We start from the raw sequence: 81517 nt of genomic DNA, 5'->3' as shown, positions 1-81517 counted from the left end.
ACATTCCGAACCCGGAAGCTAAGCCCTCCAGCGCCGATGGTACTGCCTCCGGGAGGGGGTGGGAGAGTAGGACACCGCCGGACTCAACGTGAAAGATCAGGCCCCGCGCCTGCCCGCACCACCCCCTCCAGGGTGGCACGCCGGGCGGGAGCGGGGCCTGTCCCACATCACCCCCCACCCACCAAGCCTGCGCCCACCGCACAACCCTTCACGAGTTGCGCAGTGCGCCGCGCATTGCGCTGTCGCCCGCACAGCTCTCGGGGTCGGGACAGGCATCAGCGGTGCAGTCGGGACAGGCATCAGCGGTGCAGTCGGGACAGGGATCAGCGGTGCAGCCCTACGGGCCATCGAACGCCGCACGCCCCGGAGCAGTGCTCTGTGGCCCTGAGCGTGTGGGCCCTAGCGCATCGAGGCCGACGTGCTGCGATCGCGGTGACCGGTCGCCCTGGTCGGGGGCCAGACCCCAGCGACCTCGGCCGCGGCCAGCGGCGCCGAGTAGCGTGCGGCCGGCCGCCGTCAGGGCGCAGCGCTCCTGAGGGCGGAGCTCAGACAGTGGCCAGGGCCTTGGCAGCAGCCTCGAGGCTGCGCAGCTTCTCCTCAAGCGACTGCGACATCGGTGCGAGCACGAGGGTGGTGACGCCGGCTGCTGCATAGGCCTCGAACCGCTGACGCAGCCCGCCCTGCGGACCGACCAGGCAGGTGGCGTCGAGGAAGCCCTGTGGCACGGCCCCGGCCGCCTCGCGGTGCCGCTTGTCGAGGAACAGCCGCTGCACCTCGTCGGCCTCCGCGCCGTAACCCATGCGCGTCGCGAGGCGGTGGTAGAAGTTGGTCTTCTTCGAGCCCATCCCGCCGAGGTACAGGGCGGTATGACCGCGGACGGTGGCCTCCGCCTCGCGCAGCGCTGCACCCGTGGCGTCCGTGACCACAAGGGGAACGGTGGGCGCGATGTCGAAGTCCGGCGCCCCCGGGCGGGCGGCAGCCCGGGACCGTCCTTCGGACAGTTGCTCCAACTGCTCCGCCGAGTGCTCCGGGCTGAAGTACACCGGCAGCCAACCGTCGGCGATCTCCCCGGCGAGGGCCACGTTGCGCGGCCCCACGGCAGCCAGGTAGACCGGCAGGTCGGGTCGCGGGGCGGGAAGTGCCAGGCGCAGCGGGATCCCCGACCCGTCGGGCAGGGGCAGGGTGAGGTGCTCGCCCTGGTACACGAGCGGCTGCCGGGCCAGGGCCAGACGCACCACGTCCACGTACTCGCGGGTGCGGGCCAGGGGCGCGTCGAACCGGGTGCCGTGCCACCCCTCCGAGACCTGTGGGCCCGAGACGCCGAGCCCCAGCCGGAAGCGGCCCCCGCTGATGCCGTCCAGGGTCGCCGCCGTCATGGCGGTCGCCGCCGGCGTGCGGCCCGGGATCTGCATCACCGCGGAGACCAGGTTGATGCGCGACGTCTGCCCGCCCAGCCAGGACAGCAGCGTCGGAGCGTCCGAACCGTACGCCTCCGCCACGTGCACGGAGTCGTAGCCGAGCTCCTCCGCCCGGCGGGTCAGGGCCAGGGCGTCCGCCGCAGCACTGCGGGGATCGCCGACCAGGTATCCGAGGCTCAGACCGAGTCGCACCGCGCCACCCTAGGCGGTCACGACGCCGGCTGGTGGGTCTCTCCGCGCGAGAGCGCTCTCCGCTGCCTAGGGTGGAGCGCACGCCGCCCCACCCGCGGTCCTCGCCGACACCACACCGGGAGCCGCAGTGCCCGACGTCCCGACCCTCACCCTCACCAACGGTGTGCGCATCCCACAGCTGGGCTTCGGCGTCTTCCAGGTGCCGCCGGAGGACACCGTCCGCACCGTGCGGGAAGCGCTGGACGCCGGCTACCGCAGCATCGACACCGCCACCCGCTACGACAACGAGCGCGAGGTCGGCCAGGCCATCCGGGAGTCCGGTCTGCCCCGCGACGAGGTCTTCGTCACCACCAAGCTCAAGAACGGCGACCACGGGCGGGACCGCACCCTGGCGGCGTTCGAGCGCAGCATGGCCGACCTCGGCCTTGACGTGCTCGACCTGTACCTCATCCACTGGCCCCAGCAGGCCGACGACTACGTCGAGACGTGGCAGGTGTTCGAGGAGCTGCACCGCGACGGGCGGATCCGGGCGGTCGGGGTCTCCAACTTCCAGCCGCACCACCTGCGGCGCCTCATGGACGAGACGGAGACCGTGCCGGCCGTCAACCAGATCGAGATGCACCCCTGGCTCGTGCAGGAGCAGCTGCGGGCGTTCAACGCGGAGCACGGCATCGTCACCGAGGCCTGGAGCCCGCTCGCGCAGGGCGGGGAGCTGCTGCAGGAGCCGGTGATCGGCGCCATCGCCGAGCGCCACGACCGGCAGCCGGCGCAGGTGGTGCTGCGCTGGCACCTGCAACGGGGCGTCGTGGTCATCCCCAAGTCCGTGACGCCGGCCCGAATCCGCAGCAACATCGCCGTCTTCGACTTCGAGCTGTCCGCCGAGGAGATGACCGCGATCACCGCCCTCGACCGCGGCCTGCGCACCGGCCCGGACCCCGACGTCTTCGGCTGAAGCGGCGGGCGGCCCACGCGGGGCTCAGCAGCTGCGCGCCACCGCCAGCAGGTCCCGGGCCGCCCCGGCCGGCGGCGTGCTGGAGCCGGCCCACACCGCGCGCAGGCGGCGGGACAGGTCCAGGTCGGCAACCGGCACCGCCGCCAGCCGCCCCGCACCCAGGTCGCCCTCCGCGGCGAGCCTGCTCAGCACGGCCGGCGCGCTGCCCGCCCGCACCGCCTCCCGCACACCCGTCGACGTCGTCAGCTCGACCGCCGGCACCGTCAACCGCAAGCCCTTCGCGGCCAGGGCCTCCTCCAGCACCCGGCGCGTGCCCGAGCCCTCCTCCCGCGCCACCAGGGCCGTGGCGGCCAGCTCCTGCGCCGTCAGCGGTGCGCGCCGCCGCGTCCACGGATGGCTCGGGGCGACCACCACCACCAGCTCGTCGCGGGCCACGTCCTGGGCCCGCAGACCGGCGGGCACGGTCGGGCCCTCGACGAAGCCCAGGTCCGCCTCGCCGCTGCGCACGGCCTCCGCGACGCGGTCGCTGTTCGTGGCGGTCAGCGTCACCGCCGTCGGCGACCGGCCCGCCGTCTGCTGACGGGCGCGGACGGTGATCAGCCAGCGCGGCAGGAGGTGCTCGGCCACGGTCATGCTGGCGGCGACGCGGAGGCGCTCGCTGCGGTCCGCCCGCAGCGTCGCGATGCCCTGGTCGACCTCCGCGGCGACGTCGATCAGCCGCGCCGCCCACTCCACCAGCACCGTGCCGGACTCCGTCAGCCGCGACCCGCGCGGCGAGCGCAGCAGCAGCGGCGCACCGACGAGGGCCTCCACCCCGCGCAGCCTGGCCGAGGCGGCCTGCTGGGAGATGCCGTGGATGCGCGCCGCCGCCCCGATGCTGCCGGTGCGCGCGGTGTCGACGAGGAGCTCGAGCGCGGACAGCTCCGGCAGGTGGGGACTCAGGGGCACCCCACCACGGTAGCCACCCACAAGCTCCTCCTGTGGGCTTGCAGGGATGGTGGCGCTACCGGCGGACGCCCCGCCCGCCGAGGCTGGAACCGTGAGCACCGGCACCGCCCCCCTGGCCCTCGGCCCGCCCCTGCAGGTGCGGTCGGCAGCCCTCGCGCACGTCGGCCCCAACTGGTTCACCACGGTGATGGGCACGGGCATCGTCGGCACGGCGCTCGCCACCCTGCCCGCCGCCCAGGGCCGCCCCGCGCTGCAGCTCGCCGCGACCGGTGCGTGGGTCCTCGCCGCCGTGCTGCTGGTCACGGTCGCGGCGGCCACCGCGGCGCACTGGGCCCTCCACCCCGCCGGCGCCCGCCGCACCTTCGACGACCCGGTCATGCTGCAGGCCCTCGGGGCGCCGCCCATGGCGCTCATGACGGTCGGCGCGGGCGCGCTGCTGCTGGGACCGGCGCTCCTGGGCCCCCGGCTCGCCGTGGCGGTCGACGTCGTCCTGTGGAGCGCGGGCACGGTGGCGGGCCTGCTGACGGCGGTCCTCGTGCCGCTGCGCGTCCTGCGCCGTCACCGCCACGCCCCGGTCACCGGAGCCTGGCTCATGCCGGTCGTGCCGCCCATGGTCAGCGCCGCCACCGGTGCGCTCCTCGTGCCGCACGCCCCGGCGGGGGAGGCCCGGCTGGTGCTGCTGCTGGCCTGCTACGCCCTCTTCGGCATCGCCCTGGCGGCCAGCCTCGTCGTGGTCGCCGCCCTCGCGGTGCGCCTCGCGCGCCACGGCGCCGGGGCCCCGGCCGTCGCGCCGACGCTGTGGATCGTGCTCGGCCCGCTCGGGCAGTCCGTGACGGCCGCCGGCACCCTCGGCACGGCCGCGGAGTCCGCGCTGCCCCCGGCCGCAGCGCAGGCCGCTGCGGCGGCGGCCCTGCTCTACGGCGTGCCGGTCTGGGGCGCCACGCTGCTCTGGGCCGTCCTCGCCGCGGCCGTGACCGTGCGCGCCGCCCGCCGCGGGATGCCCTTCGGCCTGTCCTGGTGGGCCTTCACCTTCCCCGTGGGCACCGTCGTCACGGGCACCGGTCAGCTCGCGCTGCACAGCGGCTCCACCGTGCTCGTGGCGGCCGCCACCGCGGGCTGGGTCCTGCTGCTGGCCGCGTGGGTGGTGGTGGGGGCGCGCACCCTGCGGGGGGTCGCGGACGGCTCGCTGCTCGCCCCGGCCCGCTGACGGGGGCGGGACCGCCTCAGGTGCCGCTGGGCTGGGAGCCGCCGCGCAGGTCCACCACGGCCGGGCCCGACCTGCGGACGCGGCCCTTGCCGCTGCGCTTGGCGCGGTACATGGCCTCGTCGGCGTCGTGCAGGACCCGCTGCGCCTCCGAGGAGCGCTCCGCGAGGGCCACCCCGATGCTGACGCCCACGTCGAAGCGCCAGCCGGCGACCTCGAACGGCCGGCGCATCGCCTCCACGACCCGCTGCGCCACGGCGTAGGCGGCCGCCTCGTCGGGCAGGTCGGGGCAGACCACGGCGAACTCGTCGCCGCCGATGCGCGCCACCGTGTCCCCGGGCCGCACCGCGGCGGCGAGCCGGCCCGCGACCTCCACGAGGACCTGGTCGCCGGCCGCGTGGCCGCCGGTGTCGTTGACGGGCTTGAAGTCGTCGAGGTCGCAGTAGAGCAGGGCCACCTGCCGGCCGGAGCGGCTGGCGGCGTTGAGCGCGTGGCGCAGCCGGTCCTCCAGCAGCACCCGGTTCGGCAGCCCCGTCAGGGCGTCGTGCATGGCGGCGTCGCGCAGCCGCTGCTCGGCGACCCGCCGCTTCGTGCAGTCGATCACCTGCACCACGGCCGCCACCCCGTCCTCGTCCTCCCCGGGGGCCGGCCAGGTGCCGATCGCCAGCTCCAGCCACAGGTCGCCCCGCCCGTGACGCAGCTCCCCGTGCCAGGAGTCCTCCACCCCGCCGGCGAGGGCGCGCACCGCCCGCACGAACGTGGAGCGGTGGCCCGGCCACACCTGGTCCGTCCAGTCGGACCCCTCGTCGATGCGGGCGGAGTCGCCGAGCAGGTGCGCCAGCCGGGTGTTGACGCGGGCCACCACCGCCGAGCCGTCGGACCGCAGCCGCAGCAGCGCCACCCCGAGGAGGGCGTCGTCGAAGGTGCGCCGGAACAGGTCCTCCCGCTCGCAGGCGCGGACGACGGCCCGCTCGCGGGAGCGCACCACGAAGGAGGTCACCAGGGCGACGACGCCCACGGTGAAGAGGAGGCCCTGCAGGACGGCCACCCGGGTGGTGGGGTCCTGGTCGCGGTAGGGGCCCAGCTCCGCGGCGGTCGCCCCGGAGGCCACCACCGCGATGAGCAGGACGCCCAGCAGGGTGCAGCGCGGGCCGGTGCGGGCCGCCGCCCACAGCACGGGCAGCACGACGGCGAAGGCCCACACCGTGCTGCCGGAGGACCAGAAGACCAGCCCCGCGGTGGCGGTGCAGGCCAGCACGGCGCCCGTGCGCTCCACCAGGCCGTGGGCGCCGGGGAGGTGCGCCCGCGCCGACCGGACCGCCGGGTCCGCGGGGGCCCCGGCCAGCAGCAGCAGCGGCGTCACCAGCATCAGCCCCAGCAGCTGGGTGAGGGCGTGGGCGCGCACGTCGGCCCCCGGCTGCAGCGCGGCGATCACCGCGCTGCCGAGGACGACGCCCACGAGGCCGCCGAGGGCGAGCAGCCAGGCGTGGCGGCCGCGCTGGAGGAGGTGGGTGGTGGGACCGGTGCGCGCCAGCAGCTCGGCGCCGGCCAGGCACTGCACGGCGGCGGCGAGGGCGTGGACGGCGCTCGCGGTGGTGTCCGGGCCCGCGGTGGCCGTGCCCGCGAAGGTGCCCAGCAGCGTCCCGAGGACCACCCAGTGGCGCAGGCGCCGCTGCCGCACCGCGAGGGCGAGCGCGAGGCCCGCGCTGGGCCACCAGGTCGACGTGGCGTCCTCCGGCGCTCCGCCCGAGGACACCGCCACGTGGGCCAGGACGCCGGTGAGGACGGCGGTCGTCAGGGCGAGACGGGCACCGGAGCGGCGGCCCTGGGAACCGGTGAGCTCCGCGGCGCTCGTGCTCGGCGACGGGGCGTGGGGCATCGGCGGGTCCCTCCCCTCCATCGCTGCGCCGGACCGTGGCCGGCGCACTGCTCCGCCCGGCGCTGCGGCGCACGAGGCGCCCAGCCGGGCCGTCACCGCGGACTGTCACTACATGCGGTCACCAGGTCGCACGCAACGTTAAGGCATGGTGCCGACGAGGGCCCGCAAGAGCGGCCGACGGCACGCCGCTGCCCCGGCGACCCCGTCCGGGAGAGCCGAGGGAGCCGTCAGGAGGCCAGCGCCGCCCGCATCCGGGCCAGCTCCGCAGCCGGGTCGATCCCCTGCGCCGCTAGCCACGCCGGGTTCCGGTAGGTCCCCCCGTAGCGGTCGCCCCCGTCGCAGATCAGCGTCACGACGCTGCCGCGCTCACCGGCCGCCAGCATGCGCCCGACCACCGTCAGCGCGCCCACCAGGTTCGTCCCCGTCGACGCGCCCGCCCGGATGCCGCTGAGCTCCTCCAGCAGCTGCATCCCCGCGATGGACGCCGCATCCGGCACCGGCAGCACCTCGTCCACCACCGACGGCACGAACGAGGGCTCCACCCGCGGCCGGCCGATGCCCTCGATGCGCGAGCCCGGGCCCGTCGCCGAGCGGTCGCCCGTCCGCCACGCCTCGGCGAACGCGGAGCCCTCCGGATCCACCACGGCCAGCCGCGTCGCCAGCCGCCGGTAGCGGCAGTACCGCCCGATCGTGGCGCTCGTGCCGCCGGTGCCCGCGCCGACCACGATCCACGACGGCACGGGATGCCGCTCCAGCGCCATCTGCTCGAAGATCGACTGCGCGATGTTGTTGTTGCCCCTCCAGTCCGTCGCCAGCGTGGCGTGGCTGAACTGGTCCATGAAGTGCCCGCCGGTCTCCGCCGCGACCCGCTCCGCCTCGTCGTAGATGTCGCACGGGTCGGCCACCAGGTGGCAGCGGCCCCCCTCCCGCTCGATCAGCGCCAGCTTCTCCCGGCTCGTCGACGCCGGCACCACCGCCACGAACGGCAGGTCGAGCATCCGCGCGAAGTGCGCCTCCGAGACGGCCGTGGAGCCGCTGGAGGCCTCCACGACGGTCGTGCCGGGGCCGATGTCGCCGTTGGCGAGGAAGTACAGGAAGAGCGAGCGTGCCAGGCGGTGCTTGAGGGAGCCCGTCGGGTGCACCGACTCGTCCTTCAGGTACAGGTCGACGCCCCACGCCGGCGGCAGCGGCAGCACGTGCAGGTGGGTGTCGGCGCTGCGGTTGGCGTCCGCCTCCACCCGGCGGATCGCCTCGTGCACCCACGCCCGGCGCGCGTCCACCCCACCGGCCCCGTCCCCGTCGCTCGCCATGCCCGCAGGGTGGCACGGGGCGGGGGCGCCGCGCGGCGGGGCGGGCGCGCAGCGGGTGCGATGCTCCCCGGGTGAGCGCAGCGCGCAGCAGCACCCACTGGGGGGCCTTCAGCGCCACCGTCCGCGACGACGGCACCTTCGACGTCACCCCGCACCCCGCCGACGAGGAGCCCTCCGCGCTGCTGGCCAACGTGCCCGCCGCCGCCGGGACCCGCGCACGGGTGCTGCGCCCGCACGTCCGCCGCGGCTGGTGGGAGGACGGACCCGGACCCGACCCGCGCCGCGGCGACGACGTCTGGCTCGCCGTCGGCTGGGAGGAGGTCCTCGACCGGCTCGCGGTGGAGTTCCGCCGGGTCCTCGACCTCCACGGCCCCGCGGGGATCTTCGGCGGCTCCTACGGCTGGGGCAGCGCCGGGCGCTTCCACCACGCGCAGAGCCAGGTGCACCGCTTCCACAACGCCCTCGGCGGCAGCACCCGCTCCGTGACCACCTACAGCCACGGCGCGGCGGAGGTCCTGCTGCCGCGCGTCCTCGGCGACCTCTCCCTGCTCGAGGACCCCACCTCCTGGTCCGTGGTGGAGGAGCACACCGACCTGCTCGTCTGCTTCGGCGGCCTGCCCGCCAAGAACAGCGCCGTCAGCCACGGCGGCGCGACCCGCCACCCGGTGCGCGGGCACCTGCGCCGCGCCCGGCGCCGCGGCGCGCGGTTCGTGCTCGTCAGTCCGCTGCGCGACGACCTCGACGGGGAGCTCGGCGGCGACTGGCTGGCCCCGGTGCCCGGCACGGACACCGCCCTGGTGCTGGCCCTCTGCCAGGTGCTCGTCGCCGAGGACCTGCACGACGTGGACTTCCTGCGGCGCTGCTGCACCGGGACGGAGCAGTTCCTGGCCTCACTGGAGGGCGCGGACGACGGCGTCGCGAAGACCCCCGAGTGGGCCGAGGCGATCACCGGTGTCCCCGCGGCCACCGTCCGGGCCCTCGCCCGGGACATGGCCGCCTCGAGGACGCTGCTCACGGTGAGCTGGTCCCTGCAGCGCGCGCCGTTCGGGGAGCAGCCCCTGTGGGCGGCGATCGCGCTGGCGGCGCTGCTGGGGCAGATCGGCCTGCCCGGCGGCGGCATCGGCCACGGCTACTCCTCCACGGGCGGGGTGGGCTCCCCGATGCGCCGCCACGCGCTGCCGACGCTGCCCCAGGGCCGCAACCCCGTGCGCGAGCGCATCCCGGTGGCGCGCATCGCCGACGCGCTGCTGCACCCCGGGGAGGAGTACGACTTCGACGGCTCGCGCCGGCGCTACCCCGACCTGCGGCTGGTGCACTGGACGGGCGGCAACCCGTTCCACCACCACCAGGACCTGGCCCGGCTGCGGCGGGCGTTCCAGCGTCCCGACACGGTCCTCGTGCAGGACCCGTTCTGGACGGCGACGGCCCGCCACGCCGACGTCGTCCTGCCGTCGACGACGCCGCTGGAGCGGGAGGACCTCGGCGCGGCCCGCTACGACGACCACCTGCACGCCATGGACCGGGTGCTCGAGCCGGTGGGGGAGGCCCGCGACGACTACGACGTGCTGGCGGCCCTGGCGCAGCGGCTGGGCGCGGAGGAGGCGTTCACGGAGGGCCGCACGTCGGCGCAGTGGGTGGCGCACCTGTACGAGTCCTGGCGCGCGGGGCCGGCCGTGCGGGCGGGTGTCGCGGCGCCGCCGTACGCGCAGTTCCGCCGCGCCGGCTCGCTGCGGCTGCCGCCGGCGGACCCCGTCGTCCTGCACGCCGGGTTCCGCGCCGACCCGGGGCGGTTCCGGCTGCGCACTCCCAGCGGACGGATCGAGCTGCACTCGGCGACGATCGCCTCCTTCGGCTACGACGACTGCCCCGGCCACCCCGTCTGGCGGGAACCGGAGGAGTGGCTGGGCTCCCCGGTGGCCGCGCGCTTCCCCCTGCACCTGGTCGCAAACAACCCCGCGACGAGGCTGCACAGCCAGCTCGACCACGGGGCGGCGAGCGCCGCGTCGAAGGTCCGGGGGCGGGAGCCGCTGCGCATGCACCCCGACGACGCCCGCGAGCGGGGCCTGGCGGACGGGGACGTGGTGGTGGTCCGCAGCCGCCGCGGCAGCTGCCTGGCGGGCCTGGTGGTGTCCGCGGACCTGCGGCCGCGGGTGGTGCAGATGTCCACCGGCGCCTGGTTCGACCCCGTCGCGGGCGCGGCGGCGGGGGTGACCTGCGGACACGGCAACGTCAACGTCCTCACGGCCGACGTCGGCACGTCGCGCCTCGGCCAGGGCTGCACGGGCCAGCACGCGCTGGTGGAGGTGGAGGCCTTCCGGGGCGCGCTGCCCGCCGTGACGGTCCACGACGCGCCCGTTCCCGCCGCGTCGTCCTCACCGATGGCTCACCCGTCCTGACGCTCCATAATGGGCGTGTCGAGTGCGCGGGGTGGGGTCCGGCAGTGCGGCACAATTCGCCCGAAGTCGTGCGGCCCCCCGTGCACGGCGCGTCGCGGAGGTAGAGCTCGTGAGCACCGAGGACTGGTCCGACGACCGGTTGACGGCTGCGCACGTCCCCGAGGTCGTCCGCCACTGCGCAGGTCCGGACGACGACCCCGACCGCTACGAGATCCTCGGGGCGCTGGACGCCGCCGTCGACGAGCTGTGGCACGTCCTCGACCGCCGCGCGCCCGTGGGGGAGGCCCTGCGCGTCCTCGCCGCCCAGCGCCCGGCCGAGCTCCTGATCACCTACCACGGTGGGAGCGCCGAGCGTGGCCGTGACGCCGCCGCGGACCCGGCCGTGGCCTGGCGCCGGCGGGCGGCGGAGGTGGCCCGCGTGCACCACCCGCGCCTGGCCGGGGTCAGGGCCGTCTTCACCGGCGCGCCGCCGCACGTGCCGGGGTCCGCGCCCACCGTGGAGGAGCCGGGGGACCGCTGGGGCTACGTCGTCCTCGAGCGGGTGCCGGGACGGTCGCTGGCGGAATGGATCCGTGACGAGCCGGACGCCGGCCTGCCCGAGCGGCTCGCCGTGCTCTCCGCGGTGGCCGGCGTCCTGGACGAGCTGCACGGCGGGGACGTCGGCAGGCCGCCGGTCGTGCACGGCGCGGTGACGCCGCGGTCGGTGCGGCTGGCGGGTGCCTCGCCCGCCGAGGGGGTGCTGCTGGCTGCTCCCGCCCTCGGCCTCCACGGACCCCGGCCGCCGCACCTGGTCGGCGCGGCGGTCCCCGCCGACCTCCCTCCGGAGGTCCGCGCCGGGCGGCTGCCGGCTGCGGCTGCCGACGCGTTCGCGCTCGGCGTGCTCGCCGTGCACCTCCTGACGGGTGAGCCGCCGGTGCGCGACCCCGAGTCGGGGGAGCTGGACCCGGACGCGGTGCGGCGGCAGCTGGCGGCCGCGCCGCTGACCCGGGACGAGCCGGGGCTGGCGGAGGGGGTTCTGCAGGCCCTGGCGTTCGACCCCGCCCTCCGGCCCGGCGACCTGCGGGGCTGGGTGGACGGCCTGCACGCCGCTCTGCGCCTGGAGGTGGGTCCTCCGGCGGAGCGGGTGGCGGGCTCGGTGCCGGCCGCCGTCGCTCCGGCCACCGGGGCGGGCGGGTCCGCGCGCGTGACGCGCCCGCGGCCGGGGCTGGCCATGGCGGCGGTCGTGATGCTCGCGACGTCCGCCGCCGCCGTCGCGGTCGCGGTCGTGCAGACCGGTCACATGCGCGACGTGCCCAATCCGGTTCCGGTCGCTCCGCAGGCGCAGCCGAGCGGCGAGCGGCCCGGTGGTGAGCGGCCCGGTGGTGAGCAGCCGAGCGGTGAGCGGCCCGGCGCGCCGGAGCCGACGCCCGACCCCGCCAGGACGGGCGGCACCCCGGTGCCGGCCCCCTCGCCCAGCGCCTCCTCAGCGGAGGGGCCGCGCTCGCGGGGCCCGCAGCCGTCCGCCTCGTCGAGCGCACCCGGACCGTCGGCGGCTCCGCCGACCGCGACCCCGCCGACCGCGACCCCGCCGACCGGGACCCCGCCGACCGGGACCCCGCCCGGGGCGACCCCGCCCGCGGAGAACCCGCCGTCGGCGGCCCCGCCCGTCGAGACCCCGCCCGTCGAGACCCCACCCGTCGAGACCCCGCCGTCGGCCGCCCCGCCGTCGGCGACTCCGCCGGCCGTCCCACCGACCACGCTGCCGCCGTCGGTGCCGGTGCCGGTGCCCCCGGTGCCGACGTCCTTCGGGTCACCGGTCCCCTCCCTGTCGGACCCGGGACTGCGCCTGCCCTGACCTCAGGCGCCCGCCGGCGCCAGGGCGCGCGGAGCCGGCCCGACCCGCCGGTACAGCCACGCCATCGCCCAGTAGCCGCCGCCCAGGCAGGTGGCCAGCACGGGGAAGCGGCCGTCCGGGGGCAGGAGCAGGGCGGCCACCGCGGCCGCCACCACGAACGTCACGTTGAACACCAGGTCGTAGAGGGTGAAGACCCGGCCGCGGTACGTGTCGTCGACCGTGCGCTGGACCACCGTGTCCACCCCGATCTTGGCGCCCTGGCCCGCACCGCCCAGGGCGAAGGCGCACACCAGCAGGACGGTGAGGTCTGTGCTCCACCCCGCCAGGGCCTGCGCCGCGCCCGCCACGACCAGGCAGCCGCAGATCCACGCCCGCAGCGCGCCGTGGCGGGTGCCCCACGGCGCGCACACCGCCGCGGTGCCCGCCCCCGCCCCCGCGGCGACCAGCAGCGTCGTCAGCAGGGCCAGGCCCGCCGCCGGGTCGTCCGGGTCCGCCAGCGTCCGCCGGCACAGCACCACGAACGCCACCGTGGTCACGCCGAACGCGAAGCGGTGGACGGCGACCACCGTCAGGGCCCACGCCGGCGCGCGCCGCTGCACGACGTGACGGGCCCCGCCCAGCAGATCCCGCCCCATCGTGACCAGCCGCGAGCCGCGGCTGCGCCGCAGCGACCCGGGCAGGGGAGCGCCCGGCGGTCGCACCGGGCCGAGCGAACCCACCGGGATGCGCAGGGCGCTCAGGCCCGCGGCCAGGTAGGCCACCGCTGCCATCACCAGCAGCGCGGCGTCCGCGGCGGCCCCACCTCCCGCGAGGCCCTCCAGCGGGCCGGAGCGGGCCAGCACCGCCGTCAGCGCGCCGGCTCCCGCCGCCATCGTCCCCGCGGTGGGCACCACGCTGTTGGCGAGGACCAGCTCGTCGGGCTCCACCACGTGCGGCAGTGCCGCCGACAGCCCCGCGAGGAGGGCCCGGTTGACCGACAGCGCCAGCAGCGCCATGACGACCACCGCGGCATCGGGTGCGCCGGCGTGCAGGACCGCCGCCGTGGCCATCACGACCCCCGCCCGCACCGCGTTGGCCCCCACCAGCACCTGCCGGCGACGCCAGCGGTCCAGCGCCACCCCCGCCCACGGCCCCACCAGCGTGAAGGGGAGCAGGAGCACGGCGAAGGCGGTGGCGACGGCGGCGGGAGAGGGCTGCCGCTCGGGGGAGAAGATCAGCAGCGAGGCGAGCCCGGCCTGGAAGACGCCGTCACCGCCCTGGCCGAGGAGGCGCACCAGGAGCAGCCTGCGCAGACGGCTCCGCGTCGCGAGGCGTCCCAGGCGGACCAGCACGCCCCTCTCCGGCACGGCCCCACCGTACGGGGAGTGCGGGAGGGACCCCGGGTGTTGGGGTGTGGTGAAGGTGCGCCCGAGTGCAGGGGCGCACCGTCGGCGTGCACGGTGACACCGCGCATACTGGCGGGGACGGGCCGCACCCGGTGCCCGGCCAGCACGACCGGACCTCCCGGGACGTCCCGGGACCGGGCACGACCGACGACGACGCGCGGCGGACAGCTGCGCCCACCGACCGGAGGACACCACCGCCGTGGCAGCACGCCGACCGTCCGCCACCTCCGCCCGCCCCAGCTCCCCCGGTCGTGGTCCCGCGGGCCGCCCGCCCGCCGGCCGCGGCAGCCGACCGCCCCGTCGTGGCCGCAGCCGCCGGCTGTGGACGTGGCTGGTGGCGCTGCTCGGCACCGGGGTCCTCCTCGGCATCGCCGGCTTCGTCACCGCCTACGCCCTCGTGAGCATCCCCAGCCCCAACGAGCTGGCCCAGGCGCAGGTCAGCACTGCCTACTACAGCGACGGCACCACGCCCATCGGCCGCTTCAGCGAGCGCAACCGGGTGCCCGTGACCCTCGACCAGGTGCCGGAGCCGGTGCGCAACGCCGTCCTGGCGGCGGAGGACCGCAGCTTCTACGAGAACCGCGGGGTCTCCCCGACGGGCATCGCGCGCGCCGCCTGGAACAACCTGCGCGGTGAGAGCACCCAGGGCGGTTCCACGATCACGCAGCAGTACGTGAAGAACTACTTCCTGAACGCGGAGCAGAGCTACACCCGCAAGTTCAAGGAGTTCTTCATCGCGCTGAAGATCGACGAGCAGCAGACGAAGGACGCGACCCTCGCCGCCTACCTCAACACCGTGTACTTCGGACGGCAGGCGTACGGCATCCAGACCGCCGCGCAGGCCTACTTCGGCAAGGACGTCGCCCAGCTGAGCGCCTCCGAGGGGGCGCTGCTCGCCGGGGTGCTGGCCGCGCCCAGCGCCTACGACCCCCGCAAGGACCCGGAGGCCGCGCAGCGGCGCTGGGAGTACGTGATGGACGGCATGGTGGACGAGGGGTGGCTGACGCCCGCCGAGCGCGCCGTCGCGACCATGCCCGAGACGGTCGAGCTGCGCCAGGAGAACGACTGGGAGGGAACCGAGGGCTACCTCCTGCGCACGGTCGAGAGGGAGCTGGAGAAGAAGGTCGGCCTCACCTCGGAGCAGATCAAGCGCGGTGGCCTGAAGGTCGTCACCACGTTCGACGCGAAGGCGCAGGAGGCGGCCAAGGAGGCGGTGCGGTCCAACCTGCCGGAGGGAGCCCCGGCCGGGCTGCACGTCGGCGTCGTCTCCATCGACCCCCGCAGCGGCGGGGTGCGCGCCATGTACGGCGGGGCGGACTTCCTCACGAACCAGTTCAACTCCGTGACGATGGCCGAGGTGCAGGCCGGGTCGACGTTCAAGCCGTTCACGCTGGTCGCCGCGCTGGAGAAGGGCATCAGCCTCAAGTCCACGTTCGACGGCAACAGCCCCCTGAAGCTGAAGAGCTGGGGCAAGGACACCGTCGAGAACTTCGGGGACGCCGACCTGGGGCGGATCGACCTGATGACGGCCACCGCGAAGTCCTCCAACACCGTCTACGCCCAGCTCAACGACAAGGTGACGCCCGCCGCCACCCGCGAGGCCGCGATCCGCGCGGGCCTGGAGCCGGGGACCAAGGACCTGCTGGACGTCCCGTCGAACGTCCTCGGCTCGGCGTCGGTGGCTCCCGTCGAGCTCGCACAGGCCTACGCCACCTTCGCCGCGCAGGGCGTCCGCCACGACTGGCACGTGGTGGCCTCCGTGGCCGGCCCCGACGGGGAGCAGATCTACACGGCCTCCCCGGGCGAGGCGCGCGTCTTCGAGGAGCCGGTCATGGCCGACACCACCCACGCGCTGCAGCAGGTCGTGCAGCGCGGCAGCGGAAGCCACGCCAGCCGGCTGAAGCGGCCCGTGGCGGGCAAGACGGGCACCTCGACGAAGAACATGTCCGCCTGGTTCGCCGGCTACACCCCGCAGCTCGCCACCGTCGTCGTGATGTACCAGACCGAGACCGCGGACCCGACGTCCCCGCGCACCTCGCTGAACCTCGGCCGCCGCGAGGTCACGGGCGGCTCGTACCCGGTGCGCATGTGGACCTCGTTCATGCAGACGGCGTTGGAGGGCCAGCCCGTGGAGGCCTTCCCGAAGCCGAAGTTCGTCGGCAAGGCGCAGGGCGTCCGCTCCTCGAGCACGTCGACGCGGACCCGCTCGCCGCGGCCCTCGACCACCAGCAGCAGCACCAGCAGCGAACCGCCGAGCGAGTCGCCCAGCGAGGCCCCGAGCGAGTCCCCCAGCGAGTCGCCGAGCGAGTCCTCGAGCGAGTCGCCCTCCGACGGCACCGCCCCGGAGAGCCCCGCCCCCACCGGCGGCGCCACGCCGTCCACCCAACCGACCGGCGCGTCGCCGGGACGCAGCGCCACCCCCGCGCCGCAGGCCGGGGGCGCGGGCGAGGCGACCCCCGCGGGCGACGGGCGGTGAGCGCCCCGGCGCCCACCCGTCCGGTCGCGCCGTCGGCCGAGGACCCGCTCGCGCGTGCCGCGAGCGAGGCGCTCGGTGGCCCGTGGGGCCGGCACGCCGGCGGGGGCCCGCGGTGGCTGACCGCGGCCGTGGTCTGCCTGCCGGTGGCGATGGTGTCCCTCGCCCTGGGCGTCCTGCAGAAGCAGCACTGCCGTGCGGAGGGCTGGCGCACCCCCGACCAGTTCTTCCACGCCTGCTACAGCGACGTCCCCGTCGTCTTCTCGTCCTCCGGTCTGGTCGGGGCGCAGAGCCCCTACGCGGAGGGCGTCGCGCTGCTGCAGCCGTCGCTGACCGCGGGCCTGGCGTGGCTGCTGACCCGGTTCGCGCCGCCGGACGTCACCCCGGAGGCGCAGCGGGCCTACTTCGACGCGGCGACCGTCGTCATCGCGCTGCTCCTGCTGGTGACGGTGGCCGCCGTCCTGGCCATGGCGGGGCGGCGGCGCTGGGACACGCTCCTGCTGGCCGCCAGCCCGCTGGTGGTCCTCGCCGGGCTGGTCTCCCTCGACCTGCTGGGCGTGGCGCTGGCCACCGCCGGCCTGGCCGCGTGGGCGAGGCGCCGCCCCGTCGCGGCCGGTGTGCTGCTGGGGCTTGCGGTCTGCGCCCGCACCTACCCGGTGGTGATCGTCGTCGCGCTGGCGCTGCTTGCCGTGCGCACGGGCCGCTACGCCGCCTTCTCCCGCACCGCCGTCGCCGCCGCGCTCACGTGGCTGGCGGTCAACGTACCGCTGGCCGTGACGTGGGGCAGCGCGTGGTCGGACCACCTCACGCAGTGGTGGCCGCGCCAGGCGGGCTACGGCTCGCCGTGGCTGCTGCCGCAACTGCTGGAGCAGGCCCTCCACGACCGCGCCGCGACGGGGCTGCCGGGCGAGGTGGTGACGGTCCTGACGCTGACGACCGGGGCGCTCGGTGTGCTGGCGGTGGCGACGGTGGTGCTGTGGGCGCCGCGGCGCCCGCGGGTGCCGCAGGTGGCGCTGCTGCTGGTCGCGGTGGTGGTGCTGACGGGCAAGGCGCTGCCGGTGCAGGTGTCGCTGTGGCTGCTGCCGCTGGCGGTCCTGGCCGTGCCCCGCTGGCGCGACCACGCGGTCTGGCTCGGCACGGAGGCGCTGTACTTCGTCGGGGTGTGGCTGTTCATCGCGGGTCAGTCCACGCCGGATCGGGGCCTGCCGTCGGAGGTGTACCTGCTGCTCCTGCTGCTGCGGCTGGGCGGGATCGGCTGGCTGGTCGCCGCCGTGCTGCGGGACCTGGGCCGGCCGGCGGGCGACCCCGTGCGGGCGGCCGCCGCCCCGGGGGGCGGGCAGGCCGACGACCCGGCGGGCGGCGACTTCGACGGCGCCCCCGACGCCCTGGTGATCCGCGTCGCGTGAGGGCGCCGGTGGTCGGGGCGCCCCTGCCGGAGCGGGTAGGCTGGTCAGGTCCGCGCCCTGCGCCGAGCGGCTCCGTGCCGACCGGCCGGGCGCGGAGGCACGCACACCCTCCTGCCACGGAGAGACCGTGGCCGCATGAGTCCGAAGGAGGTGGGGAATGAGCGCGCGCAACTACGAGCTCATGGTCATCCTCGACGCCGAGCTGGAGGAGCGCACCGTCGCTCCGTCCCTCGACCGGTTCCTGAACGTCGTCCGCCAGGGCGGCGGGACGGTCGAGAAGGTCGACATCTGGGGCCGTCGCCGGCTGGCCTATGACATCAAGAAGAAGTCCGAGGGCATCTACGCCGTCGTCGAGCTGTCGGCCGAGCCTGCGGTCGCGCAGGAGCTCGACCGCCAGCTGAACCTCAACGAGGCGGTGCTGCGGACCAAGCTGCTCCGCCCGGGCGCTCGCTGATGGCGGGCGAGACCGTCATCACGCTGGTCGGCAACCTCACGAACGACCCCGAGCTGCGGTTCACGCCGTCCGGCGCGGCGGTGGCCAACTTCACCGTGGCCTCCACCCCGCGCACGTTCGACCGCCAGTCCAACGACTGGAAGGACGGCGAGACCCTGTTCATGCGCTGCGCGGTGTGGCGCGAGGCGGCGGAGAACGTCGCCGAGTCCCTCACCCGCGGCACCCGGGTCATCGTGACCGGCAGGCTGCAGTCGCGCTCCTTCGAGACGAAGGAGGGCGAGAAGCGCACCGTCATCGAGATGCAGGTCGACGAGGTCGGCCCGTCGCTGCGCTACGCGAGCGCGAAGGTCAGCAAGACCTCGCGCGGCGGCGGCGGCGGTGGTGGCGGCGGCTTCGGCGGCGGTGGCGGCAACTCCGGCGGCGGCTGGGGCGGTGGCGGCGGGAACTCCGGCGGCGGGCAGCCGCAGGACGACCCGTGGGCGACCGGCCCGTCCTCCGGTGGCGGCGGCGGCGGCGGCGGTTGGGGCGGCTCGTCCAACGACGACCCGCCGTTCTGACGGGCCGAGCGTTCTGACGGGCCCGTAGCGACCCGTCCGGCTCTCCCGGTCCCGGCGTGCTGACCCCAGCGCGCCGACGGCCGGTGGCGGAGCCCTCCGCGATCTGCGCGGCAAGTTCCACACCACCATCCCGGGCGCAGTCCCGGGCTCTCACGAGAGGGGAGCACCACGATGGCCAAGGTGCCCGTGCGCAAGCCCAAGAAGAAGCAGAACCCGCTGAAGGCGGCGAAGATCGAGGCGGTGGACTACAAGGACACCGCGCTGCTGCGGAAGTTCATCTCCGACCGCGGCAAGATCCGCGCCCGTCGTGTGACCGGCGTGTCCGTGCAGGAGCAGCGGCAGATCGCCACGGCGATCAAGAACGCCCGCGAGATGGCGCTGCTGCCCTACTCCAGCTCTGCTCGCTGAGAGGAGACGACGAGATGAAGCTCATCCTCACCCACGAGGTGACCGGTCTCGGCGCTCCTGGCGACGTCGTCGAGGTCAAGGACGGCTACGGCCGCAACTTCCTCCTGCCCCGCAACCTGGCCACTCCGTGGACCAAGGGCGGGGAGAAGCAGGTGGAGTCGATCCGCAAGGCCCGCCGCGCCCGCGAGATCGCCTCCCTCGAGGAGGCTCAGCAGGTGAAGCAGTCCCTGGAGGCGCGCACCGTGCGCCTGCAGGCCCGCGCCGGCCAGGGCGGCCGCCTCTTCGGCGCCATCACCCCGGCCGACGTGGCTGCGGCCGTCAACGCCGCCGGCGGCCCGAGCATCGACAAGCGCAAGGTCGAGATCGCCCAGCCGATCCGGGCGACCGGCTCCTACAAGGTCGACGTCCGGCTGCACGCCGACGTCTCCGCGAAGGTGACCGTCGAGGTCAGCCCCTCCGCCGTCTGAGGCGCCGGGTCGGACCAGGCCGAGGGCCGGTCGCGCGATGAGCGCGGCCGGCCCTCGGGCGTCTGCGCCGGGTTCCGGCGGCACCTCCCGCCGTGCCAGGGGCGTCCGGCGCTGCGGCCCCGGGCCCTGCGCGCGGCGAGGAGCCGGCCGTCAGACGCCGGTGACCATCCAGGCGGCGCCGCGGGCCCGCAGCGCCAGCGGCAGCAGGCGCACCGCCATGAAGCCGCCCGCGAAGGCCGCCCACAGCCACAGCAGCCCCTCCTGCCCGCGCGGCGTCAGCGCCAGCACGGCCAGCGCCATCGGCACGTACACCAGCAGGACCACGGCGCCCGTGACGGCGAGGTAGCGGCCGTCACCCGCCCCGATGAGCACGCCGTCGAGGACGAAGACCCAGCCGCCCAGGGGCAGCGTGAGCGCCACCACGAGCAGCACCGCGACGAGGTCCGCGCGGACCGGTCCGGCCTCGGTGAACACCGCGGCGAACGGGGCGCGGGCCAGGGCCAGCGCGGCGCCGAGGACGACGCCCGCACCCACCCCCCACACCACCATGCGCTGCACCGACCAGCGCACCCCCGCGGTGTCGCCCGCCCCCAGCGCCCGCCCGACGAGGGCCTGCGCGGCGATGGCGAGGGCGTCGAGGACGAGCGAGGCGGCGGTCCACACCGTCATGGCGACCTGGTGCGCGGCCACGGCGGAGTCGCCCTGCGCGGCGGCCACGTACGTCGTGAGCAGCAGCGCGGCCCGCAGGCTCAGCGTGCGCACCAGCAGCGGGACGCCCACCCGGGCGCTGCGCGCGAGGCCGCCGACGTGCGGGCGCAGCGGCGCGCCGGCCCGCCGCGCCGCCCGGGCGACGACCGCGGCGAGGACCACCGCCATGAGGATCTGCGTGACGGCGGTGCCCACGGCGGAGCCGGCCACGCCCCAGCCCAGGCCGTGGACGAGGGCGATGCTCGCCGCCACGTTGAAGGCCGCCCCGCAGGCCGCCACGACCAGCGGCGTGCGGGTGTCCTGCAGGCCGCGCAGGACGCCGGTGGCGGCCAGGACCACGAGCATCCCCGGCAGCCCCGGCATGCTCCAGCGCAGGTAGGCGACGGCGTGGGGCTCGACGGCCGGGGAGGCACCCAGCCCCCGCACCACATCGGGCGCCAGCGCGGTGCCGAGCACCGCCACGACGGCGCCCAGGCCCAGGGCGAGCCACAGCCCGTCCACCCCTCGGCCGAGGGCGCCGCGCACGTCCCCGGCGCCGAGGCTGCGCGCGACGCCCGCCGTGGTGCCGTAGGCGAGGAAGACGAAGAGGCTCACCGCCGCGCCCAGGGCCGCCCCCGCGATGCCGAGGCCGGCCAGCGGCAGCGTGCCGAGACGGCCCACGATCGCGGAGTCGGCCAGCAGGAAGAGCGGCTCGGCGACGAGGGCCCCCAGGGCGGGCAGGGCAAGGCGCAGCACCTCCGCGTCACCCGCCGTGACCTTCGGTGAGAAGGGGGAGGGGCGCTGTCGTCCACATCCATCCGGGTGACGCGCCTGCACCGTCCCACTCCTCCTCCACAGCTGGTGGATGGCGTTCTGGCAGGTCAGAGCGCCCTGAGGGGCACTTTCCACGCCAGATCGGCGAGTTGTCCCCAGGGCTGTCCACCCCCTGTGCACAACGACCCCCTCGTCATCCACATGTTGTCAACGAGCCTGTGCACAGGCGCACCCGGCCCCGCTCGGACATGTCGGAGGTGGCACGTACACAGGACGAGTGGAGGGACACTGGTCTGCGGACCGGCAGGTCCCGGACGCCGCCGGCGGCACGGGCGCGCGGTGTCCTCTGAAGCACGGGGAGTGGATGGCGTGACGACGGACCAGCACGATCTCGTCTCCCCCCGCGACGGGTCGGGAGACCCGGGGCGGGGCGGACGCGGATCTCGTGGCAGCTCGGGGGGCAGCGAGCCCTACGACCGGATGCCCCCGCAGGACATCGCCGCGGAGCAGGGCGTCCTCGGCGGGATGATGCTGTCGAAGGACGCCATCGCCGACGTCGTGGAGGTCCTCAAGGGCCCCGACTTCTACCGCCCGGCCCACGAGCTGGTCTACGAGGCGATCCTCGACCTCTACAGCCGCGGTGAGCCCGCGGACCCCGTGACGGTCTCCGCGGAGCTGACCAACCGCGGCGAGCTGGCCCGGGTCGGCGGCGCCCCCTACCTGCACGACCTCATCTCCACCGTGCCGACGGCCGCCAACGCCGGGTACTACGCCCGCATCGTCCGCGAGCGCGCCGTGCTGCGCCGCCTCGTGGAGGCCGGCACCCGCATCGTGCAGATGGGCTACGGCGGCGACGGCGGCGACGTCGAGGCCATCGTCAACTCCGCCCAGGCCGAGCTGTACCAGGTGACGGAGAAGCGGGTCAAAGAGGACTACGCGGCCCTGGGCGACATCATCGAGGGCGCGATCGACGAGATCGAGGCCTCCTCGCACCGCGGCGACGCGATGGTGGGCGTGCCCACCGGCTTCGCGGACCTCGACCAGCTCACCAACGGCCTGCACCCCGGGCAGATGATCGTCATCGCGGCGCGACCGGCTGTGGGCAAGGCGCTGGCGCTCGACACGCCCCTGCCCACTCCGACGGGGTGGACGACGATGGGCTCGGTGCGGGTCGGCGACGAGCTGCTCGGCGCCGACGGACGGCCGACGCGCGTCGTGGCGGCGACGGAGGTGATGACCGACCGTCCCTGCTACGAGGTCCGCTTCTCCGACGGCAGCGTCGTGGTCGCCGACGGCCAGCACCAGTGGCTCACGCAGACGCGGGCGTCGCGCAGGTCCGCCCAGGCCGCGGCGGCCGGGTACGGGGGCGCCCGCACCCAGCGGACCTTCGCCGAGGTGCGGACCACGGAGGACATCGCTGCCACCCTGCGCTGCCCCGGCGCGGAGCGCAGGCTCAACCACTCGGTGCTCAACGCCCGGCCCCTCGAGCTGCCGCCCCGCGATGATCTGCTGCTGCCGCCCTACGTGCTCGGCGCGTGGCTCGGCGACGGGACGAGCGCCAGCGCTCAGATCACCACGGCCGACCCGGAGCTCGTCGTCCACCTCGAGAGCGAGGCCGGCTACCACCACGGCACGGTGCAGGCGCGCCTGCGGACCCTGGGCGTCCTCGGGGACAAGCACATCCCGGTGGCGTACCTGCGGGCGTCGGTCGACCAGCGCCGGCAGCTGCTGGCCGGGCTGCTGGACACGGACGGCACCGTCGCACCCAGCGGCACGGTGCAGTTCGCCGTGACGTCCGAGAGGCTCGCCCGCGACGTGCAGGAGCTGGTCCACAGCCTCGGCTACCGCACCGGTCTCAGCACGAAGCGGGTCCGCGGTCGCTCGGAGGCGTCGTCCACCGCCCACACCCTCACCTTCAGCACGGACGACGACGTCTTCCGCCTCGAGCGGAAGCGCCTCCTCCACAAGGACCGGCGGCAGCGGCTGTTCCAGCGGCGCAACTCCCGGTTCATCACGGACGTCCGCCCCGTCGGGTCCGTGCCGGTGCGCTGCGTCCAGGTCGACAACACCGATCACCTCTACCTGGCCGGCCGGGCGATGATCCCCACACACAACTCGACCCTGGGACTGGACATCGCCCGGGCGGCGTCGATCAAGCACGGCCTCGCGTCGGCGATCTTCTCCCTGGAGATGGGCCGCAACGAGATCGCGATGCGCCTGCTGTCCGCGGAGGCGAAGATCCCGCTGCAGAACATGCGCAAGGGCACGATGCGCGAGGACGACTGGACGAAGCTGGCCCGCACCATGGGGCAGGTCAGCGAGGCCCCGCTGTTCATCGACGACAGCCCGAACATGTCGCTGATGGAGATCCGCTCGAAGTGCCGGCGGCTGAAGCAGCGCCACGACCTGAAGCTGGTGATCGTCGACTACCTGCAGCTGATGACGTCCGGCAAGCGGGTGGAGAGCCGCCAGCAGGAGGTCTCGGAGTTCTCCCGTGCGCTGAAGCTGCTGGCGAAGGAGATCGAGGTCCCCGTCATCGCGCTGTCGCAGCTCAACCGCGGCCCGGAGCAGCGCACCGACAAGAAGCCGCAGATGAGCGACCTGCGCGAATCGGGCTGCCTTCCTGCGGGCACCCGCGTCCTGCGGGCGGACACCGGTGCCGAGGTGACGATGGGCGAGCTGTTCGCCTCCGGTGCGCGCGACGTGCCGGTGTGGGCGCTCGACGACTCCCTGCGCTACGTCCGACGCCACCTCACCCACGTCTTCGCCACCGGCACCCGGCAGGTGTTCCGCCTGCGGCTGGCCTCCGGCAAGGAGGTGCGGGCCACGGCGAACCACCCCTTCCTGGCGTACGAGGGCTGGACGGCCCTGGGCGAGCTGTCGCCGGGGGACAGGGTCGCGGTGCCGCGCCACGTGCCCGCCCCGGAGCTGGTGACGGGCTGGGACGACGAGCGGGTGCTGCTCCTCGCGCACCTGCTCGGGGACGGCTCGTTCGTGCGGCGGCAGCCCCTGCGCTACGCCAGCGTCGACGAGGCCAACCTCGAGGCCGTCGCGGCGGCCGCGTCGTCCGCCTTCGGGATCACCGCGGTGCGCGACGACCACGCCGCGGCCCGGTGCACCAGCCTGCGGCTGCCCGCTCCGCACCGGCTGACCCACGGTCGGCGGAACCCGATCGCGGCGTGGCTGGACGAACTCGGTCTGTTCGGCCTACGCAGCTTCGAGAAGTTCGTCCCGGCCGAGGTGTTCTCCCTGCCGAAGCGGCAGATCGCCCTCTTCCTGCACCACCTCTGGGCCACGGACGGCTCCGTCACGGTGCGCAAGGACGGCCGGGGTGGACGCATCTACTACGCCTCGACGAGCCGGCGCCTGGTGGACGACGTGTCCCGGTTGCTGCTCCGCTTCGGGATCTCGGCCCGGGTCCGGCGCACCACCCCCAAGGGGGCGTACCGCCCCGGCTACACCCTCGACGTCTCGGGGATCGACGACCAGCGCCGCTTCCTGCAGGAGGTCGGCGTCCACGGAGCGCGGGGGGCGAGCGCGGCTCGTCTCCTGGAGGTGGTGCTCGCCGGGACCGGGAACACGAACGTCGACACGGTCCCCCGTCAGGTCTGGGACCGGGTCCGGGACGTCCTCGCGGAGCGGGGGATGACGCACCGGCAGTTCGCCGAGGCGATGGGCACGTCGTTCTGCGGCAGCGCGCTGTGGAAGCACGCGCCGTCGCGGCAGCGCCTGGGCCGGGTCGCGGAGCTCCTCGGCGACGCCGACCTGGAGGTCATGGCCGTCAACGACGTGCTGTGGGACCAGGTGGTCGCCATCGAGCCCGACGGTGAGGAGGCGGTCTACGACGCCACCGTGCTGGGCGGGCACAACTTCATCGCCGACGGCGTCGCCGTCCACAACTCGATCGAGCAGGACGCCGACATGGTGATCCTCCTCCACCGGGAGGACATGTACGAGAAGGAGAGCCCCCGCGCGGGTGAGGCGGACTTCATCGTCGCCAAGCACCGCAACGGCCCGACGGACACCATCACCGTCGCGTTCCAGGGGCACTACTCCCGCTTCGTCGACATGGCCACCTGAGCCGGCGCCGCCCCAGCGCCTCGCGCCCGCCCCAGCGCCTCGCGCCCGCCCCGGCGGGGACGTGCCGCTCCCCGGTCCGGGGCGTCGCGTCGACCGCGGCGGGGCGTGCCGTCGCACCCGCTTGGCAGACTGCGGGGGTGGGATCGCCCGACGCCACGCGACCGAGCGTGCTGCACCTCGACCTGGACGCGTTCTTCGCGGCAGTCGAGCAGCGCGACAAGCCGTCGCTGCGCGGCAAGCCCGTCGTGGTCGGCGGGACGGGCTGGCGCGGGGTGGTGGCCACGGCCTCCTACGAGGCGCGGGCGTTCGGGATCGGCTCGGCGATGCCCACCATGGAGGCCCGCCGCCGTTGCCCGAACGCGGCGTTCCTGGCGGGGCGGTTCTCGGCGTACCGGCGGGTGTCGGAGCAGGTGATGGCGCTGGCCCACGAGCTCTCGCCGCTGGTGGAGCCGGTGTCCCTGGACGAGGCGTACGTGGACCTCGGCCCCACGCACCCGGGCCTGGACGCCGCCGGGGTGAGCGCGCTGGCGGAGGGGTTCCGGGCGCGGGTGCGCGCCACGACGGGGCTCACCGTCTCGGTGGGAGCCGGTCCCAGCAAGCTCGTCGCGAAGATCGCCTCGGACCTTCGCAAGCCGGACGCGCTGGTGGTGGTGCCGGCGGACGAGCAGCGCGACCTGCTGGCGCCGCTGCCGGTGCGCAGGATCCCCGGCGTCGGCGCGGTCACGGGTGAGCGCCTCGCCCGGTTCGGGATCCGCACCGTCGCCGACCTGGCCGCCGCCGACGAGGCGGAGCTGGTCCGGATGTTCGGCAAGGCGCACGGGTCGGGGCTGAGGGCGTACGCGCGGGGGATCGACCCGCGGCCCGTGGTGCCCGAGCGGGACGCGAAGTCGGTCTCCGCGGAGGAGACGTTCGCCGTGGACCTCACGGACCGGCGGGAGCTGGTCGAGCGGGCGCGCCGGCTCGTGGACCGCGTGGCGGTGCGGCTGGCCACGGGGGGCGTCTCGGGGCGCACGGTGACGATCAAGTTGCGCCGCTACGACTTCACCACCCTCAACAGGTCGAGGACCCTGCCGCAGCCCACGGCGTCCCCGCGGGAGATCGCCCAGGCCGCGACGGCGCTGCTGGAGACCCTGGACGTCGCCGACGGGGTGCGGCTGCTCGGCGTGGGGGTCTCGGGGCTGACGGAGTACACGCAGCAGGACCTCCTGGCGGAACTCGACGAGCCCGCGGCGCCCGGGGAGGAACCGGGCGCGGAGCCCGGCGGTGCGGAGTCCGGCGGTGCGGAGCCCGGCGGTGCGGAGCCCGGCGGTGCGGAGCCCGGAGGGATCCTGCCGCAGGGTTCCACCGCCCCGTACGGACCACCGGCGCCGGCCCGGTCGGGGTGGAGCCCCGGCCAGGACGTCACCCACGACGAGCACGGCCCGGGGTGGGTGCAGGGTTCCGGCGTGGGCCGGGTGACGGTGCGCTTCGAGGGCCCCCGCACCCCCGTCGGCCGGATCCGCACGTTCCGCGACGACGACCCGGCCCTGCACCCGGCGGGCCCGCCGGTGTGGTGAGGGTGGCGGTGCGGCCGGGCGCTCAGCGCAGCAGGTTCAGGCCCGAGAGCACCGTGACGACGAGCACGATCTGCTGGAACCGGGCCTGGTCGATGCGCTGGATGACCCGCCGGCCCAGCCAGCCGCCGGCGACGACCGCGGGGGACAGCGCCGCGCACAGCAGCAGCACCGGGCCGGTGATGAGACCGAGGGCCACGCTGAACGGGACCTTGAAGGCGTTGACCACGGCGAAGAACCACGCGGAGGTGCCGAGGAACCCGAGCATGGCGAAACCCATGGTGAGCAGGTACAGGGACATCACGGCACCGCCCGCGTTGGCGACCATGGTCGTGAACCCGGCGAGGACGCCGAACGCCAACCCCGCGCCGTGCCGCGCCCAGCCGGTGGGGACCGCGTGCGCGCCGCGCCGCCGCTGCCACAGGTGCACGCCCACGAGGGCGATCAGCACCGCGCCGATGGTCCGCCGCATCACGGTGTCGTCCACGGCGGAGACGAACAGGGCGCCGGCGAGGACCCCCACGGCCACGGAGGGGAAGAGGCGCAGCAGCACGCCCCAGTCCGCGTGCCGGCGGTAGGCGCGCAGCGCCAGCACGTCGCCCACCATGAGCAGGGGCAGGAGGGCGCCCGTGGACTCCTTCGCCGGCAGCACGGCCGCGAAGATCGCCACGCTGATGGAGGCGGCCCCGCCGATGGCCGTCTTGGCGAAGCCCACGAGCAGGGCGGCGAGGACCAGCAGGAGGAACCCGGTGGTGGTGACGTCGCTCACGCGGGGCCTGCGTGCGGTGGTGCGGGGCTCGGCACATGGCGACAGTAGCGAGCGCCCCCGGCGCCGCTAGCGTGCTGTCATGGTCGACATCGTCGTGATCACCGGTGGTGGCCGTGGCATCGGGGCGGCGTCCGCGCGTCTGCTGGCCGGCCGCGGTTACGGGGTGTGCCTGAGCTGGACGTCGCAGCGGGAGGCCGCCGAGGCCGTCGTCGCGGACTGCGTCGCCCTGGAGGTCCCGGCCACGGCCGTGCGCGCCGACGTCGCCTCCGACTCCGACGTCGCCGCGCTGTTCGCCGCTGCGGCGGAGCTGGGGACCGTCGCGGGTCTCGTCAACAACGCGGGGATCGTCGCGCCGCCGCGCCGGGTGGAGGAACTGACCCGCGAGCGGGTCCTGCGCCTGCTCGACGTGAACGTGGCGGGGGCCTTCGCGTGCGCGGCGGAGGCGGTCCGCCGGATGTCGACCGCGCGCGGGGGTGCGGGTGGTGCGATCGTCAACGTCTCCTCCCGGGCCGCCGTGCTGGGCGGGCCGGGAGAGTACGTGGACTACGCCGCCTCCAAGGCCGCGCTCGACGCGCTGACGGTGGGGCTGGCGAAGGAGGTCGCCGCGGAGGGGATCCGCGTCAACGGCGTCCGGCCGGGGCTGATCCGCACGGACATCCACGCCAGCGGCGGCCAGCCGGGGCGGGTGGAGCGGATGCAGGACGGGGTGCCGATGGGCCGGGGCGGCGAGGCGCACGAGGTCGCGGAGGCCGTCGCGTGGCTGCTGTCCGACGCGGCCTCCTACGTGACCGGGGCGACGCTCGACGTCAGCGGGGGTCGCTGAGGCCGGGCGGTGCCCGTGCCGCCCCGGACGCGGCGGAGCTCCCGGCGCCGCGTGGGGGGCGCGGTGCCGGGAGCCCCCGGGGCTCAGCCGTCGCGGGCCTCAGCCGTTCCCGGGGGTCAGCGCATCGGGGCGCCGAGGACCGCGGTGCGCGTGGTGAGGAACGTGGTGCGGGGGAGGGTCCCGTCGGCGGGGCGGGGTCCGGTCGCCGAGGTGGGGTCCGTGCTCACGAAGACGGAGGCCCCGGTGGTGGTGGAGGTGGTCGTGGTGGACCACGAGTTCACGCCGACGCGGTTGGCGGTGCCCGCGACGAAGGGCCGCAGGTCGCCGACGGAGAGGTTGCGGTCCAGGGTCGCGGCGGAGGAGCGGAACCAGTAGCCGTTCGCGGCGTTGCGGAACGAGGTGTTGCCCTCGATCACCAGGTCGCCGGGGTTGGAGTTGTCGGTGAACCCGTTGGCGGTGTTGTCCCACGCGGCGCTGTTGCGGACGACGTGCGCGGTGGCCGGGGAGGGGCGGCCGCCGCCCAGCTCGAACCCGTTGCCGTTGCCCTCCCAGGCGGTGTCGCCGAAGCGGTCGACGCCGTTGCCGTAGGCCCAGGTGCTCTCGATGGTCACGGCGGAGGTGAACATCCACAGGTCGAGGCCGTCGTCGGCGTTGTTGAAGAGGCGGACGCCCTTGATGAGGTTGCCCTCGCCGCTGCCGAACTCGATGTCGATCCCGTCGGCGTTCTGGCCGTGGGTGGCCGCGTCGTAGTTGTGGTGGAAGTCGCTGTCGAGGAGCCGGAAGACGTCGTCGGTGCAGGACGTGCAGACGAAGGGGTGGTTCTTCGCGCCGAAGATCTCCAGGCCCTGCACGGTCCAGTGGCTGGCGTCCATGCTGATCGTCCACGCGGTGACGGGCACGCCCGAGGCGTCGATGCGGACCGCCTCCCCCCGGGTAGTTGCTCAGGGTGATGCGCTGGGCCGGCGTGCCTGAGGTGCGGATCCAGGTGCCGGCCGTGGGGCGGTAGGTGCCCCCGTGCATCCAGATGGTCTGGCCGGGGCGGACCACGGAGACGGCCTTGGCGAGGGTGGCGAGGGTGGCGAAGGGGCGCTGGACGCTGCCGCCACCGGTGTCCTGCCCGGTCGGGGCGACGTAGATGCCGGTGCCGGTGCCGGTGCCGTGGTCGCTCAGGCAGAGCCCGGTGCGCGCGTTGACGACCTGGTGACCGGACTTGCGCAGCACCACCTCCCACGTCTGGGCGCTCTCCTCCGGGGCGCAGGAGGCCAACTGCACGCGCGCCCCGCTGGCCGAGGAGCGCGGGTCCGCGCTGAGGCGCAGGCCGCTCACGCCCTGCACCGGCTGCGCCGCGGAGGTGCTCCCGCCCTGCAGGCGGAACACCTCCGAGGTCGCGGTGGGCGAGCAGACGCTCTGCTGCAGCAGGGCGCCGGCCCTGGCCGCGCCGGCGGCCACAACGTGTCAGTGCGAGATGACTCACAGCGAACGGCTGCGGCTCCGGTTCCCCCGGTCGGCCCCCTGGGGTCACACAGAGGGACGTGCCGGACCACGTCGCGCACGGCGGGGCACCCACCTGCCCGCCCGCCCCCGCCGGGCGTGGTAGGCAGGGGCCGTGTCCGATGGCTACGAGAGCGTGCACCTTCCCGCGTCGAAGAAGGCCGGCCCGCTGCGCGCGCTGCTCGCCCGCTTCGCGTTCGCGGGCCTGCTCGTCTTCGTCAACTGGCTCCTCGTGGTCCTCGAGCGCGAGGACTACACCGACAGCCGCGACGGCGAGGTCTCCCTCACCGATGCGCTGTACTACACGACGGTCACCCTCTCCACGACCGGATACGGTGACATCACCCCGGTCTCCGACTCCGCCCGGATGATCAACGCGCTGGTGGTCACGCCACTGCGCCTGATGTTCCTGGCGATCCTCGTCGGGACCACGCTCCAGGCGCTCACCGAGCGCTCCCGCACCGAGTTCCGCCTCGCGCGGTGGAGGGCACGCATGCGCGACCACGTCGTCGTCCTGGGCTACGGCACGAAGGGCCGCAACGCGCTGCGCGCGCTGCGGATGCGCGACCACGCGCCGGACCACCTCGTCGTCGTGGAGGCCGACCCCCAGATCGCGGCGCAGGCGTCGGCGGACGGGTACGTGGTGATCACCGGCAACGCCACGAGCCCCGACGTCCTCCAGCAGGCCCTGGTGCACCGCGCCCACACCGTCATCGTCGCCCTCGACCGCGACGACACCGCGATCCTGGCCACGCTCACCCTGCGCCGCATCGCGCCGCGGGCGACGGTGGTGGCCTCCGCCCGGGAGGCGCAGCACGCGGTGCTGCTCCAGGAGGGCGGGGCGTCCTCGGTCGTGGTCTCCTCCGAGACCACGGGGCGCCTCCTCGGCCTGGCGACCGAGAGCGCCGACGCGGTCGGCGTGGTGGAGGACCTGCTCTCCTTCGGGCAGGGCCTGGACCTGTCCCAGCGGCCCGTGCGGCCCGAGGAGGTGGGGCGCCCCACGAGCGAGCTGGGGGTGCCGGTGCTGGCGGTCGTGCGGGCGGGCCTGATGATCCGCTACAACGAGGCCGGCGCCGGGCGGCTGCAGGCGGGTGACCGCATCGTCTTCGTCGACGCCCCGGAGCCGGGTCTGGGCCCGCACTCCGGCGCGCACACCGGCCACAACCTCTACTGAGCGGCCTCTGCCGAGCGGCCGGCCGCCGCAGCCCGACCGCAGACGCCCCCCGGCGCACCGCCGGGGGGCGTCTCGCTGCTCAGGCGGCGAGCACCCGCTCGATCTCGGCGAGCTCCGCGTCGTCGAAGTGCAGGTTCGCCACCGCCGAGACGCTGTCCTCGAGCTGGGCGACGCTGCTGGCGCCGACGAGGGCGGAGGTGATCCGCCCGCCGCGCAGGATCCAGGCGATCGCCATCTGCGCCAGGGTCTGCCCGCGGCCCTGCGCGATCCCGCTCAGCGTCCGCAGCCTGCCGAGGAGGTCCTCGGTGAGGCGGTCGGGGCCGAGGAAGGGGCTGCTCCCGGCGGCGCGGGAGTCGGCGGGGACGCCGTCGAGGTAGCGGCTGGTCAGCAGCCCCTGCGCCAGCGGGGAGAACGCGATGCTGCCGGCGCCCACCTCGTCGAGCACGTCGAGGAGGCCGTCCTCCACCCAGCGGTCGAGCATGGAGTAGCGCGGCTGGTGGATGAGCAGCGGGGTGCCGAGGCCGGCGAGGATGCGGGCCGCCTCACGGGTCTGCTCGGCGCTGTAGTTGGAGACGCCCACGTAGAGGGCCTTGCCCTGCTGCACCGCGGAGTGCAGCGCCCCCATCGTCTCCTCCAGGGGGGTGTCGGGGTCGGGGCGGTGGGAGTAGAAGACGTCGACGTGGTCCAGGCCGAGCCGCCCGAGGCTCTGGTCGAGGCTGGCGAGGAGGTTCTTGCGCGAGCCCCACTCCCCGTAGGGGCCGGGCCACATGTGGTAGCCCGCCTTGGTGGAGATGATCAGCTCGTCGCGGTAGGGGCGGAAGTCGCGGGCGAGGTGGGCGCCGAAGTTCACCTCCGCCGACCCCGCCGGCGGGCCGTAGTTGTTCGCCAGGTCGAAGTGGGTCACCCCGAGGTCGAAGGCGCGGCGCAGGATCGCGGCCTGCGTCTCCAGGGGCTTGTCGTCGCCGAAGTTGTGCCACAGACCGAGGGAGACCGCCGGCAGGCGCAGCCCGCTGCGGCCGAGGCGGCGGTAGGGCATGGAGTCGTAGCGGTCGTCGAGGGCGACGTGGGGCACGGGGAGCCTCCTGCTGGGCTTGATCGGCCGCCGACGCTACCGGAGGGCCCCTGCCGGAGGGTGGTCCTGCTGGACCCAGGCTCGGCGGCCCCCGGCGGGCCCGGCCGTCGCCGTCCACGCGCATCGAGGCGCCCGCGGTGAGGGCGACGAGCGCGTCGTGGGTGGTGGGGCGGCCGCGCGAGTGGTCTCATGGTCAACTAGCTCTTAACGCTGAGTAGAGTCACTATGACTCTCTGCTAGAAGATGCACCGAGGAGGACGGCATGCGCCGCGACCGGAAGACGACGGGCCCCCGCCGCCGCGCAGCGGCCCGGCTCGCCGCCGTGCTGACCGCGGGGCTGCTCACCACGACGCTGTCGGTGGCCCCCGCCGCCGCCGAGGACCCCGAGCAGATCGCGTGGAACGACCTGCTGCCGGGGCTGGAGCAGGGCTACGACCCCTCCAGCTCCGACGTCTGCCGCTCCGGGCGCCTCAAGTGCGTCGACGCGGTCATCCGCGAGATGGAGCGGCGCTGGAAGCCGCTGAGCTCCGGCTGCGACCACCGCGCCGTCTTCTCCCTCCTCTACCTGCGCACCACCGAGGCGTACCGGGAGGCCGTCACCACGCCGGGGTTCTTCGACGACCCGGCCTTCCTCAACCACTACGACGCCGTGTTCGCGAGCTACTACTTCGAGCAGGAGGACCTCTGGTACTCCGGCCGGCGCTCGGAGGTCGCCCCGGCGTGGCGGGTCGCGTTCGAGACGGCCGAGCAGCGGGGCGCCACCGGCAGCGGCGACATGCTGCTGGGGATGCACGGCCACATCAACCGCGACCTGCCGTTCGTGCTCGCCGAGATCGGTCTCGTCGCCCCCGACGGCACGAGCCGCAAGGCGGACCACGACCGGGTCTACGAGTTCCTCAACAGCTCCGGGCAGGCATCGGTGGCCGAGGTCGCCCGTCGCTACGACCCGACCATCGACGACCGGGACGTGCCCGGCACCACCCTCGACCAGACCGCCGTGTTCCAGGTCATCCAGGTGTGGCGGGAGCGGGCGTGGCGCAACGCCGAACGGCTCGTCGCCGCGCGCGCGCTGGGCCCCGCCGCGTACGCGGCGGTCGCCGAGGAGATCGAGCAGACCGCCGGCGCGGAGGCGCGCACCCTGGCCGCCGCCACCGGGAACACCACCTCCCCGGAGGGCCCGGCCCAGCGCCAGGCGTGGTGCGCCGAGCACCACGACGACAGGTGAGCCCCTCGCCGGACCCCGCGGAACCCGACGCGACCCGGCCCGACGCCGCCCCCCTGCTCGACGACCTCGACGAAGTGGTGTTCCGCACCGACGCAGCGGGGAACTGGACGTTCCTCAGCTCGGCGTGGACCCGCCTGACGGGTTTCACCGTCGAGGAGACCCTCGGCACGAACTTCCTCGACTACGTCCACCAGGACGAGGTGGAACGGACCCTGGCCCTCTTCGGGGCGGTCGTCTCCGGCGGCGCCGTCCACTGCCACCACGAGGGCCGCTACCGCACCTCCGCCGGCGGCTACCGCCACGTGCGGCTGCGGGCGAAGGTCCTGCGCGACGAGCAGGGCGGTGTCGTGGGCAACGTCGGAACCCTCGTCGACGTCACCGCCGAGCGCCTCGGCGCGCAGGCGGCGGCGGAGCACGCCCACCTGCTGGAACTGGTCGCCGCCGGGGGCGCCGCCTTCGACGACCTGCCGATCGGGGTCGTGGAACTGGCCCCGGACCTGCGCGTGCGCCGCTGCACCCCCGCGCTGCGGCAGCTCATCGGGCCCGCGGTGGAGGGCGGCGCGCCCCTCAGCAGGCTCGGGGACGTGCTGCGCCCCACCGGCGGCGGCCCCGTGCTGCTCGGCCCGCACGGCATGGTGGCCACCGCGGCGGCGACCGGGCGCGCCCAGCACGCGGACCTGGCGTTCCGCAACCGCGCAGGGGGCGAGCACGAGTTCCGGGTGACCGTCCTGGCCCTGCAGTCCGCCCAGGAGCGCGTCCTGACGCTGGTGCTGCAGGACGTCAGCGAACGCCGGCGCGCGGAACGGCAGCAGAGCGCCGTCTCGGAGCTCGGGGGGCTCGCGCTGGCCGGGATGGACCTGCCCGACCTGTTCGCCCGCACCGCCGCCGCAGTGCGGGGGGTGCTGGGCGTGACCCACTGCGAGGTCCTCGAACGGGCGGACGACGAGGGCACGCTGCTCACCCGGGCCACCAGCGGCTGGGCCGCGCCCGACTTCCCGCACGTCCTGGACCGGGCGGAGCTGGAGGGCACGATCGTGCCGGCGGGGGATGCCGCGTCCCTGCTGTGCGACCTCACCGCCACCGTGCACCACTCGGAGGAGCGGCGGCGCGCGCTGGCGTGGTGGCGCAGGCGCGGCATCGCCGGCACCGCGGCCGTGGTCGTCGGCGGGACCGCGTCCTGCTTCGGGTTCCTGTGCGTGCAGACGACGACACCGCGCGCCTTCACCGCCGACGAGGTGGCGTTCATGTCGTCGGTGGCGCACGTGGTGGCCGCGGCCGTGGAGCGGCGGCGCACGGAGGAGTGGATCCGCCACCGGGCCCTGCACGACCCGCTCACCGGCCTGGCCAACCGCGTCCTGCTGCACGACCGGCTCCACCACGCCCTCGCGGCGCAGCAGCGCGACGGCAACCGGCTTGCCCTGCTGCTCGTGGACCTCGACCGGTTCAAGGAGGTCAACGACACCCTCGGCCACGACGTCGGGGACCGGGTGCTGCAGGTGGTGGCCGAGCGGCTGCGCCAGCAGTTCCGCGAGACGGACACCGTCGCCCGCCTCGGTGGTGACGAGTTCGCCGTCCTGCTCGACCCCGTCTCGGGCCGGCGGTACGCGGAGCGGCTGGCGGCGGAGCTGCGCAAGCAGATCCGCAGGCCCATCGCCGTGGAGGGGCTCACCCTGCACCTGGAGGGCAGCGTCGGAGTCACCCTCGCCCCCGACCACGGGGAGGAGCCGGTGGGGCTGCTCAAGCGCGCCGACGTGGCGATGTACCGGGCGAAGCAGCACGGCACGGGCGTGGAGACGTACGAGGCCGACGCCGACCTGAACCGCCCCGAGCGGCTCGGGTACGGCGGCGCCCTGCGGGAGGCGCTCGACTGCGGGCAGCTGCAGGTGCACTACCAGCCCAAGCGGGACCTGCGCACGGGGGAGCTGGCGGGGGTGGAGGCGCTGGCGCGCTGGCAGCACCCGACGCAGGGGCTCATCCCACCGGACAGCTTCATCCCGCTGGCCGAGCAGACCGGCCTCATCCGTCCCCTCACCGCGCACGTCCTCGCCGCGGCGCTGGAGCAGGCGGCGCGCTGGGCGGCGGCCGGGTTGCGGCTGCACGTGGCGGTGAACGTCTCGGCGCGCAGCCTCCACGACGGTTCCCTGGTGGACGAGGTCGTGCAGCAGCTGGAGCAGACCCGGACCCCGGCCTCGGCGCTGGAACTGGAGCTCACCGAGAGCGCCGTGATGTCGAACCCGGAGCAGGCGATGGCGGTGGCGGCGCGGCTGCGGGAGCTCGGGGTGCGGATGGCGCTGGACGACTTCGGGACGGGCTACTCGTCCCTGGCGTACCTGCGCGACCTGCCCGTCGACGTCCTCAAGATCGACCGCAGCTTCCTGCAGGACCTGTCCACCAACTGTCGCAACGTCTCGATCGTGCGCTCGGTGATCGACCTGGGGCACAACCTGGGCATGCGGGTGGTGGCGGAGGGGGTGGAGACCCCCGAGGCGCTGGACCTGCTGCAGGACCTCGGGTGCGACCAGGGGCAGGGGTACCTGTTCGGGCGGCCGGTGCCGGCCGCCGACCTGGTGCACCCCTGACCTGAGCTTCCCCTGGCCGCGTTCCCGCCCGCCCCCGTCCGGGGACCGGAGCGGGCGGGAACGCGGTTCCGGCGCAGCCGGTCGGGTCAGGAGGCGACCGCGAGCCGCTCGGCGGCCGGCAGGTCGATCCGGGCGGGGCCCGGCCGCGCTCCCGGGACGGTGCCCGGCTCCGGCCGGGTGGGCGTCGCCGTGGGGGTGGCGATGTGCCGCCCGTAGGCCGGGGTCGTGAAGAAGGGCACGAACTCCTCGGCGGTGGAGACCTGCAGGAACAGCTCGACCGCGTCGGGCAGGTGCTCCCCGGCCTCCCCCTGCCGGCGCAGCCGGGCGGCCTCGGCGTCGACGAGCTCCTCGACCAGCCCGCGGCCGACGCGGGTGCCGTCGTCGAGGACGGCGCGGGCCCGGACCTGCTGCCACACCTGGGACCGGACGATCTCCACCGTCGCGGCGTCCTCCATCAGGGAGTCGACCGTCACCGCCCCCGAGCCGGCCAGCCACGCCTGCAGGTAGCGCAGGGCCACGGAGATCCCGCTCCGCAGGCCCGCCGCGGTGGGCTGTCCCGGCGCGGAGGCGAGGTCGAGCAGGTCCGCGGCGGTGACGTCGACGTCGCAGCGGCGCCGCAGGAGCTGGTTGCGCCGGGAGCCGAGCGCCTGGTCGAACACCTCCCGGCAGGTGGCGACCAGGCCGGGGTGCGCCACCCAGGAGCCGTCGAAGCCGTCGCGGGCCTCCCGCTCCTTGTCCCCGCGCACCCTCTCCAGGGCGGCGCGGGTGCGCTCGGGGTCGCGGCGGTCGGGGACGAACGCGGCCATGCCGCCGATGGCGTGGGCGCCGCGCCGGTGGCAGGTGCGGACGAGCAGTTCCGTGTAGGCCCGCAGGAAGGGGGTCTCCATCGTGAGCGAGGAGCGGTCCGGCAGGACGTGCTGCTCCGGTGCGGCGGAGAACGTCTTGAGGACGGAGAACAGGTAGTCCCAGCGCCCGGCGTTGAGTGCGGTGGCGTGCGGGCGCAGCTCGTAGAGGATCTCCTCCATCTCGAACGCCGCCGGCAGGGTCTCGACGAGGACGGTGACGCGCACCGTGCCGGCCGGCAACCCCAGCAGTTCCTGCGCGCGCAGCAGGAGGGTGTTCCACAGCCGCGCCTCGGCGGCGCTCTCCAGCTTCGGCAGGTACAGGTAGGGGCCGCTGCCCCGCTCGAGCTGGCGCCGCGCGCAGTGGAACAGGTACAGGCCCGCGTCCACGACGGAGGCCGACAGCGGGCGGCCGTCGATCCAGAGGTGCTTTTCCACCAGGTGCCAGCCGCGGGGGCGGACGTGGATGGTGGGCAGGTGCTCGCCGAGTTCGTAGCGCCTGCCGCTCTCGTCGGTGAAGTCGATGCGCCGGTCGAGCGCGTCGACGAGGTTGAGCTGCCCTTCGACGACGGCGCCCCACGTCGGGGTCGTGGCGTCCTCGAAGTCCGCCATCCAGCCGTCGGCGCCGGAGTTCAGGGCGTTGACGGTCATCTTCCGGGTGGGCGGTCCGGTGATCTCGACCCGCCGGTCGACGAGGTCGGCCGGTGCGGGCGGCACCGACCACGTCGGGTCGTCGCGGATCCACTGCGTGTCGCGCCGGAAGTCGAGGGACTCCTGCCCGAGGCCGATGCGGCGGCGCCGTTCGCGGCGGGTGCGCAGCAGTTCCTCGCGGCGGGGGGCCACGACGTCGTCGAGGACGCCGAGGAACTCACACGCGGCGGGGGTGAGGATCTCCTCGTAGCGGGGCCCGAGGGGAGCGTGGACCTGGACGTCGGCGGGAGGGGTGCGGAGGGTCGGGTGCGTGTCCATCAGAACTGCTCCTCCTCGGTGGATCCGGTCAGGGCCAGGGTTCCGCTGGTGGGGTTGAGCGCGGTGGCGACGCGGTCGAAGTAGCCGGTGCCGACCTCCGCCTGGTGCTTGACGGCGGTGTAGCCGTCGGCTGCCATCGCGAACTCCCGCTCCTGCAGCGCCACGTAGGCGGGCATCCCGGACTCGGCGTAGCCGCGGGCGAGGTCGAACATCGAGGCGTTGAGGGCGTGGAACCCGGCGAGGGTGATGAACTGGAACTTGTAGCCCATCGCGGCGAGCTCCCGCTGGAACCGGGCGATCTGGTCGTCGTCGAGGGTGGCGCGCCAGTTGAACGACGGCGAGCAGTTGTAGGCGAGCATCTTGCCGGGGTGCTCGGCGTGGACGGCCTCGGCGAACCGCCGCGCCAGCTCCAGGTCGGGGGTTCCCGTCTCCACCCAGATGAGGTCGGCGTAGGGGGCGTAGGCCAGGCCGCGGGAGATGACGGGTTCGAGGCCGTTGCGCACGGTGAAGAAGCCCTCGCTGCTGCGCTCGCCGGTGCAGAACTGGGCGTCCCGCTCGTCGACGTCGCTGGTGAGCAGGGTCGCGGCCAGGGCGTCGGTGCGGGCGATGACGATGCTGGGCGTCCCGCTGACGTCGGCGGCCAGGCGGGCGGCGTTGAGGGTGCGGACGTGCTGGTTCGTCGGCACGAGGACCTTCCCCCCGAGGTGCCCGCACTTCTTCTCCGAGGCGAGCTGGTCCTCCCAGTGCACCCCGGCCGCACCGGCGGCGATCATCGCCTTCATCAGCTCGAAGGCGTTGAGCGGCCCGCCGAAGCCCGCCTCGGCGTCGGCGACGATCGGCGCCATCCAGTGCGGGGAGCCCTCGGCCCCCTCCGCCCAGGAGATCTCGTCGGCGCGCAGCAGGGCGTTGTTGATGCGGCGCACGACGGCGGGCACGGAGTTCGCGGGGTAGAGGCTCTGGTCGGGGTAGGTCTGCCCGGCGAGGTTGGCGTCGGCTGCGACCTGCCAGCCGGAGAGGTAGATCGCCTCCAGCCCGGCCCGGACCATCTGCACGGCCTGGTTGCCGGTGAGGGCGCCGAGGGCGGGGACGTGGGTGCGGGTGTGCAGCAGTTCCCACAGCCGCTCCGCGCCGCGGCGGGCCAGGGTGTGCTCCTCCTGGATGCTGCCGCGCAGCCGGACGACGTCGGCGGCGGTGTAGGTGCGCTCGATGCCCGCCCAGCGCGGTGAGGTGGCCCACTCCTCCTCGAGCGCCGCCACCTGCGCGGCGCGCACGTCGGCGGGTTCGGTGTGCTCGCGCACCTCGACCCTCACCTGGGTGGTCGCGGGCGCGGGGGTGAGCAGCTCGGTCATGGGAGTCCCTCCTTCGGGAACGGTGGTGCGGTGGAACCACCTTCTTCACCCCAGAACACCCCTGCAAGGAGGAATCCCCGTGAACATCTGCGTTCCTTCACGTACTGTGCGGCCCATGTCAGAGTTCACGCCCGATGCGCTCCTCGTCGGCCGCCGCGTCCGCCAGCTGCGCAAGGCTCGGGGATGGACGCTGCAGGACCTCGCCGCGCGGGTGGAGCGCGCACCGTCGGCGCTGTCCATGCTGGAGAACGGCCGTCGCGAGCCGAAGCTGTCGCTGCTGCACGCCCTGGCCGACGCCTTCGCCGTCACCGTGGCAGACCTGCTCGGCGCCGGGCCCCTCGACCGCCGGGCGGCGCTGGAGGTGGAGCTGCAGCGCGCGCAGGACACCTCGGCCTACCGCTCCCTCGGCCTGCCGCAGGTGCGGCCCGGACCCCGCCTGCCCACCCCGGTGCTGGAGGCGCTCGTCGGTCTGCACGCCGAGCTGAACCGGCAGGCGACCGCCCACCTCGCCACCCCGGAGGAGGCCCGCCGCGCGAACACGGAACTGCGGGCCCTGATGCGCGAGCGCGACAACTACTTCGGGGAGGTCGAGGCCGCCGCCGCCGACGTGCTGCGCGCCGCCGGGCACGCCGGTGGCCCTCTCACCGAGCGCGACATCACCGCCATCGCCGCCCGCCTCGGCTACACCCTCCACCGCGAGGCCGACCTGCCCCACGCGGCCCGTTCCGTCATCGACCTCAGGCACCGGCGGATCTTCCTGCCGCACCCGCGCGACGGCCGCGGCCACGGCCGGCGCCAGGTGGCGCTGCAGGCCCTGGGGCACATCGTCCTCGGCCACTCCGAGCCCGACGGCTACGCCGGGTTCCTCCGCCAGCGGGTCGAGGTGAACTACTTCGCGGCCGCCGTCCTCGTCCCCGAGGTGCACGCCGTGAGGTTGCTGCAGGCCGCGAAGGCGGAGCGCGACATCGCCGTGGAGGACCTGCGCGACGCGTTCGCCGTCTCCTACGAGACCGCCGCGCACCGCTTCACCAACCTCGCCACTCGCCACCTCGGCATCCCCGTGCACTTCATGCGCGTCCACGAGAGCGGCACGATCTACAAGGCGTACGAGAACGACGGGGTGCGCTTCCCCACCGACGTCACCGGAGCCATCGAGGGACAGCCCGTGTGCCGGCACTGGACGGCCCGCGCCGTCTTCGCCAGGCCCGAACTGCACGGGGCGTACCAGCAGTACACCGATACCTCCAGCGGCACCTACTGGTGCACCGCCCTCGTGGAGCCGGCCGCGCAGGGGGACTTCTCGGTCTCGGTGGGGGTTCCCTACGCGCACGTGAAGTGGTTCCGCGGCAAGGAGACCCGCGAGCGCGACACCTCCCGGTGCCCGGAGGAGTCGTGCTGCCGGACTCCTCCCGCCCAGCTGCGCAGGCAGTGGGAGGGCTCCGTGCTGGCCAGTGCCCGCGCCCACACCCACCTGCTCGCCGCGCTGCCCCCGGGCACGTTCCCGGGCGTCGACGACACGGAGGTCCTGCGCTTCCTGGAGGCGCGCGCCCGGGAGTGGGACCCCGCCGGGGAGCCGACCGCCGCGGGTGGCTGAGCGCGGGGCTCAGGCCATCCAGCCGAACAGGTGCTCCCCGGCCAGCAGCACCAGCGCGCCCCCGGCGACGGTGGCCGGGGGCACGGCCAGCGTCCAGAGCGGCCGGTCCCGCAGCAGCCGCACGGCGAGCACGAGCAGCGCCCCCCACACCCCCCAGAGCAGCGCCACCCCGTACCAGGGGGCCACCAGGCCGGCCAGCAGGTAGGGCACGCCGAGCGCGGCGTGGACGGCGAGGGCGAGCCAGCCCAGCGCCAGCGCCCACGGCCGGCGCGCCGGGCGGGTGAGGGCGGGTACCCGCGCGGCGAGCAGGGCGGCCGCCAGGGCGAGCGGGAGCAGCGCGAGCAGCCGCGGGGGCGCGGTGGGCAGGGCGTCGGAGACGACCGCCAGGACGGCCGCGCCCAGCGCGAGGGCCGCCGCCCGGCGGGGGGTGCGCAGCGCCGTCGCGGCGGCCGCCACGGCCAGCAGCGCGGCGAGCACCACCACCGCGACTGCGCCGGGCCCGGCCGGGGAGGCGTCCACGACGGTGCGGACCGCGCGCGCGGTGAGGAGGGCGCCGCCGGCCGCGCTGAGGAGGGCCGCGACGACGCCGGGGGCGCGGTCGACGGAGCCCTGGAGCACGGCCACGTCCCACCTCCTCGTGAGCACTCCGACGTTATGACAGCGGGGGTCCGGATGCCCTGCCGAGCCGGTGCCCGGCGCCCGGCCGGCGTCCCGCGGAGCCGGGACCGTTGGGAGGATGCGCGCGTGGCGGCCCCCGCAGACCTCGTCCGGCGCTTCTACGAGACCCGGCGCGGCGGCGACGTCGACGCGCTGCGCGAGTTCCTCGCCCCGGACGTGCGCTGGCGCGAACCCGACGTCGGGGAGCACATGGGGCTGCTGCTCGGGGCGGACGCGGTGCTGGACATGGTCCGCCGGGCCCGCGCCACCACCGGCGGCACCTTCACCCTGGAGGTCGTGGAGGCGGTGCAGACCCGGTGCACCTGCGCCGCCGTCGTCGCCTGGTCCGCGGAGAAGGGCGGGCGGCGCATCGACGGGCGCGAACTGGCCGTCTTCGACGTGGCGGACGGGCGCATCACCGCGGCCGCGTTCCACCCGGAGCGCCTCGCCGACGACGAAGCGTTCTGGGCCTGAGGGGGAGCGGGGGCGTGGACCTGCGTGCGAGCGCCCTCGTCGTCACCGGCTGACCCCGTCCCGGACGGGTCCGCCCGCTCCCGGAGGAGACGGCCGTCAGTTGCGCTCGGCGAGCCAGCCGCGGACGGCGGCCTCCAGGTCCTCCCGCCGCGCCGGGCCGCCGACCAGCCAGGAGCCGCGGTCCTGGTGGTCGACGTCCGTGACCCCGGGGAGGGAGCGCAGCTTCGCGGTCAGGCGGTCCAGGGCGGCGGGGTGCCCTGCCGCCAGGTCCTCGTCCAGCCCGACCTCGGCGACCCAGCCCGCCTCCCGCAGCGCGGGGACGTCCACCTCGTCGACGCCCCACCCGGTGGCGGGAACCTCGCCGGCCTCGCGCCGGACGATCCCCAGGTAGTTCCCGAAGTTCTCCAGCAGCTGGTCGCCGGCGCGTTCCGGCGCCGGCAACCGAGACTGCTGCAGTGCCAGCCGGGCTGCGTAGAACGGGTTGACCTTCAGCAGCGGCCCCTCCACGACGGGCCAGTTCTGATCGAGGTAGGTCGTGCGCTGGCGCGGCTCGTCGGCCACCGACCACCGCACACCCGGCAGGTGCCGGACGAGGACCTCCCCGTAGTAGCGGCACAGGCCGTCGACCAGCCACGCCGACTCGGGGTCGAAGGCGGCCGCGCCGCCCCCGGCGCCGGGCAGGTACCACAGGGGGAGCGGGACGTCCGGCACCTCGCCCGGGACGAAGGAGAGGTGGTCGACGACCCACGGGAAGACCACCGGCAGGCTCTGCGGCGTGAAGTCCAGCGCGTCCACCGGCCCGCCGGCCGCGGCGATCCTCGCCGTGAAGGACTCGAGGATCGCGGCGCCCCCGAGGACCCAGGAGTCGAAGTACTCCTGGGCCGCCTCGCGGGACTCCTTGCTCAGCCGGCGGACGGGCATGTTCTCAGGTCCCTGGGGGGTAGACGGTGAACGGGATGTTCTTGGCCTTCAGCGCCGCGATGATATCCGGGTGGGCGCCCACGCTCCCGTTGTAGCCGTTCGCCAGGAAGTGCCACTCCACCTGCACCCCCTGGGCACGCAGCGCGGCGTCCTTGTCGATCTGCCGGATGATCTCCGCCCGGCGCCGCGGGCTGGCGCCGACGAAACCGGTCTTCACCTCCTTGGCGACCGCGGTGAGCAGGTCGTCGCAGTCGCTGCACGAGTCGATGTGGCGTCCTCGCGAGAAGCCCGGGACCCGCAGGTACCTGGCCTCTCCGCCGTCGGCGGCGCGGAACCAGTCCTCACCGTCGCGCCAGCCGCTGCGGAACCCGGGTGAGCCCGCCACCCGGGCCGCGGAGGCACCGCCGACCATGTCCTGCAGAGCCTTCCAGTCCGTCCTGCCCGAGCTGAGCCGCAGCAGGTCCGCGTCGGAGAAGCCGGCGCGGCCGAGGACGGCCGTGTCGACCCCGCCCGCCTTGAGCGCCGCCTTGACGGCGTCGGCGAGCGCCGAGGAGGACAGCCCGGACGCTGCCGCCACGCTGCTCGCGCCGGCCGGGAACCCGCTCACGGAGGCGCCGGCCACGGCCGCCCCGGACGCCCTGCCCAGGTCCGCGATCGACTGCGCCACCTCGTCCATCTTGTCGGCGTTGCGGGCCACGAACTTGCCCGCCTTGCCGGCGATCGCCGCGGCGTCACCGGCGTAGGGGATGATCCCCACGCCGCTGAAACCCGCTCCGACCCAGTCGCCCCTGATGGAGTTCGCGATGACGTCGCGCAGGTCGGCCACGCCACCGACGAGCCATCCGACGGCGGGGATGAAGGAGAGACCACCGCTCGCGAGGTTCCCGGCCAGCCACGCCAGGGAGTCGATCTGGTGGGCGTCGCCCGCGATCGCGCCGATGGCGAAGTCGCCGGCGTAGCGCCACTTGCTGACCCGCTCGTCGTGGTGCAGCGGGGTGAAGCCCTGGTCGCGGTCGCGGACCTCCTGGTCGTCGCTGAACCCGTCGCCATCGGTGTCGGAACTGCGGGGATCCGTCTGCTCGTCCAGTTCGGTCGAGTCGTCCAGCGGGTCGGAGTCGCTGTTCCCCTGCCAGGCGTCGGAGCCGAAGTCGAGCTCCGCCGGGTCCCCGAGCCCATCGCCGTCGGTGTCGGGCTTGCTCGGGTCGGACCACATCGGGTGCACCACGCCGACGGGGTAGTGCGACTCGGGGTCGCGCACGACGATCGCCTCCCCCGCCTCCTCGCCGTCGCTCATGCCGTCACCGTCGGTGTCGGGGACGAGGGGGTTGGTGATCACGGGTCCGTGCCAGCTCCCGCGGACCCCCTTCTCCTCGGTGCAGTCGGTCAGCCCGTCGCGGTCGGTGTCGACGCCGGTGTCGCCCTGGTCGGTCTCGATCTTCCGGAAGACCTCGGGCAGGTCGGCCGCCGTGGCCACCGGGTAGTACCGGCCGCCGGTCCGCTGCGCGATGCCCTCGAGCAGTGCCGTGTCCACGGAGGAACCCAGCCCGATCGTGTACACGACCACGGACTGCGCGACGGCCTGCTCGGTGAGCGCCTGGGAGTAGGCGCCCTCGCCGTCGGTGAGGAGGATGACGATCTGCGCCCGCCCGTCGAGGTCCTTGGCCGCGAGCTCACGCAGCGCCACGTCCATCCCCGCGCCGATGTTCGTGCCGCCGCTGCTGTTGATGAGGCCGATCGCGGCCTTCACGGCAGCCTTGTCGGTGGTGAGCGGCTGCAGCAGGACGGCCCTGGAGTCGAAGTCGACCACGGCGGCGCGGTCCTCGGCCAGCATGGCGTCGACGAAGCGCTGCGCCGCGGTGCGCCGCAGCCCCTGCGGGTCGTTCGACGTCATCGAACCGGAACTGTCGAGCACCAGGGCGGCGTCGAGCTCGACCGGCGTCCCGCCACCGGTGCGCGTCGAGCACGTCCCCCCGATGGCGGACCAGGTCTGCTTCCAGTTCGCGATGTCGAAGATCGCGTAGATCGACAGGTGGTCCACCGTCACGGTGACGGTGTTCGCGCGCGCGTCGACCTGCTGGGCGGGATCCGCGGCCGCCGGAACCCAGAGGTTGCGGCTCTCGTCGAACCAGAAGACGCGCAGGTCCTGCTCCGCCCCGGGAACGGCGGCCTCGTCGTAGGGCAGCGTGATGCGCGCGGAGACGAGCGCCGGGACGCTCTCCACGGGGAGCGTGAAGTCGACGGGCCGGGTGACCGCTCCGGGCGCGGTGACGGGCGAGTCCACCTGCTTGATCTCCAGGCCGCCGGCGAGGTCACCGCTGCCGGAGAGCGCGATGCTCGTCCCGTCCGGGCGCGACACCACTCCGGTGACGACCTCCCGGCCGTCGGGGGTCCCGTCGCCGTCCGAGTCCGCGACCCGGGGATCGGTGCCCACGCGCAGTTCCGCCGCGTCGTCCAGCCCGTCGCCGTCGGTGTCGGGGCGTGTCGGGTCGGTGCGGTGGCGGTCCGCCTCCGCGGCGTCGTCGAGCCGGTCGCCGTCGGAGTCCGGCTGCAGGTCGTCCGTCGCGAGGACGGCCTCGCGCGCCGCGGTCAGCCCGTCGCCGTCGGTGTCCTCCGCGCCGTCCGGGGTGCCGTCCCCGTCGGTGTCCGCGGTGCCCGGCATCAGGTAGGGGGCTCCCCGCTGGATCTCGACGGCGTCGGGCAGGCCGTCGCCGTCGGTGTCCAGCACCCGGGGGTCGGCGCCGAACGCGAGTTCGACGAGGTTCGAGAGGCCGTCCCGGTCCGAGTCGTCGCCGGGTCCGTACCCCACGCCGGCGGCCTGCAGGACACCGAGAGCCGTGTCCGCGGCCTTGGACCACTGCTCGACGGCGGCCACGGGCTGACCGGCGCGCCAGTGCTCCTGACCCTTCGTCAGGTCGGCGCGAGCCCGGCGCGTCGCGGCGTCCGCCGGCGCGATGCGCTCCGCGTCGCGGACCACGGACTCCGCAGTGCCGTTGTCCGCGGTGAGCAGCGCCGCCGTGGCCTGCTCGAGGACCGGTTGCGGGGTCGCGCCCATCCGTGCCTGCAGCGCAGTCGCGAGGCGCTTGTCGTGCGCGAACACCGAGCGGGCTGCCGACGCGCTGACCGGCCGCCAGCCGTCCAGCGCGTAGGAGGCGCCGTCCGCCGCGTCGGCGCTCACCGCCTCGAGTTCGCCGGGACGCAGCGGGAGGTTCGCGTCGGCGGCCAGGAGCCGTTCCACGAGGGACGTCTTCAGGCTCGTGGCGCGCCCTGCGGCGGGCGCCTCGGCCGACTGCCCGACCCGGTCGCGCCAGTCGTTGCCGACCGCGGAGGCGGGGCCGGCGGCCGTGACGCCGACCGCCGCGGCGAGCGAGGTGGCCACCAGGCGCATCGCCACGCCTCTGCGGACCCCTGCCCGCTCGGAGCGGGTACCTCGGACGAGACTGCGCATCGCGCCTCCCTCTGCACCGCGCCCTCGCCGTCGGGGGCGCACGTGGACGGCGCGGTTCCGTTGTGCCCCAGCGCCAGTCGCCGAGTGTTGCAGCCGGATCCCGTCCCCGGGCCGGAACGGGAACTTCTCCCGGTCGCCCGGCTGGTGGCCGCCCCCGGACGGATGCTCGACATGACGCGGTGTCACCCACCCACCTCGCGCCGTGCGGTCGGCCTCGGCCGTGCCGGCGCCGACGGCCCGGGACCGGGTGCGCTGCCGGGCCGCCGGATCCGCGAGCATGGGGCGATGGACCTGCGCGCGAGTGCCCTCGTCCTCGCGGGCGGCACCGCGGGGACGGCCGCCCGCCACGCCGTCGCCCTGCTCCTGCCGCCGGTGGCGGGCTGGCCCGTGGCGACCACCGCGGTGAACCTCGTGGGCGCCTTCCTGCTGGGGGCACTGCTCGCTGCCCTGGCGCCGGCCGCACCGGACCGCCCGGCCGGAACGGCGCGCCTGCTGCTGGGGACGGGTTTCCTGGGCGCGTTCACCACGTACAGCGCCTTCGCCGCGGAGACGGTGCTGCTCGCCGGAGCGGGTTCCGCGCCGCTCGCTGCGGCCTTCGCCGTCCTCGCCGTCGCCGCGGGGATCGCCTGCGCGGCGGCGGGCGCGGCGCTCACCCGGAGGGTGCGGCGGTGAGCGGCGCGCTGCTGTTCGCCGCCGTGTGCCTGGCCGGCGGTGCCGGGGCAGTGGCGCGCTTCCACGTCGACCGCCTCGTCACCTCCGCGCTGCGCGCCCGGTTCCCCGCGGCGGGGGTTCCCTGGGGCACGCTGGCGGTGAACGTCTCCGGGTCGTTCCTGCTGGGCCTCCTCATCGCCACCGCGGGGGCCGGGGCACCGGGTGCCCTCCTCGCCGTCGCCGGTTCCGGGTTCTGCGGCGGGTACACCACGTTCAGCACCGCGGTCGTCGAGGTGGTGCGCTCGTGGGGGGACGGGGCCCCGCGCCGGGCCGTCGCCCACGCCGCGGCCACCCTGCTCGGCAGCGTCGCCGCCGCGGCGGCCGGCCTGGCGCTCGGCGGCGCGTGAGGGGGTGCGGACCCCGGCTCACCGCACCGAGACGTGCAGATGGTCGAAGTGCCCGCCGGTGACGTCGCCCGGGTCGTACACCCCGCCACCGCCGTAGGGGCGCCACCCGTCCCCGCCGCGGGAGGCCGACCAGATCCGGCCGTACCAGATGACGTAGGAGATGCCGGCCTGCTCCGCGCTGGCGACGAGGTCGGCGGCCAGGGCGTCGCCGCGGGCCTTCTCCGCCGCGCTGGGCATCCGCCCGCCCCGGCCGGGGAAGACGTCGCACGCCTTGCCCTGGGGGTGGTCGCTGGTCGGGTTCCAGGCGTGGGCGTCCCAGCAGGAGGTCGACCAGCCGCGCGCGGCGAGCTGCTGGTAGAGCTGCGCCGTGCGGGGCGTGACGCACCCGCGCCCCGTCGACGGGTCCGGCCGCACGCTGCAGGTCTCGGCCAGCAGCGCCGCCCCGGTGAACAGCCCGCCCCCGCCGCCACTGCCCGCACCCGGCGCGCAGGGCAGGGCCCCCGCGGCGGGCAGCCTCGCCGCGAGCGTCGGGTCCCCGTGGACGGCGGCGACCAGCTCGACGGCCGCGGGCCAGTGCCGCTCGTAGTGGTATGGGTCGGCGTTGCGCTGGGTGCGGTGCGCCGCGAGCGTGGGGGCCAGCGACTCCCACCCCGGAACCCGCTGCAGCGCGCGGAAGAAGCTCGTCGCCGCGGTGCGGGGGGTCATGCGGTCGCTGTAGGAGCCCCAGGCGCCGTTGGCGCGCTGCTGGAACAGGCCCCGGGAGTCCGGCCCCACCGCGTCGCCGCGGTCGAGGTTGCGCAGCCCGGACTCCCCGATCGCGGTCATCACGCCGATGGCCTGGGCGCGCTCGTCCAGGCCCAGCTCCCGCGCGGCGGCGACGATCTCGGCGGCGTTGGACACCTGCTCGGCGGAGAACGACCCGACGCCGGCGGGCGGTGCCCCCGCGGGGACCGCGACCGGGGCGGAGGCGCCGGGCGGCGGCGCGCAGAGCCCTCCGCCGGTCGGTGCGCTGCCCGCGCCCCCCACCATCAGGGTCATCGCCCCGCAGCTCCCGGCGAGCACCAGGACGGCGGCGAGCGAGACCAGGGCCGCGGGCAGCGCGCGGCTCATCGCGGCGGGTCGTAGCGCTCGACCAGCCACCTCCCCTCCGCGCGCGCCAGCGTGACGGCGTGGGGGCCGGCGTCGGTGTCCACGGTGACCACCGCGAGGAAGGCCGTGCTGGCCGGCTCGAGCCGGGCGGAGGCCGCGTCCACGGCGGAGACGGGCACGTTCTCCACGGCGGTCGCGGAGTACACCTCCGCCGCGGCCGGGGTGAAGAACCCCACCACGCCGCGCCACCACTCCTCCTGCGGCAGGTCCTTCCGCGCGAAGGCGCGCAGGAACCCGACCGCCCGGTCGACGGCCTCGCGCGCCTCCTCGGGGGAGGGCTGCTCGACGACCCCCGGCTCGAGCGGGCCGACGCCGTCGAGGGGCGGGGGCGCCGGGGCGGGGGTCAGCGGGGGCAGGGCCGGGTCCGGGAGCGGCAGCGGAGCGCTGCGGCCGGTGGCGGGAGGAGGGCCCTCGCGCCCGGCGCAGCCCGCGACGGGGGCGGTGACCGCGGTGACCGCCAGGACGAGGGCGGCGACGCGGCGCGGGGACGACGGACGGCGCGGCCGGAGCGGCACCGACGGCCGCCCGTCCGCGGTGGAGGGCCCGGCGCCGTCTTCCCGCATTTTGTCGCGAAGCTAGCTGTTACCGTCCGACACGTCCAGTAACCTCGTGAGAGCCATGTGGGTGGGGCGAGGGAGCGGGTGCATCTCCACGGCGAGCCTCGCCGGCCGGCACCCGCACCGGTCCCATGATCTGAGAACGCATTGCCAGTGGTGCGACGATCATGTTCAGTGGGGGCTGGGAGCGTCCCCGTGCAGGCAGGAACGCGCCGGCGGGGAGAGCCGGTGCAGGAACTCGGTCCGTGGGAGGACGTCGATGGCTGGAGGCAGCCAGGGAAGCCGCCCGCTGCTCGCGGGAGCCGAGCGCGTCGCGAAGTACCGGGAGGCCGCCGAGCAGGCCGCGCGGGAGGCCGGGGCGGACGACGAGACGGCCCGCAGGGTCGGTGAGGCCGCGCAGCGGGCGGTCGTGCAGCAGGCCGTGCAGGCACAGGTGCCCGACCGGCCGGCGGAGGGCGTCGCGGGTCTGGCGGACCTGGCGCCCGAGCTGGTGCACCCGGAGCCCGTCGCGCAGGCGCAGGCCGCCCCCGCGGACGCGGGCGCCGGGCCCGGCGCCGCACCGCCGGACGCCGAGCAGCGCCCGGTGCGCCGGGACGCCCCCGCGCAGGGCGGCGGGGAGTGGGCGGCCACCGTCGCCGCCACGCTGCGCGACCCCGCGCCGCCTGCGCGCTGGGGCTGGCGCGGGCGGCTGGTGCGCGGCAGCGGCGGGCTGCTGAAGCTGCGGCCGACGCCCGAGGAGCAGGCCCACCGCGACGCCATCACCACCATCCGGCAGGCCACGTGGCGCCGGGCGGTCAACGTCCTGGTCGCCAACCCCAAGGGCGGCGTCGGCAAGACGCCGACGTCCCTGGTGCTGGCGGGCGTGCTCGGGCACGTCCGCGGCGGCTCCGTCGGCGTGTGGGAGGCCGCGGAGAGCGCCGGCACCCTCAGCCGGCGGGCCGAGGGCCAGCCCGTGCAGGGCCTGGCGGAACTGCTGCGCGGGGCCGCGGGCATCCGCTCCGCCGGGCACCTCGGCGGCTACGCCGCGCCGCAGACCTCCCACGCCGACGTCATCGGCTCCATCGGGTCCCGGCCGGTGCTCACCGCCGCCGACGTGGTCACCACCCGCCGCGTCCTCGACACCTACTACCGCATCACCGTGACCGACACGGGCAACAACCCCGGGCACGAGGCGTTCCTCGCCGCCCTGCACACCGCGGACGCCCTCGTCCTGCCCTGCCTGGTCTCCATCGACGCCCTGGCCGGGGCCGAGGAGGCCCTCGAGGTGGTGCGCGGTGCGGGCGGGCGCGTCAGCGGCGAGGGCGGCCTCGCCTCGCGCGCGGTGGTCGTCCTCGGCCACGACGGCGGCCCGGAGGACGAGCGGGTCTCCGCCGCCCTGCGGCAGCGGCTGGACGAGCTCGGCGTGCACGCCGTCGTCGAGGTGCCCTTCGACCCCGTGGTGCGCCGCGGCGGGGAGATCAGCCTCGCCGGCCTCAGCGAGGAGTCGACCAGGGCGTGGACGGCGGTCGCCGCGGCGGTGGTGGGAGCCCTGCGCTCGGCCCCCACCGACGTCGACCTCGTCGCCGAGTTCGCCCGGGCCGGCTCGCGGCCCGGCTCACCGGCCGCTCCGGTCGTCGACGTCCGCTGACCCGCACGCCAAGGAGATCCCGGTGCAGAACCCCCTCGACGGAATCATCCCCGACTTCAGCATCTTCGGCGCCGAGTTCACCGAGATGTGGCAGAAGATCGCGGCAGGGCTCTGGGGCATCGCCATCCTCATCGCGGTGTACCAGCTCGGCGGCGGCATCCTCGCCATCGCCCAGAACAGGGACGGCCACCCCGTCGCCCTGCGCGCCGCCAAGCGCGAGGCCCAGTCCGCGGCCCTGGCGCTCGGCGGCCTCGTCTGCCTCGGCGTGATCGTCGGGGCGATCATCTTCCTGTTCAGCTGACCGTCGCCGGCCCCGTTCCCCCGCCGGGGGCGGGGCCGCCGCGCGCCGGGCCCCCTGCTCGCCGACCACCCGCGCAACCCATCCGCCGCACCGGAGGAACTGCATGAGCAGGCTGCAGCGAGGCGCCCCGCGGGCGGCTCCCCCGAGAGGGGTGCCGCGCTGGGCGTTCGCCCTCGTCGCCCTCCTCGCCGTCGCCGCCCTCGGCGCGGTCCTCGCGGTCGCCGCGGTGCACCGCGCCCGCGTGGCCGCCGCCCTACCCGCCGCCGGACCCGTGCGGGCCCTCGCCGGCCCGGACGCCGTGCCGGCGGCGGCCGCCGGGCTGCCGGCCGTGGGACTTCCGGACGCGGCCGCGGTCCCCGCGGGCTGCCTCGGCGGCGAGGTGGACCTCGACACCGCCGTGCTCACCGCCCAGCGCGAGGCCCCGCCCACCCCGGCCGGTGCCGCGGCGTTCGCGGCGACCGTGCTGCGCTGGGCGACGGCCACACCGGCCCCTCCGCAGCAGGCCGCCACCGCCGGGGCGGTCCTCACCCCCGACGCCACGGCCGCCGCCCGCAACCTCTCGGGCGTGCACGAGCCCGGGTCCGCCACGCTCACGACGTCGGTCGCGGAAGGCCGGTGGTACCTCGAGGCGTTCACCCCTGAGGAGGCCGTCGTCTCCGTCGTGGGCCGCGCGCGCGGAACCCGGGACGGGGAACCGGCGGGTGAGGCGTGGGTCGCCGGTTCCCTGGTGCTGCGGCAGCTCGAGGGGACCTGGCGCCTGCACGACATCACCGGGGCTCGCCCGGTGGAGGAGATCATGGACATCGGACGCCCCTTCCCCGGAGGCTGCTGACGTGGGTCCCTGCGACATCCCCGGAGTGGAGTTCACGCCCCTGTGCGTCGGCGTCGAGGCCGGCCGGGCGGTCCAGCAGGCCGTGAGCTTCGGCAGCGACCCGCTGGGCTACATCGCCCAGAACCTCCAGCTCGCCTCCGCGTCGCTGGCCGGCACCGTCCTGCCGGAGATGCGGCAGGTCACCCACCCCGACCTCTCCGTGGAGTGGTTCCTCTCCGCCTACCGGGTCAGCTTCGCCCTCGCCGTCTTCACGTGGGTGGTGCTGCTCGGCTGGAACTTCGTGCTGCGCTCGAGGCGGCGGGTCTCCACGGGCGAGCTCGTGGACACGGTGGCGTTCTACACGCCGCTCTTCCTCGGCGCCGTCCTGCTCGGGCCGGTGCTGGGCACCCTGCTGCTGCGGCTGACCGGGGCGCTCACCGACGGCATCGTGGCGTGGGGGGTGGTCGGCAGCGTCGAGCAGACCACCCGGCACCTGCAGGAGGCGATCGCCGCGGGCGGGCCGGCCGAGATGGCCGGCGGGGCGATCATCTCGATCGTCCTGTTCGCCTGCCTCATCGTGGCGCTGCTGCTGGCGCTGCTGACCCTGCTGGTGATGATGGTGACGCTCTACCTGACGGGGGCGATCCTGCCGCTGTCCCTGGTGTGGCTGACCCACCCGCACCAGCGGGACAAGGGCGTGCGCCTCGTCATGGTCTGGATCGGGATCTGCTTCTCCCAGGTGCTGCTGTTCCTGCTGCTGGGCGTGGCCTTCCGGATGATCGGCGGGCTGGCGTCCACGTTCTCGACCGCGGAGATGCGGACCGTGGCGAACCTCGCCGTCGCCGTCATCGCGCTGCTCATGGCCACGCTGGCCCCCGTCGGGCTGTTCCGCTTCGCGCCGGTCGGGCCGACGGCCTCGCCGGTCACCGGGCCGGCGCTGCCGCTGCCGCGCTCCGGCACCCGCCGCTACTCCGAGTCCGCGCACGACTCCCAGACCGCGCAGCTCTCCCGGGCCAACGAGACGCCCGCCGCGGAGGACTCCGACCTCGACTCCGCGGACGCCTCCTCCTCCGCGGGCTCCGGGGGCATCCTCGCGATGGTGGGCCGGCGCGGCTCCCGGCCCTCGGCCACGACCGCCATGGAGTCGGACGGCACCGGCGCGCAGCGCGACGCGGACACCGGCAGCGCCGGTTCCTCCGCCGCGACGACCGCCGCCGGCGGCGCCCGCGGCGACGAGGCCCGCGTCGACGGCACCCGCGCGGTGGAGGCCGGCGGGGAACCGGCCCGGCGCTCGGGGCGCACCCTCACCTCCGCGGGTGCGGCCCTCGCCGCCACGGGGGCGGGCGCCGTCGCCGGGGTGGCCACGGCCGCCGCCGGCCAGGTCGCGCACGGCGTCGGCAGCGCCTCGGCGCGCACGGCGGAACTGGCCCGCTCCGGGGGCGACGCCGCCGCCGAGCAGATGGACCACGGCGACCCGGCGCCCGCCGGCGACCCGGACCCCGGCGGGGAACGGCTGTGAACACCCGCTTCCTCGGCGGCGAGCACGGCCGCCGGGGGTTCTTCGGCGGCGCTCGGAACCGCCCCCGCACCGTCGGCCTCATCGTGGTCGGGGCGCTGGGGGCGGTGGCCATCCTCGCCCTGCAGCTGCCCGGGCTCATCGCCACCCTGATCGCCGCCGCCGCCGTGCACGCCGCCACCATCCGCACCCACCGCGGCTCGCCGCTGGCCCGCTGGCAGGCGCGGCGCCGCTGGCGGGAGCGGCAGGCGCTCGGCACCGTCGCCTTCCGCCCCGTGCGGGAGCGCCCCGCCGACCTGGACCCCGCGGCGCTGCCCCGCCGGGAGCGGACGCCCGCGCAGCGGGAGTGGAACGCCTACCGCGACTGGCCCGACGGCGCGGAGGGCATGCACTGGCTGCAGCGCGAGCGCGGCAGGCCCGGCATCGCCTGGCACACGCCCACGGGCGAGGACGCCTGGCTGTCGGTGGCGTTCAGCGTGGAGGGGCAGGTCCGCGGCATCGAGTCCGACGAGTTCCTCGACTCGGCCTCCGTGGCGTTCGGGGCGATGCTCGCCCGCTACGGCTCCCCGTCCCAGCTGCCCAACCGGGTGCAGACCATCACGCGCGTGCTGCCCGTGGACAGCGCGTACCACGAGGCGTGGGTGTGGGAGCACCTCGACGACTCCTCCGCCGACGCGATCACGGCGCTCATCGCCTCCTACGACGAGGTGGTGCGGCTGGTGAACCGCTCCGGCCTCATGCAGCGCCACTACGCCGTCGTGCGCTGGCCGCTGACGCCGCAGTTCCTCGCCGCCGCCGCCCGCCGCGGCCCGGGGCAGGAGGGGTGGCGGGAGCTGATGGCCGAGGAGATCGCCGCCGTCCGCTCCCACCTGCGCAGCGCGAAGCTGGGCCGGGTGGAGGCGCTGTCCGCGGCGCAGACCGCCGCGGTGCTGCGCCACGTGCAGCACCCGTCGTGGCCCATCGACCAGGCCGCCGACGTCGACGTCGACGCCCCCTGGCTGCCGAGCCGCGACGAGTGGTCCGCGTGCGTCGTCACCGCCCCCGGCCCGGAGGGCGAGGAGGAGCAGTGGTGGCACCGGACGGCGCTGCTGCCCGTGGACGCCTTCGAGACGGGCCCGCGCACCTCGCTCTGGCTGGCGCCGCTGCTGTCGAAGTTGCCGCACCCCATCGTGCGGACGCTGTCCCTGCAGGCCGAGGTGGTCCCCGCCGCCGACGCCCGCGCCGCCGCCCGCATGGACGTCACCACCGACGTCGCGGACCTGCAGGCGCAGCGGGAGAAGGGCGCGCTGACCGACGACGAGCTGCGCGTCGGGCTGACCGCCGCGCGCCAGCGCCTCGCCGACCTGGAACCGGGCTCGGGCCACCACGGGGTCGGCTGGACCGGGCACCTGACGATCTCCGCGCGGTCGCGGCGGGAACTGGTCGAGGCGACCTGGAAGGTCACCGAGGCGGCGAACAACGCGGGCATCGCGTGGCTGGAGTGGCTGGACACCCAGCAGTCCGCGGCGGCGGCGTGCACGTGGCCGCTGGCGCGCGGGATGCGGCCGGTGGAGGCTTCCACCAGCTCGCTGCTGCGCTCGCTGCTGACGGGCACCGGGACGAAGGAGGCGATCTCGTGATCCGCCGCTCCAGCCCCCGGCACGGCGCCCGCTCCGACCTGCTGCGGGCGGGGCCGCTGGCACCGGAACCCGGTGAGGCCACGCGGGCGGTGCCGTTCCGGGTGCGCAACCCCGCGGTGCTCGAGGAGGTCCTCGGCGCCGGCGTGGCGGAAGGTTCCCCGGCGGAGGCCGTCCCGGAGGCCGTCCCCGCGGAGGAGGAGCGGCCCGCCCCGCGCCGGGGCCGCCGCGCCCGCCGGGCGGAGGTCCCGGAGGAGCCCGCCCCCACGGGCTGGCAGGACGTGCCGGAGCCGCAGGGGTTCTCCGTGCGCCGCTCGCTGCGGCGGGCCAGGCGCGGCTGGTACGCCCCGGTGGCCGCCCCCGCCCTGACCACGACGCGGCAGGCGGAGGTCCTGAACACGGCGATCGTGGCCGCGCCGACCGACCCCTACGGCATCATCGTCGGCCGCGACCGGCTCTCCAACGCGCCGGTGGCGCACGACCCGTTCACCGCCTACGAGAAGGGTGAGATCACCTCCCCGGCGGTGGTGGTCCTCGGGGTCGTCGGGGCGGGCAAGTCGAGCCTGCTCAAGACCGTCTACGTGATGCGCCCGCTCATCCTGAGCAACCGCCGGGTCGTCGTCATGGACAAGAAGGACCGCGGTGGGCAGGGCGAGTACGCCGAGCTGACCCGCGCCTTCGGCACCGAGCCGCTGCGCTTCGTGGTGGGCGGAGGCGGCACCACCCTGAACATCCTCGACCCCACGGTCCTCGCCGGTTCCGGTGTGGCGGGGCAGGCGCGGCTGCTGTCGGCGCTGGCGGAGCTGGCGAACAACGGGATGCCGCTGGACGCCAAGCGGGAGCGCCCGGCCCTGCGCGCGGCGCTGCGGGCGACGCTGCAGCGGGCGGAGGCCGACGGGCGCATCCCCGTGCTGGCCGACCTCCTGCCGCGGCTGGGGGAGATCCACGCGGAGTTCGCCGACCACTCGGCGGCCGCGAAGGAGAAGATCCACCAGGCGGGCCTCAACGTGCGGCACCTGCTCTCGGCGCTGCTGTCGGACGAGCTGTCCGGCCTGTTCGACGGGCACACCTCCCCGAACGTGCGCCTGTCCGACCGGCTGACGACGTTCGACATCTCCCAGCTCCCGGACGACTCCCCGGCGGTGAGCATGGTGATGGCGGTGGCCAACGTGTGGCTGCTGGGAACCCTGCGCCACCACCGGGGCCTGCGCACGAACTTCATCGCCGAGGAGGGCTGGGACCTCGTCGGCGGGCCCGGCGGGCGGGTGTTCCAGCGCAACTCCAAGCTCGCCCGCGGCCTGGGGCTGTCCAACATCGCCGCGCTGCACCACATCGCGGACATCCCCGAGCACGACCCGGCGGTGGCGATGCTCAAGGAGGCGCAGACGGTGCACCTGTACCGGCAGGACCGCGCCGAGGACATCGACGCGTGCCTGCGGATGTACAACCTGGACCGGGGGGCGCGGCAGACGCTGGCGAACCTGGAGAGCGGCCACCACCTCCTGAAGATCGGCAACAGGCGCGAGATCCACGTCGAGCACGTGCGCTCCCGGCTGGAGCGGGGGCTGACGAACACCGACGAGGCGATGGTGTCCTCCCCGGTGCGGGGCGTGGTTCCCGCCGAGGGGGGACGGCCGTGAACCGCGGGCTGCCCGAGGGCTGGGAGCCGGTGGAGGAGCCGTTGCTGTCCTGGCGGGCGCGGGCGCAGCTCACCCTGCTCGCCATGGGCGCGACGGCCGCCCTGGCCTGGCACGCGGCCGTCGCGGCCACCTCCGGCGGGGTGGACCTGGCCGAGCCGGACGCCACCCTCGGGGCGCTGGCGCGGCTGGCGCCGGTGTCGGGCCTGGGCCCGGACGCCCCCGCGAACCCGGGCCTGACGGCGGCGCTGTGGGGGGCGCTGCTGCTGCTGGAGCTCGTCGCCTACCTGGCGGCGGCGTGGCAGGTGGGTTCCTGGCGGGCGAGGCGGCGGCGCAGGGCGGCCCGGCGCGCGGCCGCGGTGGTGGGGGAGCGCGCCGCCGGGGAGCGCGTGCCGCCGGAGCGGCCGGTGGAGGCGCGCAGCAGGGTCCGCCGGTGCGCCCGCACGCCCGCGCCGCCGAGGCGGCACGGGCGGCACTGAGGACCCACCGGCGGCCGGAGCCGGCGGGCCGACTACCCGGCGGTCGTGCCGGCGTGCGCGGCCTCGCGGCCGGCGGCGCGCAGCCTGCCGAGCCCCGGCAGGAACCGGCCGGTGCGGGCGGCGTAGGCGCGGTACGCCCCGCCGTGGGTGCGCAGCAGGTACGGCTCCTCCACGCGGCGGACCTGCACCTGCACGGCGAGCAGGAGCGCGGCCAGCGCGGCGAGCGAGAGGGCGTTCGGCACGGCCAGCGCCAGGCCGGCCTGCGCGGTGAGCATCGCGGTGAAGATCGGGTTGCGCACGCGGGCGAACAGGCCGGAGGTGACCAGGTCGGTGCGCTCCGCCTCGTCGACGCCGATGCGCCAGGAGTTCCCCATCGCCGCCTGCGAGGCCACGGTCCCGGTGAACCCGGCGAGCACGAGGCCGAGGCCCGCGACCCGGGTGCCGGTGCCGTCGAGGAGGGCGAGGGTGCCGAGCACCCCGGTGACGGCGAGGGCGGGGGCGAGCAGCCCGGCGACGACGGCGGCGGCGAAGAGGACCCCGGCGGCGCGCTCCAGGGACCAGGGCGCACCGGAGAAGCCGTTGAACCCGGCGGAACCGGTGCGGCGCCGCTGCAGCCAGCTGCGGCCGCCGAAGGCGACGGCGACGCCGAGCGAGTACGCGGTCAGTGCGAGGGCGTCCATCAGGCGTCGACCTCCTCGGCCGGAGCGCAGGCGCCCGTGCCCTCGCAGGCCGCGGGGTCGACGGCGAGCACGACGCCGAGCAGGTCGCCCAGGGCGTGCGCGAGGCGCTCGTCGGCCAGCTCGTAGCGGCTGCGGCGGCCCTCGGGCACGGAGACGACGAGACCGCAGCCGCGCAGGCAGGCGAGGTGGTTGGACAGGTTCTGGCGGGAGACCCCGAGCAGGTCCGCGAGTTCGGCGGGGTAGCCGGGGGCCTCGCGTAGCGCCAGCAGCAGCCGGGCGCGGGTGGGGTCGGAGAGGGCGTGGCCGAAGCGGGCCAGGACCTCGCCGTGGGGCAGCGGTTCCATGCCCGGACAGTACATCGCTTGATGTACTGAAAGCTAGAGTGGTGCTCGCTGGCTAATGGTGTTAGCTTTTCAGCTAACTGAACTAGCCGAGGAGGCTGCGATGTCCGCTGGTGCAGAGGTCCGCCACGTCCAGCGCCCCGGCGGGCGGATCGCCTACGAGGTCCACGGCAGCGGCCCCCTCGTGGTCTGCGTGCCGGGCATGGGGGAGCTGCGCAGCTCCTACCGCCGCACCGCGCCCCTGCTGGTGCAGGCGGGTTTCCGGGTGGCTGCGATGGACCTCCGTGGCCACGGCGGCAGCGACGCCACGTTCGACCGCTACGACGACGTCGCCGCCGGGGAGGACGTGCTCGCCGTGGTGGCCGAGCTGGGCGGCCCCGCCGTCGTCGTCGGGAACTCCATGGGCGCCGGCGCGGCCGCATGGGCGGCCGCGGAGCGCCCCGACGCGGTGAGCGGGCTGGTGCTCCTCGGCCCCTTCGTCCGCAACCCGACGATGAACCCGTTGCTGGCGTGGGCCTTCCGCGCCGCCATGGCCGGCCCGTGGGCTCCCCGCGTCTGGACGTCCTACCTGCCGAAGCTCTACCCGGGACACCGCCCCGACGACCTCGCCGAGCACGTCGCGGCCGTCTCCGCGAGCATGCGCCGCCCCGGCTACGCGGCCGCGTTCCGCGCCACCACCCGCACCAGCCACGCCCCCGTCGAGGCCCGCCTGGACGAGGTGTCCGCCCCGACCCTCGTCGTGATGGGCGAGCGCGACCCCGACTTCCCCGACCCGGCTGCGGAGGGCCGCTGGGTCGCGCAGCGCCTGCGCGGGGAGCTGCTGCTGGTGCCCGGTGCAGGGCACTACCCGCAGGTCGAGGTCCCCGGCACCGTCGGCCCCGCGATCGTGGAGTTCGCCCAGCGGGTCAGCGCCCGTGCCTAGGGCCGGGCTGAACCCGCGCGTCGTCGCCCAGGCCGCCGCCGCCGTCAGCGACGACGTCGGGTTCCCCCGGCTCACCCTCGCGCTGGTCGCCGAGCGGCTCGGGGTCCGCCTGCCCAGCCTCTACAAGCACATCGACTCCCTCGACGGCCTGCGCCGGGACCTGGCGGTCCTCGCCACGCGCGAACTCGGGGAGGCGCTGGGTGGGGCGGCCCTCGGCCGGTCCGGAGCCGACGCCCTGCACGCCGTGGCCGACGCGTACCGCGACTACGCCCGCCGGCACCCCGGCCGCTACGCCGCGACCGTCCGCGCGCCCGACCCGGGCGACGCCGAGCACCTCGCCGCGGCCGACGGGGTGCTGCGGACCGTGCTCGCCGTCCTCGCCGGCTACGGCCTCGCCGGCGACGAGGCCGTGGACGCCGCGCGGGCCCTGCGCGCGGCCCTGCACGGGTTCGCCACGCTGGAGGTCGAGGGCGGTTTCGGCCTGCCCCGGGACGTCGACCGCAGCTACCGGTTCCTCGTGGCGGGGCTGGACGCGGTGCTGGCGGGGCGGGGTCGGGAGGCCTGAACGCGCCGTCCGCGACCCGGATCGACATCCGGTGCGGCGCTCAACGAAGAGGTGCAGTCCGGCTACGCTGAGTGTAGTGGCGACGTCATGTGCCCCTCGAGCGGGAAGAGGTGAGCATGCCCGTCCCGACAGGCGGCCCGCTCCACGGCAGGGCCGCACCCGCCTGCTCTGCGCAGGCCGGACCGCCGACGTGAGCGACGTGACGCGGGTGGAGGACCTCCTCCCCGACGACGAGCGCAGACGGCTCGACGAGTGCGCCCGGGAACCGATCCACGTCCCCGGCGCAGTGCAACCCCACGGTGTCCTGCTCGCCGCCGATCCGGTGACGCACGAGGTCCTGCAGGTCAGTGCCAACTGCAGCAGGCTCCTGAGCGGACCCCCCGAGGTGGTTCTCGGCCAGCACCTCGAGGTGGTGATCGGGAAGGGACCCTCCCGGCGGTTGCGCACCGGCCCGACCGCAGCAGCAGACGATGCCGTCTCCGCGTTCCGCGCCAGGATCGATGGTCGGGGCGTCGACGTCGTCGCCCACGAGGCCGGTGGCCCCCTCGTCGTCGAGATCGAGCGCTCCACCGCCGCCTCGCCGGACCGGCTGCTCGCCGACCTGCACGCCGGCATGCGCCGGCTCTCCCGCTGCGAGACCGTCGAGGAGTTGCGCACGGCCGCGGCGCAGCAGGTCCGCCACCTCACCGGTTTCGAGCGGGTCATGGTGTACCACTTCCACCCCGACGGTCACGGGGAGGTGGTCGCGGAGGACCGGTCCGGGCAGCTCGAGCCCTACCTGGGGCTGCACTACCCCGCCTCCGACATCCCCGCCCAGGCACGCAGGCTGTACGTGCTGCAGCCGTCACGGATGATCGTCCTCGCGGACGAGGGCCCTGCGGAGCTCGTCACGTCCGGCCCCGTCGGTGGGCAGGTGCCCCTCGACCTCAGCCTGGCCCAGCTGCGGGCCGTGTCGCCGCACCACGAGAAGTTCATGCGCAACATGGGGATCGGGGCGAGCCTGTCGCTGCCCGTGGTGCACGACGGGCAGCTGATCGGGATGATCTCCTGCGGCGACCGGACGGCGCGCCACGTGCCCCATCCGCTGCGCCGGGTCTGCGAGTTCCTGGCCCAGCAGCTCACCGCCAGGCTCACCGGTCTGCAGGAGACGCAGCGGCTGAGGAGACGGCTCGAGGTGCAGCACCTGCGGACCCGGCTGGTCGAGCAGATGGTCGGCAGCGACGACGTCGCCGAGGGCCTCACCCGGGGCGAGGTCACGGTGCTCGACCTCGTTCCTGCGGACGGCGCCGTCATCTGCCTGGAGGAGGAGTTCACCGCGCTGGGGACCACCCCGCCGCAGCCGCAGGTGCAGGCCGTGGTCGACCGCTTGCGCAGCGGTGCAGGAGGTGACCTCCCGCTCGTCACCGATGCGCTGCCCACCGACCACCCCGAACTCGCCGGGCTCCTGCCCGCAGCCGCCGGCCTGGTGCTGGTGCCGTTCGGCAGCGACCGCGACTACGTCGCCTGGTTCCGCCGCGAGGTCGACCAGAGCGTGGACTGGCTCGGCGACCAGTCACCGCTGAACCGCGAGACCCCGCTGTCGCCACGCAACTCCTTCTCCGCCTGGCGCCAGAGCGTCTCCGGGCGCTGCCTGCCCTGGGACCCGGTGGAGGTCTCCGAGGCGGAGGAGCTGCGACGCGACATCGACGCCGTCCTGCTCCGCCGCGCCGAGAGCCGACTGGCCCACCTCGGCCTGCACGACGCCCTCACGGGCCTTCCCAACCGGCGACTGCTGATGGACCGCCTGGAGCACGCGCTGCACCGCCACGCCCGCGGCACGTCCGTCGCGCTGCTGTTCATCGACCTGGACCGCTTCAAGCTGGTCAACGACTCCTTCGGCCACGACGTCGGTGACAACCTGCTCATCCACGCCGCCCACCGCATCAGCCAGGTGGCCCGTGCCACCGACACGGTCGCCCGCCTCGGCGGTGACGAGTTCATGGTCCTGTGCGAGGACACCGACGCAGCGGTCGCCGAGGCCATCGCCCAGCGGATTGTCGACGCCTTCCAGCAGCCGGCCGAGGTCGACGGGCGGGAGCTGCGCATCACCGCCTCCATCGGGGTGACCCTCGCCCACCAGCACCACCGCCCGGCGGACCTCCTGCGCGAGGCCGACACCGCGATGTACCTGGCCAAGGAGCTCGGGCGAAACCGCGCCTCCCGCTTCGAGGCGGGTCTGCGCTACCAGGCCCTGCGGCACCTCGACGTCGAACAGGCCCTGCGCCGGGGGCTCGAGCACGGCGAGCTGGCCGTGCACTACCAGCCGGTCATCGACGTGTCCACGGGGCGGTTGCACGGCGCTGAGGCGCTGTTGCGCTGGAACCGCCCCGGCATCGGCCCGGTCCCGCCGGACCAGTTCATCCCGCTGGCAGAGGAGACGGGGTTCATCGTGCCGCTGGGGGAGTGGGTCCTCGGCGAGGCGCTGCACCAGCTCGGCGAGTGGAAGGGGCGGAACCTGCTGCCCAGTGGCTTCCGGATGGCTGTCAACCTCTCCCCGCAGCAGCTCGGCGCCGCCCTCCTCACCAGCGTCGAGCGCGCGATCGGGGACAACGACCTCTCCCCGGCCGAGCTGAGTCTGGAGATCACCGAGACGACGCTGATGTCGGAGCGCTCGAACATGAGCGAGGCGGTCCACGCGCTGGCCTCCCTCGGCGCGAACCTGTCGATCGACGACTTCGGCACCGGCTACTCGTCCTTGGCCCACCTGCGCCACCTGCCCGTGCACCAGCTGAAGGTGGACCGCTCCTTCGTCAGCGGTACGGAGGCGGGTTCGCGCGACGCCGCGCTCATCGCGGCGGTGTGCGGTCTGGCCCAGGAGTTCGGGCTGAGCTGCGTGGCGGAGGGGGTGGAGAGCGCCGAGGAGCTGCAGCTGGTGGCAGACCTCGGTTGCGGGTACGCCCAGGGCTTCCACATCGGCCGTCCCACGTCCGCCGCGGTCTTCGCCGCGCGGTGGATGGGCGACCAGGCAGGCAGCGAGCACCCGCAGTCCTAGCAGGGTGCGCACCGCGCACCACCTCGCGGGCTCCTCAGCGACCCAGCGGACGTGAGGTGGCGAGCGGACGCCTCGGCCCGTCGGGGTCGGTGCCGGTCCCCGCCCTCGCCGGCCCTCAGTCCGCCGTCGCCGCCGGCGGGCAGGCGTCAGCCAGCTCCGACGTCAGCTCCGCGACCGCGAGCTGCCCGAGCGGCGCGGGCATCGCCGTCACCCAGTGCCGCACGCGGTCGGTGGAGCGCAGCGCCACGTCGCGGTAGGCGAACGGGAAGCGCGCAGGGACGGCCGGCTCCCGCCGCAGCCTCGCGAGCAGGCCCCTCGACTCCGGGGAGACGAGGACGACCGGGTAGATCGGGCCCTTCCACGGCCACCCGGACAGCCGCTGCGCCAGCTCCTCGTTGATCTGCTCGACCTCCCACCAGCGGGCGCCGAACCACTCCGTGAGGATCACGTCCCCCGTCATGAGGGCGTCGCCGCGCTGGTGGACGGGGCCGTGCACGGGGAGCGGAGTGGCGACGACGACACCCGCGGGGCCGGCCAGGACGTGGGCGACGCGGTGCTCCGTGCCCGGGACCAGGCGGTCGTGGAGCACGGTCCAGCCGTGGCCGCGGAGCTCCTCCAGCGCCCTGGCGGTGTGCCGCTCCCGGCGGATCTGCGCGGTGAGCGCGCGGTCGGCGGCGCCGCGGCGGTAGCGCGGCGCGATCACCGCGGCGGCGGCGAGCAGCGCGGCCAGGCACAGGGCCGGGCCCAGCAGGGCCCCGCCGAGCAGCAGCGCCACGACCGCCGCGACGAGCAGCGCAGCGGCCACCCACGTCCGCGGGTCCCGCTGCGCCGGTCCCCGCTCCGCCGCCCGCAGGGCCCGCTCGCGCTCCCGCGCCTGCTCCAGCGACCCGGCGGGGCCGCCGTCACGGCGCTTGCGGGGGGCGATGTAGGGGACGTGGGGGGCGAAGGAGCCCGCGTCGCTGCGCTCGGACCTGGAGTCCTCGGTCACACGCTCCTCCAGACCCGTCGTGCACCCCGTGCAGCCACCCCGCGCGGCCGCCCGTGCAGCAGGCGGCCCGGAGCAATCTAGCCCCGGACGGAGATCAGGTGGGTGAACCCGGCGCGGCCCGGCGGCGTGGCGCAGGATGGGGCGATGACGACGACGCCGGGCGCCGACGCGATGCGGGACTTCGTCCTCGCGGGCACCCGGCCGGTGCGCCCGGAGCTGGTGCCCGAGCTGCGGCTGCTCCTGGCCGAGGACACCACCGCCCTGTGGCAGCAGGTCGAGGAGCGCTTCGGGCGCTCGGGCACCGAGCCGCCGTTCTGGGCCGCCGCGTGGGCCGGCGGGCAGGCCGTGGCGCGCTACCTGCTCGACCACCCGACCGTCGTCGCCGGCCGCTCGGTGCTGGACCTGGCCTCCGGCTCCGGCCTGTGCGCCGTCGCCGCCGCCACCGCGGGGGCGGCCCGCGTCCTGGCCGTGGACGTCGACGAGTTCAGTGCGGTGGCGGTCCGGGAGAACGCCGCCCTCAACGACGTGGCGGTCGAGGTGCTCGTCGCCGACCTCCTGGGCGGGGACCCGCCCGCGGTGGACCTCGTGATCGCGGGCGACGTCTGGTACGAGCGCCGGATGGCCGAGCGGTTCCTCGCCTGGCTGCACCGCTGCCGCGACGCGGGGCTCGACGTCCTCGTCGGCGACCCCGGCCGGGCGTTCCTGCCGCGCCGCGCCCTCGTGGAGGTCGCCCGCTACGGCATCGCCGCGGACCCGTCGCTGGAGAGCGCCGCCGTCCGCCACGCCGTGGTGTTCCGGTTGCGCTGAGGTTCCGCCGCGGGCAGCCGGAACAGCACGTGCCGGCGCAGCGGGTGCCCCGCCGGCAGCGCCGGGTGGTCGAAGTCGTCCGCGGGGTCCCTGCGCAGGCCGAGGCGGCGCATGACCGCCTGGGAGCGGGTGTTCGCAGTGGCGGTGAAGGAGACGACCTCCGGCAGCCCGAGGTCGTCGAACCCCACCGCGAGCGCCCGCCGCGCCGCCTCGGTGGCGTAGCCGCGGCCCCACGCCCAGCGCGCCAGCCGCCACCCCACCTCGACGCACGGGGTGAAGGGCGCCTCGAACGACGGCACGGCGAGCCCGGTGAAACCCGCGAACCGGCCCGCGTCCGCGCCCTCGGCCACCTCCACCGCCCACAGCCCCCAGCCGTGCCCGGCGAGGTGGGAGTCGCAGCGGGCGGCGAGGGCGTCGCTGGCCGCGCGGTCGAGGGGAGCGGGGAAGTGCTCCATCACCTCGGGGTCGGCGTTGAGCGCGGCGAAGGGGTCCAGGTCGTCCTCGCGCCAGCGGCGCAGGAGGAGGCGGGGGGTCCGCAGCGTCGCGTCCACGGGCGCAGCCTGCCACGCCCGGAGCGGCCCGTTCCCCGTGCCGGGTCACATGCCGGGGCAGACCTCCGCCCAGCCGGTGACACCCTCCAGGCCGTCGTGCTCGGCGTTGTTGAACACCACCCGGAGGACCGACTCCGCACCCTCGGCGCTCACCGAGCCGTGCCAGCCGTACCTGCCCTCGCCCGGCCAGCCGCCACCCCCGCCGGGCTGGGTGCCCTCCTGCCACACCGGCCGCGGCTCCCGGTCGGATTCGATGAAGACCCCGCCGCCCTCGGCGAGGGCGTCGATCACCTCCTCCTTCGGCGCGTGCAGCCGGATGTGCGTCTGCAGGTGCCAGACCCCCTCGACGGGCATGCCGCCGTAGCGGCAGGTGTCCTCCACGACCGTGGTGATGCCGGCGTCGGCGAGCGGGTCGAGGAAGTTCTCGGCCAGTTGCTCCTCGGCGTCGTCGACGCCCCCACCGCAGCCGGCGGCCACCACCGCGAGCAGCACCAGGCCGCTCGTCCTCGTCCAGCCGCGTCGCACTCGGTTCTCCTCGTCCTCGTCCGGCTCGCCGTCCCCGCGCCGAGAGTCTGCCCGCAGGAGCCGCGCGGGATGCGGCGGGTGCGCAGCGGGCGGGATCTGGCCCGGCGACTACTCCAGTACTAGAGTAGTGCGATGGCCGATCGCCTGACCGATGCGGAGCTGACGGTCCTCGGGCTCCTGGCCGAGCGACCGAGGCACGGCTACGACCTGGACCGGACGGTCGAGGAGCGCGGGATGCGGCAGTGGACGTCCCTCGGCTCCTCCTCGATCTACTACCTGCTCGACAAGCTGGTCGCGCGGGGCCTGGTCGAGAGGGACCCGGCGCCGGCCGGCTCGCGGCGCTCGGTGCACCGGCTCACCGCCACCGGGCACCGGATCACCGAGGAGCAGTCGCTCGACGCCCTCGACACCCCGTCGCCGGTGCGGGGGCGCGTCCTCATCGGCATCGCCAACAGCCGCGAACTCACCTCCCCCGCCGTGCAGGAACGGTTGCGCCGCCGCCTCGGATCCCTGCGCGCCCAGCTCGAGGAACTGGACCGGCGCTCCCGCGAGCAGGAACCCCTCCCCTCGCAGGCCGCGGCGCTCTTCGACTACGGCAGGGCGATGCTCCTCGCGGACGCCGCCTGGACGGAGGACCTCCTGAGATGACCGCAGGAACGCTGGAGAAGTACGACGTCAAACGGGTGCACCGGCACCTGTACCGGGCGCCGCGCGAGGAGTTCGTGCTCGTCGACGTTCCGCCGTCCACCGTCCTCGCCGTGGACGGACGAGGGGACCCCAACACGTCCCCGGAGTACGTCGAGGCCGTCGAGGCGCTCTTCTCGGTGGCGTACGCGCTGAAGTTCCTCAGCAGGCGGGAGCGGGAACGGGACTTCACGGTGGCGCCGCTGGAGGGCCTGTGGCGCGCAGCCGACACCGCCTCGTTCATCCGGCGCGACAAGGACGGCTGGGAGTGGACGATGCTCATCGCCCAGCCGGGGTGGATCACCGCGGAGGAGGTCGAGCGCGCGCGGGCCGCCGCCGGTCGCAGGAAGCGGCTGCCCGCCCTGGAACTGCTGGGCCTGCGGACGCTGGACGAGGGGCTCAGCGCGCAGATCCTGCACGTCGGCCCCTACGACGACGAGGGACCGGTCCTGGCCCGCCTGCACCGCGAGTTCATGCCCGCCCGCGGCCTCACGTTCGGCGGCGACCACCACGAGATCTACCTCAGGGACGCCCGCAGGACCCCGCCCGGGAAACTGCGCACCATCCTGCGGCAACCCGTCCGCCCTGCCTGAGCAGCGCCGCACTCAGGGCGGACCGCCACCGGCGGCGAACCGGGTGATCGCGGCGGCGACCGCGTCGCCGATGCCCGCCGAGGTGTGCCCGGCGGTGTCGACGACGACGAGTTCGCTCCCCGGCCACGCCCGGTGCAGCCGCCAGGCGGCCTCCAGCGGGCCCGCCAGGTCCAGGGTCCCGTGGACGAGCACACCGGGGATGCCGCGCAGGGCCGCCGCGCCCGCCAGCAACTCGCCGTCGGCCAGCCAGGCGGCGTGGGAGAAGTAGTGCGTCACCAGGCGGGCGAAACCCAGGCGGAAGCGCGGATCGTCGTAGCGGGGGTTGCGCCGCCCACCGCTCTCGTGGGCGACGAGGGCCTCCTCCCACTCGCACCACGCCCGCGCGGCCGCCTCCGCGGTCGCCGGATCGGCCAGCAACCGGGCGTAGGCGGCGGTGAGGTCCCCGTCGCGCTCCTGCGGGGGCAGATGGTCGCGCAGCGCCTCCCACTGCCGCGGCAGGAACGCGCCGGCACCCCGGCTGAGCCACTCCACGTCCGCGTGCCGGGTCAGGGTGACCGGACCCAGCACGAGCTGTTCGACGCGCTCCGGGTGGGTCTGCGCGTAGGCCAAGGCCAGGGTGGAACCCCACGATCCGCCGTAGACGAGCCAGCGGTCGATGCCGAGGTGCTCGCGCAGGCGCTCGACGTCGGCCACGAGGTGCCACGTGGTGTTCGTGGACAGGTCGACGCCCGGCTCCCCGGCGTGGGGGGTGCTGCGCCCGCAGCCGCGCTGGTCGTGCAGCACGAGGCGGTGGGCGCCGGGGTCGAACAGGGTCGTCATCCACGGCCCCGCACCGGAACCCGGTCCGCCGTGCAGTGCCAGCGCGGGCCTGCCGCGGGGGTTCCCGTGCTGCTCCCAGTGCAGGACGTGCCCGTCGCCGACGGGCAGCCGGCCCGTCTCGCACGGTTGGCTGACCGGGAAGCGCATCCCGTCAGCCAACCACGGTGCGACGGCCTCCGCGGGAGACCGGCAGCGCGCTGTCCCGCCGCAGCGGGCGGTCGCCGGCGCCGCAGCAGGCGCAGCCGCCCCGCGCGACAGCGGCGCCGAGGCGGGTGACGATGTGCCGGTGACGATGCGACCGGGCCCGCACCCCGAGACGGCGGGCCCCGTGCCCGCCGGGACCGCCGCGCTGCGCGACGTGGTGGCCGCCGGCGGCGTGGTCGTGCTCAGCGGCGCCGGCCTCTCCACGGACTCGGGCATCCCGGACTACCGGGGTCCCAACGGCTCCCTGCAGCGGCACACGCCCATGACGTACCAGGAGTTCACGGGCTCGGCCGCGGGCCGGCGCCGCTACTGGGCGCGCAGCCACGTCGGCTGGCGGCGCTTCCGCCGCGCCCGGCCCAACTCCGGCCACCTGGCCGTCGCGGAGCTGGAGGCCGCCGGTCTGGTCGGCGGCACGGTCACGCAGAACGTCGACGGCCTGCACCTGGCGGCCGGGTCGCGGCGCGTCGTCGAGCTGCACGGCAACCTCGACCGCGTCGTGTGCATGTCCTGCGGCGACGTCAGCCCGCGCGACGAGCTGTCCTGTCGCCTGTCCGAGGCGAACCCCGAGTTCGACGCCCGGCTCGGGGAGCTCACCGCGCTCAACCCCGACGGCGACGCCGACCTGAGCGACGAGCAGGTCGCGGGGTTCCGGATGGTGGGCTGCCCTCGCTGCGGTGCGGACGCGCTCAAGGCGGACGTCGTGTTCTTCGGGGAGACGGTTCCGCGCGACCGGGTCGAGGAGAGCTTCGCGATGGTGGACGCCGCCCGGTCGGTGCTCGTGCTGGGCTCGTCCCTGACGGTCATGTCGGGCTACCGGTTCGTGCTGCACGCCGCCAAGCGCGGCATCCCCGTCGCCATCGTCAACCAGGGCCCCACCCGCGGCGACGCCAAGGCCGACGTGCGGGTGGACGCCCCGCTGGGAGAGGTCCTGCCCGGTCTGGCCGGGGCCCTGACGGCGTCCTGACCGGAGGTGCTCAGGCGGGCCGCCACCGGGCACCACCACCACGGAGCGGGGGACATGGTCACCATCGCCGCACCACGGGTCGTCACGCCCGGCGGGCTGCTGCACGACGGCGTCGTCGAGGTCGTCGACGGGCGGATCACGGGGGTCCGCCCGCTGTCGGCGGCGGGCGCCGACGTCGTGCTGGACTCCGGGGTCCTCCTGCCCGGCCTCGTCGACCTGCAGGTCAACGGCTGCTTCGGCACCGACTTCGTCGACGCGAGCGAGCGGCAGTGGGACGAGCTCACGACCGCCCTGCCGGCCACGGGGGTCACGTCGCTGCTCCCGACCTTCATCACCGCGCCCGTGCCGCACCTCGCGGCGGCGCTGCGCCGCACCGCGGCCCTCCTGCCGCGCCTGCCCGCCCGCCCCCGGGCCCGCGTCCTCGGGGTGCACGTGGAGGGCCCGTTCCTGGCCGCGAACCGCCGCGGCGCGCACGACCCCGCCCACCTGTGCGACCCGGAACCGGCCGCGGTCGAAGCCCTCCTCGAGGCAGGGGGCGACCTCCTGGCGCTGGTGACCCTGGCCCCGGAACGACCGGGCGGCCTGGACGCCGTGCGGCGCCTGGCGTCGGCGGGTGTGCTCGTCAGCCTCGGGCACACCGACGCCACCGCAGAGCAGGTCGAGGCCGCGGCCGGCGCGGGCGCGCGGAAGGTCACCCACCTGTTCAACGCCCAGCGCCCGCTGCACCACCGCGAACCGGGGGTCGTCGGCCAGGCGCTGGCCGACGAGCGCCTCACGCTCGGGCTCATCCTCGACCTGCACCACGTCGCCGCGGCGTCGTGCCGGGTCGCCTTCGCGGCGGCGCCCGGCCGCATCGCCCTGGTCACCGACGCCGCCGCACCCGCCGGCATGCCGCCGGGGCGCTACCGACTCGGTGGCGAAGCGGTGATCCTCGAGGACGGCCGGCCGCCGTTGCGGGAGGACGGCACGCTCGCCGGCTCCGTGCTGCGCCTCGACGAGGCGGTCGCCAACGCCGTGGGCATCGGCGTCGACCTCGTCACCGCCGTGGACGCGGCCACCCGCGTCCCCGCCGACCTGATCGGGCGCCCGGACCTGGGACGCATCGCCCCCGGTGCCGTCGCCGACCTCGTCTGGATGGACGACGGGCTGCGCACGCGGGCGACCTGGGTCGGCGGGGAACCGGCCTTCGCGGCGCAGCCGGTGACGTCGTGAGCCGGCAGGTCGTCGAACTCGTCGCCGCGGAGGGCGGAGGCCGGCCGGTTCTCGCGCGTTCCTCCGCGACGAGCACGTCGGCCTGCCCGCGGGGCACCCCGAGTCCTACCGAGCGGTGGTCGAGCGGGAGGTCCGCGACCGGCCGCGCGCCCGCCGGGTCAGTGCGGGTGCCCGCCCACCTGGCGCGTCCCGGCCGGTGGCAGCGCCGCGGACGCCAGCCGGGTCGGGTACGGCTGCGTCGCGCACCACGACAGCCATCCCGGGGGGAGCCACCCGCCGCTGCGCAGCTGGGGGTGGCGGGGGTGCCGCTGCAGCGCCCAGGTCACGAACACCAGTTCCGCCCAGTCGGAGCGCAGGATCCACGACCCGGGGCCGGCCGGTCCCTCGCCGGTCAGGTGCACCGCGCCCGGCTCCAGCACCTCCGCCGAGGTGACGGAGCCCCAGTCCCACGTCAGCAGCGCCGCAGGGGTGTGCCAGTACATCCCGCAACCGCTGACGGCGAGGGCGCCGGCGTCGACCCGCACCCACCGCGGCGCCGCCCGCCGCTCCTCCTCGGCGCGGCGGCGCGCATCGCCGGCCGCCCTGGCGAGGGCCACGGCGGCCGTCGCGGCCAGCCCACCGGCGCCGGTGGCGAGGAAGAAGCGGGGAGCGCCACGCGGTGGGGCGCCCTCCGGTGCGCGCAGCGCGAGCAGGTCGAACGGGCCGGCGGCCCAGAACCGCTCGTCGGCCGCGAACCGTGGGGGGAACGGGGTGGCGATGTCCAGCCGCGGCTGCGGCACCGCGCCGGCGGCGAGGTCGGCGGCGATCTCGCACGTGTGCCACAGCGCGCTGTCCCGGTCGCTCCACGCGCGCGCCGGCTCCCGTGCGGCCCCGCCCTCGCGCATCCGCCCCTCCCTCCCGCTCGCGCCCCTGCCCCTCCAGTGTGGAGCCGACCGGCGGGAGCCGCCCTGCGCGAGGCCCGGTCAGCCGCGAGGCCCGGTCAGCCGCGAGGCCCGATCAGCGGTGCAGGCGCCGGGCCAGGTCCTCCCGCTCCGCCGCGGGGAACTGGGGCACCTCCAGCAGCAGCGGCAGCAGGTCCGGCCGCGTCGTCAGCGCCCGGAAGGCCGTGGCCACCGTGACGCCGTGCGCCGGCCGGTCGAGGACCTCCACGGCGTCCCCCGCCCGCACCGGCCCCGCCTGCAGCACCCGCAGGTAGGCGCCCGAGGCGCCGTGCTCGGTGAACCGCCGCACCCAGCGCGGCTCGCCCATGCGGACGGCGAACGTCTGGCACGGGATGCGGGGACAGCTCACCTGGAGCTCGAGCTGCGGGCCTACCCGCCAGCGCTCGCCGATCACCGCGCCGTCGACGTCCACGCCCGCGGTCGTCAGGTTCTCCCCGAACGTCCCCGCCGCCAGGGCCCGCCCCAGCAGCCCCTCCCACACGGCGTACTGCTCGCGGGCGTAGGCGTACACCGCCTGGTCGTCCCCGCCGTGGTGCTCGGTGTCGCAGACCACGTCACCGGCCAGGCCGCTGCCGCCCGTGCCCTTCGGGCCGGGGGCGCTCACGTGCACGGGACCCCCGGCCGGGCGCTTGTCGATGCCGCTGAACCCCGACTTCGCCGCCACGGGGCGACGGGCGCCGAGGTTCACGGACAGGATGCTCGCCATCCGCGTCAGCGTAGGGCGACGTCGCGGAGCCGCCGGAGGACCCGGCAGTAGGGTGGCGAGATGGCATCGGGGCAGACGTACGTCATCATCGACGGCGAGAACATCGACGCCACCCTCGGCGGCTCGATCCTCAACGACCGCCCCACCCCGGAGCAGCGGCCCCGCTGGGACCGCGTCCTCGACTTCGCCCGCCGCCGCTGGGACCAGCCGGCCAAGGGCCTGTTCTTCCTCAACGCCACGTCCGGGTACATGCCGCTGCCGTTCGTGCAGGCGCTGCTGGCCCTGGGCTACCAGCCCATCCCGCTGGCCGGCGGCCCGGGCGACAAGGTCGTCGACATCGGCATCCAGCGCACCCTCGACGCGCTGGTGGACCGCGACGGCGACGTCCTCCTCGGCAGCCACGACGGCGACTTCCTGCCGCAGGTGGAGGCGCTGCTCGGCGGGGACCGCCGCGTCGGGCTGCTCGCGTTCCGGGAGTTCGTCAACGCCGGGTACACGCCGCTGCGCGAACGCGGCCTGGAGGTGTTCGACCTCGAGGACGAGGTGCGCGGGTTCAACGTCGTCCTGCCCCGCATCCGGATCATCCCGCTGGCCGAGTTCGACCCGCTGCGCTACCTCTGACGGACCCCACGCGGAGAGGGCCCCCGCCGCGGTCCCGGAGCGGGTCCGGGGCGGCAGGGGCCCTCTCCGTGCGAGGGGACGGGCTCAGCCCCGGGCGGGGGCCCCGGCGGCGTCCGCGCCGGCGTCGAGCATGCCGCGGCGCGTCGCCCAGCGCTCGAAGACGACCGTGGCGAACGGCGGCACGGCCGCGACCAGCGCCAGCAGCGCGGTCTTCCAGTTCCAGCGGAAGGTCCGGGCGGCCACCAGCGCCACCGCCACGTAGAGCATGAACAGGGCGCCGTGGATCCGGCCGGCGACCGGCACGCCACCCTCGTGCGGGGTGTCGACGACCAGGACCCACTTCAGGAACATCGCCACCAGCAGCGCCGCCCACGAGACGGCCTCGGCGACGGCGACGGCGCGGAACAGGACGGCGGTCTGGCGGTGCGGCACGGGGGGTTCCTCCGGGTGCGGCTGCGGGCGGGTCAGGAGCCCTCTGCCGGCTCCCGTCCCAGTGTGACCGCCCGCGAGAGCGCCTCCCGCGCCCGGGGGGTGTCGTCTTCCTCACCCCGGGTCCGCGGGGCGGGCAGCTCCCGCAGCCCCGGCCGCAGGATCGGCACCCCCAGCTCCGCGGCGACGTCCTCACCGCGCTCCGCGCGCAGCACCAGGTCGGCGAACTGCGTCGCGGTCAGCGGCCGCGCGAAGTGGAAGCCCTGCGCGAACTGCACCCCCAGCTCCCGCAGCACGGGCACCTGCTCGGGGTTCTCCACGCCCTCCGCCAGCAGCTTCACGTCCAGCGCCTGGCACAGCGCCGCGATGCCCTGCATCAGCGGCACGTCGCCGGAGTCCTCGATGAGCGAGGTCAGCGACTTGTCGAGCTTCACGATCGAGACCGGGAAGCGGCGCAGGTACGTCAGGGACGTGTACCCCACCCCGAAGTCGTCCAGGCTGATCTGGAACCCGCCCGCGGCCAGCGCCGCGAACGTGGAGGCGGTGGGACCCTCCACGGGCAGCTCGTCGTGCTCGGTGATCTCCAGGTGGAAGCGGTCCGGCGTGAGCCCGTAGCGCTCCACCAGGGTGGCGACGACCCGGCCCAGGTTCGGCCGGCGCATGCTGCCGATGCCCAGGTTCAGGTTCAGCTCCAGCCGGGGCAGGCCCTCCGCGTCCCAGGCGGCGAGCTGGCGCGCGGCCTCGGTCATGACGTGCTCGTCGAGCCGGGCGCCCAGGCCCGCCGCCTCGACGAGGTCGAGGAACACGGCCGGGAGGAGCATCCCCTGGTGCGGGTGTTCCCAGCGCACCAGGGCCTCCGCGCCGGACACCCGCAGGGGGGCGAGGGCGACGATCGGCTGGTACAGGACGATCATGCGCCCCACCTCGTCGGGATCCGCCCCGTCCAGCAGCGCCCGCAGCTCCCGCTGCATCCCGAAGTCGCCGAGCACCCGGTCGCGCAGCTCCGGCCGGTAGGTCAGGGCGCGGCCCTTGCCCGCCTGCTTCGCGGCGTACATGGCGACGTCGGCGTCGGCCAGCACCATCGAGGGCGAGGCCCCCGGCGGCAGGGTCACGACCCCCACGCTGGCCGTCACGAGCGTCGGCACCCCGGCGCACTCGAAGGGCGGGTCGAGCGCCGTCAGCACCACGTCCCCGGCGCCCCAGCCGTCGCCGGAGGACGCGACGACCACGAGGAACTCGTCCCCGCCGGTGCGCGAGACCACGCCCCGGTCGCCGACGGCGGCGCGCAGGCGGTGGCCGACCTCCACGAGGAGCTGGTCGCCGACCTCGTGGCCCCGGCTGTCGTTGATCTGCTTGAAGTCGTCGAGGTCCACCAGGCAGACCTCCAGCCCGCCCTCGGGCATCCGCTGGCGCAGCTCCTCCACCGCCGGCAGCAGCCCACGGCGGTTGACGAGGTCCGTGAGGGGGTCGCGCTCGGAGGTGCGCTCGGCGCGGCGCAGGGCCACCAGCGCCACGGCCAGGCCGGCGCCGGCGAGCAGGTAGCCCGCCGGGACCACGAGGATCTCGCCCGAGGGGGGCAGCAGGCCCGCCAGCCCCAGCACCCACAGGGCCGGCGCGGTGGCGAAGGCGGGCAGGGCGGCCAGCAGGCGGGCGGAGGCCGAGTGCACGGGGCGGCCGGGGCTGACCCCGCCGAAGTGGTGCATGTCGGACTGCATCGCCGAGAGGCCGATGAGCAGGGAGCCCGCGGCCGTCAGGGAGAGGACGGAGTCGCCGGGGTGGGCCGTGTCCTGCCCCGCCACGGCCACGAGGAGGTCGGTGAGGAGGAACGTGACGCCACCGGCCATGCCCAGCACGGCGCTGCGCTCCAGCCCGCGGCGGGAGAGGAAGACGTGGAGCAGCATGACGAGGGCGAACACGTCGAACGCGGGGACCAGCAGCTCCCACCACGGCGGGGCCGGGTCGCGGTGCGCTGCGATCATCAGCGCCACCTGCACGGCGAGCAGGGCCGCACCGGCGCCGGCGATCGGCAGCTCCGCCGTCATCCGCGGCCGGTCCTCGCCGGTCTCGCGGGAGAGCAGGACCAGCGGGATGCACGCGAACCCGGCTGCGCGGGCCGCGGTGAGCAGTGCGAGCGCCCAGGAGCTCTCCGGTCCCACGACGACGGTCGCGACCTGCATGCCGAGGAGGCCGGTCAGCATGGCCGCCATCAGCAGCCACTGCATCGACTTGAGGGGGCGGTGGATGAGGACGCCCGCGAGGACGAGGACCGCGCCGGCGGCGGTGGCCACGACCGCCAGCGGGGTGCGGAACCCGGGGACCAGCAGGCCCACCGACGCGAGCAGTGCGGCCCCGGCCAGAGCGCTGACGACCTGCGTGCGCTGCTGCACCTCGTGCCTGCCCCCCGTGTCGGATCCCTGCCTGTCAGAGGGTTCTCGGCAGCGGGGTGGCCGGACTGGTTCCCCCGTCCGGGGGACGCGCCCCGCGACGCGGTGACGGGGTGCGACGCGGTGGCGGGCCGCGCTGCGGGTGAAAGTAGTTGACGCAACAACTAGTGCTGTCTAGCGTCGGCACCTCCCCCGAGAGAGGCGGGCCACCATGACGGCACCGGTCCCCCCAGTCGCCTCCGCCGACATCCCCGCGCAGTGCCGGGGCGCGGCGCAGGCGCCCGCCGTGCCACCCGCCGCGGTGCGCACCGACGTCGAGGTGCCCCTGCGCTTCGCCGACGGCTACGCCACCACCGCCCGCGTCTTCACCTTCACCGGACTCGCCGACGGCCGCGAGCACCTCGCCCTCGGCCTCGGCGCCTGGCAGCAGGCCGTGGAGCGCTCGTCCGCGGGCGGCGTGCCGCCCCTCGTGCGCCCCCACAGCGAGTGCCTCACCGGCGACGTCCTCGGCTCCCAGCGCTGCGACTGCGGCCCCCAGTTGCGCGAGGCCGTCGAGCGCATCGCGGACGCCGGCGGGTTCCTGCTCTACCTGCGCCAGGAGGGCCGCGGCATCGGCCTCTACGCCAAGCTCGACGCCTACGCCCTGCAGGACGGCGGCCTCGACACCTACGAGGCCAACCTCGCCCTCGGTCACGGCGCCGACGAACGCGACTACACCGTCGCCGCGCAGATGCTCACCGCCCTCGGCGCCACCCGCATCGCCCTGCTGAGCAACAACCCCGACAAGGCCGCGCAGCTCGCCGGCCTCGGCGTCGACGTCGTCGAGCCGGTGCCCACCGGGGTCCACCTCACCCCGGCCAACGCCCGCTACCTGCTCGCCAAGCGGGACCGCACCGCCCACACCCTGGACCTGCGCGGCGCCCTCGAAGTGGGGTGAGCGCCGGCGGCGGCAGCGGCGGGCGGGGGCCCCGGAGGGTGCGGGAGCGCCCCGTGGGTGCTTGCATCGAGGGATGACGAGCGCAGGGGACCTGGTTGTCGGGGGCAGGTACCGACTCTCCGCCCCCCTCGGCAGCGGGGGCATGGGCACCGTCTGGGACGGTCATGACGAGCTCCTGAGGCGCAACGTCGCCGTGAAGGAGGTCCGCCCGCCCGCGGGGCTGTCCGAGGCGGAGCGGGCGGAGCTCGTGGAGCGCACGCGCCGCGAGGCCCGGGCCGCCGCGGCGGTGACCTCCCCGGCGGTGATGACCGTCTTCGACGTGGTCGAGGAGGGCGAGCGCACCTGGATCGTCATGGAGCGGCTGTCCTCCCGAACCCTCGCCGACCTCATCCGCGAGGAGGGGCCGCTGCCCCCCGCCGAGGCGGCCGGGATCGGCCTCGCCGTGCTCGACGCCCTCGACGCGGCCCACGCCGCCGGCGTCCTCCACCGCGACGTCAAGCCGGCCAACGTCCTGCGGGGCCCCGGCAACCGGATCGTCCTGGCGGACTTCGGCATCGCCCAGGCGGTGGGGGAGACGTCCATCACCCAGACGGGGATGGTCCTGGGCTCCCCGGCCTACCTCGCCCCGGAGCGGGCCCGCGGGGCACCGGCGAGCCCGGCCTCGGACCTGTGGGGGCTCGGCGCCCTGCTGTTCGCGGCGGTGGAGGGCTTCCCGCCCTTCGACCGCGGCGACGCGCTCGCCACCCTGACGGCGGTGGTGTCCGACGACGTCCCGCCCCGCCCGCACGCGGGGGAGCTGGAGCCGGTCGTCGCGGGGCTGCTGCGCAAGGACCCGCAGGAGCGGCTGACCTCCGCGCAGGTCCGGCCGCTGCTGCAGCGCGCGGCCCGCGGCGGTCCCGAGCGGTCCGCCGCGCGGTGGGCGCCGGCGGCCGCGCCCCCCGCCGCCGCCCCCGGGGCGCAGTCGGTCTCCACGACGCAGCCGCTGCCCCTCGCACAGGTTCCTGTCCCGTCCGGGCCTCCCGCCGGGCCCGCCGGTGCGCCGCCGGCCGGTCGCGGGGCGGGCGCACCGGCCGCCGGGCACGGCGGCCGGCGCTCCCGGGCCCTCGTGCCCGCGGTGCTGGCCGCGGTGGTGGCCGCCGGGGCGGTGGCCTTCGCCGTGCAGGCGGGGGACGACGATCCCGCCGGTGCTCCCGCCAACGGCGGCCCGGCGAGCGCCCCGGCCGCGCCCGGGGCCGCGTCCCCGGAGGAGAGCGCCGCCCCGGAGGAGGTCGTCCCGGAGCAGGACGACTCCGCGGACGGGGCGGAGGCGCCGGGGACCGAGGAGCCCTCCCGGGAAGCGCCGAAGTCCCCGGCGGAGGGGAGTTCGGCGGACGGGGAGTCCGGCGACTCGGAGCCCGGCGACTCGGGGTCCGGGACCTCGGGGTCCGGGAACTCGGGGAACGGGGGTTCGGGGGACGGCGACGCCTCACCGGCCGCCGCCGGGCAGCTCCCCGCCGGCTGGGAGAGCTACACCGACGACAGCGGTTTCAGCATCGGCGTGCCCGCCGGGTGGCGCACGGAGCGCAAGGGGCAGCGGGTCTACCTCCGGGACCCGGGCTCCTCGCGCTACCTGCTCGTCGACCAGACGGACGAGCCGAAGCCCGACCCGCTCGAGGACTGGCGGGCCCTGGAGCCCACCCTGGCCGAGCGGTTCGACGGGTACCAGCGCGTCCGCCTCGAGCGGGTCCAGGTGGACTACGCCGAGGACGCCGCCGACCTGGAGTTCCGCTACGGCAAGGACGGGCGGACGCACGTCATCGACCGCAACCTCGTGACCGGGCCCGACAAGGCCTACGCCCTCTACTGGTCCGCGCCGCACGAGGACTGGCCGGAGCAGCGCAGGCTCTTCGAGACCCTGGCCACCACGTTCACCCCGGCCGGCCGGTAGCCGCCCCCGTTCCCGCGGCGTCGGGGCGGACGCCGGCGCGGCGGTCACCGCGTCAGCGGCGCCAGGACCGCCAGGCGGCGCGGGCCTCGGGCAGGACCTGCGGCAGCATCGCCACGGTGAACGCGGAGGCGACCGTGCAGTACGTGCACAGCTTCTTGTGCTTGGTGACCTGCTCGGCGCTCAGGTACAGCGCACTGGCGACGTCGACCCCGACCTTGGCGGCCAGGGCGAGCGGGATCCACGGCCTGCTGGTGGCGCGGTCCGCGGACCCCATCCCGGCCAGGGCCAGGGTGACGGCGTAGCTGGCGATGCCCAGGGCCGCGTCGGGGGTCTTCCAGCCGTTGTACGCCTCACCGGAGGCGTCGACGGCGTCGGAGTCCAGGCCCGGCAGCGGCGGGTCCGGGAGGTGGCGCAGGACGCCGGACTGGTAGGCCGCCACCGGCACGAACGCACTGATCGCTGCGAGTGCCAGCGCGGCGGTCCGGCGGCGGCGGTCCAGGTACGGGCCGGCGCCCCGGCGCAGGGCGTCGCTGACCGCCTCGGCGGCTTCGCTGGAGGAGCGCCCGATGCCTGATGAGGAGGGGCGCACGCTCGCGGCGGGGGGACCTGCGGGACGTTCGCGGACGGGAAGGCGGGTCATGTGCTGCTCCTGTCGTCGATCCGGTGCTGCTCGTCGATCCGGCGCTTCCGGGTGCTCGCCGGTTCCCGGGTGCCGCGGGCCCGCCGTCAGCGCCGGGACGCCGCGAGGGCACCGGCGGCCAGGGCCGCCGCGCCGAGCCCGGCGAGCACGGGCGCGCGGTGCATCGTCAGCGGCAGTTGCACGCTGCGGGTGCGGGCGACCTCGTCGAAGGGGCCGTGGGTGCCGTGGTCGCCGGCGACGGTGTCGAACAGGTAGTCCGGCGCCTGCGGGTCCTGCCGCTCGTCGGTCTGCTGGGCGTCGTACGCGGTCCGGCTGAGGTACTGGTCGAGGAGGCCGCCGGCGACGCGGCTGCCGAGGATGGTGGCGACCGTGCTGGCACCGACCCAGACCTCCCGCCGCCGGTGGCGGCTGGCCCACACCACGGCGCGGGCGGCGACCTCCGGCTGGTAGATCGGGGGGACCGGCTGGGCCCGCCTCGGCATCTTGGACAGGCCGAGGCGGAACTGCGTGGTGTTCATGGCCGGCATGTGCACCGACGTGATCCGGACGGAGCTCTTCTCGTGCATCAGCTCGGTGCGGACGGAGTCGTAGAAGCCGTTCAGGGCGTGCTTGGCCGCGCAGTACGGCGACTGCAGGGGGATCCCCCGGTAGGCCAGGGCGGAGCCGACCTGGACGACGTGCCCGGAGTCGCGCCGCGTCATCCGGCTCAGGGCGGCGCGGGTGCCGTTCACCGACCCGAGCAGGGTCACGGCGACGGCGCGGTCGAACTCCTCCGCGGTGATGGTCAGGAACGGGGCGAACACCGCGGCCATGGCGTTGTTCACCCACACGTCGATCGGGCCGAGTTCCGACTCGACCCGGTCGGCGGCCGCGTCGAGCGCCGCGGAGTCGCTCACGTCGACCTCCACCGGCAGGCACCGCACGCCGTGCCGCCGGACCTCGGCGGCGGCGGCCTGCAGGCCCTCCCGGTTGCGGGCCAGGAGCGCGACGTGATCGCCCGCCTCGGCGAACGCGTGCGCGATCGCACGGCCCAGCCCCGCACTGGACCCGGTGACCACGACCACCCGCGGTGAGTTCCTCTGCTGCGTCACGATGCGATCTCCTGTCGGTCTGGTCCCCGGTCCGGGTGCGCGGGTGGTTCCGGTCACTGCGTGTCGTCTGGTCGTGCGTCGCCTCACGGCGCGTCGTCTCACTGCATCTCGTCGAACCCCTGCTGTCCGGTGGCCTCGGTGAGCCGCCAGGCGGCGTTGATCAGCCCGACGTGGGAGAAGGCCTGGGGGAAGTTGCCCAGGAGCTCGCCGGTCGCCGCGTCGACCTCCTCCGACAGCAGGCCGAGGTCGTTGGCGCGCTCCGCGAGCCGGTCGAACCAGCGCGAGGCCTCCTCGACCCGCCCGGCCAGGGCCAGGCACTCCACCAGCCAGAAGCTGCAGATGAGGAAACCCGCCGTGTCGCCGTCCCAGCGCCGCACCAGCGTGCCGTCGCTGAGCTCCCGGCGGACCGCCTCGATCGTGGCCAGCATCCTGGGGTCGTCGGCGGGCAGGAACCCCAGCAGCGGCAGCAGGAGGATCGAGGCGTCGAGGGAGTCCGACCCCAGCGCGCCCGCGTAGGCGCCGGCCCGCTCGCTCCAGGCGCGGGCGAGCACCTCGGCGCGGATCTCGTCCCGGGTCCGCGCCCACTCCTGCGGCCGCGCGTGCGGGCCGAGGCGGTCGGCGAGTGCGATCGCGCGGTCCAGCGCGACCCAGCACAGGACCTTCGAGGTCGTGTAGTGGCGCGGCTGCCCGCGCGACTCCCACATGCCGGCGTCGGGCAGGTGCCAGTCGCGGGCCGCCTGGTCGGCCAGGGCGACCAGCAGGCCCTGCACCGTCTCGGAGAAGTCGCCGATCTGGTCCCGCAGCAGGTGCGCGGCGAACAGCACCTCGCCCATCACGTCGAGCTGGCGCTGCTTCCACGCGTCGTTGCCGACGCGGACGGGGCGGCTGCCCCGGTGGCCGTCGAGGTGGTCCAGGTCGTGCTCGGTCAGGTCCCGCTCGCCCTGCACCCCGTACATGATCTGCAGCGGCCGGTCACCCACCTCACCGAGCGCACCGGCGAGCCAGTGGAAGAACCGGTCCGCCTCGTCGGGGCAGGCCGCCACCCACAGCGCCTGCAGGGTGAGGCTGACGTCCCGCAGCCACGCGAAGCGGTAGTCCCAGTTCAGCTCCCCGCCCGGTTCCTCCGGCAGCGAGGTCGTCGCGGCGGCGATGACGGCGCCGCTGCGCTGGTACGTGAGGCCCTGCAGCACCAGTGAGCTGCGGCGCACCAGCCGGCGGTGCCGCCCCTGGTAGCCGGGGTGCAGGTCCGCCCACGACTGCCACGCCTGCGCCGTGTCCTGCAGCGCGCTCCAGCCGTCGGCGCCGCACCCCGCGGGATCCGCCTGCCCGGCGTCCGCGTACGACGGGGTGTAGGCCAGGCGGAACGTCCTGCGCTCGCCCGCCGAGACGGTGAACCGCCCGTGCAGGTCGCCGACGTCCGGGGTCAGCGCGACGTCCGCGGTGAGCCGCAGCTCCACCGGCCCGGCGCGGGCGCCCCACGCACCCTCCTCCAGGGGCTGCCAGCGCGGCAGGGTGAGGCCGTACTCCAGGCGGGGAGCGACCTCCACGCCCATCTCGACGCTGCCCTCCAGTCCCTCCACGGCGCGGAGGAGGACGTGCGGGGGGCGCATCCCGATGTCGTGGCCGCGGGCACCCGGCTGCATGCCCAGCGCGTCGGTGACGGCCACCGCGCCGTCGTCCGTGCGCAGCACGGTGCGCAGCACGAGGGAGTCGCCCACGTAGTCGCGGGTCGAGGTGAACTCCGCCGCCGGGGCGAGGCGCCAGTGCCCCGCCCCGGCGTCGAGCAGCCGGCCGAACACCGAGGGCGAGTCGAAGCGCGGCACGCACCACCAGTCGATCGAGCCGGAGGTGTCGACGAGGGCCGCGGAGGAGCAGTCGGACAGGAAGCCGTACGCGCCGATCGCGCTCACGCTGCACCTCCTCGTCGGCCGGTCCGGGTCGTTTCGTGTTCACCCTTCCCCCGATGCCGGGCCGCAATCGGAATCGTCATCCAGTCGACATCATCGGCGGCCGCCGGCTCAGGAGGTGCGGGAACCGGCGCTCGTGCGGTGGAACACCGCGAAGGCCACCAGGACGCCGAACACGATGTGGACGACGAACTCGAAGGGCTGGTTGGCCTGGCCGAACCACGGGAACACCAGCGGCGCCAGGACCAGGAAGTTCACCACGTACAGCAGGACGCCGTACACGGCGCCGAGGACGGCGATCGTGGCGTTGGAACGGATCCGGGCGGTGGCCGCCGCGAAGACGAGGCCGAAGGCCAGCGACAGCGCCATGTGCACGAGCACCCCCAGCGCCGGGCCGGCGGTTCCGGCGGCGAGCGCCTCCTGCCCCTGCACGATCGCGGCGATCATCATCAGGGGCATCGTCGCCGGCTGGCCCATGCTGACCATGAACCACATCGTGACCGCGGCGAACACCGCCCCGGCCGCCAGGCCGCCCA

Annotated in this window: 68 protein-coding genes, 1 rRNA gene and 1 pseudogene (1 of these 70 only partly in view); 39 read left to right on the top strand and 31 right to left on the bottom strand. The window is 75.5% G+C overall.

Features of this window, described 5'->3' with window-relative positions; translation table 11 throughout:
• Positions 1-83, top strand: a 5S ribosomal RNA gene (gene rrf / locus CLV92_RS23200); the annotation flags it as partial.
• Positions 84-545: 462 nt separating this feature from the next.
• Here rrf and CLV92_RS04780 read toward each other — a convergent pair.
• Positions 546-1610, bottom strand: a complete 1065-nt coding sequence (locus CLV92_RS04780; protein WP_104431628.1) for an LLM class F420-dependent oxidoreductase — start codon at positions 1608-1610, stop codon at positions 546-548.
• Positions 1611-1737: 127 nt separating this feature from the next.
• On the opposite strand from CLV92_RS04780, the gene CLV92_RS04775 reads away from it, so the two are divergent.
• Positions 1738-2562, top strand: a complete 825-nt coding sequence (locus tag CLV92_RS04775; protein ID WP_104431627.1) for an aldo/keto reductase — start codon at positions 1738-1740, stop codon at positions 2560-2562.
• A gap of 24 nt (positions 2563-2586) precedes the next feature.
• Here the strand turns inward: CLV92_RS04775 and CLV92_RS04770 are convergent, their stop codons facing one another.
• The gene (locus CLV92_RS04770; protein ID WP_104431626.1) at positions 2587-3510 is read right to left on the bottom strand and encodes a LysR family transcriptional regulator; all 924 of its coding nucleotides are present in this window, start codon (positions 3508-3510) and stop codon (positions 2587-2589) included.
• 91 nt (positions 3511-3601) lie between these two features.
• On the opposite strand from CLV92_RS04770, the gene CLV92_RS04765 reads away from it, so the two are divergent.
• Positions 3602-4717, top strand: coding sequence for an SLAC1 family transporter (locus CLV92_RS04765; RefSeq protein WP_245886411.1), 1116 nt, complete (start codon positions 3602-3604; stop codon positions 4715-4717).
• A gap of 16 nt (positions 4718-4733) precedes the next feature.
• On the opposite strand, the gene CLV92_RS04760 is transcribed toward CLV92_RS04765, so the two are convergent.
• Together CLV92_RS04760 and CLV92_RS04755 are read right to left on the bottom strand one after the other, a co-directional pair.
• A complete protein-coding gene (locus tag CLV92_RS04760; RefSeq protein ID WP_158257131.1) occupies positions 4734-6593 on the bottom strand; it encodes a sensor domain-containing diguanylate cyclase in 1860 nt (619 codons plus the stop codon).
• Positions 6594-6820: 227 nt separating this feature from the next.
• The gene (locus CLV92_RS04755) at positions 6821-7903 is read right to left on the bottom strand and encodes a PLP-dependent cysteine synthase family protein (protein WP_104431623.1); all 1083 of its coding nucleotides are present in this window, start codon (positions 7901-7903) and stop codon (positions 6821-6823) included.
• A 71-nt stretch (positions 7904-7974) separates the two neighbouring features.
• On the opposite strand from CLV92_RS04755, the gene CLV92_RS04750 reads away from it, so the two are divergent.
• Both CLV92_RS04750 and CLV92_RS20895 read left to right on the top strand, forming a co-directional pair.
• A complete protein-coding gene (locus CLV92_RS04750) occupies positions 7975-10299 on the top strand; it encodes a molybdopterin-dependent oxidoreductase (protein ID WP_104431622.1) in 2325 nt (774 codons plus the stop codon).
• A 109-nt stretch (positions 10300-10408) separates the two neighbouring features.
• Positions 10409-12133, top strand: a complete 1725-nt coding sequence (locus CLV92_RS20895) for a serine/threonine-protein kinase (RefSeq protein ID WP_146099418.1) — start codon at positions 10409-10411, stop codon at positions 12131-12133.
• Between the two features lie 2 nt (positions 12134-12135).
• On the opposite strand, the gene CLV92_RS04740 is transcribed toward CLV92_RS20895, so the two are convergent.
• Positions 12136-13479, bottom strand: a complete 1344-nt coding sequence (locus CLV92_RS04740) for an MFS transporter (protein ID WP_211290863.1) — start codon at positions 13477-13479, stop codon at positions 12136-12138.
• 238 nt (positions 13480-13717) lie between these two features.
• Between CLV92_RS04740 and CLV92_RS04735 the strand changes: the two genes are divergently transcribed.
• The 6 genes from CLV92_RS04735 (at position 13718) to rplI (ending at position 19283) form a co-directional block, all read left to right on the top strand.
• Positions 13718-15994, top strand: a complete 2277-nt coding sequence (locus CLV92_RS04735) for a transglycosylase domain-containing protein (protein WP_104431621.1) — start codon at positions 13718-13720, stop codon at positions 15992-15994.
• Positions 15991-17397, top strand: coding sequence for a glycosyltransferase family 87 protein (locus CLV92_RS04730; RefSeq protein ID WP_104431620.1), 1407 nt, complete (start codon positions 15991-15993; stop codon positions 17395-17397). Before CLV92_RS04735 ends, CLV92_RS04730 begins: the two co-directional genes overlap by 4 nt.
• A 157-nt stretch (positions 17398-17554) precedes the next feature.
• Positions 17555-17851, top strand: a complete 297-nt coding sequence (gene rpsF / locus CLV92_RS04725) for a 30S ribosomal protein S6 (RefSeq protein WP_104431619.1) — start codon at positions 17555-17557, stop codon at positions 17849-17851.
• Positions 17851-18408 carry a single-stranded DNA-binding protein gene (locus tag CLV92_RS04720; protein ID WP_104431618.1) on the top strand — a complete coding sequence of 186 codons (558 nt, stop codon included), beginning with the start codon at positions 17851-17853 and terminating at the stop codon, positions 18406-18408. Before rpsF ends, CLV92_RS04720 begins: the two co-directional genes overlap by 1 nt.
• Before the next feature lie 171 nt (positions 18409-18579).
• Positions 18580-18816: a 30S ribosomal protein S18 gene (gene rpsR, locus CLV92_RS04715; RefSeq protein ID WP_104431617.1), complete on the top strand. Its 237-nt coding sequence runs from the start codon at positions 18580-18582 to the stop codon at positions 18814-18816.
• Positions 18817-18830: 14 nt separating this feature from the next.
• Complete coding sequence (gene rplI / locus CLV92_RS04710; RefSeq protein ID WP_104431616.1) at positions 18831-19283, top strand: 50S ribosomal protein L9; 453 nt, start codon at positions 18831-18833, stop codon at positions 19281-19283.
• 150 nt (positions 19284-19433) lie between these two features.
• On the opposite strand, the gene CLV92_RS04705 is transcribed toward rplI, so the two are convergent.
• Complete coding sequence (locus CLV92_RS04705) at positions 19434-20807, bottom strand: MATE family efflux transporter (RefSeq protein ID WP_104431615.1); 1374 nt, start codon at positions 20805-20807, stop codon at positions 19434-19436.
• A gap of 417 nt (positions 20808-21224) precedes the next feature.
• Between CLV92_RS04705 and CLV92_RS04700 the strand changes: the two genes are divergently transcribed.
• Together CLV92_RS04700 and CLV92_RS04695 are read left to right on the top strand one after the other, a co-directional pair.
• The gene (locus CLV92_RS04700; RefSeq protein WP_104431614.1) at positions 21225-24824 is read left to right on the top strand and encodes a replicative DNA helicase; all 3600 of its coding nucleotides are present in this window, start codon (positions 21225-21227) and stop codon (positions 24822-24824) included.
• Positions 24825-24961: 137 nt separating this feature from the next.
• Complete coding sequence (locus CLV92_RS04695) at positions 24962-26380, top strand: DNA polymerase IV (protein WP_211290862.1); 1419 nt, start codon at positions 24962-24964, stop codon at positions 26378-26380.
• Between the two features lie 22 nt (positions 26381-26402).
• Here the strand turns inward: CLV92_RS04695 and CLV92_RS04690 are convergent, their stop codons facing one another.
• A complete protein-coding gene (locus CLV92_RS04690; RefSeq protein WP_104431613.1) occupies positions 26403-27146 on the bottom strand; it encodes a sulfite exporter TauE/SafE family protein in 744 nt (247 codons plus the stop codon).
• A gap of 79 nt (positions 27147-27225) precedes the next feature.
• On the opposite strand from CLV92_RS04690, the gene CLV92_RS04685 reads away from it, so the two are divergent.
• A complete protein-coding gene (locus CLV92_RS04685; RefSeq protein WP_104431612.1) occupies positions 27226-27969 on the top strand; it encodes an SDR family oxidoreductase in 744 nt (247 codons plus the stop codon).
• Positions 27970-28085: 116 nt separating this feature from the next.
• On the opposite strand, the gene CLV92_RS22265 is transcribed toward CLV92_RS04685, so the two are convergent.
• Positions 28086-28868 (bottom strand): right-handed parallel beta-helix repeat-containing protein, encoded by a 783-nt coding sequence (locus CLV92_RS22265; RefSeq protein WP_104431611.1) that lies wholly within the window; start codon positions 28866-28868, stop codon positions 28086-28088.
• 238 nt (positions 28869-29106) lie between these two features.
• Positions 29107-29418, bottom strand: a pseudogene (locus tag CLV92_RS23195) (ricin-type beta-trefoil lectin domain protein); the annotation flags it as partial.
• Positions 29419-29575: 157 nt separating this feature from the next.
• Here CLV92_RS23195 and CLV92_RS04675 point away from each other — a divergent pair.
• Positions 29576-30634, top strand: a complete 1059-nt coding sequence (locus CLV92_RS04675; RefSeq protein WP_104431610.1) for a potassium channel family protein — start codon at positions 29576-29578, stop codon at positions 30632-30634.
• Positions 30635-30713: 79 nt separating this feature from the next.
• Here the strand turns inward: CLV92_RS04675 and mgrA are convergent, their stop codons facing one another.
• Positions 30714-31706, bottom strand: coding sequence for an L-glyceraldehyde 3-phosphate reductase (gene mgrA, locus CLV92_RS04670; RefSeq protein WP_104431609.1), 993 nt, complete (start codon positions 31704-31706; stop codon positions 30714-30716).
• A 262-nt stretch (positions 31707-31968) separates the two neighbouring features.
• Between mgrA and CLV92_RS04665 the strand changes: the two genes are divergently transcribed.
• Positions 31969-32931, top strand: coding sequence for a DUF5995 family protein (locus CLV92_RS04665; protein ID WP_104431608.1), 963 nt, complete (start codon positions 31969-31971; stop codon positions 32929-32931).
• Positions 32928-35510: a sensor domain-containing protein gene (locus CLV92_RS04660; RefSeq protein ID WP_158257130.1), complete on the top strand. Its 2583-nt coding sequence runs from the start codon at positions 32928-32930 to the stop codon at positions 35508-35510. Before CLV92_RS04665 ends, CLV92_RS04660 begins: the two co-directional genes overlap by 4 nt.
• Positions 35511-35596: 86 nt before the next feature.
• On the opposite strand, the gene aceB is transcribed toward CLV92_RS04660, so the two are convergent.
• Positions 35597-37321 (bottom strand): malate synthase A, encoded by a 1725-nt coding sequence (gene aceB, locus CLV92_RS04655; RefSeq protein WP_104431606.1) that lies wholly within the window; start codon positions 37319-37321, stop codon positions 35597-35599.
• Positions 37321-38670 carry an isocitrate lyase gene (gene aceA / locus CLV92_RS04650; RefSeq protein ID WP_104431605.1) on the bottom strand — a complete coding sequence of 450 codons (1350 nt, stop codon included), beginning with the start codon at positions 38668-38670 and terminating at the stop codon, positions 37321-37323. The genes aceB and aceA overlap by 1 nt, the downstream gene beginning before the upstream one ends.
• A gap of 115 nt (positions 38671-38785) precedes the next feature.
• Here aceA and CLV92_RS04645 point away from each other — a divergent pair, with 115 nt between their 5' ends.
• Positions 38786-40264, top strand: a complete 1479-nt coding sequence (locus CLV92_RS04645; RefSeq protein WP_104431687.1) for a helix-turn-helix domain-containing protein — start codon at positions 38786-38788, stop codon at positions 40262-40264.
• A 9-nt stretch (positions 40265-40273) separates the two neighbouring features.
• Here the strand turns inward: CLV92_RS04645 and CLV92_RS04640 are convergent, their stop codons facing one another.
• The gene (locus CLV92_RS04640; RefSeq protein ID WP_104431604.1) at positions 40274-40888 is read right to left on the bottom strand and encodes a hypothetical protein; all 615 of its coding nucleotides are present in this window, start codon (positions 40886-40888) and stop codon (positions 40274-40276) included.
• Positions 40889-41008: 120 nt separating this feature from the next.
• Here CLV92_RS04640 and CLV92_RS04635 point away from each other — a divergent pair, with 120 nt between their 5' ends.
• A complete protein-coding gene (locus CLV92_RS04635) occupies positions 41009-41395 on the top strand; it encodes a nuclear transport factor 2 family protein (protein WP_158257129.1) in 387 nt (128 codons plus the stop codon).
• A gap of 96 nt (positions 41396-41491) precedes the next feature.
• Here CLV92_RS04635 and CLV92_RS04630 read toward each other — a convergent pair whose 3' ends face one another.
• Positions 41492-42316: a hypothetical protein gene (locus CLV92_RS04630; protein ID WP_104431602.1), complete on the bottom strand. Its 825-nt coding sequence runs from the start codon at positions 42314-42316 to the stop codon at positions 41492-41494.
• Positions 42317-42320: 4 nt separating this feature from the next.
• The gene (locus tag CLV92_RS21280) at positions 42321-45761 is read right to left on the bottom strand and encodes a VWA domain-containing protein (protein WP_158257128.1); all 3441 of its coding nucleotides are present in this window, start codon (positions 45759-45761) and stop codon (positions 42321-42323) included.
• 285 nt (positions 45762-46046) lie between these two features.
• On the opposite strand from CLV92_RS21280, the gene CLV92_RS04620 reads away from it, so the two are divergent.
• Both CLV92_RS04620 and CLV92_RS04615 read left to right on the top strand, forming a co-directional pair.
• Entirely contained in the window at positions 46047-46433 is a 387-nt protein-coding gene (locus CLV92_RS04620; protein ID WP_104431600.1) for a fluoride efflux transporter FluC, read from the top strand.
• Positions 46430-46819 carry a fluoride efflux transporter FluC gene (locus CLV92_RS04615; RefSeq protein ID WP_211290861.1) on the top strand — a complete coding sequence of 130 codons (390 nt, stop codon included), beginning with the start codon at positions 46430-46432 and terminating at the stop codon, positions 46817-46819. Before CLV92_RS04620 ends, CLV92_RS04615 begins: the two co-directional genes overlap by 4 nt.
• 18 nt (positions 46820-46837) lie before the next feature.
• Here CLV92_RS04615 and CLV92_RS04610 read toward each other — a convergent pair whose 3' ends face one another.
• Positions 46838-47929, bottom strand: a complete 1092-nt coding sequence (locus CLV92_RS04610) for a VldE C-terminal domain-containing protein (protein ID WP_104431599.1) — start codon at positions 47927-47929, stop codon at positions 46838-46840.
• Positions 47926-48531: a hypothetical protein gene (locus tag CLV92_RS04605; protein ID WP_104431598.1), complete on the bottom strand. Its 606-nt coding sequence runs from the start codon at positions 48529-48531 to the stop codon at positions 47926-47928. The genes CLV92_RS04610 and CLV92_RS04605 overlap by 4 nt, the downstream gene beginning before the upstream one ends.
• A gap of 253 nt (positions 48532-48784) precedes the next feature.
• Here CLV92_RS04605 and CLV92_RS04600 point away from each other — a divergent pair, with 253 nt between their 5' ends.
• From CLV92_RS04600 to CLV92_RS04570, 7 genes are all read left to right on the top strand, one after another.
• Positions 48785-50152: a MinD/ParA family ATP-binding protein gene (locus tag CLV92_RS04600; RefSeq protein WP_104431597.1), complete on the top strand. Its 1368-nt coding sequence runs from the start codon at positions 48785-48787 to the stop codon at positions 50150-50152.
• Positions 50153-50174: 22 nt separating this feature from the next.
• Positions 50175-50453, top strand: a complete 279-nt coding sequence (locus tag CLV92_RS04595) for a hypothetical protein (protein WP_104431596.1) — start codon at positions 50175-50177, stop codon at positions 50451-50453.
• A 103-nt stretch (positions 50454-50556) separates the two neighbouring features.
• On the top strand, positions 50557-51285 hold the full coding sequence (locus CLV92_RS04590; protein ID WP_146099417.1) for a hypothetical protein: 729 nt from the start codon (positions 50557-50559) through the stop codon (positions 51283-51285).
• A gap of 1 nt (position 51286) precedes the next feature.
• Positions 51287-52783 carry a hypothetical protein gene (locus tag CLV92_RS21275; protein WP_158257127.1) on the top strand — a complete coding sequence of 499 codons (1497 nt, stop codon included), beginning with the start codon at positions 51287-51289 and terminating at the stop codon, positions 52781-52783.
• A complete protein-coding gene (locus CLV92_RS04580) occupies positions 52780-54399 on the top strand; it encodes a hypothetical protein (protein WP_104431594.1) in 1620 nt (539 codons plus the stop codon). The genes CLV92_RS21275 and CLV92_RS04580 overlap by 4 nt, the downstream gene beginning before the upstream one ends.
• Positions 54396-56036 (top strand): hypothetical protein, encoded by a 1641-nt coding sequence (locus tag CLV92_RS04575; RefSeq protein ID WP_211290860.1) that lies wholly within the window; start codon positions 54396-54398, stop codon positions 56034-56036. The genes CLV92_RS04580 and CLV92_RS04575 overlap by 4 nt, the downstream gene beginning before the upstream one ends.
• On the top strand, positions 56033-56512 hold the full coding sequence (locus CLV92_RS04570) for a hypothetical protein (RefSeq protein ID WP_104431593.1): 480 nt from the start codon (positions 56033-56035) through the stop codon (positions 56510-56512). The genes CLV92_RS04575 and CLV92_RS04570 overlap by 4 nt, the downstream gene beginning before the upstream one ends.
• Before the next feature lie 32 nt (positions 56513-56544).
• Here CLV92_RS04570 and CLV92_RS04565 read toward each other — a convergent pair whose 3' ends face one another.
• Positions 56545-57192, bottom strand: coding sequence for a methyltransferase family protein (locus CLV92_RS04565; protein WP_104431592.1), 648 nt, complete (start codon positions 57190-57192; stop codon positions 56545-56547).
• Positions 57192-57536, bottom strand: coding sequence for an ArsR/SmtB family transcription factor (locus tag CLV92_RS04560; RefSeq protein WP_104431591.1), 345 nt, complete (start codon positions 57534-57536; stop codon positions 57192-57194). The genes CLV92_RS04565 and CLV92_RS04560 overlap by 1 nt, the downstream gene beginning before the upstream one ends.
• 100 nt (positions 57537-57636) lie before the next feature.
• Between CLV92_RS04560 and CLV92_RS04555 the strand changes: the two genes are divergently transcribed.
• From CLV92_RS04555 to CLV92_RS04545, 3 genes are all read left to right on the top strand, one after another.
• Positions 57637-58455, top strand: coding sequence for an alpha/beta fold hydrolase (locus CLV92_RS04555; protein WP_104431590.1), 819 nt, complete (start codon positions 57637-57639; stop codon positions 58453-58455).
• Positions 58448-59020, top strand: coding sequence for a WHG domain-containing protein (locus CLV92_RS04550; RefSeq protein WP_104431589.1), 573 nt, complete (start codon positions 58448-58450; stop codon positions 59018-59020). The genes CLV92_RS04555 and CLV92_RS04550 overlap by 8 nt, the downstream gene beginning before the upstream one ends.
• A gap of 190 nt (positions 59021-59210) precedes the next feature.
• Complete coding sequence (locus tag CLV92_RS04545) at positions 59211-62051, top strand: bifunctional diguanylate cyclase/phosphodiesterase (protein ID WP_158257126.1); 2841 nt, start codon at positions 59211-59213, stop codon at positions 62049-62051.
• A 115-nt stretch (positions 62052-62166) separates the two neighbouring features.
• Here CLV92_RS04545 and CLV92_RS04540 read toward each other — a convergent pair whose 3' ends face one another.
• Positions 62167-63039 carry an NERD domain-containing protein gene (locus CLV92_RS04540; RefSeq protein ID WP_104431587.1) on the bottom strand — a complete coding sequence of 291 codons (873 nt, stop codon included), beginning with the start codon at positions 63037-63039 and terminating at the stop codon, positions 62167-62169.
• 144 nt (positions 63040-63183) lie between these two features.
• Here CLV92_RS04540 and CLV92_RS04535 point away from each other — a divergent pair, with 144 nt between their 5' ends.
• Positions 63184-63846, top strand: a complete 663-nt coding sequence (locus tag CLV92_RS04535; protein WP_211290859.1) for a class I SAM-dependent methyltransferase — start codon at positions 63184-63186, stop codon at positions 63844-63846.
• On the opposite strand, the gene CLV92_RS04530 is transcribed toward CLV92_RS04535, so the two are convergent.
• Both CLV92_RS04530 and CLV92_RS04525 read right to left on the bottom strand, forming a co-directional pair.
• Positions 63774-64397: a GNAT family N-acetyltransferase gene (locus CLV92_RS04530; RefSeq protein ID WP_211290858.1), complete on the bottom strand. Its 624-nt coding sequence runs from the start codon at positions 64395-64397 to the stop codon at positions 63774-63776. The two genes, CLV92_RS04535 and CLV92_RS04530, sit on opposite strands and share 73 nt — an antisense overlap.
• A gap of 45 nt (positions 64398-64442) precedes the next feature.
• Positions 64443-64922, bottom strand: coding sequence for a hypothetical protein (locus tag CLV92_RS04525; protein ID WP_104431586.1), 480 nt, complete (start codon positions 64920-64922; stop codon positions 64443-64445).
• 132 nt (positions 64923-65054) lie between these two features.
• Between CLV92_RS04525 and CLV92_RS04520 the strand changes: the two genes are divergently transcribed.
• Together CLV92_RS04520 and CLV92_RS04515 are read left to right on the top strand one after the other, a co-directional pair.
• Entirely contained in the window at positions 65055-65570 is a 516-nt protein-coding gene (locus CLV92_RS04520; RefSeq protein WP_104431585.1) for a PadR family transcriptional regulator, read from the top strand.
• Entirely contained in the window at positions 65567-66199 is a 633-nt protein-coding gene (locus tag CLV92_RS04515; protein ID WP_104431584.1) for a GyrI-like domain-containing protein, read from the top strand. Before CLV92_RS04520 ends, CLV92_RS04515 begins: the two co-directional genes overlap by 4 nt.
• A 12-nt stretch (positions 66200-66211) precedes the next feature.
• Here the strand turns inward: CLV92_RS04515 and pip are convergent, their stop codons facing one another.
• Complete coding sequence (pip, locus tag CLV92_RS04510) at positions 66212-67165, bottom strand: prolyl aminopeptidase (protein WP_104431583.1); 954 nt, start codon at positions 67163-67165, stop codon at positions 66212-66214.
• Between the two features lie 145 nt (positions 67166-67310).
• Between pip and CLV92_RS04500 the strand changes: the two genes are divergently transcribed.
• Positions 67311-68186: an NAD-dependent protein deacetylase gene (locus tag CLV92_RS04500; RefSeq protein WP_104431582.1), complete on the top strand. Its 876-nt coding sequence runs from the start codon at positions 67311-67313 to the stop codon at positions 68184-68186.
• Between the two features lie 54 nt (positions 68187-68240).
• Entirely contained in the window at positions 68241-69398 is a 1158-nt protein-coding gene (gene nagA / locus CLV92_RS04495; protein ID WP_104431581.1) for an N-acetylglucosamine-6-phosphate deacetylase, read from the top strand.
• A 158-nt stretch (positions 69399-69556) separates the two neighbouring features.
• Here nagA and CLV92_RS04490 read toward each other — a convergent pair whose 3' ends face one another.
• Positions 69557-70282 carry a hypothetical protein gene (locus tag CLV92_RS04490; RefSeq protein WP_104431580.1) on the bottom strand — a complete coding sequence of 242 codons (726 nt, stop codon included), beginning with the start codon at positions 70280-70282 and terminating at the stop codon, positions 69557-69559.
• A 112-nt stretch (positions 70283-70394) separates the two neighbouring features.
• The gene (locus tag CLV92_RS04485; protein WP_104431579.1) at positions 70395-71045 is read right to left on the bottom strand and encodes an MOSC domain-containing protein; all 651 of its coding nucleotides are present in this window, start codon (positions 71043-71045) and stop codon (positions 70395-70397) included.
• A 60-nt stretch (positions 71046-71105) separates the two neighbouring features.
• On the opposite strand from CLV92_RS04485, the gene CLV92_RS04480 reads away from it, so the two are divergent.
• Entirely contained in the window at positions 71106-71666 is a 561-nt protein-coding gene (locus tag CLV92_RS04480) for an NYN domain-containing protein (protein WP_104431578.1), read from the top strand.
• A gap of 84 nt (positions 71667-71750) precedes the next feature.
• Here the strand turns inward: CLV92_RS04480 and CLV92_RS04475 are convergent, their stop codons facing one another.
• A complete protein-coding gene (locus CLV92_RS04475; RefSeq protein WP_104431577.1) occupies positions 71751-72098 on the bottom strand; it encodes a DUF3817 domain-containing protein in 348 nt (115 codons plus the stop codon).
• Between the two features lie 32 nt (positions 72099-72130).
• Positions 72131-74482, bottom strand: coding sequence for a putative bifunctional diguanylate cyclase/phosphodiesterase (locus CLV92_RS04470; protein WP_104431576.1), 2352 nt, complete (start codon positions 74480-74482; stop codon positions 72131-72133).
• A gap of 208 nt (positions 74483-74690) precedes the next feature.
• Here CLV92_RS04470 and CLV92_RS04465 point away from each other — a divergent pair, with 208 nt between their 5' ends.
• Entirely contained in the window at positions 74691-75416 is a 726-nt protein-coding gene (locus CLV92_RS04465) for a GTP cyclohydrolase II (protein WP_104431575.1), read from the top strand.
• Between the two features lie 73 nt (positions 75417-75489).
• Positions 75490-77343 (top strand): serine/threonine-protein kinase, encoded by a 1854-nt coding sequence (locus CLV92_RS04460; RefSeq protein WP_104431574.1) that lies wholly within the window; start codon positions 75490-75492, stop codon positions 77341-77343.
• A gap of 52 nt (positions 77344-77395) precedes the next feature.
• On the opposite strand, the gene CLV92_RS04455 is transcribed toward CLV92_RS04460, so the two are convergent.
• From CLV92_RS04455 to CLV92_RS04440, 4 genes are all read right to left on the bottom strand, one after another.
• Complete coding sequence (locus CLV92_RS04455) at positions 77396-77983, bottom strand: vitamin K epoxide reductase family protein (protein ID WP_104431573.1); 588 nt, start codon at positions 77981-77983, stop codon at positions 77396-77398.
• Positions 77984-78069: 86 nt separating this feature from the next.
• Positions 78070-79074 (bottom strand): SDR family oxidoreductase, encoded by a 1005-nt coding sequence (locus tag CLV92_RS04450; protein ID WP_104431572.1) that lies wholly within the window; start codon positions 79072-79074, stop codon positions 78070-78072.
• Between the two features lie 98 nt (positions 79075-79172).
• A complete protein-coding gene (locus CLV92_RS04445) occupies positions 79173-80984 on the bottom strand; it encodes a glycoside hydrolase family 15 protein (protein ID WP_104431571.1) in 1812 nt (603 codons plus the stop codon).
• 108 nt (positions 80985-81092) lie between these two features.
• Positions 81093-81517 carry the 3' portion of a hypothetical protein gene (locus CLV92_RS04440; protein ID WP_104431570.1) on the bottom strand. Its footprint extends 79 nt past the window's final position, so 425 of the gene's 504 nt are visible here — the last part of the coding sequence; its start codon lies beyond the right edge, outside the window; the stop codon is at positions 81093-81095.

The sequence above is a fragment of the Kineococcus xinjiangensis genome (genome assembly GCF_002934625.1).
Classification (GTDB): Bacteria; Actinomycetota; Actinomycetes; order Actinomycetales; family Kineococcaceae; genus Kineococcus_A; species Kineococcus_A xinjiangensis.
This window is presented reverse-complemented; position numbering and strand designations above follow the sequence as displayed.

What these genes read in the sequence shown, in the direction of transcription:
- CLV92_RS04760 (WP_158257131.1), bottom strand. Translation starts at nt 6,593, where the DNA reads ATGCCCCACGCCCCGTCGCCGAGCACGAGCGCCGCGGAGCTCACCGGT.
- CLV92_RS04755 (WP_104431623.1), bottom strand. Translation starts at nt 7,903, where the DNA reads ATGGCGAGCGACGGGGACGGGGCCGGTGGGGTGGACGCGCGCCGGGCG.
- rpsF (WP_104431619.1), top strand. Translation starts at nt 17,555, where the DNA reads ATGAGCGCGCGCAACTACGAGCTCATGGTCATCCTCGACGCCGAGCTG.
- CLV92_RS04720 (WP_104431618.1), top strand. Translation starts at nt 17,851, where the DNA reads ATGGCGGGCGAGACCGTCATCACGCTGGTCGGCAACCTCACGAACGAC.
- rpsR (WP_104431617.1), top strand. Translation starts at nt 18,580, where the DNA reads ATGGCCAAGGTGCCCGTGCGCAAGCCCAAGAAGAAGCAGAACCCGCTG.
- rplI (WP_104431616.1), top strand. Translation starts at nt 18,831, where the DNA reads ATGAAGCTCATCCTCACCCACGAGGTGACCGGTCTCGGCGCTCCTGGC.
- CLV92_RS04700 (WP_104431614.1), top strand. Translation starts at nt 21,225, where the DNA reads ATGCCCCCGCAGGACATCGCCGCGGAGCAGGGCGTCCTCGGCGGGATG.
- CLV92_RS04685 (WP_104431612.1), top strand. Translation starts at nt 27,226, where the DNA reads ATGGTCGACATCGTCGTGATCACCGGTGGTGGCCGTGGCATCGGGGCG.
- CLV92_RS04665 (WP_104431608.1), top strand. Translation starts at nt 31,969, where the DNA reads ATGCGCCGCGACCGGAAGACGACGGGCCCCCGCCGCCGCGCAGCGGCC.
- aceB (WP_104431606.1), bottom strand. Translation starts at nt 37,321, where the DNA reads ATGGACACGCACCCGACCCTCCGCACCCCTCCCGCCGACGTCCAGGTC.
- aceA (WP_104431605.1), bottom strand. Translation starts at nt 38,670, where the DNA reads ATGACCGAGCTGCTCACCCCCGCGCCCGCGACCACCCAGGTGAGGGTC.
- CLV92_RS04645 (WP_104431687.1), top strand. Translation starts at nt 38,786, where the DNA reads ATGTCAGAGTTCACGCCCGATGCGCTCCTCGTCGGCCGCCGCGTCCGC.
- CLV92_RS04630 (WP_104431602.1), bottom strand. Translation starts at nt 42,316, where the DNA reads ATGCCCGTCCGCCGGCTGAGCAAGGAGTCCCGCGAGGCGGCCCAGGAG.
- CLV92_RS21280 (WP_158257128.1), bottom strand. Translation starts at nt 45,761, where the DNA reads ATGCGCAGTCTCGTCCGAGGTACCCGCTCCGAGCGGGCAGGGGTCCGC.
- CLV92_RS04620 (WP_104431600.1), top strand. Translation starts at nt 46,047, where the DNA reads ATGGACCTGCGCGCGAGTGCCCTCGTCCTCGCGGGCGGCACCGCGGGG.
- CLV92_RS04610 (WP_104431599.1), bottom strand. Translation starts at nt 47,929, where the DNA reads ATGAGCCGCGCGCTGCCCGCGGCCCTGGTCTCGCTCGCCGCCGTCCTG.
- CLV92_RS04605 (WP_104431598.1), bottom strand. Translation starts at nt 48,531, where the DNA reads ATGCGGGAAGACGGCGCCGGGCCCTCCACCGCGGACGGGCGGCCGTCG.
- CLV92_RS04600 (WP_104431597.1), top strand. Translation starts at nt 48,785, where the DNA reads ATGGCTGGAGGCAGCCAGGGAAGCCGCCCGCTGCTCGCGGGAGCCGAG.
- CLV92_RS04590 (WP_146099417.1), top strand. Translation starts at nt 50,557, where the DNA reads ATGAGCAGGCTGCAGCGAGGCGCCCCGCGGGCGGCTCCCCCGAGAGGG.
- CLV92_RS04565 (WP_104431592.1), bottom strand. Translation starts at nt 57,192, where the DNA reads ATGGACGCCCTCGCACTGACCGCGTACTCGCTCGGCGTCGCCGTCGCC.
- CLV92_RS04560 (WP_104431591.1), bottom strand. Translation starts at nt 57,536, where the DNA reads ATGGAACCGCTGCCCCACGGCGAGGTCCTGGCCCGCTTCGGCCACGCC.
- CLV92_RS04555 (WP_104431590.1), top strand. Translation starts at nt 57,637, where the DNA reads ATGTCCGCTGGTGCAGAGGTCCGCCACGTCCAGCGCCCCGGCGGGCGG.
- CLV92_RS04535 (WP_211290859.1), top strand. Translation starts at nt 63,184, where the DNA reads ATGACGACGACGCCGGGCGCCGACGCGATGCGGGACTTCGTCCTCGCG.
- CLV92_RS04520 (WP_104431585.1), top strand. Translation starts at nt 65,055, where the DNA reads ATGGCCGATCGCCTGACCGATGCGGAGCTGACGGTCCTCGGGCTCCTG.
- CLV92_RS04515 (WP_104431584.1), top strand. Translation starts at nt 65,567, where the DNA reads ATGACCGCAGGAACGCTGGAGAAGTACGACGTCAAACGGGTGCACCGG.
- pip (WP_104431583.1), bottom strand. Translation starts at nt 67,165, where the DNA reads ATGCGCTTCCCGGTCAGCCAACCGTGCGAGACGGGCCGGCTGCCCGTC.
- CLV92_RS04500 (WP_104431582.1), top strand. Translation starts at nt 67,311, where the DNA reads ATGCGACCGGGCCCGCACCCCGAGACGGCGGGCCCCGTGCCCGCCGGG.
- nagA (WP_104431581.1), top strand. Translation starts at nt 68,241, where the DNA reads ATGGTCACCATCGCCGCACCACGGGTCGTCACGCCCGGCGGGCTGCTG.
- CLV92_RS04490 (WP_104431580.1), bottom strand. Translation starts at nt 70,282, where the DNA reads ATGCGCGAGGGCGGGGCCGCACGGGAGCCGGCGCGCGCGTGGAGCGAC.
- CLV92_RS04485 (WP_104431579.1), bottom strand. Translation starts at nt 71,045, where the DNA reads ATGGCGAGCATCCTGTCCGTGAACCTCGGCGCCCGTCGCCCCGTGGCG.
- CLV92_RS04480 (WP_104431578.1), top strand. Translation starts at nt 71,106, where the DNA reads ATGGCATCGGGGCAGACGTACGTCATCATCGACGGCGAGAACATCGAC.
- CLV92_RS04465 (WP_104431575.1), top strand. Translation starts at nt 74,691, where the DNA reads ATGACGGCACCGGTCCCCCCAGTCGCCTCCGCCGACATCCCCGCGCAG.
- CLV92_RS04460 (WP_104431574.1), top strand. Translation starts at nt 75,490, where the DNA reads ATGACGAGCGCAGGGGACCTGGTTGTCGGGGGCAGGTACCGACTCTCC.
- CLV92_RS04455 (WP_104431573.1), bottom strand. Translation starts at nt 77,983, where the DNA reads ATGACCCGCCTTCCCGTCCGCGAACGTCCCGCAGGTCCCCCCGCCGCG.